Source organism: Enterobacteriaceae endosymbiont of Donacia marginata, assembly GCF_012567685.1.
GTDB lineage: Bacteria > Pseudomonadota > Gammaproteobacteria > Enterobacterales > Enterobacteriaceae.
The window spans coordinates 111,200-202,191 of the sequence record NZ_CP046184.1; the positions used below are offsets into that span (position 1 = coordinate 111,200).

Sequence of the window (90,992 nt, forward strand, 5' to 3'; positions counted from 1 at the left end):
GTCAGATATTTCTAGAGAAGGAGTACAAAGAGATTTATTACCATTAGTAGAGGGATGTACAGTATCAACAAAACATGGAATGGTTAAAACAGATCATATTTTATTTATTGCTTCAGGATCATTTCAGATATCTAAACCTTCTGATTTAATTCCAGAATTACAAGGTAGATTACCTATTAGAGTTGAGTTAAAAGCATTAACTAGTAATGATTTTAAAAGAATTCTTATTGAACCAGATACATCGATAACAATACAATATAAAGCATTATTAGCAACTGAAAAAGTTAATATTATTTTTACTGAAGATGGTATAAAAAAAATTGCAGAATCTGCTTGGAAGGTAAATGAAACAACAGAAAATATAGGAGCTAGAAGATTACATACTGTTCTAGAACATTTAATGTCTGATATTTCTTATAATGCTAATGAATATTACAATAAATCTATTATTATTGATAAAAATTATGTAAGTAAACATCTAGATACTTTAATAATTAATGAAGATATTAGCAGATATATTTTATAAAAAATTTTAAATTTTATTTAAAATAAATAATAAAAATAGAATTTTTTTTTTTTAAAATATTAAAATTAAGAATTTCTTTTTTTTAAAATTTTTATAATATCATATAAGTTAATATTTTTTATTTTTAATAGAACTATTAAATGATAAATTAAATCTGCTGTTTCTTGCATAGTTTCTTTTTTATTATTATCATTTGCAGCTATAATAGTTTCTATAGCTTCTTCTCCTACTTTTTGTGTAATTCTCTTTAATCCACTTTGATATAATTTATGAGTATATGAAGAAGAAGATTCTAGAGAACTTTTTTTTTTATTTAGAATATTTTCTAATAAATATAAAAAAGTAAAATCTGAGATAGTATTTTTAAAACAACTATATTCATTTAAATGACATGTTTTATTTATAGGTTTTACTAAAATAAGTAGTGTATCTTTATCACAATCTGTAGTAATTTTTTGTACATATAAAAAATTACCTGTTGTTTCACCTTTTGTCCATATTTTATTTCTGGTTCTAGAAAAAAAAGTGACTTTTTTATTTTTTAATGTGATTTGAAGAGCTTTTTGATTCATATATGCATGCATAAGTATTTGACCTGAAATTTTATGTTGTATAATTACAGGAATTAATCCATTTATTTTAGTCCAATTTAAATTATTTAAAATATCTTGTTTTAACATATTCTAACCTCAATATTTTTTTTATGTAAAAATTTTTTTAAAATCTTAATATTAATTATATTTTTATGAAATACTGATGCAGCTAAAGCCCCATCAACATTTACTTTTTTATGAAAAACATCATAAAAACTATTAAAAGAACCTGCTCCACCAGAAGCAATTAAAGGAATTTGACAAACTCTTCTTACTTTTTTTAATTGTACTATATCATATCCTGAACATAACCCATCTTGATTCATCATATTTAATACTATTTCGCCTGCTCCTAATTTTTGTACTTTTTTTACCCATTCGATTGTTTCCCAATTGGTTATTTTTATATTTTTTTTATTACCAGTGTATTTATATACATAATACTTTTTATCTTTTTTGTTATACCAAGAATCTATTCCAACAACAATACATTGTTTTCCAAAATATTTAGATAATTTTGTAATTAAAGAAGGATTATTTAATGCAGGCGTATTTATAGATATTTTTTCAGCTCCTGAATGTAATATTTTTGCAGCGTCATCTATAGATTTTATCCCTCCTGCTATACAAATAGGTATACTAATTATTTTTGCAATTTTTGATATCCATTTTTTATCTACTAATCGATGGTCAATAGATGCTGTAATATCATAAAATACTAATTCATCAGCTCCATCTTTATCATACTTATTAGCTAAAGATAAAATATCACCTATAATTTTATGATTTTTAAATTGTTTTCCTTTTACTACTACATTTTGATAGACATCTAAACATGGAATTATTCTTTTTGCCAACATAAATTAGCCTCTTGAATAGTAAATTTTTTTTCTAAAAAAGCTCTTCCTATAATTATATGTTTTACTCCACTTTTTTTTAAATTAATAATATCTTGTAATGATGAAATACCTCCTGATGCTTGAAAAAAAATTTGAGGATAATTTTTAACTATTTCAGTATATAAATTTATATTTGGACCTAAATAAGTTCCATCTCTAGAAATATCTGTACATAATACATGTTTTAATCCTAAATCTAAGAATTTTTCAATAATATCTTCAAAAATTATATTACTTTTATCTTGCCACCCATTAATAAAAATTATTTTTTGATTTTTTTTATTGATTTTAATATCTAATGCCAAAATAATAGAATTTGGATTATATAATCTAAACCATTTTTGTACATCTTTAAAATTTTTGATAATAGAAGATCCTAATATAATTTGTACTTTAGGTATTAAATTAAAAATTAAATCTATATCTTTTTTAGATCTGATCCCGCCCCCTAATTGTATAGGAGGTAAATTATATTTAAAAATTTTTTTTAATAAAACTATTTGTTTTTTACTAGGATTTTTTGCCCCATCTAAATCTATAATATGAATTTTTTGAGCTCCCTGTTTTATATATTTCTTTATATAAAACAAAGGTTCATATAAATATTTACGTTTTAAATTAAATTTCCCTTGATGTAATCTAACTACTTGTCCTTTTATTAAATCAATTGCTGGAATAATCATATTTTATCTTATATATTTAAAAAATTTTTAATTAATTGAATACCATTAATTCCTGATCTTTCTGGATGAAATTGAACTCCAAAAAAATTTTCTTTTTGAATAACAGAACTAAATTCTTTTTCATAATTAGTAGTAGCTATTGTATTATTATTAATATCAATATTATAACTATGTGAAAAATAAAAATAAGAATTTTGATTAATATTATTAAATAATGGTGATGATATTATATTATTTACTTTATTCCAACCCATATGTGGGATAGGTTTATATCTATTATCCATTAAATTTACAGAATAATTTAAAATTCCTAATGTAGCAATGCCTTCATTTTCTTCACTGTATTTCCCTAAAATTTGCATACCTAAGCATATTCCCAAAACATCTTTTTTACAATCTTGAATTAATTTTATTAAATTATCATTTTTTAATTTTTTTATTATAGAATCAGCAGAACCTACTCCTGGTAAAAAAATTTTGTCAGCATCTAAAATTAATTTTTTTTTATTTGTAATTTTTGAACTAAATCCTATTTTTTTTATAGTAGATTGTAAAGAATAAAAATTACCACAAGATGTATCTAAAATCACAATTTTCAAATTAAAACTCCTTTTGAACTTGGAATAATATGATTATTCCCTACTTTTATAGCTTGTTTTAAAGAACATCCAAATGCTTTAAATAAACTTTCAATTTTATGATGATCATTTTCGCCTGTAACTTTTAAGTATATATTACATGCCATAGAATATGATAAAGAATAAAAAAAATGTTTAATCATTTCTGTGTTTAAATCTCCAACTTTTTGGTATTTAAAGTTTACATGATATTGTAAATATGGTCTTCCTGATAAATCAATTGCACATTGAGCCAAAGATTCATCCATCGGTAATAAAAAACCAAATCTATTAATTCCTTTTTTATTTCCAATAGCTTTTAAAAAAGTTTTTCCTAATGTTATTGCAATATCTTCTATTGTATGATGATCATCAATATATAGATCTCCCTTACTATAAATATTTAAAATAAAACCTCCATGTATCGCTATTTGTTCTAACATATGATTTAAAAAATTAATTCCAGTATTAATATTATTTTTTCCTTTTTTATCTAAAAATAATTCAACATCTATTATTGTTTCTTTTGTTATTCGTTTTATTGTAGCATATCTTTTTATTGGTGTTAATTTAGTTAAAATATCTAACCAATTACATGTTTTTTGATTATATAAAATACCATTAATCCCAATATTTTTTGCTAATTTTATATCAGTTAAACGATCTCCTATAACATAACTATTTATATTATCTAAATTATTATTCAAATATTGTTTTAATAATGTTATATTTGGTTTTCTACATATACAATTATCATAAGAATAATGAGGACAGATAAAAACATTTTCAAATTCAATACCTTGAGATTTAAAAATATTAATCATAAAATTATGGGGAATATTAAAAGATTTATAAGAAAAATGTTTAGTACCTAACCCATCTTGGTTTGTAATTATTACAAATAAATAAGAAAATTTTTTTAATTCTGATAATGCAATAATAACATTTTTTTCAAAAAACAATTTATTAATATTATCAACTTGATAATTTCTTTTAGGTTCAGATATTAACGTACCATCTCTATCTATAAAAAGTATTTTTTTTAGCATATAATAAAGTCTTTTTCTATAAAATTATTAGAAAGATAATTTTTTTATTTCAAAAAATAATTTTTTACATTCAATAAATGTTCCTATAGTAATTCTTAAACAATTATTTAATTTTTTTTCATGATTTTGATTTCTTACAATAATTTTTTTTTTAATTAATTTTTTAAATATAATTTCAGAATTATGAAATTTTATTAAAATAAAATTAGTTGAACTATTAAATATATTTTTTATACAACTACAATTTTTTAAATGTTTTATTAACCATTGTTTATTATTAATTATTGTTTTTACATTATTTTTCATAATAATTAAATTTTTCAAATTTAAAGCTTGTATCGCAATGTCTATAACAGGCTCAGGTATTGGATAAGGAGCAATTACTTTAATTAATATATCAATAATATATTTATTTGCTAAAATAAATCCACAACGTAATCCTGCTAATGCAAATGCTTTTGATAAAGTTCTTAATATAATTAAATTATTATATTTATTTATAAAATTAGTTAGAGTTTGATCTATACAAAATTCAATATATGCTTCATCAATAACGATGATTATTTTATTTTTTATTAATTCTAATAATTTTATTATATTATTTTGATTTATATAATTTCCAGTTGGATTATTAGGATTACAAATAAAAATAATTTTAATATTATGAAGATTTTGTTTAATTTTATTTAGATCTAAATCCCAATTACTATTACTATTAATAGTAATATATTTTATATCTAATATTTCTGCAGTAACACGATACATATCGTATGTTGGGGGACAAAATAATATTTTATCATTTTTTTTATTACAAAATGTACGTATTATTAAATCAATACCTTCATCTGCTCCTCTTGTAATTAAAATATTTTTACTATTTAAATTTACATATTTACTATATAAATTAATTAATTCTTTAGATTGTGGTTCTGGATATTTATTAAATATTCTTTTATTTAAAGAAAAAATAGAAGTAATAGGAGATTCATTTGCATTTAATGATATTAAATTATTAGTATTATTTTTATATAAAGATCTTGCAGATTTATATGGAGTAAAATTAAGGATATTTTTTCTAACTATTTTATAAATACTATTATTTTTTTTTTGCTTAAAACAATTTTTATTAATATATTTTTTTCTTATTGTAATAGAATTACTATGACCTAATAAGTTTTCTTTTTTTGCCATAATTTCTACTGTATCTGAAATATTTAATAATCCTTGTTTTGTTAATTTTTGAACAGATATTCTTTTTTGAAAATCAGAAATTCCTAAACATGAATATGTTGTGGCATAACCATAAGTAGGTAAAACATGATTAGTACCTGAAGCGTAATCACCTACTGATTCAGGTGCCCAATGGCCTAAAAATATTGATCCTGCATTAATAATTTTAGACAAAATTTTATCATAATTATTACATTGAATAATAAGATGTTCAGGAGCATATTTATTTACTATTTTTATACATTCTTCAATATTATTAACTATTATAATAAAACTATTATTAAGAGATTTTTTTGCTATATTTTTTTTAGGTAATTTTTCTAATTGTATAGAAAGTTCTTTTTGAACTAATTTAGCTATTTTTTCTTCAATAGTAATTAAAAATACTTGTGAATCTATCCCATGTTCTGCTTGTGATAATAAATCAGCTACAATAAAATTATAATTTGCAGATCTATCAGCTAAAATCATTAATTCTGATGGTCCCGCTGGCATATCAATAGATATATTTTTATAAGATTTATTGTGATTACTTACCTGTCTTTTCGCTTCTGTAACAAAAAAATTTCCCGGACCAAAAATTTTATCTACTTTATTAATAGATTCTGTCCCATAAGCCATTGCTGCTATAGCTTGTGCTCCACCTATTTGAAAAATATTATCTATATTACATAAATATGAAGCAAATAAAATTTCATTAGATATTGGAGCTGGAGAACATAATATAATATTAGGACATAATGCTAATTTAGCTGGGATTCCTAACATTAATACAGTAGAAAATAAAGAAGAGGTCCCTCCTGGTACATATAATCCTATTTTTGATATAGGACGATAGATTTGGTAACAAAATACTCCAGATATAATTTCAATTTTTTTTTTTTTTAAAATTTGATATTTATGAAATTTATATATATTATTATATGCATTTTTTATTGCATTTTTAATATTTTTATCTATATAAAATTTTGAATTATATATTTTTTTTTTATCTATTTTTAAATTATTAATATTTATTTTATCAAATAAAAGATTATATTTTTTTAATGCATTATCCCCTTTATTTTTAACTTTTTCTAAAATATTTGTTACCTCATTTTTAATTTTTTGATCTATTAAAAATATTGGTCTAGATAATATTTTTTTTTTTTGTTCTTTATTATAATTATGCCAATAAACTAAATTATTTAAAATATTCATTTTATTACTCCATTATTTTTTCAATAGGTAAAACTAAGATAGAATTTACACCTAATAATTTTAATTTTTCCATTTTTTCCCAAAATAATGTTTCACTACATACCATATGTATAACTACGTTTTTTGTATTTCCTATTAATGGGAAAATAGTTGGATTTTTAACATATGATAATAATGACATTACCATTTTTAATTTTTTATTAGGAACATGTAAAATGATATATTTAGATTCTCTAGCTTGAATAACTCCCTTAATTCTTGCTAATAATTTATTTACTAATTTTTGTTTAAAATTTGTTATTTTATCATAACGTTGTATTAAGCATGCTTGTGAAATATATATAATTTCTACTTCCTTAATTCCATGTGCTTCTAAAGTAGCTCCTGTTGAAACTAAATCACAAATAGCATTAGATAATCCTAATCTAGGCGCTAATTCTACTGATCCATTTAACATACAAGATTTAAATGTAATATGATGTTGATCAAGATATTTTTTTAATAAATTAGGATAAGAAGTTGCAATACAGGTATTTTGTAAAGATTGCAATCCTGTATAATTTTTATTAATAGGTATTGCTATAGATAATCTGCATATACCAAAATTTAACTTACGTAATATTAAATATTTTGCATTATCTCCTCTTGATAACCTAGCTAACACTTCTTCTTCTAAAACATTTTGACCAATAATACCTAAATCAACAACACCTTCCATAATTAATCCAGGAATATCATCATCACGTACTCTTAAGATATCAATCGGCATATTTTCTGCAAAAGCTATTAACTTCTGTTGTTGTAAATTAATTTTAAGACCACAATTTTTTAGTAGTTTACTAGATTCATTACTTAAACGACCAGACTTTTGCATAGCTATACGTAAACGATTGTTATCCGGCATACTTTTATCCTTTTTTTAAAAAATTTAAAATTTTTAAAAATTAAATTTTATGTTAAAACTAATTATTTTAATTAAACTTAAATAAATTATAAAAAAATAACAACTATTTTCCTTAAAATTTTATGCAATAATTTAAATTATTTATTTTTTATATATCCTAAATCTTGATTTAAAGGGTTTTTAGCAGAAATACGAGCTAATTTATCACATTTATTATTTAGTTTATGATATGAATGACTTTTTATCCATTTCCAATAAATATTATGTTGAGATAAAGATAATTCTAATCTTTTCCATAAATCAATATTTTTTACTATTTTTTTATTATTACGTATCCAATTATATTTTTTCCAGTTATATAACCATATTGTAATCCCTTTTTTTAAATAATTACTATCAGTAAATAGATAAATATTACAATTTTCTTTTAAAGATTCTAATGCAATAATAGAAGCCATTAATTCCATTCTATTATTAGTTGTAAAAAAAAATCCTTTAGTTAAAATTTTTTCATATTTATGATATTTTAATATAGCAGCACAACCTCCAGGTCCAGGATTATGTATACAAGAACCATCAGTAAAAATATTTATATTTTTATACATATTATTTTTATTAAAATTTATATTATTTATATAACAAATATGAAAAAAATTAATATACGTCAAGTAGTTTTAGATACAGAAACAACAGGAATGAATTTATCTTATCCTTATTATATAGGACATCGTATTATAGAAATAGGTATTATTGAAATTATTAATCGTAATATTACAAAAAATTACTTTCATACATATATAAATCCAGAGAAAAAAATAAGTAAGGAAGCATTTAATATCCATGGTATTTCTAATAAATTTCTATCTACTAAACCTGTTTTTTCTGATATATTAGACAATTTTCTTAATTTTATTAAAGGAGCAGAACTTATTATTCATAATGCTCAATTTGATATTAATTTTTTAAATTATGAATTATCATTTATAAAAAAAAAAATACCTAAAATTGAAGATATTTGTATAATAACAGATACACTTAAAATAGCTCGAAATATTTTTCCAGGAAAGAGAAATTCATTAAATTCTTTATGTAATAGATTTAATATTGATATAAGCAAACGTAATTTACATGGAGCTTTATTAGACGCAAAATTGTTGGCTCATGTTTTTTTATTTATGACTACTAAACAAAATTCATTTCAATTAAAATTTTTAAAAGAAAAAGATAATATTTTTAATAATAAATTAAAATTTTTACATAAAAAATTAAAAGAAAAAAAATTATTAATTATAAATGCTTCTGAAGAAGAATTAAAATTACATCAATTAAAATTAAATTTAATTAAAAATAGATGTGGTTTTTCTTTATGGGAAAAAAAATAAATAAAAATATTGACGACTAAAGATATAAAATATAGTATAATAATACTATGGTGCGATAGTTCAGTTGGTTAGAATACCGGCTTGTCACGCCGGGGGTCACGGGTTCAAATCCCGTTCGCACCGTATATTTTATTTGAGAATAAGAAATAATAATATTAATCATTATTAATCCATAATACACATGATTTTTTATATAATTCTAAATTATTTTTTAAAATATTAATTAAATCTGAACAAATTTCTTTTTTATTTATAAAATCATTAATCCAAAAAAAAACAGTAAAATTAATTGAATTATTAGTAATTTCATCAACAATTACATTAACAATTGAATTTTTTATTATTTTATCATTTAATGAAACAGTATCTAATAAGATTTTTTTAATCATATTAATATCTTTTTGTATTAAATTTCGTGCAATACCTAAAGTAATTTTATTTCGATATTCATCAGATTTAGAAAAATTTATTATATTTTCTGTAAGAATCTTACCATTAGGGACAGATATAATACTTCCATCAAATGTTTTAAAAAGAGTACAAAAAATTTCAACATTAGTAATTTTACCAGTGACATTACCTATATTAATATAATCTCCAACTTTAAAAATACGGAATGTAATAATTAATAATCCTGATGCTAAATTTGATAAAGCACTTTGCCATGCTAAACCTATTACTAATCCTATAGTTCCAAAAGCAGCAAAAATTGATGATGTTTTTAATCCTATACTACTTAATGCACTAACTATAACAAATATAGTTAAACTATATTTAAAAATATTTGTTAAAAAGCCAGTTGTAATTGGATCTATATTCCTAATAGTAAAAACATTTCTTGTTGTTTTAGTAACAATTCTTACCCCCCACAATCCAAAAAATAAAATCATACCTGCTAAAACAAAATGTTCGCATTGATATAAAATAAAAATTCTATTTTTAAATATCCACAATTTTATAAAATCTAATACACTAGTAAATTTATTCATATTTGAATAATCCATTCTATGAAATAATTTGTATTTTTTTTTATAATTAAAATAATTTATTTTTTATAATATATTAATTGCATTTAATTCTTTAAATGTTTGTTCTAATCGTTTTTGCATAGAAATTTGTGATGCTCTAATCCATGATCTAGGATCATAATATTTTTTATTTGGTTTATTAAAACCTTTTGGATTACCAAGTTGGGTTTGTAAATATTTTTCATATTTTTTATAAAATTTTAATACACCTTCCCATGTAGCCCATTGGGTATCTGTATCAATATTCATTTTAACAACTCCATAATTAATAGATTCTTTAATTTCTAATAATGAAGAACCTGAACCTCCATGAAATACAAAATTTATAGAATTATTAGGAATATTATGTTTTTTACTAATAAATTTTTGTGCATTTCTTAAAATTTTGGGTAATAATTTTACATGGCCTTTTTGATATACTCCATGTACATTTCCAAAAGAAGCTGCAATAATAAATTGAGAACTAATTAATTTTAATTTTTCATAAGCATAATTTATATCATAAGAATCAGTATATAATGATTTTTTGGTTATTTTACTATTATCAATACCATCTTCTTCTCCTCCTGTACATCCTAATTCAATTTCTAATGTCATTTGCATTTTTGACATTCTTTTTAAATAATAACTACATATTTTAATATTATCTTTAATTGATTCTTGCGAAAGATCTATCATATGAGATGAGAATAAAGATTTTTTATGAATTAAATAATATTTTTCATTTTCATCTAATAAATTATCTATCCAAGATAATTTATTTTTTTGACAATGATCAGTATGTAAAATTACTGGAATACCATAGTATTTAGCAATTTTATGAACATGTTTAGCTCCAGAAATAGCACCAATAACAGGGGCTAAATGTGGATTAATCATTTCTAATCCTTTACCTGCAATAAAAGAAGCACCTGAATTAGAAAATTGGATAATAACTGAAGATCTTAGTTTAGCTGCAGTTTCTAAAACTATATTAATAGAATCGGTTCCTATACAATTAACAGCTGGTAAAGCAAATTTATTTTCTTTTGCTATTTTAAATATTGTTTGTAAATCATGACCAACAACAACACCAGGTTTTATATAATTTAAAATTTTAGACATAATATATCTTTAACCTATTAAAAATTTTAATTGTTAACAATTTTATTATTTTATTTAAAATAAAATGTTATGAAATATTTTCTAATATAGATATAACAGGTAATTTATTTCCTTCTATATATTTTAAAAAAGCTCCTCCACCTGTAGAAATATATGAAATTTTATCAAAAGCATTAAATAATTCTACTGCAGCTAAAGTATCTCCTCCTCCTACAATAGAAAAAGCATTACTATTTATAATACTTTTAATAATAATTTCAGTTCCTTTTCTAAATTTTTCAAATTCAAAAACTCCAATAGGTCCATTCCATAATATAGTTCCAGCTTTTTTTAATGAATTTTTAATTATATTTATAGTTTTACTACCTATATCGAGAATCTTTTCATTTTTTAATATATTATTAATATTTTTATTTTTTATTAAAGCATTATTATTAATAGATGTACTAACTATACAATCAATTGGCATAATAATATTTTTATATTTTTTATTTATTTCCTGAGCTAATAAAATTGCATTAGGTTCATATAATGAATTTCCAATATTATTATTTAATGATAATAATGTATTTGCTATTCCTCCTCCTACAATAACTTTCTCTGATAATTTACATAATTTTTTTAAAATATTAAATTTTGTGGATATTTTAGATCCTCCTATAATAGAAAATATAGGTTTTATAGGATTTTTTAAAAATCTATTTAAGTTCTTTATTTCATTTATTAATAATAATCCTGCACAAGATTTTTTAGCAAAATTAATAACTCCATAAGTAGATGAATGCATTCGATGAGAAGTAGCAAATGCATCCATAACAAATATATCGCATAAAGATGCATACTTTTTAGATAATTTTTTATTATTATTTTTTTCACCAATATTAAATCGTACATTTTCTAAAAGAATAATTTCATTATTTTTAAAACTACATCCATTTAAATAATTTTTTTTTAAAATAACTTTATGTTTTAAATTTTTTTCTAAATATATAGCAATTTTTTTTAAAGAAAATAGAGAATTATATTTTCCTTCCATAGGTCTTCCTAAATGAGATGCTATAATAATTTTAGATTTTTTTTCTAAAGCATATTTTATAGTAGGTAATGATAATCTAATTCTAATATCAGAAGTAATATTACCTTTTTTATCTAAAGGTACATTTAAATCTGATCTTATTAATAAAATTTTATTTTCAATATTTAAGTTTAAAATACTTAACATAAGTAATTAATCCTATAATTTAAAATTTAAAAAATAATTAATTATATAATTTTAAAAGTTTTTTTTATTTTTAAAATAATATTTTCAACTGTAAAACCAAATTTTTCAAATAATTTTTCTGCAGATCCAGAATATCCAAATTTATTAATACCAATTACAAGACCATTTAAACCTACATATTTATACCAAAAATCTGTAGATCCAGCTTCAATAGCTACTCTTTTTTTAATATGTTTAGGTAATATATAATCTTGATATTCTTTTGTTTGCTTATCAAAAGTATCAGTGGATGGCATAGATATTACTCTAATTTTATATTTCAAAAAAGATAATTTTTTATATATTTCAACAGCTAAAGATACTTCTGAACCAGTAGCTATTAATATAATTTGAGGGTTTTTATCTAAACAATCTTTTAAAATATATGCTCCATATGATATAAGTGATATTTGTTTTTTATTCCTTTTTTGTGTAGGTAAGTTTTGTCTTGATAAAATTAAAACAGTGGGTTTATATATATTTTCGATACTAATTTTCCATGATATAGCTGTTTCAATTTTATCACATGGACGCCAAATACTTATATTAGGAATTAGTCTTAAACTAGATAATTGTTCTATTGGTTGATGTGTGGGACCATCTTCACCTAACCCAATAGAATCATGAGTATAAATCATTATATTTCTAATTTTCATTAAAGCAGCCATTCTTATGGCATTACGACAATAATCTGAAAAAACTAAAAAAGTAGCTGTATAAGGAATAAATCCTTTATATAAAGAAATTCCATTTGCAATTGCCATCATACCAAATTCTCTTACTCCATAATGGATATAATTTCCATTTTTAAATTTATTAATTGGTTTAGAATTTTTTAAAATAGTTAAATTACTACTTGATAAATCTGCTGATCCACCTATCAATTCTGGTAATAACTTAGAATATTTTTGTAAAATATATTGTGATGATTCTCTTGTCGAGAAATTAGTATTAGTATTATTTAATTTATAAATAAATTTTGTTACTTCGTCATTCCAATTTTTGGGAAGAAGATTATTAATCCTTCTTTTAAATTCTTTAGCTAAAATAGGAAATTTATTACAATATTTTTTAAATATATTTTCCCATTTAGATTCTTTTATATTACCTATTTTTTTTGCATCCCATTTTTTATAAATATCTAAAGGAATTTCAAAAGGTTTATATTTCCAATTTAAATTTTTTCTTGTTAGAATAACTTCCTCCTTACCTAGAGGAGCCCCATGAGAAATATTTTTATCAGATTTATTTGGTGATCCAAAAGCAATAATTGTATTACAAATTAATAAGGAAGGTTTTTCTTCTTTTAAAGATTTAGCTTTATCAATAGCTTTTTCTATTTTTTGAAAATTATGGCCATCTATGTTTGATATTACATTCCATCCATATGATTCAAATCTTTTTTTAGTATCATCATTAAACCATCCTGTAATATTACCATCTATAGAAATACCATTATTATCATAAAAAACTATTAATTTTTTTAATTTTAATGTTCCTGCTAAAGAACATACTTCATGAGAAATACCTTCCATTAAACAACCATCACCTAAAAATACATAAGTATAATGATCGATTATATTATAATTTAATCTATTAAATTGTGAAGCTAATGTTTTTTCCGCTATGGCCATACCAACAGCATTAGCTAATCCCTGACCTAATGGTCCAGTACTAGTTTCAATATTAGGAGTACATCTAAATTCAGGATGACCTGGAGTTTTAGAATATAATCTTCTAAAATTTTTTAAATCAGAAACTGTTAAATTATATCCAGTTAAATGTAATAAACTATAAATTAACATAACACAATGACCATTAGATAATATAAATCTATCACGATTAATCCATGTTGGATTATTAGGATTATGATTTAAATAATTGCGCCAAAGTACTTCAGCTATATCAGCCATACCCATTGGGGCCCCAGGATGTCCTGATTTAGAATTTTCTATAGCATCTATACTTAAAAATCTAATAGCATTAGCAAGATCTCTTCTAGAAGGCATAATAAAAATTACTCCTAAAATTTAAATAAAATATTTTTTAAAAAGATTATTTATATAAAGAAATATATACGTAAAATGTTTTAAAATCTATTTTTATAATTTTAAAATTTTAAAAAATAAAATTTATAAAATTCTAATTTTATATTTATTTTATTTTATTTAAATATATAATAGAATAAGAATTTATTTATTTTAAATAAAAGGTAGTATTAATGACAGAATATTTATTTACTTCAGAATCTGTATCCGAAGGACATCCTGATAAAATAGCAGATCAAATTTCTGATGCTATTTTAGATAAGATAATTGAACAAGATATTAATTCACGTGTAGCATGTGAAACATATATTAAAAATAATATAGTATTAATTGGAGGAGAAATAACAACAAAAGCTAAAATAAATATAGAAAAAATAACTAGAAAAACTATAAAAGAAATAGGATATACAAATCCTGATAGGGGATTTGATGCTAGTACATGTACAATATTAAATATTATTAGTAAACAATCAAAAGATATTAATAAAGGTATAACATCAAATTTAGATAAAGCTAATCAAAAAGCAGGAGATCAGGGATTTGTATTTGGTTATGCAACAAATGAAACAAATGTTTTTATGCCAGCCCCTATTATATATGCACATAAATTAATGTATCAACAAGCATTAATTAGAAAAAAAAAAATTTTATCATGGTTAGAACCAGATGCAAAGAGTCAAATTACCTTTAAATATAAAAATGATAAAATTATTGATATAGATTCTGTAGTTTTATCAACACAAATTTCTAAAGAGATATCGTCCAAAAAATTAGAAGAAGCAATTATGGAAGAAATTATTAAACCTGTTTTACCTAAGATATGGATCAATAAAAAAACAAAATTTTTTATTAATCCTTCTGGTCGTTTTATTATTGGAGGACCTATTAGTGATTGTGGGTTAACTGGGAGAAAAATTATTGTAGATACTTATGGAGGTATGGCAAGGCATGGAGGAGGAGCATTTTCTGGGAAAGATCCATCAAAAATAGATAGATCAGCTGCTTATGCTGCTCGTTATATAGCTAAAAATATAGTAGCATCATCTCTAGCTTCAAGATGTGAAATCCAAATTGCATATATTATTGGTATTGCTAAACCAATTTCCATAATGGTAAATACATTTGGTACTGGAAAAGTATCTGATAAAAAAATAACTTTATTTATTAAAAAAAATTTTGATTTAAGACCTTTTAGTCTAATAACAATGTTAGATTTATTAAAACCTATATATAAAAAAACTGCATCTTATGGTCATTTTGGTAGAAATATTTTTTCATGGGAAAAAACAGATAAAATATTACAGTTTAGAAATTTTTTTGAAATTAATTAAAAAATTTAATTATTAAAAATTAAAATGGAAAAAATGATAAGTTTTTTTAAATTTTTTGTAATCCAATAACTTTTTCATTATATTTTGTTTTAATTATAATTACGCCTTTTGTGTTTCTTCCAACAACACAAATTTCAGATATATTTATACGTATTAATGTGCCCATGTTAGTAATAATAATTACTTGATCATTATCTGTTACTTTTAAAGATCCTGCTAATTTTCCATTTCTTTGATTAATTTTCATAGATATAATTCCTTTTGTAGCTCTAGATCTTGTAGGATAATTTTTATTATTAGTACATTTTCCATATCCATTTTCTGTTATAGTAAAAATATTTTTTTGAAATTTATGGTTTAATACTATTAATGAAACTACATAATCTTTTTTTTTATTTAAAAAACTAATACCTTTTACACCTATTGTATTTCTTCCCATTGACTTAATTTGAGATTCATTAAATTTCACTACTTTCCCTAGTGAAGAAAATAACATAATTTTATCATTTTGCTTAATAATTGATACTCCTATTAAAATATCATTTTTTTTTAATTTTATTGCAATAATCCCATTAGATCTAGGTTTATTAAATTTGTTTAAATTTGTTTTTTTAATTTTACCTTGTAAGGTTACCATAATTAAATTAGAATTATCTGAATAATTATTTATTACAATAAAAGTATTAATAAATTCATTATTTTTTAAAGGAAGAAAATTTATAATAGGTTTTCCTTTTGAATATCTATTAGCTTCAGGTATATCGTATACTTTTAACCAATATAAATATCCTTTATTAGAAAAACATAAAATCTGATCATGAGTATATGCTATTAATATTTTATATATAAAATCGTTTTCTTTTAATCTTACAGCTATTTTCCCTTTACCACCTCTATGTTGTAAATTATATTCGGTAATTTTTTGATATTTAATATATCCCTGATAAGATAAAGTAATAATAACTTTTTCATGCTTAATTAAGTCTTTTTTTTGAATTATAGAATTATTTTTATCATTTAAAATAATTTCTGTTTTTCTTTTATCTCCAAATTCTTTTCTTACTAAAACTAATTCATTATATATTACTTTCATTAAGTATTCATAATTTTCAATGATTTTCATTAAATTTGATATTTTATATATTAAATTTTCATATTCTATACATAATTTTTTATGTTCTAAATTTGTTAATTTATTTAATTTTAACTCTAGAATAGCTGTAATTTGTGTATAACTAAAATGATAATTATCATTAAATTTTATTAAATTAGAATTAGTTAAATAAATATTTAATGTTTTTTTTTCTTGTAAATTAAATATTTGAAATATATTTGGAATTTTCCAAGATTGTAAATAAATTTTATCTTTTATAGTTTCTGATATTTTAGAAGAACGTATAATTTTAATAATTTTTTTTATATTTAATAAAGCAACTATCAATCCTTCTAATATATGTGCTTTATTACGAGCTTTATTTATTTCATAATTTGTTCTTCTTATTACTATTTCACGTCTATGTGAGATAAATGCTTTAATAATATTTTTTAAAGACATTAATGTCGGTTTACCTTTATATAAGGAAACCATTTTTATACTAAAACTAGTTTGTAAAGGTGTTAATTTATATAAATTATTTAAAATTACATTAATAGATGTATCTTTTTTTATTTTAATTAAAATTCGGATTCCATCTTTATCCGATTCATCTCTTAAAGTTTTAATTCCCTGAATTTTTTTTTCTTTTATTAAATAAGCTATTTTTTCTATTAATTTAGATTTATTTATTTGATAAGGAAGTTCATAAATTATTATTTTTTTATATTTTTTTTGTTTATCTTTATTAATTTTAATACGTCCTCTAAGAAAAATTTTGCCTTTTCCTGTATTATATGCATTTTCAATTTCATCAATACCATAAATAATACCTGCAGTAGGAAAATCAGGACCTGGTATATAATTCATTAATTCTTTAATAGTAATAGTATTATTTTTAATATAAGCTAAACAAGCATTAATTACTTCAGTAATATTATGTGGGGGAATATTAGTTGTCATACCCACTGCTATTCCAGATGATCCATTTATTAATAAATTAGGTATTTTTGTAGGCATTATTTCAGGTATTTTTTCTGTATCATCATAATTAGATAAAAAATTTACTGTATTTTTTTCTAAATCATTAATAATTTCTTGAGAAATTTTAGACATTTTTATTTCAGTATAACGCATAGCTGCTGCAGAATCTCCATCAATAGAACCAAAATTACCTTGTCCTTTTATTAACGGATATCTTAATGAAAAACTTTGTGCTAATCTTACAATTGTATCATAAACTGCATTATCTCCATGAGGATGATATTTACCTATTACATCTCCTACTATTCTTGCTGATTTTTTATAAGATTTATTCCATGTATTTCCTAATATATACATAGCGTATAATATACGTCTATGTACTGGTTTTAATCCATCTCGTACATCTGGTAATGCTCTTCCTATTATAACTGACATTGCATAATCTAAATAAGAATTTTTTAATTCTTCTTCAATATTAATTAATTTTATTTCTTTGGCAAAAAAATTCATGTAAATAAATATCCTTTTAACTTATACTTTATAAGTTATAAATTTGTTATTATATTTATAAATATATATTTTAAATAATTAAATATATAAAATTATAAAAATAAGCGCTAATTTATAATACTAACTTTTATAATTTTATAATTATGTAATAAGATTAATTTTATTAAAATAATAAATTTATATATTTTATATTTTATATAATATTTCTTAATATATATAATTTAAATATTATAATTTTCTAATTGTTTAATTTTTTTTTTTGCTTGATTAATAACTTCTTTAGGAATACCTGCTAAAGATGCTACAAATAAGCCATAATTTTTATTAATTGATCCATTTTTAATTTTGTATAAAAAAACAATAGAATTGTTAACTTCTATTGCGTCAAAATACATATTCTTTATACATTTATTTTTAATTTTTAAGTTAGTTAATTCAATATAATTAGTTGCAAATAAAGTAAGTGATTTAATTTTTTTAGCAATATTTTCCGCACAAGCCCAAGCTATAGCTAAACCATCATGAGTAGATGTGCCTCTTCCGATTTCATCCATTAATACTAAACTTTTTTTCGTTGCATTTCTTAAAATATTAGCGGTTTCTATCATTTCTACCATAAAGGTGGATAAACCGAAAGAAATATTATCTGTTGATCCTATTCTAGTAAATATTCTATCTATCGGGCCTATAATAGCTTTATCTGCAGGAACATAACTACCTATATAAGTCATTAAAATAATTAATGCTATTTGTCTCATATATGTGCTTTTACCACCCATATTAGGACCTGTTATTAATAACATATTTTGTTTATCAGTTAATATGACATTATTAGGTATAAAAGATGATTTTAGAATATTTTCAACAATAGGATGTCTAGAGTTAATTAATGATATTCCTATTTTTTTACTAATTATAGGACATGTGTAATTTAAAGTTAGAGATCGTTCAGCTAGATTACATAATACATCTAATTCAGATAAATATAATGATATTTTTTGTAAATTTACTAAAAAGGGGGTAATATAATAAAATAATTTATTATATAAATATTTTTCTAAATTTAAAAGTTTTTCTTTAGATAATAAAATATTTTTTTGATATTTTTGTAATTCAGGAATAGTATATCTTTTACAATTTTTTAAAGTTTGAATTTGAATATACTTATTAGGTAGATTATCTTTATAACTTTTATTAATTTGAATATAATATCCATGAATTGTATTATATCCTATCTTTAATTTTTCTATTTTTAGTAAATTACGTTCTTGATTTTCTATAAAAGATAAATATTGATTTGAATCATTTGATAGTTCTCTTAATTTATCTAATTCTTTATTATATCCAGTAGCTATAACATTTCCTTCTTTTAAAGATAAAGAAGGTTTTTTTTTTATAGATTCTTCTAATAATTTTTTTAATGAAGAAAAAAGTCCTAGATCTAAAATTTTTAATTTTATTTCACAATTATTAATTTTTTTAAGAATTTTATAAATTTTTGGTAAATAATTTAATGTTTGTCTTAAAGATACTAAATCATATGGTTTTGCAGTTTTTAAAGCTAATCTAGCAATAATTCTTTCAATATCACTAATTTTTAATAATATTTTTTGAAAATCTAAAAAATATTTTTGTAAAACAAAAATATTTTTTTGTCTATTTAAAATAATTTTAACATTACGTATTGGGTTATTTAACCATCTTTGCAATAAACGACTACCCATATTAGTCATGGTATAATCTAATACTTTAATTAAAGTATTATCTTTATCACCTGAGATACTATTAATAATTTCTAAATTTTTACGTGTATTTTCATCCATAATAATTTCATTATTATGATTTTCTAAAAAAATATTATTAATATGTGGTAAATATACTCTTTGTGTATCTTTAACATATTGTATTAAACATCCAGCAGCTCTAATAGCTAAAAATGATTTTTCAATACCAAAACTTTTTAAGTTCTGAGTTTTAAATTGCATATTTAATTGTTGAACTGCTGTATCTATATCAAATTCCCATAATGGTCTACGTCTAATACAATTTCTTTTTTCTAACAAACTTATATCTTGAAAATTTTCAGAATATAATAATTCTTTTGGATTTGTTCTTTGTAATTCTCCTGCAATTATATTAATATCTTTATTTTCCATAATTCTAAAATCACCAGAACTAATATTTAATGTAGCATAACCAAATCCTGATTTTATATCTTGATATATTGATCCTATCAAATTATCAATATTATTATTTAATAAAATATCATCACTAACTGTTCCAGGAGTAATAATACGAACTATTTCCCTATTTAAAATTTTATTTTTAAATAACGTGTCCTTTTTTTTTTCTATTTGCTCACAAATAGCTATAGATTCTCCTAATTTAATTAATTTGGATAAATAATTTTCTATACTATTAACTGGTATTCCTGCCATCGGGATAGGTTTCCCGTTTAATTTACCTCTTTTAGTTAATACAATATTTAATAATTTCGATGCTTTTTTTGCATCTTCAAAAAACATTTCATAAAAATCTCCTAATCTATAAAAAAGTAAAATATTAGGATATTGTTTTTTAAATTTGAAATATTGTTCCATCATTGGTGTAGACATATTTAATTACTTTTTAATATTAATTATTCTAGAATTTAAATATTTTATTAAAATAAATTTTTTTTTTAAAATTAATAAAATGATTAAAACGATTAATAGTATTAATTATTTATTATATTAATAAGTATTTATTTATCATCATTATTATCATTATTACTAATTAAATTTAATATTATAAAAAATAGATTAATAAAATCTAAATATAACATAAGTGCTCCTAAAATAGCGTATCTTCTTAAATTATCCTTATCATTGATATTTAAACTAATTTGTTTTGCAATATTTTTTAATTTTTGTGTATCATATGCAATCAATAATGTAAAAAAAATTACACTAACATAATTTATTATAGATGATAATAAATTATTTTGTAACCAAAAATTTGTTAATGAAGATATAATTATACCAAAGATCCCCATTAAAATTATATTTCCTAAATAACTTAAATCTTTTTTAGTAACATATCCCCAAAAACACATAGATAGAAACATTAATGATGTAGTTATAAAAGCTGTAAAAATTGTATTTTGATTATATACAGAAAATATTCCTGCTGTTGTTAAGCCTGTTAAAGAAGAATAAAACATAAATAATGTAGTTAATGTTTTCCCTGATAATCTATTTAATAAATTAGACATAATAAAAACTAATGCAAATTGTAAAAAACATAATCCTAACAAACAAAACTTATTATTTAATAAATAATTACTTACTTCTATTGTGTTAGAAACATACCAAGAAACAAATGCTGTTAATAGCAAACCACAAGACATCCATCCGTATACCCTTCTAAAGTATGTCTGTATATGATATTTTTCTTTTTTTAAAGTAGTACTTTTTAAGTCTTGATATTCTATCATAATTATACCTTTTAAAATGTAATCAAATTTTTTTAAAAAATATTTTAAAAAATATATATAAATTATATTTATATTATATAATATATTACATAAATTACATAGAAATTAATTTAATTATATATTATATAATGAATCATATACCAGTTTTACTAAAAGAATCTATTCAAAGTTTAAATATTAAAAATAACGGAATGTATATAGATGCTACTTATGGTTGTGGAGGACATACAAAATTAATTTTATCTAAATTAGGAAATTATGGACGAATTTATGCAATAGATTGTGATATAAAAACAATTTTAAAACATAAAATTATAGATAATAGAATTGTTTATATTAATAATAATTTTTCAAATTTAAAATCTATTTTAGATAATAAAATAGGTAAAATAGATGGCATATTGTTTGATTTAGGAATCTCTTCATTTCAATTAAATAATCCACAAAGAGGTTTTTCTTATATGTTTAATGGACCATTAGATATGCGTATAAATCAAAAAAAAGAGGAAACAGCTTATACTTTATTAAAAAATATAAATGAAAAAAAATTATCTGAAATACTAAAAAAATATGGTGAAGAAAAATACCATAAAAAAATAGCATATAATATAAAAAAATATATTTTACATAAAAAATTAAATAATACACAAGATTTATCTACTTTAATATGTTCTATCAATAAAAAAAGTAAATTTAAACATCCAGCTAAGAGATCTTTTCAAGCAATAAGAATTTTTTTAAATAAAGAAATAGAAGAATTAAAAAAAGCTTTAAATAATTCATTAAAATTATTAAAAAAAGGTGGTATTTTATCAATTATTAGTTTTCATTCAATAGAAGATAGAATCATCAAATATTTTATGAAAAAAAATAGTATTTTATATAAAAAAAATATTCATCATAAATTACCTTTAACTGAAAAAGAAATAAATAATTTTTATTATAAAAATAATAAGATAAAATTAAAAATTATTAGTAGAATTTTCCCTAGTAAAAAAGAAATTTTTAAAAATCCCAGATCAAGAAGTGCAATACTACGTATTGCAGAAAAAATTTAAAAATAATAATTTTAATTTATTATTTCATTTCCAGAAAATATTTTAAATTAAGGATTTAAATCATTGATTTCTTCTTTATTCAGTTTACAAAAATTATTAAATAAATATATAAAAAATAATTTAATTAAGAATATTTTAATAGATAGAATGGTTTTAGATAGTCGAAAAATTAAAGGTAAAAATTGTCTTTTTGTAGCAATAAAGGGATATAAAAATAATGGTAAAAACTTTATTAAAGATGCCATATTAAAAGGAGCAATTGCTATATTAACATATTCAGATGAAAAGATATCATCTTTTAGTATTATTTTTAAAAAAAATATACCTATTATCTATTTACCTAATTTAAATAAACATATCTCATATTTTGCAGGATTATTATATGATAATCCTAGTAAAAAAATACCTATTATAGGAATTACAGGGACTAATGGTAAAACAAGTATAACCCATTTTTTAATGCAATGGATAAAATTATTAGGAGGTAATCCTGCTATTTTAAGTACTATTGGTAATGGTTTTAGTAATAAATTAGTTCAAACCAATAATACAACAGATTCAGCAATAAAAATACAATCTACAATAAGAAAATTTATAAAAAAAAAAGCAAATATTATAATAATGGAAGTCTCTTCTCATGGATTAACCCAATTTAGAGTATATAATATATTTTTTACTGTTGGAATTTTTACAAATTTAACTAGAGATCATTTAGACTATCATCATAATATGAATAATTATGAATTATCTAAATGGAATTTTTTTTCTAATCACAAAGTAAAAAAAAAAATTATAAATATTGATGATAATATTGGATTTAAATGGTCTAAAAGATTATCTGATGTAATTTCGGTTACTACTAAAAAAAAAAAATTATATAAGTCTAAAATATTTATTTATATAAAAAATGTAATTTATTTACCTAATAAAACAATTATTTTGTTTAATTCAAGTTGGGGTAATGGCAAAATGAGAATAAATTTAATTGGTAAATTTAACGTTATAAATATTATTTTAGGTATGGCTGCATTATTAAGTTTAAATTATCCGTTAAAAAAATTATTACAAACAGTATCTAAAATAAAACCTGTCCAAGGACGTATGCAAAAAATATATTTTAAAAAAAAATATTCTAATATAGTAATTGACTACGCTCATAGTCCTGATTCATTAAAAAATATATTATTAACTATAAGATCAATTACTTGTGGAAAAGTATGGTGTATTTTTGGATGTGGAGGAGAAAGAGATTTAGGAAAAAGAAAAATAATGGGATATATAGCAACTAAATATGCTGAAAATGTAATTTTAACTACTGATAATCCTAGAACAGAGAATATAAATAAAATAATTGAAGATATAAAACAAGGATGTAGTCTATCAAGTAATATATATATTATATTAGATAGGACTAAAGCAATTTCTTATGCAATATATAATTCTTCTCAAAGAGATACAATTTTAATTGCTGGTAAAGGACATGAAAATTATCAAATTATTGGTAATAAAATTTTAAATTATTCAGATTTTAGTACTATTAAAAATATATTAAAAAATAAATATGAATAAATTAATCAGTTTAAAAAAACTATCAAAAATAGTCAATGGAATATTAATTGGTGGAAATAATATTAAAATATTGCATTATTCTATAAATAGTAAAAAAATTAAAAAAAATTGTATGTTTATTGCTATTCATGGAAAAAAATTAGATGGACATTTTTTTATTAATGAAGCAATTAAAAATGGAGCATTAGCTATATTAGTAGAGAAATTTGTTAATGTTAATATTGCTCAAATAATAGTATTTGATACTATCTTAGCACTAGGAAAAATAGGCTTATGGAAAAGAACAAAATTTAATAATAATCCTGTAATAGGAATAACAGGTTCATCAGGTAAAACTTCAGTAAAAGAAATGACAATATCTATATTAAAAAAAAAGTATAAAGTTATATTTACTAAAAAAAACATGAATAACCATATAGGTATTCCCCTAACTTTATTAGATTTTACAAATAAGTATCAATGTGCAGTAATTGAAATAGGCGGAAATCAAATTAATGATATTACTTATACTTCTAGTCTTGTAAAACCTAATATTGCACTAATTAATAATATATCAGAATCACATTTACAAGGATTTAAATCGTTAAAAAATATTATTAAATGTAAAAGTAATATTTTTAATTATTTAACAAATCAAGGAACTGCTATTGTTAATTATGATGATAATAATCAAAAAAAAATTTTAAAAAAGTTAATTAATAATTGTAATATTTTAACTTTTTCTTTATACAATAAAAAAACTGATTTTTTTACAAAAAATATAAAAATTTTACCTAATAAAATTAGGTTTATTTTAATATCTCCTATTGGAGAAATCTTAATCCGATTATTTTTAATCGGGGGAGGAATCCATAATATTAGTAATGCATTAGCATCTGCTGCCTTATCTTTTTCTATAGGATGTTCATTAGATGAAATTGCCAATGGTCTAAAATATTTTAGATCTATACAGGGAAGAATGTATCCAATTATTATTGATAATAACAAATTACTTATAAATGATACATATAATGCAAATCCTAATTCTGTAAATATAGCAATTAATATTCTTAAAAACTTTAAAGGTACTAAAATTTTAGTTATTGGTGATATGTTAGAATTAGGAAAATATACATTATTTTATCATAAAAAAATTAAAAATTTAATTTTACAAACTAATATAGATTATATTTTTAGTTTTGGGAAATATAGTAAATATATTACTGAAAATAATATAAATGCACAACATTTTTTAAATAAAAAAACATTAATAAATAAACTATTTTTAATAATAAAAAAATTAAAAAATTATACAATTTTATTTAAAGGATCACGTAATAATAAAATGGAAATATTAATTGATATTTTATTGGAGAAATTAAAATGTTATTAATATTATTTAAATATTTACAATATTTTTTAAAAAATTTAGATTTTTTTTTAATAAGTTTTAAAATTCGTTTTATAATGGCATTTTTAATATCTTTTTTAATTACTTTTTTTTTAAGTCCATTTTTTATTAATTATTTTAAGAAAAAAAAAATTTCTCAAATTATTAGAAAAAATGGGCCTATTACCCATTATTCTAAAAATAATACTCCTACTATGGGAGGAATAATCTTATTATTATCTATTTTTATATCTGTTATTTTTTGTTCAGATTTATCAAATAAATATATTTTTTATTCATTAATAATGATGTTATTATATTCAATAATTGGATTTATAGATGATTTGTATAAAATTATTCTAAATAATTCTAAAGGATTATCATCTTCTAAAAAATTTTTTTTTCAATCAATCTGCACAATTCCAATAATGTCATTTATTTATATAAATAATACAGAAAAATTATATATACAATTTATTTTACCCTTTTTTACAAATAAAATTATTAAATATAATTTAAATTATACTTTATATTTAATTATTTCTTATTTAATAGTTATTGGGATAAGTAATTCTGTAAATTTAACTGATGGATTAGATGGTTTAGTAATAATGCCCATAATTTTTATTTCTTTAGGACTATCTATATTATGTTATTCTTCAGGAGATATATATTTTTCTGAATATCTTAATATTATTTATGTAAAAAACGCAAAAGAATTAATAATTATATGTTTAGCTATTATTGGATCAGGATTAGGATTTTTATGGTATAATACCTATCCTGCTAAAATTTTTATGGGAGATGTCGGTTCTTTATCATTAGGTTGTATCATATCAATGATAGCAATATTAATAAGACAAGAATTTTTATTTCTTATCATGTGTGGTATATTCATACTAGAATCAATTTCTGTAATAATTCAAGTAATTAAATTTAAATATAATCGAAAACGTTTTTTTTTAATGGCTCCTTTACATCATCATTATGAATTAAAGGGAATTATGGAACCTTGTATTATTATTAGATTTTGGATTATTTCATTAATATTAGTGTTATTTTCTTTAATTATAATAATATAAAAAATTTAAAATGAATAAAAAAATACTTATTATAGGATTAGGATTAACAGGTATATCATGTTTAAATTTTCTTTTAAAAAAAAATATTATACCATCTGTAATGGATACATGTAATCATCCCAAATTTATAAAAAAAATACCATCTTATATTCCATGCCATTTAGGCTTTTTAAAAAAAGAATGGATATTAAATTCACAATTAATAATTTTAAGTCCTGGTATATCAATTTTCAATAATATTTTATTAGAAGCGAAAAAAAAAGGTATTGAAATAATAGGAGATATAGAATTATTTGCACGTTATAATACAACACCTGTAATAGCGATTACAGGTACAAATGGTAAGAGTACTGTTACCAACATGATTGGTAAAATTATGAAAAAAAATAATTTTAACATTAGTGTTGGAGGTAATATAGGTTACCCTGTTTTAGATTTATTATCTTTTACAAGAGATTTTTATATTTTAGAAATATCTAGTTTTCAATTAGAAACAATAAAAAAATTAAATATTTATATTGCTGTTATTTTAAATATTTCACAAGATCATATGGACCGATATCCATTGGGAATGGAACAATATCGTGATTTTAAATTACGTATTTATAAATATGCTTCTATTTGTATATATAATGCCGATAACATATTATGTTATCCTAAATATTTTGATCAAAAAAAAAAATATATAACTTTTGGAGAATTTTCTGGTAAATATACATTATCTTATGCTAAAAAAAATATTTATTTACAAATTAATAATAAAAAAATTTTAAATTTTAATAAAACAAAATTAATTGGTATTCATAATTATTTAAATGCTTTAGCAGTATTAGCAGTAACAGATTTATTAAAAATTTCTAAAAAAATTTCCTTACAAGAAATAAGTAATTATTTAAATATGGATCATATATTACAAATAATTCATATAGAAAATGGGGTTACCTGGATTAATGATTCAAAATCTACAAATGTTAGTAGTACTAAAGCAGCATTAAAATATTTATATAAAAAAAAAAGAATTTGGTTATTATTAGGAGGATATGATAAAAATTGTGAGTTATATTTATTAAAAAAATATTTACAAAAAAGAAATAATATTAATGTTTATTGTTTTGGAATATCAAGTAAAAAAATATTATCATTTTATCCTAAAGCAAAAGTAGTAAAAACAATATATCAAGGAATAGAAAAAATAATTAAATTAGTAAATTTTGGAGATGTTGTATTATTATCACCCGCTTGTTCTAGTATTGACCAATTTAAAAATTTTAAACATCGTGGTAAAGAATTTATAAGATTAGTTAAAAAATTTCATAATTCTAAATAATATATTTTTATAAAAAAATAATATATAATTTTAAATATTTTAATATATATTAAAATATTTAAAATATGAAAAAAAAAAAAATTATTATAGTAGCTGGGGGTACAGGAGGTCATATTAATCCAGCTTTAAATATAGCATATAAATTAATACAAAAAGGTTGGGAAGTACGTTGGTTAGGTACATCATCTAGAATGGAAGCTAATATTATTCCTAAAAAAGATATATATATATATTTAATAGAATTTTGTAAATTTAAAAAAAAAAATATTTTTTCTATAATTATTACTATATTTAAATTAATTGTATTAACTTATAAATCAATTTTAATTTATAAAAATTATAAACCGCATTTAGTTTTGACAATGGGGAGTTATATTTCTGGTCCTAGTGGTTTAGCTGCATGGTTATGTAATATACCATTAATAATACATGAACAAAATAGTATTTCTGGTATAACAAATAAAATTCTATCTAAAATAGCAACCATAAAAATGGAAGCATATCCAAATACATTAAATAATGCAATCTTAGTAGGAAATCCTATAAGTAATAAAATAATTAAATTATCTTTATACAAGAGATCTTTTATAAAAATTCATAAACCTATTCATTTATTAATTACAGGAGGAAGTCAAGGAGCAGATTTAATAAATAAAATAGGTATAAAATTAGCAAAAATTTTAGGTAATAAAATATCTATTTTACATCAAGTTGGTAAAGGTAATTTTAAAAAAATATATTATGAATATAAAAAAAATAAAATTAATAATCTAACTATACAAGAATATATAGAAAATATAGATAAAGCATATAAATGGGCTGATATTATACTATGTCGATCAGGAGCTATGACTGTAACAGAAATTACAACAATAGGATTACCTGCTATTTTTATACCTTTTCAACATAAAGATAAACAACAATATTTTAATGCGATAAATTTAAAAAAAATAGGAGTTGCTAAAATATATGAACAACATAATTTAAATATTAATAAAATTGCTCATACTATATTAACTTTAAATAAAAAAAAAATAGCATATATGGCAAAAAGATCATATAATTTAGTAAAAATAAATTCTATAGAATTAATTTATAAAGAACTAAAAAAAATAAAAATTAATTAGTTTAATTTTAAATAAAAAAAATTTATCAATATGTTTAATAAAACAAATTTAAATCAAATACCAAAAATGAAAAATATTAATCATATCTATTTAATTGGTATTGGTGGATCTGGTATGAGTGGAATTGCAGTAATTTTAGCGAAACAAGGTTATAAAGTTAGTGGATCAGATATATTTCCTTCTAATTTTATTAGAAAAAAATTAAATTCATTAAATATAAAAATATACTTAAAACATGATGCTAAAAATATTACAAATAATATAGATCTTATTATTTTATCTACTGCTATTAAAAATAATAATTCAGAATTAATTCAAGCTAAAAAATTAAACCTTCTTATTATTAGTAGGGGACAAATGTTAGCAGAATTAATGAGATTTTTTTATGGTATAACTATTACAGGAACTCATGGAAAGACTACAACTACTGCGATAGTATACAAAATATTTAAATTATTTATGTTAGATCCTACATTTATTAATGGTGGTTTTTTAAAAATTTCTAAAGAAAATGCTTATTTAGGTTCAAGTAGATATTTTATTGCAGAAGCAGATGAAAGTGATAGATCATTTTTATATTTAAATCCAATAATAAATATTATTACAAATATTGAAAATGAACATTTAGATTATTATCAAAATAATATTGAAATTTTAAAAGAAACATTTTTAAAATTTTTAAAAAATATCCCATTTTATGGATGTATTATTATTTGTATAGATAATATTCATAATTATGATTTAATAAAACAAAATAAAAATATTTTAAAACAAAACATTATTACATATGGGTTTCACAAAGAAGCTGATTTGCAATTATATAATTTTCAAGAAAATGGATATAAAAGTAAATTTTTTTTATTAGAAAAAAAAAAAAATATATCTTTAGAAATAAATTTAAGTATTCCTGGATATCATAATGCTTTAAATGCAACTGCTGCATTTGCTGCATCAGCTTATATTGGTCTTGACCCTAAAATCATTATAAAATTTTTAAAAAAATTTGAAGGGATTAAAAGAAGATTTGATATTTTAGGATCTATTCCACCTTATCAAAAAATAAAATATAAAAAAAATATAATTATTATTGATGATTATGGTCATCATCCTAGTGAAATAAATATAACTATAAATACAACACGTCAAATATGGCCAAATAGAAAATTAGTAATGATTTTTCAACCTCATCGTTATTCCAGAACTAAAAATTTATTAAATAAATTTGTAAAAATATTATCTAAAGTTGATAAATTATTTATTTTAAATACTTATTCTGCAGGAGAAAATATGCTTAAAGAAGCTAATAGTGAATTTTTAACTAAGAAAATAAAAGAATTAGGGATTATTAATCCTAAATTTATTAAATTAAAAAATTATTTTGATATTGCAAATAATATATATTTAAAATTAACAGGAAATGAAATATTAATTTTTCAAGGAGCAGGTGATATAAATAATATATCATCATTATTAATTAAGAATAGTTTACAAAAAAATGATGAAAGTTAAATTAATAATAAATAATTATAATAAGTTTTAATTAAAATTATGTCAAAAAAAATAGCCGTTTTATTTGGAGGTAATTCTCCAGAAAGAGAAATTTCTTTAAAATCTGGTAAAACAATTTTAAATGCTTTAATAAAATTAGGAATTAATGCTATTGGGATAGACACGATAAATTTCCCATTATTATATTTAAAAAAATATGGGTTTAAAAAAATTTTTATATCTTTACATGGTAAAGGAGGAGAAGATGGAACTATTCAGGGGATATTAGATTATCTTAATATTCCTTATACTGGAAGTAATTTATTAGCTTCTGCAATTACTATGAATAAATATCTTACAAAAACTATTTGGAATGAATGTGGATTACCAGTTATTTATCCTCATTATTTATTAAATAAAAAAGATTTTATAAAATCAAATTATTTAAGAATAGAAAAAAAAATTTTAAAATTAAATTTACCTGTTTTTATTAAACCTAATTGTAATGGTTCTAGTTTAGGAAGTGCTAAAATAAATCATATAGATGATTTATTTAATACACTAGAAAAATCATTTATATATAATGATGATATTTTAATTGAAAAATATATAAAAGGAGAAGAATATACAGTAGGAATTTTAAATAAACAAATTTTACCTCCTATTAAAATAGAATATCCTAACTCTTTTTATAATTATCAAGCTAAATATTATTTAAATACTACTAAATACTATTGTCCTAGTGGATTAAATAAAAGTAAAACAAAAGAATTAGAAAATATTGTTTTACATGCATGGAAAGCAGTAAAATGTCAAACATGGGGAAGAATTGATGTAATTTTAGATGTAAATAAAAAATTTCAATTATTAGAAATAAATACTATTCCTGGAATGACTATAAATAGTTTATATCCACTAGCAGCAAAAAAAATAGGATTATCTTTTTATGATTTAGTTATAAAAATTTTAAATTTAACAAAATAAAATTTTTTTTAAAAAATTTTATTTACATAACTAATAATTAAACTATATATTTTTTACAAATCTTTTAATTGTATATTTTAAATTTTTAGAACTTTTTTTTGCGATATTTAATAATAATTTAATACTATATTTACTTAATATATTTTTTTTTAAAATATATTTATTATTAATATTATCTTTAACAAAAGTTTTTTTAAAAAAAAGAGGATTAATTTTAATATCTATTTTTTTTAAAGATGGAATAATATTTTTTTTTAAAAAATATGAAATATTAGATTTTTCTGATAAAAATCTAATCATAGAACTAGCATTATATGTTTCTATTATTAGAATATTATTTTGAAAATTTTTTACATTATATAAATTATGTAACTCTATAGGTAAATATTTTTTTATAAAATTATTAATTTTTATTAAAATATCTGTACGTATATATATTTTATATAAAATATTTGTATATGATGAATATTTTTTTTTTTGGAAAATTTTATTAATTAGTAATAATTTATTATTACGCATAATTTTATCCTTTAATTTTTTTATAAAAAATTATATATATTTTTTTTTATTTTGTTAAAATAAACGTCAAATAATATTTCTAATTATACAAATATATTTTATTAAGAGTATTAATATGTTAAAAAAAATTTTTACCAAAATTTTTGGTAGTAATAATGATAATATTTTACGAAATATTCAAAAAACCGTAAATATTATTAATAAAATGGAAATAGAATTTGAAAAATTAACTAATATTGAATTACAAAATAAAACTTTATACTTTAAAGAAAAATTACAAAATAATTTTTCTTTAGAAGATATTTTACCAGAAGCTTTTGCTACAGTAAGAGAAGCTAGTAAAAGAATATTTGGTATGCGTCATTTTGACGTTCAATTAATAGGAGGTATCGTTCTAAATAATAATTGTATAGCTGAAATGAAAACAGGAGAAGGTAAAACATTAACTTCTACATTACCAGCCTATCTTAATGCTCTTAATGGTAAAGGAGTCCATATTGTTACTGTTAATGATTATTTAGCTCAACGTGATGCTATAAATAATAAAACATTGTTTGAATTTTTAGGATTAACTGTTGGTGTTAATATATCTTCTATGTCATTAAAAGAAAAAAGAAATGCTTATAAAGCAGATATTACTTATGGTACTAATAATGAATATGGTTTTGATTTTTTAAAAGATAATATGGTATTTAATTATAGTGATAAAGTACAACGTAATTTACAATACGCTATTATAGATGAAGTTGATTCAATATTAATTGATGAATCACGAACTCCTTTAATTATTTCAGGGGCGGCTGAAGATAGTTCAAAACTATATATAAAAATAAATAATATTATACCTAAATTAATTTATCAATCACAAGAAGATTCTACTTCTTTTCAGGGTAAAGGACATTTTTTCATAGATGAAAAATCTCGTCAAGCATATTTAACTGAAAAAGGTTTAATTTTTCTAGAAAAATTACTTATAAAAGAAAAGATAATAAATTATGGAGAATCACTATATACTAGTGATAATATAATTATATTAAATCATATTATTTCTGCTTTAAGAGCACATAAACTTTTTAAAAAAAATGTAGATTATATATTAAAAAATAATAAAATCATAATAGTTGATGAACATACTGGGAGGTTGATGGAAGGAAGAAGATGGTCAGAAGGATTACATCAAGCAATAGAAGCAAAAGAAAATGTAAAAATTAATAATGAAAATCAAACTTTAGCATCTATTACTTTTCAAAATTATTTTAGATTATATAAAAAATTATCTGGAATGACAGGAACTGCGATTACTGAATCTTTTGAATTTAAAGAAATTTATAAATTAGATACAATAGTTATTCCTACTAATAAACCAATGATTAGAAAAGATCTACCAGATTTAATTTATCTAACTAAAAAAGAAAAAATAAAAGCAATTATTCAAGATATTAAAGAAAAAAATTTAAAAGGACAACCCATTTTAGTTGGTACTGTTTCTATAAAAAAATCAGAATTAATTTCTGAGAAATTAAAAAAAATAGGGATAAAACATAATATTTTAAATGCAAAATTTCATGCTAGAGAAGCAGAAATAATATCAAAAGCAGGTGAAAAACATGCAGTAACCATTGCAACTAATATGGCAGGAAGAGGTACTGATATTGTTTTAGGTGGAGCTTTTATATTAGAAAAAAAATATAGTTTTGATAACTTAAAAAAATTAAAAATACAATGGCAGATAAAACATGAAGAAATTATAAAATTAGGTGGTTTATATGTTATTGGTACTGAACGTCATGAATCTAGAAGAATTGATAATCAATTAAGAGGTCGTTCCGGTAGACAAGGTGATCCAGGTGTTTCAAGGTTTTATCTATCAATGGAAGATTCTTTAATGCGTATTTTTGCTCCTAAAAATATGTTATTTTTAATGAAAAAACTTGGTATGAAATATAATGATTATATTGAACATCCCTGGATAACTAAAGCTATTTCTAAAGCACAAAAAAAGGTAGAAAATTATAATTTTGATATACGTAAACAATTACTTGAATATGATGATGTGATAAATGATCAACGTTTATCAATATATTCTCAAAGAGATCAGTTATTAAAATCATCAAAAACTGAACAAATAATTAAAAATTTTAGAATTGAGATATTTACAAAATTAATAAATAGTTATATTAAATCTGATTATTATACTCAAGAAAAATGGGATTTAAAAAAAATAAAAATTTATTTTATTAATGTTTTTAATTTAGAATTACCAATAAAAAATTGGATAGATGTATATATAAAAAAAAATGCAAAAAAAATTAGTAAAGATTTTTTTTTAAAAAAAATTATTAATTTTTCAGAACAAGAATATTTAAAAAAAATAAATAACTTAAAAATAAAAAATATAAAAATTTCTGAAAAAAATATTATTTTAAAAATTTTAGATAATTTATGGAAAGAACATCTTGCTGCAATAGAATATTTAAAACAAGGTATTCATTTAAGAGGTTATGCTCAACAAGATCCTAAACAGGAATATAAAAGAGAGTCTTTTCATATGTTTAATATGATGTTAAATACTTTAAAAAAAGAAGTTATTATTATTTTAAGTAAATTAGAAAAAGAAATAATCATGGATTATTGTGAACTTTCTAATATTTTAATAGAAAATACTAAAATTATAAATAATAATATAAAAAATAATAACTTAATCATGATAAAAAAAAAATCTGATTCTTCTTATATAGATAAGAAAGATAAATATTTGAATAATATAAATTTCTTAAAAAAAAAAATAGGTAGAAATAAAAAATGTCCTTGTTATTCAGGTAAAAAATATAAATTCTGTCATGGATTAATAATTAAATAAAGATAATAATAGAGAGTATAAAAAATAAACTTATTTTTTATACCCTCTATTATTATTAGTTTTTTATGTTATGAAAAAAATCTTTAATACTATTTAAAAATTTCCCTATTTTAGGATTATTTTTATAATTAGAGATATTTTGAAAACTTTTATCTAATTTAGATAAAATATTTTTTTGTTCATTATTTAGATTAATTGGAGTTTCAACTATTATTTTACATAATAAATCACCAAAATTACTATTTCTTCTAATTGATTTTATCCCTTTATTACGTATTCTAAAAATTTTACCTGTTTGAGTTCCTTCTGGAATTTTTAATCTTACATAACCATTAAACGTAGGTATATTTATAACCCCACCTAAAATAGCTGTAATAAAATTAATCGGTAATTCACAATATAAATTATTACCATCTCTAATAAAAAGAAAATGTTTTTTAATTTTAATCTCTATATATAAATCTCCAGATTGTGCCCCATTGTCACCTGATTCTCCTTCACCATTTAATCTGATACGATCTCCATTATCAATCCCACTAGGAATTTTTACTGATAAATTTTTATAAATTTCTAATTTACCTTTACCTTTACAATAAAAACAAGAATTTTTAATAAAATTTCCTTGACCATGACATCTAGGACATGTTTGTTGAACAGTAAAAAAACCTTGACTCATTTGTATTTGGCCATGACCATTACATGTATGACATTTTTGCAATGCTCCTTGAGCACCTGTCCCATTACAATAATTACAATTTTTTAAAACAGGAATTTTTATATTTTTAGTTATACCTTTTATTGCTTCTTCTAAAGAAATTTCAATTATATATTTTAAATCAGAACCTTTTCTAGATCTTTTTTTAGACCTGGAATTCCCCCCAAATATATCTCCAAAAACATCTCCAAAAATATCACTAAAATCAGTTGTACTACTTATATTTTCTTGTTCAAAAGCAGAATGTCCATATTGATCATAAGAAGCTCTTTTTTTTGTATCACTTAAAATTTCATAAGCTTCTTTTATTTCCTTAAACTTATTTTCAGCATTTTTATTTCCGGGATTACGATCTGGGTGAAATTTCATAGCTAAACGTTTATATGCTCTTTTAATTTCACGATCTTCAGCATTCCTAGTAATACCTAAAATATCATAATAATCTTTTTTTGCCATAATAAATTATTGTCCTAATCTAATCCCATAATTTTATTAATACCGATTATTTTCTTTATAAAAGATAAACGGTACTAATAATATAATTAAATAATTTATTTATAAAATTATTAAATAATTATTTTTTTTTATCTTTAACTTCTTCAAATTCAGCATCAACTACTTCATTTTCTTTATCATTATTTTTAACATTATTATCTTTTTCTTTTTTAATATTTTCATTATTAGTTAAATTGATTATTTTACTAGATATTTCAATTAATTTTTGAATTTTTGTTCTTATATCATTTTTATCTTCTTTTTTAAGAGATTTGTTTAATTCATTAATAGAATTTTGTATTAAAATTTTATCATCTTTATTAATTTGATTATCTATTTCTTTAAGTTTTTTTTCAGTATTATGGATAAGTTGATCACCTTCATTACGTATTTTTACTAATTCTTCAAAAAGACGATCAGATTCAGTATTAGCTTCTGCGTCTCTGATCATTTTTTCTACTTCATCTTTATTTAAACCTGATGATGCTTGTATTGTAATTTTTTGTTCTTGTCCACTTTTTTTATCTTTTGCAGAAACATGTAAAATTCCATCTGCGTCTATATCAAATGTTACCTCTATTTGAGGCATACCTCGTGGAGCTGGACTAATTCCATCTAAATTAAATTGTCCTAAAGATTTATTATCACTTGCTCTTTTACGTTCTCCCTGTAAAACATGAATTGTAACAGAAGATTGATTATTTTCAGCTGTTGAAAAAATTTGACTATGTTTAGTTGGAATTGTTGTATTTTTATTTATTAATGTTGTCATTACTCCTCCAATAGTCTCTATACCTAGAGATAAAGGAGTTACATCTAATAATAATACATCTTTAACATCTCCTGCTAATACCCCACCTTGGACTGCAGCTCCTATTGCTATTGCTTCATCAGGATTAACATCTTTTCTTGGTTTTTTACCAAAAAATGATGATACTTTATTCTGAACCATAGGCATACGAGTTTGTCCACCTACTAAGATAATATCGTTAATATCTGAAGTAGATAAATTAGCATCTTTTAATGCCATTTTTAATGGTTTTATTGATTGATCAATTAAATCTTCTACTAAAGACTCTAATTTAGCTCTTGTTAATTTAATATTTAAATGTTTTGGACCTGAAGAATTAGCTGTAATATAAGGTAAATTTACATCGGTTTGTTGTGCTGAAGATAATTCAATTTTTGCTTTTTCTGCAGATTCTTTCAATCTTTGCATTGCTAATGGATCATTTTTTAAATCTATTCCTTGTTCTTTTTTAAATTCTGTTACTAAATAATTTATAATACGACTATCAAAATCTTCTCCTCCTAAATGTGTATCACCATTAGTAGATAATACTTCAAAAGTTTTTTCACCATCTACATCATCAATTTCAATTATAGAAATATCAAAAGTTCCTCCCCCCAAATCATATACAGCAACTGTTCTATTTCCTTTACCTTTATCTAATCCATATGCTAATGCAGCTGCTGTAGGTTCATTTATGATCCTTTTTACCTCTAATCCTGCTATTCTACCAGCATCTTTAGTAGCTTGACGTTGAGCATCATTAAAATAAGCTGGTACTGTAATAACAGCTTCATTTATTTTAATGCCTAAAAAATCTTCAGCTGTTTTTTTCATTTTTTTTAAAACTTCAGCTGAAATTTGCGGTGGAGCCATTTTTTTCCCTTTAATATCTATCCATGCATCTCCATTATCAGATTTTATAATTTTATATGGCATTATTTTTATATCACGTTGTACTTCTTTATCATCAAATCTTCTACCAATTAATCTTTTTATAGCAAAAAGAGTATTTTTAGGATTTGTAATAGCTTGACGTTTTGCCGGTTGTCCTACTAAAATCTCTCCATCTTGAGTATATGCAATAACTGAAGGAGTAGTTCTTTCTCCTTCTGAATTTTCTAAAACACGAGGTTTATTGCTATCAATAATTGCTACACAAGAATTAGTTGTACCTAAATCAATACCAATTATTTTACCCATATTAATCACTTACTCCTATTTTATATATAAATTAAATTAATTTTTTAAAATACAGAAATTATTAAAATAAATTTTAATAATATATTTTATACAAATAAAATCTCCCAATGAAGGGGAAATGGGGCCACATATTGATGCATCAAGGGGGGGATCTAAATTTTTTTTAAAATATAAAAATTTTTGTTTATTTTAAACATAAATTATCATTTTTTTTAAAAAATGTTATATATTAATTATAATTAACTTATTCTTTTATTAAAAATAGAAATTATTATTTTTAATATATAAAAATAATTTATATTAATTTTAATTATTTTATTTCCAATTATGGAGATTATAAAATGCAATATTTTGCAGAAAAAATAATTTTATCAAATAAAAATTTACTAGATTGTATAGTAATACCTATGTTTGAAAAATATAAATTTTCTAAAATTTTAAAAAAAATAAATGATATATCAAATAATTATATTTTAAATATTTTAAAAAAAAATAATATACAAGGTAAAATTAATCAACACATAATTTTATATAAAATACCTAATTTTTCGTGTAATAAAATTATTATTATAGGTTGTGGTAATAAAGATACTCTTAATAGAGAGAAAAATAAATTAATTATAAATAATGTTATTAATATTTTAAAGAAATATTCTATTAAAGAAATTTATTGGTATCTTACAGATATAAAAATAGATAATTATGAATTATATTGGAATATTAGAGATACAATAAATATTATTGAACATAACATCTATTCATTTAATAAATTTAAAAAATCAAAAAATTTTTTTTCGTCAATAATAAAATTTATTATTACTAATAATAATGAAAATATTTATTTTTCTGCAATAAAACATGGTAATGCTATTAATTTAGGTATAAAAAAAGCAAAAAATATAGCTAATTTACCACCTAATATATGTACTCCTAAATATTTATCAATTAAAACCAAAAAATTAATAAAACAATATAATAATATTTCTGTAGAAATTATTAATGAAAAAATTATGCAAAAAATAGGTATGAATGCTTATTTAGCTGTTAGTAAAGGATCCCAAAACAAACCTTATATATCTATAATAAAATATCAAAATGATAATAAATCACAACCTATAGTTTTAGTAGGTAAAGGAGTGACTTTTGATTCTGGGGGAATATCTTTAAAACCTAGTAAAAATATGGAAGATATGAAATATGATATGTGTGGGGCTGCAGCTATATATGGGACTATACATGCAATAGCACAATTAAAATTACCTTTAAATATTATTGCCATTTTAGCTTGTGGTGAAAATATGCCTAGTTCTAATGCATATAGACCTAGTGATGTTATAGAAACAATGTCTGGTATTACTGTTGAAATTATAAATACAGATGCTGAAGGACGTTTAATATTATGTGATATATTAACATATATTGAAAAATATAATCCTAAATATGTAATTGATATTGCTACCCTTACAGGGGCATGTGTTATAGCATTAGGTAATAATATTAGTGGTTTAATGGCTAATAATAAAAAATTATCTAAAAAAATCATAAGAGCTTCATTAGAAGCAGATGATCGTGTCTGGGAACTACCCATTAATGATCAAAAATATTTTCATCAATTAAAATCTAATATTGCTGATTTAGTTAATAGTAGTAATGGTGTCGCAGGAGCAATAACTGCTGCTTGTTTTTTATCTAAATTTACAAAAAAATATAAATGGGCTCATATAGATATTGCTGGTACAGCTTGGTATTATCCAAATAACAAGGCAATGGCTTCTGGTAGACCTATTAATATGTTATGTCAATTTTTGATTAACCAAACTAACCATAAATAATTTTTTATATTTTAATATAAATTTTATTATATATAGGATATTTTTTTATTATGGATAAAATATATAATCCAAAAAATTTTGAAAAAAAAATTTATAATTATTGGGAAAATAATAATTTTTTAAAAAATAAATTAAATAATTCAAAAAAATGTTTTTCTATTATGGTTCCCCCACCTAATATTACAGGTTGTTTACATATAGGACATGCATTACAATATACACTGATTGATATTTTAATACGTTATCATCGTATGTTAGGAAAAAATATATTATGTCAAGTTGGAATAGATCATGCAGGTATTGCTACACAAAATTTAATAGAACAAAAAATTTTTAATGAAACAGGAAAAACAAAGAATAATTATAGTAAAAAATTTTTTTTAAATCATATTTGGAAATGGAAAGATAAGTATTGTAATATTATTTATAATCAAATGAAAAGTTTAGGTTTATCTACAGAATGGGAAAAAGTAAGATTTACAATGGATAATAAATTTACAAAATCTGTAAGAGATATTTTTATTATTCTTTATAATCAAGGATTAATTTATAAAAAAAAAAGATTAATACATTGGGATTTTAAACTTAAAACTGTTATTTCTGATTTAGAAGTTGAATATAAAAAAAAAAAAACAAATATATGGTATTTAAGATATCTTTTTCAAGATGGGATAACAACTTTAGATAATAAAAATTATTTAACTGTAGCTACCACTAGACCAGAAACATTATTAGCAGATAGTGCAATTGCTATTAATCCATTAGATAAAAGATATACTACCTTAGTAGGTAAAATGGTAATAATACCTATTATTAATCGTCAAATTCCTATTATAGCTGATAATTACGCTAAAATCACTAAGGGGACAGGATGTGTTAAAATTAGCCCAGCTCATGATTTTAATGATTATCAAGTTGCAATAAAACATAATTTACCTTTAATTAAGATTTTTGATTTAAATGGTAATATTTTAGAAAAATGTGAAATTTTAAATAATGAACAACAAAAAATAAAATTAAATGATAATATTCCAAAAGATTTACAAAAAATAAATTTTTTAAAAGCAAGAAAAATAATCATAAAAAAAATAAAACAAAACAATTTATTAGATAAATATAAAACAAAAATTAGATTAATACCATTTAGTATGCGTAGTAATACTACTATTATCCCTATGTTAACAAATCAATGGTATTTAAATACCAGAATTTTATCTAAAAATGCAATAAATGCTGTAAAAAATAATAAAATTATATTTTTTCCTAAAAAATATAAAAATATGTTTTATTCTTGGATGAATAATATTCAGGATTGGTGTATATCAAGACAATTATGGTGGGGTCATAGAATTCCAGTTTGGTATGATATAAAAAATAATATTTATGTAGGAAAAAACGAAAAAGAAATAAAAAAAAAATATAATTTAAATAAAAATATTATTTTAAAACAAGATTCTGATGTTTTAGATACATGGTTTTCTTCTAGTTTATGGACTTTTATTACTTTGGATTGGCCGAATAATAAAAATTTTTATTTATTCCATCCTACTAATGTTATTATAAGTGGTTTTGACATTATTTTTTTTTGGATATCTAAAATGATCATGATGACAATGCATTTTGTTAAAAATAAAGATAATACTCCTCAAGTACCTTTTAAAAATATTTTAATGACAGGATTAATTAGAGACAATAAAGGAAATAAAATGTCTAAATCAAGAGGTAATGTTATTAATCCTATAGATTTTATTGAAGGTATTAATTCTATAAATTTTGAAAAAAATAATAATTTTAAAAAAAATAATAAAATTTATGGAGCAGATGCATTAAGATTTACATTAGCCGCTTTATCATCTACAGGTCGTGATATATATTGGGATATGACTAGATTAGAAGGTTATCGTAATTTTTGTAATAAAATTTGGAATGCAAGTATTTTTATTTTAAAAAATATAAAATATGAATTTATTAATAAAAAAAGAGATCTATCTCTAATAGATCAATGGATCTGGTCTGAATATTATTTAATTGTAAAATATTATACCAAAGCATTAGATGAATATCGTTTTGATTATGCTGCTAATATTTTATATAATTTTATATGGAATAAATTTTGTGATTGGTATTTAGAATATAGTAAAATAATTTTCAGAGAAAAAAATCAATTAAAATATATTGGTACACATTATACATTATATAATCTTTTTGAATCTTTATTAAGACTAGCTCATCCTATAATACCATTTATTACAGAAGTAATATGGCAAAAGATAATTAAAAATAAAAAAAATTTATTGAAAACTAGTATCATGATACAATCTTTTCCTCAAGTTAATAACTTAGAAATAAATAAAAAAACTATAAGTATTTTTAATACATTTATACATTTAATTACGATTATTCGTAATCATAAAATAGAAATGAATATAAATAATAATATAAAAATTAATTTATATATAAAAAATATAAATAATGAGTTTAATCATTTTTTAAAAATTAATATAAATATTTTAAAAAAATTTGTAAATCTTAATGAAATTTTTTTTCTTAAGAAAAAAAATCATTTCCCAAAAGAAACATTAATAAATAAAATTAATAATATTGAATTTGGAATTCCATTAAATAATAAAATTATTGATCAGAAAAATTTATTAAATCAAATTAATAAAAAATTAAATAATAATGAAAAAATAATAAATTTTTTAATAAAAAATACAAAAAATAAAAATTTTTTATCTAAAGCACCTAAAAATATTATTTTAAAAAATTTCGAAAAATTAAAAAATTGTAAAATTTTAAAAAAAGAATTATTACAAAAAATTTTTTTAATAAAAAATTTATAATATTTATTATTTTTACAATTTTTTTAAATTAGTTATGAATAAGGATTATTATTATGAATCAATTTTATAATAAACATTTTTTAAAATTATCAGATTTTTCAAAAGAAAATATTTATGAATTAATTAAAATTTCAGAAAAATTAAAAAATAATAAAAAAAATTTTAAAGAAAAAAAAAAATTAATTAATAAAAATATTATTCTTATTTTTGAAAAAAATTCAACAAGAACTAGATGTTCTTTTGAAATAGCTTGTTTCGATCAGGGAGCACATATTACTTATTTAAATATAAAAGACAGTCATATTGGTAATAAAGAATCATTAAAAGATTCAGCTCGAATTTTAAGTAATATGTATCAGGGAATAGGGTATAGAGGAAAATATCAAAAAAATATTGAAAATTTAGCTAAATATTCAACAATTCCTATATGGAATGGATTAACTAATGAATTTCATCCTACTCAAATATTAGCAGATTTATTAACTATTAAAGAAAATATAAAAAATAAAAAAATAGATCAAATTAAATTATCTTATATAGGAGATATAAATAATAATATATCCTTTAGCTTAATAGAGGCATCTATTATTATAGGCTTTGAATTATGTTTAATTTCTCCCCAAAAAATTAAATCAAATAATAATTTTTATATAAATAATATAATAGAAAAAATGAAAAATAGTAATAATATTCATATTACTAATAATATAGATATAGGTATAAAAGGTACAGATTTTATTTATACAGATATTTGGGTATCTATGGGAGAAAAAATATCTTTACAATTATGGGAAAAAAAAATAAAAAAATTATATACTTATCAAGTTAATAAATTATTATTAAAAAAAAGTCAAAATAAAAATATTAAAGTTATGCATTGTTTACCTTCATTACATTTATATAATCATTATAAAAATCTATTTACTAACGAAATTATTTCAAAATATAATTTATATAACGGATTAGAAATAACTGATGAAATTTTTGAATCTAATAATAGTATTATATTTCAACAAGCAGAAAATAAAATTCATGCTATTAAAGCAATAATGATGGCTTCTTTATTAAAAGAATAATATTAAAATATTTCTAATAATTTTTATAAAAAATAAAAAAATATTAATAATAAATTTTGAATAAAATTTTTTCATTAAAAAATTAGTTATACAGAGTATAATTAATAAATTAATATTAGAGATTAAAAAAATATTTTAAATATTAGAATATATAAAATATATAATTAAGAATTAGAAATATTATTTTTTAATTAATATATATATAATATAATCATTTTTAAAATTTAAATAAAATTAATATTTATTTTATAAAATATATTTTAAAAAAATAAAGAACTTAATAATTTAAAATCATATAAAATTTTCTTATCTTATAAAAATAAGAAAATTAAAATTAAAGTTTGGATAATTAAAAAATAAATAATTTAAATATATTTATAAGGTTTGATAAAAATGTTTTCATTTTTTAGATTAGTATTTATTATTTTTATATTATTATTACCAATTACAAAAAAATATTTAAATAATAAAAAATATTATCAAAATACTATTTTTTTTTATAACTGGACAGAGTATGTCCCTCAAGAAATTTTAAATCAATTTACAAAAGAAACAGGTATTAAAATTATTTATTCTACATATGAATCTAATGAAAGTATGTATGCTAAATTAAAAACTTATAAAAAACAACCATATGATTTAGTTGTTCCTTCTACTTATTTTGTAGTAAAAATGAAAAATGAAGGGATGATCCAAAAAATAGAAAAAAAAAAAATACCAAATTTTTCTAATTTAGATCGTAAATTTTTAAATAAATCTTTTGACTTAAATAATGAATATTCTATTCCATATATGTGGGGTGCAACAGCGATAGGAATTAATATAAATGTCATAAATCCTAAATCTATTAATAGTTGGAAAGATTTATGGGATCCTAAATATTATAAATCTATTTCTTTAATAGATGATGCTAAAGAAATATTTCAAATGTCATTAATAAAATTAGGTTATCCCGCTAATACAAATAATATTAATTATATAAAAAAATCTTTTATAGAATTAAAAAAATTAATGCCTAACATTATTTCATTTAACTCTGATAATCCAGGATATCCTTTTATCGAAGGTTCAGTAAATATAGGTATGATTTGGAATGGATCTGCTTATCTTATTCAAAAATTAGGCATTCCTATAAAATTTATTTGGCCTAAAGAAGGAGGTATTTTTTGGATGGATAGCTTTGTTATTCCTAAAAATGCAAAAAATATCAAAGGTGCATTAAAATTAATTAATTTTTTATTAAGACCTGATATTGCAGCAAAAATAGCTAAAAAAACAGGTTTTTCTACCCCAAATTTAAAAGCAAAAAAATTATTACCTTTAGATATGATAAATAATGATATCTTGTATCCTAATGATGATATTATTAATAAAGGTATATGGCAAAATTATGTTGATGATAATATAAGTAAAAAATATGAAACAGATTTTCAAAAATTAAAAAATTTATAATTTTAAATATAAAATTTTAAAATAATTGATATTATTTATTAATAAAATTAATTTAAATATATGAAATATAATTTCCTTGACATGTATATATTATTTTAATTATAATAATAATTATAAATAAATCCTCTGTAGTTCAGTTGGTAGAACGGCGGACTGTTAATCCGTATGTCACTGGTTCGAACCCAGTCAGGGGAGAAAATTATAAAAATTTTTTATCATAAAATATATTTTTATATTTTTTATATTTAAATTATTTAATAAATATTTTATTATAGGATATATAATATGGTAATAAAATTAAAATATTTACTTAATAAAAAAATTATAAGTGAATTATTATCTATTCAGGATATAATACGTTGGATTGTCAGTTGTTTTAGTATTTCTAATTTATGGTATGGTCATGGTAGTGATAATGTATGGGATGAAGCTATAAACTTAGTTTTACCATTATTAGGATTACCTCCTTATCTATGGAAAGAAATTTATAAATCTAGATTATTAGTTAAAGAACGTGAACTAATTTATAAATTAGTTTATAAACGTATAAAAAAAAAAATCCCGGTAGTCTATTTAACAAAAAAAGCTTGGTTTTGTGGACATGAATTATATATAGATAATAGAGTATTAATACCTAGATCTCCAATTGCTGAATTAATTAATAATAGATTTAAATCAGTTATCTTTTCTAATAAACAACCTAAATTTATATTAGATTTATGTACTGGAAGTGGTTGTATAGCTATTGCATGTTCATATTTATTCCCTAATGCACATATAGATGCAGTAGATATTTCTTTAGAAGCTATTAATGTCGCAGAATATAATATTCAATTACATGGATTAGAAAACCGTATTACCCCAATATGTAGTAATTTATTTAATAAATTAACAAAATCTACTTATGACTTAATTATAACTAATCCTCCATATGTAGATAAAAAAGAAAAAAAATACTTACCAAAAGAATATTTATATGAACCTAAAATAGGTTTATTTGCTAAAAATAATGGTATGGAAATTATTGATAAAATAATATCTCAAGCACCTCTTTATCTTAAAAGAGATGGTATTTTAATTTGTGAAGTAGGAAATAAAATGTTAAATGTTATAGAAAAATATCCTAACATATGTTTTCAATGGCTTGATATAAAAAATGGAGGTATAGGGATATTTAAAATAGAAAATATATAATATTATATTTAATAAATAATTTTTATAAATTTAGGAGAAATAATTATGTCAGGTAATAGTATTGGTAAACTATTTAAAGTTACTACTTTCGGAGAATCACATGGAAAATCTTTAGGATGTATCATAGATGGTGTTCCTCCAAAAATTCCTTTAAAAACACAAGATATACAAAAAGATCTAGATAGAAGAAAACCAGGACAATCAAAATATACTTCTCCTCGTAAAGAATTAGATCAAATACAAATTTTATCAGGTATATTTAATAATTTTACTACAGGAACAAGTATTGGATTATTAATTAATAATATGGATGTACGATCTAAAGATTATAATAATATTAAAAATATTTTTCGTCCTGGACATGCTGATTATACTTATGCAAAAAAATATGGGATTAGAGATTACAAAGGTGGAGGACGTTCATCAGCTAGAGAAACAACTATGCGTGTTGCTGCAGGAGCTATTGCTAAAAAATATTTATTAATAAAATATAATTTAAAAATTAGAGGATATTTATCTCAAATAGGAGATATAATTTGTAATTTTGATAATTGGGCTGAAGTTAATAAAAATCCTTTTTTTTGTCCAAATAAATATCAAATAAAGGACTTACAAAATATGATAAATATTTTAAAAAAAACTGGTAATTCTATAGGAGCTAAAATTACTATTATTGCAGAAAATGTACCTATAGGATTAGGAGAACCTGTATTTGATAAATTAGATGCTGAATTAGCTCATGCTATTATGAGTATAAATGCAGTAAAAGGTATTGAAATAGGCGATGGTTTTAATTCGATAAATAAACTAGGAAGTAATTATAGAGATGAAATGGACAAAAATGGATTTAAAAGTAATAATTCTGGTGGAATTTTAGGTGGAATTAGTACAGGACAAAATATAATTTTAAATTTTGTAGTTAAACCAACTTCTAGTATTGCTATACCAGGAAAAACAATTAACTCTGTAGGTGAAGAAATAACTTGTATTACACAAGGACGCCATGATCCTTGTGTAGGAATTAGAGCTGTTCCAATAGGAGAAGCAATGGTTGCTATTATTTTAATGGACCATTTATTACGTTATCGTGCACAATGTATTGATATTATTAAATAAAAAATATAATATATTATAATTTTTTTAATATAATTCATTTATATTATTTGATAAATAATTAATAATACCTTGAGAATTAGGAGTTATACTTTTTTTACCTTTTTCCCATTGTGCAGGACATACATCACCATATTTTTCATTATGTTTTAAAGCATCAATTATACGAATTATTTCATTTATATTTCTTCCAAATTGAAGATCATTAATTAATTGATGTCTTATAATCCCTTTTTTATCTATTAAAAATAATGCTCTTAATGCTATACCTAATTGAGGATGTTCAATTCCGTAAGATTTCTGTATATTTTTTGTAATATCAGATATCATTATAAATTTAATATGTCCTATACCCCCTTTATTAATAGGAGTATTACGCCAAGCTTGATGCACAAATTGGGAATCACATGATATACCTAATATTCTAACATTTCTTTTATAAAAACTATTATAATGTTGATTTAAAGATATAATTTCTGTTGGACAAACAAATGTAAAATCTAAAGGCCAAAAAAATAATATAGTTATTTTATTTTTTGAATATTCATATAAATTAAAATTATCTATAATTGATCCATCAGGAAGAACTGCTGAAGTAGTAAAATCTGGAGCTTTTTTAGTTACTAATATCATATTTAGTCTCTTATTTATATTTAAAATAAAATTATTATATATATTTTTTTATATAAAATTATTTATTATATATATTAATATATATAATAAATATAAAAAAATATATATAATAATTTTATTATTTATATTTTTCTAAAATTATTATTTTTTATAAAATTTTTTATTAAAATTTATATATTTTTAATTCTATATACAGAAAAATTTTTATTTTTAGATAAAATATAAATTTTTAATGAAAAATTATTAAAAATTTTTTTATATGATATAAAATTATTTGTAACAAATAATAATTCTCCTTTATAATTTATATTTTTTTTAAAATTATTTATCATTTGATAAATAAAATCTAATGAAAAAGATAAATTTTTATGAATAGGAGGATTAGATATAATAAAATCAAATTTTTCTTGAATATTAGAATAAATATTACTAGGAAATACATTAATATTTTTTATTATATTTTTATTAAATGTTTTTATAGTTGAATAAATTGCTTTTGCATCTACATCAATAGCATATATTAAATGTTTTTTTTTTAAACTTTTTTGTATAGCAGTAGAAATAATTCCAGATCCACAACCTAGATCTAATATTTTACCTTTTATAAAAATACAATCATTAATTGTAGAAATCAATAATTGACTCCCATTATCAATTTTTTTACCTCCAAATACTCCAGGTAAACTATATATTCGATAATTATCATAATAATAATAATTCCAATAATTATTTATATTAAAATAAACATTTTTTGTTAAAATTCCATGAAAAACAACATGTTTTCTTACATTAAAAATTTTTTGTAAATTTAAAATTTCTAATTCTTTTATATTATTAATTTTTTTAATACCACAATTATTAGAACCAATAATAAATATCTCTACTCTTAGAGAGAGTAAAGATAAAATATTATTTAATATAAATAATGATTCTTTTTTATCTTTTAACCAAAAAAATATTAAAACATCAAAATTATAATTTTTATATTTATTATCCATTAAACCATAATATAAATAATTATTATTTATTTTTTTTTTTAACCAAATATAATAATTATAATTATGAGTATTTATAAAACTTTTAAAAGTATTCAAATAAATAGGTATTTTATCATTAATATTTCCAGCAAAAATAACTTTTTTATTTAAAAATTTATTTTTAAATAAACTTAAAAAATATTTATTTATTGGTGATAAATTATACATTATTATTAAATATTACAATTTACATTGTAAAATTGTTTTTTTTCCCATGAATAAATTGTTAATTTTTTACCCCAACAACATCCAGTATCTAATCCTATTATATTCTTTTGAGTATATTGTCCTCCTTGTAAATCAGACCAATGTCCAAAAAATATTGTATATTGTTTATATAAAATATTTGGAATCCAAAACCATGGTTTTAATATTTTAGACTGGATATCATTAGGTGCTTTTTTAGTTAACATTTCTAATGTACCATCTAAATAGCAATATCTCATTTTTGTTAATCCATTAATAATATAATTAAAACGTTTAAAACCTATTAATGTATTGTTTTTCCAATCATTTATTTGATATTTTTCATTATTTATGTAATCTAAAAAAAAACTATTATTTTTACTTGAAATAATATTTTTTGCTTCATTAGCAGCAGATAATATAATCTCTATATTATTCCATTGAGGAGGAATACCTGCATGTGACATTAAAATTTTTTTTTTTTTATCATATTGTATTAAAGGTTGATATTTTAACCAAGTATTTATAATAAATATTATTTTTTTATTTTTTAATAAATTTAAAGTTTTTGTATCATTAATATTATTATTTTTCTGATTTAATATAAGAAATATTAAATATAAATCGTGATTTCCTAAAACTAATTTTATAGATTTTTGAATAGAATATAAAAAATATAAAACTTTTATAGAATCTGGACCTCTTGCTATAAGATCTCCTGTAATCCATAATTTATCATTTTTATAATCAAAATTAATTTTTCTTAATAAGGAAATAAATTCATTATAATGTCCATGAATATCTCCAATAAAATAAGTAGTCATATTTTTTTATAAATTAATTATATTAGTGAATATAGGTTTTAATTGCTAAACGGAAAATAGGTATTTCTACATGATAAACATGATTATTTTCATCTATCATTATATAATGTCCTTCTATAATCCCAACAGGGGTTTCTAAAATAGTAATATTAGTATAATGAAAATTATTTCCTGGTTTAATATATGGTTTTTTACTTATTATTCCCTCACCATATATTTGATTTTTTTTACCATTACCATTAGTTATACTCCAATAACGACTAATTAATTGTAAAATTTTTTTTCCTAGATTATGAATAGTAATTGTATAAGTAAAAACATAACGATTAACTGTAGGTATTGATTGTGATTTTATATAAATACTATTTGTTTTTATATAAACTTGAGATAATAATGATTTCATAAAATTATAACCTTTTATTAAATTCCAACCAATTAGCTAATTGACAATATTCTGATATTGAAACATCTTCAGCACGAATTTTATAATCAATACCTAAATAATTTAATTCTTCTATAGAAAATAAATTTATTAAACTATTTCGTAAAATTTTTCTTCTCATACTAAAAGCTTGTTTAATAATTTTTTTTAAAAAAAAAATATTATTTAAATTATAAGGATTATTAATATAAGGTCTTAAAAAAACCATATTAGAAATAATTTTAGGTTTAGGAAAAAAAGCATTTGCTTTAATTTCTATTAAAGATTTTATTTTACAAAATAATTGAGCTATTATACTTAAACATCCATAATTTTTACCTCCAGGATAAGCAATTAAACGATTTACAACTTCTTTTTGCATAATAAAATTCATATCTTTAATATTATTTAAATATTTAAATAAATAAAAAATTATTGTAATAGAAATATTATACGGTAAACTACCAAATATACGTATTCTTTTTTTATATTTTTGAGTTAAAATTAAAAAATTAAAATTTAAAATATTATTTAATAATATATTAATATTTGAATTTATTAAAATTTTATTTTTTTTTAAAATATTAAAAAAATTTTTATCTATTTCAATAATAGAGAGATTTTTATTATATTTTATCATTGGTATAGTTAATGCTCCTAAACCAGGACCTATTTCTAACATTATTTGATAATATTTTGGATTAATAAAAGAAATAATTTGTTGAATAATTTTTTCATTAACTAATATATGTTGGCCATATTTTTTTTTAAAAATAATTTTCATATTATTATATATATAATATTTTTTATAAAAAATTGATATATTATATATATTATAATTAAATTAATATACAAATAATATTTTTGTTATTAATTAAAAATTTTTACATATATTTTTTTAGCATATGTAAAAATAAAAAGATTAGCTTCTCTTTCTATATTTTCTTGTAAAATAATTTCATATGCTTTTTTCCTTAAAAATAATTTATTATTTTTATCTAATAACTGGATTATAAAAGCTCCATCTGATTCTTGAATAGGTAAACTAAATTCATTAATTTTTAATTTTGTTATAATTTTTTTAAATTTTGAAGAAAAATTATTTAATAATATCCAGTTTTTATTATTTTTAAATCTAATTGATAATACATCATCGGAAAATAATTCAATTGCTTTTTGAAAAGTTATTCTCTTTTTTAAAAGATTAAAATATATATCTTTAATTTTTTTATTAAAATCTTTATTACTTAAATTTTTTTTTTTTATATAAATAAATCTTAATAATACTTTTTCATTATCTATATTATTTTTTATAAAAATATTATTTATTTTTAAAATAAATAATTTTGAATTTAAATATATTGGACCAATTATATCATTTTTTTTAGCATTATCTAAATAATTAATAACATTTTTTAATAATTGATTTTCTTTTTTATTTTTTAAATTTTTTTTTTTTATCTGAAAATAAGAAATAAATGTTTTTTCATTATAATTTTTTAAATTGTTCTTTAATTTTTTATTTTTTAATAACAATATTAATTGTTTTAATAAATAAATTTTATGATTAAATTTATTTTTTAAAGAATCTTTATTAATTAAAAAATAAAATAGTGTAATATTATATGTTTTATGTGTTTTTTCTTTTAAATATAATCTATTACTTAATGAATCAAGTTCTTCATCATAAATATTAAAATTTTCTAATAAAAATTTATTTTTTAATACATTAATTAATATAATATTTTTAAAAATTTTATAAAATTTTTTATAATTAATATTTTTCAATAAAAAATTTTTTTTTAATAAGTTTTCATCAATATTATTTGATTGATATATATTTAAAATAATATTATCAAAATCATCTTCTGATAAAAAAAAATTATTATTTTTTATAATGTTTAAAAAAATAAAATATTCTATTACATCTTTAGTATTTTTAATATCTAAAAATGAATATAATATTGGATATTTACTATTATAAATTTTTTTTGTAATAGATAAAATTTCATCTATTTTATTTTTTAAAATTACATCATCATTTATAATTATTTTTATATTATTAATATTTTTCATTGACATACATTGAGAAATATTGAATAAACAAAAATATAATATTATGATATAAATTATTTTTTTAATTATCATTTTAATCCTATTAATAATTAAATTTATTATTATTTATTATAATAAATAATTATTATAATAATATTTAATTATTGTAAATTAGTATAATTATTAATTATTATAGATAATTAAATTATAATTTAATATATTTATTGGAGAATATATGTTTTCTTATTTACAATTATTATTCTTTTTAATAAATTTAATTATTAATTATTATATAAGTTTTAATTTATTAAATATTATAATATTAATATTAATAAGTTATTTAATTAATAAAATAACTAAATTTTATAATAAAAAATATAACTATTATTACAAAAATAATATACAGAAATTATTTCTTCAAATTAATTTTGAAGTTATGGGTTATATAAGTAAATCAAAAGGGTTTATTAGTAAAAATGATATAAATTTTACTATTAAATTAATTAAAAAAATGAATTTAAATAATGTAGAAATAAATTTTGTAAAGAAAGCATTTAATAATGGTAAAAAAAAAAATTATCCTTTAATTTATAAATTAAATAATTTAAATTATTTAATTTATAATAATAGAAATTTAATAAATAAGTTTTTAGAAACACAAATTGAATTATCTTTTATAAATAATTTTTTAAATAATAAAAATAAAAAAATATTAAATATTATTTTTCAAGAATTAAATATATCATTTATTGATTTATTTTTTATAATAAAAAAATTAAAATATAATAATAAATTTATTAATGAAAAAGATTTATTTGATAATTATTATGATCAAAATCAAAAAAAAACAAAATATTATTATAATAATTATGAATTTTACTATGAAAAAAATAATTTTAACAATAAAAATAATAATTTTAACAATAAAAATAATTATGAGTCAGAATTAGATAAAGCTTATAAATTATTAGGAATTAATTATAATGATAATTTATTAACTATAAAAAGAGCATATCATAAACTAATTAGTAAATATCATCCAGATAAATTAATATCTAAAGGATATTCATCTAAACAATTAGAAATAGCAAAAATTAAAACACAAAATATACATAAAGCATATGATATAATAAAAAAACATATTACATAAATAAAATTTTATTTTTTTTCAATTATAACTATTGCACAAGTATATTTTTTCTCATCAGATAATGAAATATGAATTTTATATTTATAAACTGTATTTTTTAAAAATTTTAACGCTTGATTATAAAGTTTTAATTTTGGTTTCCCAGTTAAATAATGAGATAATTCTATTTGATTAAAAAAGATACCATTACTAAAACCAGTATTTAACGCTTTTACAGTTGCTTCTTTTACTGAAAAATATTTTGCTAAAATTTTAATTTTATTATTATTTTTTTTATATACATCTAATTCATATTTAGTGAGTATTTTATGCGCAAAACGTTTCCCAAAACGTATAAAAATTTTTTTAATTCTATTTATTTCTACTATATCGATACCTATTCCAAAAATTTTCATTTTATGTTTTAAATTTAAATAAATTTTTTATAAATTAATTATTGTATTTTTATCCATAAATTTAAATTTATTTTTTTTTTAAAAAATTTTTCTATTTTTTTTTCAGATCTATATTTAATTAATTTTATTATTATAGAATTTTTACCTATTATTATTTTTCTCTGATGTATATTTTTTATTAAAAATAAAACATTTATTTTATCTGGTAATATTTTTAATTTTTTAAGATAATTTATTTTAATATTTATTAAATAGGGTAATTCTTTATGAATATATTTTATTATACTTTCTCTTATAATTTCTTTAAAAATAAATTTTTCTGTTTGATTAGTAATATAATTTTGAGGATAATTATGTTTTTTTTTAGGTAATTTTTTACAAATAATATTATTAATGTCATTAGTATATAATTTATATTTAGCTGAAATCATAAATAAATAAATAAATTTAATTTTTTTTTTAAGAAAATTAATATAAGGTAATAAAATACTTTTATTATTAATTTTGTCAATTTTATTAATAATTAAAATTACTGGTATATTTATTTTATTAAAAATTTTTACAAATTTTTTTTCTATATAATTCCATCTATTTCGATCCAAAATAAAAAAAATATAATTATATTTATTATGTTTTAATGAATTTAAAATTTTGTTATTATAAAATATATTTCCTGGAGTATCAATATATTCTATTTGATAAGAATTTTTATTATATACTCCTATAATACTATAATTAGTAGTATTAATTTTATGAGAAATTATCGATATTTTTTTACCTACTAAAGTATTTAATAAAGTAGATTTTCCTGAATTAGATCTTCCTAAAATTAAAATACTACCATAATATGAAGATATTGTTTTCACATAAATTACCTTTGTTATAAAAAAATAAATCATTCAAGACCAAGCTTTTTTAAAGCTTTTTCTGCTGCTGATTGTTCAGCTTTACGACGACTTGAGCCTATTCCTATTATTATTGCTGATATTCCACTAATTTTACATTGTATTGTAAATTTTTGATTATGTACTTCCCCATTTATTTGTATTATGAAATAATAAGGTAAAGGAAGATGTGATCTTTGTAGATATTCCTGTAATCGTGTTTTTGGATCTTTTTGATTATTTCCAGGTAATATTTTTTTTAATCTAAATTGATACCAAAGTAAAATAATCTTCTCTACAACTTTTATATTACTATCTAAACAAATACTACCAATTAAAGCTTCCATTGTATCAGCAAGAATAGATTCTCTATTATATCCCCCATTTTTAAATTCTCCTGGACCTAAAAATAAATATTCACCTAGATTAAACTCTCTTGCAATACTTGCTAATGTATTACCTCTAACTAGAGAAGCACGCATACGGCTCATATTTCCTTCATTTACACTAGGAAATTTATTATATAATGCTTTAGCTATTATATAGCTTAATATAGAATCTCCTAAAAATTCTAATCTTTCATTATGTTTACTACTTGCACTTCTATGTGTTAAAGCTTGATATAATAAATCTTGATGAATAAAAATATAACCTAATCTTTTTTGTAATTGATTAATCATAATAAAATTCACATAATTATATTCTAATTTATTATATAAAATAAGTATTTATTTTGAATAAATTAATTAACTTTATGTATTCGATTAAATCTAATTTTAAAAAACCATGAATTTGATTTCTTTTGAACATTTAACCAAATTAATATAGCTTTTCCTAATAAATATTTTTTATGAACAAGTCCCCAATATCTACTATCAAAACTATCATCACGGTTATCACCCATAACAAAATAATAATTTTTTGGAATTATCCAAGTATATAATGGAACATTTTTTTGTTTATATATATTTAATGTTTCATTTTCTAGTTCAGGCATAAATAAAATTTTATGTGATAATTTATCTATATATTCTGTGTATTGGAATAATCTTAATCCACCTAAAATATAATATTCTTTCGAATTTTTAAAAATTTTAATGAATTTACTTTTTTTTAATTTTTTATATTTAAAAATATTTTTTTGAAAATTTTTACTTTTTAAAAGTATTATTTGTTTATTTTTAAAATCATAAACAATAGTATCTCCTGGTAATCCAATAATTCTTTTAATATAATTTATTTTTATATTTTTAGGATATTTAAAAACTACTATATCTCCTCTTTTAGGTATTGTATTTTTAAAAATAATTTTATTATTTAAAGGATTTTTAATTCCATAAATAAATTTATTTACTAAAATGAAATCACCTTCTAATAAGGTAGGCATCATTGAATTTGATGGAATATAAAAAGGTTCATATATAAATGAACGAATTATAAAAACTAATAATATTATAGGTAATAAAAACCCTATTTGTTTTATCCAATATTTTTTTTTTAACATATATTTTATATAGTGAAAGTTAAATATATTATTTTTTATATAAATAAAATAATTTAAGTTTTTATTTAATAAGTAATTATATACTTTATATTAAAAATTATTAAAAATAATTATATATATTACTATTTATAGTATATTTTATAAATAAATTATTTATTTATCTTCAACATAGCCAAAAAAACTGAAGTTGGTAATTTTATATTACCAATCTTTTTCATTCTTTTTTTTCCTTCTTTTTGTTTTTGAATCAATTTTTTTTTTCTACTAACATCTCCTCCATAACATTTTGCAATAACATTTTTTCGTAATTGTTTAATATTTGTACTAGAAATAATTTTTTTTCCAATTATAGCTTGAATTGTAATATCAAATTGTTGTCTAGGAATCAATGTTTTAATTTTTTCTACTAAAATACGACTATAAGAATAAATTTTCTTTTTATAAGTAATTGTTGTTAATGCATCAACATTTTTTTTATTAATAAGAATGTTAATACAAATTAAATCAGATTTTTTAAATTTTATAAAATTATAATCTAAAGATCCATATCCTTTTGTAATAGATTTTAATTTATCAAAAAAATTTATAATTACTTCAAGCATAGGTATTTCATAAATTAATATTACTTGATTACCATGATATATTATATCTTTTTGTATTCCATTTTTAGTTATACATAATTGAATAATTTTTCCTATATATTTAATTGGAGAGATAATTTTACATTTTAAAATAGGTTCTCTTATTTCTTTTATTAAAAAAGATGGGGGGAATTTAGATGGATTATCTATATATAAAATATCTTTATTAATTGTGATTACCTCATATTTAACAGAAGGCATAGTAGTTATAATATTGATATTATATTCGTTTAATAAACGTTGCTGTATAATTTCCATATGTAATAAACCTAAAAAACCACATCTATATCCATAACCTAATATTTCTGAATTTTCTGGTTCAAAAAATAAAGCCGAATCATTTAAACTTAATTTTTTTAGTGCATTACTAAAAATTTTATATTCATCTGATATTATTGGAAATAGACCAGCAAAAACTTTAGGAACACTTTTTTTAAATCCAGGTAAAAGTATAGTTGATGGTTTGATATATGATGTTATAGTAGCCCCTACTGGCACTTCACTTATATTTTTTATACCTAAAACTATCCAACCAACATCACCACATTTTAATATATTTAAATTTATTTTTTTAGGAGTAAAAATACCTATTTTTTCAACAACATATTTTTTTTTTGTATTCAAAACAATTATTTTCATTCCTTTAGAGATTTGACCATTTTTAATACAAATTAAAACTATAACTCCTAAATAATTATCAAACCACGAATCTATAATAAGAGCTTGTAATGAATGATTAATATTTCCTTTTGGATAAGGAATATTTTTAACTAAATCTTCTATTATTTCTTGGATGCCTAATCCAGTTTTAGCTGAACATTTAAGAATTTCTTTAGATTTAATACCTATTATATCTTGAATATCTTTTTGAATTTTTTTAATATTTACAGTTAATAAATCAATTTTATTAATAACTGGTAATACTTTTAATCCCATTTTAAGAGCAGTATTATAATTAGATAAAGTTTGAGCTTCAATTCCTTGTGATGCATCTATTAATAATAATGCTCCTTCACATGCAGATAGAGATCTAGAAACTTCGTAAGAAAAATCTACATGACCTGGAGTATCAATAAAATTTAATTTATAAAAATTATTATTTTTTGCTTTATAATTTAAAGAAACACTTTGTGCTTTTATTGTAATGCCTCTTTCTCTTTCTAAGTCCATAGTATCTAACACTTGTGATGTCATTTCTCTATGAGATAATCCACCACAAAGTTCAATTAATCTATCTGCAAATGTTGATTTACCATGATCAATATGAGCAATAATTGAAAAATTTCTTATATTTTTCATAAAATAATATTTTTAACCCTATAAATATAAAAAAAATTTTTAATAAAATATATTATTCATTATAATTAATACCTCTTTGTATAAGTATAGAATTAATATTTAATTCTTTACCTCTAAATTTTTTAAATAAAACAAGAGGATCTTGAGAACTACCTAAAGATAGAAGATTATTTAAAAATTTTCTACCAATAATTTGATTAAATAGTCCATATTTTTTAAAATACAAAAAAGAATCTGCAGCTAGTTGTTCTGCCCATAAATAACTATAATATCCTGCTGCATATTCTCCACCAAATATATGATTAAATACATTAGTATATTTATACCAAACAGGCATAGGAGAAATAGTTATTAAATTTTTTCTTATTTCTTGAATTAAATCTGATATCTGTTTTTTTTTATTTAAATTAAATTCATCATGTATTCTTATATCAAATAAACTTAATTCTATCTGACGCATAAGTAATAAAGCAGCATTATATTTTTTAGATTTGATTAGTTTATGAATTATATTTTCTGGAAGATTATTTTTTTTTTTATAATGTTGAGAAATTAGTTGTAAAGATCTAGCTTCCCAACACCAATATTCCATAAATTGACTAGGAAATTCTACAATATCTAAAGGTATTCCATTAATTCCTGAAATATTAGATATATTTATTTGAGAAGTAATATGATGTAAAGCATGTCCAAATTCATGAAATAAAGTTAAAACTTCATCATGATTAAGTAAAAAAAATTTGTTATAAGATGGAGTAAAATTACAATTAACATAAGCAATTGGATATTGAATTATTCCATTTTCTTTTAAAATTCTTGTTTGACATATATCCATCCAAGCGCCACTACGTTTTTCTGGCCGAATATATAAATCAAAATAAATACTTCCATAAAATTTATCTTTTGAATTAAAAACATCAAAAAACAGAACATCTTTATGCCAAACTGATACTTTTCTTTGTTTAAAGATTAAACCATATATTTTATTAATAATATTAAACATACCTTTCATTACAATATTAATTGGGAAATAATCACGAATAATATTATCATCAATTCCATATAAATAAAATTTATATTTTTCTGAAAAAAATGCTATATCCCATGGATTAATTTTTACTAAATTATATTTTTTTTTAATAAAATTTTTTAAATTTAAAACTTCTTTTTCTGCTTGTTTTTTAGATAATTTTATTAATTTATATAAAAAAGATAAAACTTTATCAACTTTCTTAGCAGATTTCATTACTAATGATTGTTCAGAATAAGAATTATATCCTAATAATTTAGATAATTTTACACGTAATGATAGTTCTTTTATTATAATAGGTTCATTATTAAATTTAGATTTATTCTGATCTAAATCAGATGCTCTTGTATTATACATATAATATATTTTTTTTCTTAATATATTATTTTTACAAAATGTTATTATGGATGAATAAATAGGAAAATCAAAAGTGATTAAATATCCTTTTTTATTTTTTAAAATAGCATTTTTATGCATAATATTCATTATATGATTAGGAATACCATTTAATTCTTTTTTATCTAAGATATGTTTTTCTAATCTTTTAGTACTATCAAAAATATTATTATTAAAAATATTTTGTAATTCTAATAAATATGTAACATATTTTACATATTTCTTTTTTTTTTCTTGAGATAATAAAATTCCTGAAAATTTAAAATCACATATTATCTTATTAAGTGACTCAATTTTAAATTTATTAAAATTTAAATTTTCTTGATTATTTTGTAATTTTATATAAGCATTATATAAATTTATATTTTGTGTAATCCATATATGATAATTAGTTATCATTTTAATAATAATTTCATAATTTTTCCTGATTTTATTATTATTACATACATAGTATAAATGATTTATAGGAGAAAAAATACGATATAAATTTTCATCTAATTCTAATATTTTTTGACAAAAATTTTCCCAGTTATAATTATGTTTATATTTATTTAAAATTTGATTAATTTTATTTTTAGAATTTTTAATTGTGATTTCTATTGCAGGAATCATACAATCATTAGTTATTTTATTAAAAGGCGGTATTAGGAAATCAGATAATAAAGGATTACTCATAGTAAATTTCCAATTTATATGTAAATATGATTAAAATATTTATAAAATAAATAAGTATATTTTATAAAATTAATTTTTAAGCTTAAAAATAAAATTTTGTCTCATTATTTCGAATAAACAAATTCCTGTTGCTACAGAAACATTTAAAGAATTTAAATTATTAAACATAGGTATAGAAATTAATAAATCACATTTTTTTTTAATAGTAGTTTTAATACCTTTATCTTCAGATCCAATAATTAAACATATAGGATATTTTAGTTTATTATTATAAATAATACTATTTTTTTTATTATTATCAGCTCCAATTATTTTAATTTTATAATATTTTAAAAGATCAATAGTATTTTTTAAATTTTTTACGAAAATAATAGGTATATCTTCTGATGTTCCACAAGATATTTTTTTTACTATAGCATTTATTTTAACAGAATTTTTTTTAGGTAAAATGATCATACTAACATTAAATGCAACAGCATTTCTTATGCATGCGCCTAAATTATGAGTATCTGTGATACTATCTAAAATAAGAATAAATATTCTTTTTGATATATTAATAATTTTTATTATATCTTTCTCAGTTAAAGATTTTGATATATTTATTACAGCCATAATTCCTTGATGAATACTATTATTAGTTTTTTTATTAAGCCATTTTTTATTTACTTTATGTATATTAATGTTATATTTATTTATATAATAAAATAATTCCTTAATTTTATTAGATTTTTTTTTACTATCTAAAATAAATATTTCTTTTAAAGAAAGAGGATTTTTTTTTAAAAGACTAATAACAGAATGTATACCAAAAATAATATCTTTCATTTTATTTAATAATTATTTTAATAAATTAAATTTATTATAAAATAAAAGCATAAATTTTAATTTATTTTTTTAAAATTATTTAAAATTTATTAATTTAATTTTTCTTTTATAAATTTTATAATAAAATCATAAGCTTTATAAATATTATTACTATCAAACCAATATATATTTTTCCAATAACGTAACCAAGTTAATTGTTTCTTTGCTAAATGACGTGTACTAATAGTAGTTTTTTGTATCATTTCTTGATAAGAAATTTTATCTAAAATATATAAAAACATCTGTTTATATCCAATACAACGTATTGCAGGAAAATCAAATTTTAGATATTTATTTTTAATAAGATATCTTACTTCTTTTTCAAAACCTGATTCTAACATTTTAAAAATTCTATTTTCTATATTTTTATATAAAATCTTTCTATTATAATAAGTTAATCCAAATTGATATATTTTATAAGGAATTTTAATACCTATATTTTTTTGTAATTCACTTAATGGTTTCCCAGTTAAAAAAAATATTTCTAAAGCTCGTAAATTTCTTTGTATATCATTACAATGAATTTTATTTGCAGATATAATATCAACTGTTTTTAACATATCATGATATGATTTATATAATTTATTTTTTATTTGATTAGTAATTATTTTACGTATTTTTAAATTAGATGCAGGTAATAAAGGAGAAATAGTATTAATTAATTTATTATAATAAAACATATTTCCTCCTACTAAAAATGGGATTTTACCTCTTTTAACTATTTCATTCATAATGTTTAAAACATCATTATAAAATTCCATAACAGAATATAATTGATAAGGTTCTTTAATATCAATTAACCAATGTTTTTCATAAAAAAAATCATTTTTTTTTGGTTTATCAGTTCCTATATCTAATTTTTTATAAATTAAAGATGAATCTACACTAATTAATTCAATAGGTAAAATTTTTGCTAATCTAGTTGCTAAATAAGTTTTTTGAGATGCTGTAGTTCCCATTAAAAAAATAACTATTGGTAATTTTTTATTTTTTTTATTCATGTTATAAATTATATTTTTATTAAACAAAATAACTTTTTTATAGAGAAATTATTTTCTTCTAATTTTAATAATTCTAATTCCATTAATAAATTTATAATTTTAGAAGAATCCCATAATATATGCATATTAATTATATAATTAATTATCCATTTTTTAATTTTATTTAAAGAAATTTTTTTTATATTTATAAAATAATTTAATAATTTGAAAAAAAAATCTTTTATATCATATAATGATAAAAATATAGGTACACATAATATGCAAATAAAATTTTTATTACTTAATTTTAAGTTAAAACCTAATTGTATTAAAAATATTTTTATTTTATATAAAATATAATATTCTTTTTCTTTTATATTTATTTTAATATTTGTTTTTATGCTATTAATTATATTTTTATTTTTTAAATGTAATTTAAATTTTATATTTAATAATAAAAAAATTATTTTTTTTATTAAAATAGAATATAAAAAATTTTTTTTTTCTATAATAATATAAGTATTTTTAAAAATTGTTAAAAATTTGCCAAAATTTTTAAAATAAAAATTTGGTAAATTATCTAAATATACTATATTTTTTTTTTTAATATTATTAAATAGTAATTGATTTGTAATTGATAATTTATTTTTAACAGAATAATATTCTAAATTTTTTTCATTTTTTTTAATTAAATTAATATTTTTTATATTACTTATTAAATTATTTTTTAATAATAATTTTTTAATATTTTTAAAGATAAAATTATATATTATTTTTATGTTATAAAAACATATATCATTTTTTTGAGGATGTATATTTATATCAATTTGATTAGGTTCTAGTTTTAAAAAAAATATAAAAGAAAAACTATAATTATTATTGAAATAACCATATATTATTTCTTTTATAATACGATAAATAAAATTAGTAGATACTATACGATTATTAACATAAAAATATTTGAATAATGTATTTGTTACATTATCTTTTTTAAATAATACTATCCATCCATATAATCCTAATTTTTTATCAAAAACATTTATTTTTAGTGAATTTTGTAAAAAAAAATTACCACAAATAATTTTTATTCTATTTGAGTAAGAAATATTATCTGTTACTTTTTTAAAATTATAAATAATTTTATTATTATATTTAAATTGTATTCCTATACCAAATTTCATTAAAATAATTTTTTTAATAATATTTTTAATATAAATAAATTCTATTTTTTCACTAGAAAGATATGATCTTCTTGCAGGGAAATTATAAAAAAGATCAGATAAAATGATAGTAGTTCCTATAGGATGTGAAATTGGTTTTAAATAAATAATTTTTTCATTAAATCCTTCTGTATATAATTGCCAAGCAATGTGCTGTTTTAATGTTTTGGATGTAATAGTCATTCTAGATATAGTTTTTATACTAGTTAAAGCTTCTCCTCTGAAACCAAAACTTTTAAAGCAATCTAGATCATCTAAATTATTTATTTTACTTGTAGCATGTTTTTTAATACATAAAATTAAATTTTTTTTATTCATTCCTATTCCATTATCATTTATATAAATATATTTCATCCCTCCTTTTTTTATACATAAATTTATTTGTGATGCTTTTGCATCAATACTATTTTCAATTAATTCTTTAATAACAGTAGCTGGCCTATCTATTACTTCTCCTGCAGCTATTCTTTTTATAACATTTTTAGGTAAAATTTTAATAGACATTATAAATAATATTAATAAATAAATTTGTAAGATATATTAAAGTTATTTATTAAATATATAGAGCGGGAAACGAGATTCGAACTCGCGACCCCAACCATGGCAAGGTTGTGCTCTACCATACTGAGCTATTCCCGCTATAATATAATTATAAATATTAATTTAATCATATTAAATTTAACTTTTATTTGTCAATCTATTTTAGATATAATTTTATTATTAAAAATAAAATTTTTATAAAATTTTAATTCATTTATAGATTCACATATATCATAATATGCACTATGTTGATATTTTTTTTGTTTTAATTTAGAATAAATTTTAGGTTTCCATCTTTTAATAAGTTCTTTTATTGAACTAATATCAATATTTCGATAATGAAAATATTTTTCTAAATTAGGCATATAATTATATAAAAACATACGATCTTTATAAATACTATTACCACATAAAGGGACGGTATTAGGTTTAATATAAGATTTTAACAAATTTAAAATATATATTTCAGCTTTTTTTTCATTAAATTTACTATTTTTAATTTTTTTAATTAAACCAGTTTTTTTATGTATATTTTTATTCCATGAATCCATATAATTTAAAATATTATCTGATTGATATATTGGGATAACTATTCCTTTATTGATAATTTCTAAATTATTATCAGTAATAACTATAGCAATTTCAATTATATGATCTTTATTAGGATTAAGACCAGTCATTTCTAAATCTAACCATATTAATAAATGATTATTAATTTGCACAAAATATCCTTATATTTATTTTATTTATAATTTAAATTTTTAAATACTATTATATATGGTTTTTTTATATTATATTAAAATATTTCATAAAATAGTTAATTATAAAATGAAGAAAAAATTATATATATATATACAAAATTTATTACCAAAATTATTAATTACAAAATTTTTTAGTTATATATCAAAAAAAAAACTTAGTATAATAACTACTTTTTTTATATTTCTGTTTATTAAAATATATAAAATAAATATGAAAGAAACAAAATATCCTAATATTTTTTATTATAAAACTTTTAATAAGTTTTTTATAAGAAAATTAAATATGAATAATAGACCAATTGATAATAATAAACATCATATAATTCAAAATACAGATGGTATTATTAATCAATTAGGTATTATAAAAAAAAATAAACTTTTTCAGTTTAAAGGTTGTGAATATTCATTATATGACCTTTTAGGTCAAAATAATAATATAAATAAAATTTTTACTAATGGATATTTTATTAATATATATTTATCTCCTAAAAATTATCATAGAATACATATGTCTTATAATGGTTTTTTATTAAAAATGATATATATACCTGGAAAATTATTTCCAGTAAATAATATTTTTTCTGAAAACTTATGTAATTTATTTATTTTAAATGAAAGAGTAATTTTTTTATTTAAAACATCTTTTGGTTTTATGGTTAAAATTTTAATTGGGGCGCAAATAGTAGGTAATATTTATAATTCTTGGTCTGGTTTAGTTATTTCTTCTAGAAGAAATAAAATAAAAACTTGGAATTGGCCATATATTAAAAATTTTTATAAAAAAGATTCTATTTTTTTAAAAAAAGGAGAAGAAATGGGTTATTTTAATTTAGGTTCAACTGTTATTACTTTATTTCCCCCTAAAACAATCAAATTTAATCCTGTTTTGAAAAAAGGATTAAATATTAAAATTGGAGAATTATTAGCTTATATTATTTAAAATAAAATATTTTAAATAAAATATTAAGCATTTTTTATAGAAAAACTAATAGATTTATGAATAGATTTTTTTTTTAATAAAAACATAATAAATCTATCTAAACCTATTGCCATCCCTGAATAGTTGGGGATTCCATGTTTTATTGCTTTTAGTAAATAAATATCAATTTTTTTAATTGGTAAACCTATTAATTTACGTTTATTATTATCTTCATTAAATCTTTTTTTTTGTTCTTTATAATTAGTTAATTCATGAAATCCGTTACCTAATTCAACACCTTTAAAAAATACTTCAAATCTATTTGCTATATTTTTATTTTTTATATTTATAGTTTCGGTAGTTTTTTGTGAGGAAGGAAAATTATATATTAATACTGGAGATTTTAATCCTAACTTAGGAACAATATATAAATCAAATAACATTTGCAAATAATTATCTGTAATAAAAGTACTATTTTTATTTTTTACAAAACCTATTTTTTTTATTAAAAATAATAATTTTTTTTTACTTATATTAAAAGGATTTATTTTAAAATATTTAAAAAAAATTTTTTTATATGAATATCTTTTTAATTGATTAAATCCAAATTCTACAAAAAAATTATCTATTTCTTCCATTAATTGTTTTAAATTATAATTTTTATGATACCATTCTAACATAGTAAATTCAGGATTATGATATTGTCCTAATTCACCGTTGCGAAAACTATGACATATTTGATAGATTGAAGAATTTATTTTAGATGCAAGTATTCTTTTCATATGAAATTCAGGACTAGTAATTAAAAATAATTTTTTTTTATTTTTAATATTAATAAAATTTGTACTAAATTGTTGTAAAAAAAGATTTGTATTTTCAAATTGAGTTAATATTGGGGTTTCTACTTCAATAAATTTTTTTTTATCAAAAAAATTTCTTATTTTTTTTATTATAATAGCACGTTTAATTAAATCATTTATTTTTGCACTAGTTAAGTAATTTAAATTTTTCATATTATTTTTTAAATTTTATATTTTAATTATTTAAAACGAGAAATATATTTTTTTTTTCTTGTATCAATTTTAATAATATCTCCAATTTTAATAAAAGATGGGACTTTTATTATTTCTCCATTACTAATTATTGCTTGTTTATTATTATTTACTGCATCTCCTTTTAGGATAATATTTGTATTTACTACTTTTAAATTTATAAAATTAGGTAATGTTAAAAATATTGGTAATTGATTCCAAAATGTTATGATATAATCATATTGTGTTATTAACCACTTTTTTTTATTTTTTATAATTTTACTATGAATTATAATTTGTTCAAAATTTTTTTTATCCATAAAATAATAAAAATAATTTTTTTCATTATATAAATATTTTAATTTTTTTTCTAAAATATCAGCTGTATCTAAATTATCAGTAGATTTAAATGTTTTATCAATTAATTTTTCTGTAATTAAATTTCTCATTTTTATTCTAACAAATGCTTGCCCCTTTCCAGGTTTAACAAATTCACTTGATTCTATAATATAAGGTTGATTTAAAAAAATAAATTTCATTCCAATTCTAAAATTATTACTATAATAGTTAACCATTTTATTCTTTTTTTAAAAAAAATATTAATTTATAATAATACATATTTATAAAAATGAAATTATTTTATGAAAGAACTATGGTTACAACAATTATCCAATAATATTGATAATAATCTTGATTTAATTAAACTTACAGAAATAAATAAAAAAGATAATAATCAATTTTTATATAAAAAGAAAAATATTTTTTTTAAAGTTAAAATACCTTTAGTTTTTATAAACAAAATAGAAAAAAAAAACTCTAAAGACCCTATTTTACTACAATTTATTTTTAATGAAAAAGAGCTAATTCAACATAAAAAATATAATAGTAATCCATTAAATGAAAAATTTATTATTCCAGGAATGATTCATAAATATAAAAATAGAGTATTAATATTAGTAACTGGGATATGTGCCGTACATTGTAGATATTGTTTTCGAAAAAATACTAAACAAGCCAATTCAATAACAATATGTAATTGGAATCAAATAATTAATTATATAAAAAAAAATTTTGAAATTAATGAAATTATTTTTTCTGGGGGGGATCCTTTAATTTTAAATGATAATAAAATAAAATATTTTATTAATGATATAAATAAAATATCTCATATTAAAATATTAAGAATACATACTAGAATAATATGTATTCTTCCACAAAGAATTTCTAAAAATTTATTAAAAATATTTAGTAAATGCAAATTTCATATTATAATAGTGACACATATTAATCATCCTAACGAAATTAGTGATGAATTATTTGAAAAAATTTATTTTTTAAAAAAAAGAGGAATAACTATTTTAAATCAAAGTGTTTTATTAAAAAACATAAATGATAATTATAAAATTTTAATTAAATTAAGTAATAGTTTATTTAATATTGGAATATTACCCTATTATTTACATTTATTAGATAAAGTAGAAGGAAGTAAACATTTTTATGTATCTGAAAACAAAGCTAAAAAAATTATGAAAAAAATATTATTATCTTTATCAGGATTTTTAGTACCTAGATTAACTAAAGATATTTATGGTGGGAAAAATAAAAAATTTATTATTTAAAAAAATATAAAATTTTAAAAATAAAAAAGCTGTGCTTAAAATTAATGCACAGCTTTTATTAATATATTAATATATAAATTAAATTTTAAATTTATTTAAATAAATTTAAAATTTTTAATAAAAATTACATCATTCCACCCATACCTCCACCCATACCACCTGGTGGTGTATTAGATATTTCTGATTTTTCATCTTTTGGTAAATCAGTAACCATGCATTCTGTTGTAATCATAAGACCAGCTACAGATGCAGAATATTGTAATGCTGATCTTGTTACTTTAGTTGGATCTAAAATACCAAATTTAATCATATCTCCATATTCTTCATTTGCAGCATTATATCCATAATTACCATGTCCATCTTTAACATTATTTGCAATTACTGATGGTTCTTCTCCAGCATTAGAAACGATTTGACGTAAAGGCGCTTCCATTGCTCTTAAAGCTACTTTTATGCCCATATTCTGATCTTCATTTTGACCAGTTAAATTCATTAATTTAGCAGCTACACGTACTAATGCAACTCCACCTCCTGCAACAACACCTTCTTCTACCGCAGCTCTAGTAGCATGTAAAGCATCTTCTACTCTAGCTTTTTTTTCTTTCATTTCTACTTCAGTTGCAGCACCAACTTTTAATACAGCTACTCCACCTGCTAATTTTGCTACTCTTTCTTGAAGTTTTTCACGATCATAATCAGAAGTTGCCTCATCTATTTCTTGTCTAATTTGATTAACACGACCTGAAATATCATTTTGTTTACCAACACCATCTATTATGGTTGTTGTATCTTTATTTATAACTATTCTTTTTGCTTGGCCTAAATCTTCTAATGTAGCTTTTTCTAATTCTAGACCTATTTCTTCTGAAATAACATTACCACCTGTAAGAATAGCAATATCTTGTAACATAGCTTTACGACGATCTCCAAACCCAGGAGCTTTAACTGCGGCAACTTTAACTACACCACGCATAGTATTAACTACTAATGTTGCTAAAGCTTCTCCATCAACATCTTCAGCTATAATTAATAATGATTTACTTGATTTTGCAACCATTTCTAAAATAGGTAAAATTTCTCTAATATTTGAAAGCTTTTTATCTACTAATAATATATATGGATTATCAAGTTCTACAGTGCCAGATTCTGTTTTATTAATAAAATATGGAGATAAGTATCCTCTATCAAATTGCATTCCTTCGACCACATCTAATTCATCCTGTAATCCAGTTCCTTCTTCAACTGTGATAACACCTTCTTTTCCCACTCTTTCCATAGCTTGGGCTATTAAATTACCTACAGTTTCATCTGCATTTGCAGAAATAGTTCCTACTTGTGCTATAGATTTTGAATCAGAACATGGTACAGAAATTACTTTTAATTCTTCTACAGCAGCTATAACAGCTTTATCTATTCCTCTTTTTAAATCCATAGGATTCATACCAGCAGCAACTGCTTTTAAACCCTCACTTACAATAGATTGAGCTAATACACTAGCTGTAGTTGTTCCATCTCCTGCTACATCATTAGCTTTGGAAGCAACTTCTTTGACCATTTGTGCTCCCATATTTTCAAATTTATCTTCTAATTCTATCTCTCTAGCTACTGTCACCCCATCTTTAGTTATAGCTGGGGCTCCAAATGATTTGTCTAATACTACATTTCTACCTTTTGGCCCAAGTGTAATTTTAACTGCATCTGCAAGTACGTTTACACCTCGTAACATTTTTACACGAGCATCATTACCAAATTTTACGTCTTTAGCTGCCATTTTAAATATTCCTTAAATTTATTTATATTAAATTAATTAAATTTTCTATAATTTTATTTATTTAATGACAAATTTTATTATTTAATAATAGCCAAAATATCACTTTCAGACATTATAAGAACTTCTTCATCATCAATTTTTTCTGTTTTTACACTATAACCGTCATTAAATATAATTGTATCACCTTTTTTTACATCTAATGGTTTTACTGTTCCATTATCTAATATACGTCCTTTACCTACTGCTAATACTTCCCCTCTTGTAGATTTACCTGCAGCAGAACCTGTTAAAACAATTCCACCTGAAGATTTAGATTCAACTTCTTTTCTTTTTACAATAACACGATCATGTAATGGGCGAATATTCATTAATAATTCTCCTTTTAAGAAAGTTTAACTATTGTAAATTAATGTTAACTTATTTTGAATAATGTGCACTGAAAGATAAGGACTTATAGTCTCTGTTTCAAGTCTTATCTAAAAAAAATTATTTTTTTATTAAAATTATATTTTAAAAATATAATTTATACATAAATAATGATTATTGATAATAATCATTATTTATAATAAAATTTTATTGATTTTTTAATAAAAAAATATTGACGTTTACTCATAAATATTGTCATAATATAAAATATATTTTAATTTATGCCCGAATAGCTCAGTCGGTAGAGCAGTGGACTGAAAATCCCCGTGTCGGTGGTTCAATTCCGCCTTCGGGCATTTTTTATTCTATGATTTAAAAATTTTTAGATTTTATTTTTATAAATAAAAAATGCAGAAAATAAAAATATTTTCTGCATTTTTTATTTAAAATTTATATAAAAAATTATTTATTAAATATAATTTTTTTTGTAATTCATATATTATAGATAATTTATTTTTAGAAAAAAAATGATATTTTTTATATATAAAAAACTTATGTTTATAACCATACATTCCATCATTTAAATAATCATCGCGCCCATAATTATGATTATGATCCATTAAAAAATGATTTTTATAAAAATGATGTTTTTTTATAATTTTTTTAAAAACTTTTAAAATCTTTATTTCTACATAACGATCTATTACTAGACATTGTTTTAATAATTCACAATTTTTTATTTTTTGACAATTTTTATTAATGAATAAATTACTTCCTAATCCTTTTACAAAAATTATTTTTTTTAATAAATTTTTATCTTTAGATTTTAAATATTCAACAATTTGTTGAGCTCTTTTCTGAGATAAAATACTATTACTATCTTTTTCTAAATAATCAGAATGACCTAAAATAACAATTTTATTATCGTTATCTTTAGATAAATTTTTATTTTTAATATTAATATCTAATATTTTATCCAATTTTTTTTTATTTTGTTTTCCTAACAGAATTTTATTAGAATCAAAATAAACTTTTGTTTTAGATAAAATATCATTATTACCATAATTATTATAATAATTATTTTTTGCTTTTTTAATTAAAGATTTTATTGAAGGAAGATGATATTTATCAGTAAATTTATATACTAAACTAAAAGTAAACATAGAATTATTAGTTTTTTGACCTAAATTATCATCATCTTGATTACCTATATTACCTGCAAATTGATATTCTACTCTAGATGAAAAATTATTATTTATAATATATTCTCCTCCTAAAACCATAAGTGGAGAGATATTATAATATTTATTATTTATATTTTTATTATAATCATTTTTATCATATTGTTGATTAATTGATTGGGTAAACAAACCACCTAAACGACTATATAAATATACATTTTTAAATATAGGATATCTAACATTAGATGTTAATTGAATCCCTTTAGATTCAAAAAAATTTGTAGTGTTTTTATCTTCTATATTTTTTTTAATAGATCCTAACCAATCAAAACCCATTTCAAATCCTAAAAAATTATTTGATTGATAACCAAAAAATAATCCATTTCCTATTTTATTAAATACAGTATATTCTTTATCATCAATATCTTTTCCTAATAATTTAATATTATCATATTGTGACAATCCAAATTTAGAACCAAAATACCAATAATCTTTAAAATTAGATTCAGCATTAGCAATATTATAAATATTCATTATCATCATTATAAAAATGATAGTTATCTTTTTCATTGTGATATAAACCCTTTATTATTAAAAAAATCATATTTAAATTTGTATTTTTAAAAAATATTTTTTAGTTATTTAAAAATCTTAATAATAGAAAAAATACTTTTTTTATCTTTCTTTAATCTAATTAAAGAATTTTTAAAAATATTATTTTGTAATATAACTTGTATCCAAATTAAATTTGATTTAATTATTAATGATTTTAAAATAATACTACCTCTTATTATTTGCCATTTTTGAGTTTTATTTTTTTTTATTTCTAATAAATCATCAAATAATGGAAAAACTTTTGTTTTGCCTTCTAATAAAAATAATTGTTTATTTTTCTTCTTTTTAAATTTTAAAATACTAATTATTTCCTGACCTAAATAACAACCTTTATTAAAATCAATTGCATCAAATTTTTCCATATTACTTTCTTGTGGAAAAAATAAATTACAATTTTGCTTATTATCAATAATAGGATAACCTATTTCCATATAGAATTTATTCCAAAAATTATTATTTTTAATAAAAATTACATTTTTTATAGAAAAATCTTGTATTAACAATTTAATATTTTTTTTTGATAAAACTAAAAAATAATAATTATTAGAATAACAAAATTTTAAAAAAATATCTTTTTTAAAAAAAAATAATGTCTTTTTTTGATAAAAAACATTATTTTTTTTAAAAATTTTAATAAATTTTTCTTGTAGATTTATATTAGATAATAAAAAAATTTTTTCTTGCGGATCTAAATAAATTTTTATATCATAAAACAAAATATATTTTTTAATACTTTCTAAATATTTTTTTAATATATTCTTTTGAATAATATATTTATAATGATTATTAGATTTTTTAAATATATGCATATTTGTTAATATCTTACCATTAGAATTGCAATGGATAGCATTCAAAAAATTTGAATTATTATCTAATTTATTAATATCAATTGTTAATTGATTTTGTAAAAAAGTCTTACTATCAGTACCTTTTATATTTATAATTTGTAAATTATTTAAATAAAAAATTTTTAATAAATTGTATTTTTTTTCTTTTATATTCATTTGTTTTCTATAATGATATATTTTGTATAAAAAATATTTTTATTTTAAAGATTAAGATTTTTTTTTAATAAAATTTTATGTAATTCTTGTAAAGAAAATACTCTTTTTTTAAAATTACTGCCTATAGAAATTAGGCTAGCTTTAGCACCATTAATAGTAGTATTGTAGTAAATATTATTTTTTAAAGCTAAAATTCTAATTAATTTAGAATTGTTAATTGATTCTTTTTTTTCTACAATATTAATTATATAAGAATATCTTTTATTTTGAATAAAATTAATTATATTAGGTTTTTTTTCTATAGGTTTTCTAACTGTTTTAACTAATAAATTTAATTTTTTTAAAAATTTAGAAGTACCATATGTTGCTTCAATTTTAAAACCATAATTTATTAATTTCTGAACTATTGGAAAAATTAATTTTTTATCTTTATTTTGTACAGATACTAATATAGTACTATTTTTTTTTATATCAAATTTTGTTCCTAATATTGCTTTATAAAAAGCTTCTGCAAAAGAAAATCCTATACCCATAACTTCTCCTGTAGATTTCATTTCTGGTCCTAAGATAGGATCTATATTATCAAATTTATCAAAAGGTAATATTACCTCCTTAACAGTAAAATAAGGTGGAATAATTTCTTTATCAAGTTTTAAATTTGTTAATGTTTGTCCTATCATAACTAATGTCCCCATTTTTGCTAATGGAATATTTATTGCTTTAGAAATAAAAGGTATTGTTCTAGATGCTCTAGGATTAACTTCTATTATATAAATCTCATTATTTTTTATAGCAAATTGAATATTTATTAATCCACAAACATTAATTTTGATAGCTAATTGTTTTGTTTGAATTTTAATTTTTTTTAAAATACTTTTACTTAAAGTACGTGTTGGAAAAGAACAAGCAGAATCTCCAGAATGAATTCCTACATATTCAATATGTTCCATAATACCACCTATAAAAATATTTTTTTGATCACAAATAGCATCAACATCAACTTCTATTGCATTTTTTAAAAATTTTTCTAATAAAACAGGAATATTACTTTTTATATTTAATAAATAATAATTTTTTAAATCATTTTTATTATATACTATTTCCATAGATCTACCTCCTAAAACATAAGAAGGTCTAACTATAAGAGGAAATCCAATTTCATTAGCTTTATCTAAAGCTTCATTTAAATTTTTTACTATATAATTAAGAGATTGTTTTAATTTTAAAGAATTAATAATTTGTTGAAATTTTTTTCTATTTTCAGCAAGATCTATAGATGCAGGGCTGGTACCTAAAATACTAATATTTTCTTTTTCTAATTCTTTAGCTAAATTTAGCGGTGTTTGTCCTCCATATTGGATAATTACACCTTGAGGTTTTTCTATTCTAATAATTTCTAATATACTTTCTAAAGTAATAGGTTCAAAATATAAACGATCTGAAATATCATAATCAGTAGATACAGTTTCTGGATTACAATTAATCATGATTGTTTCAAAATTATTTTTACGTAATATCATAGATGCATGTACACAACAATAATCAAATTCAATACCTTGACCTATTCTATTAGGACCACTACCTAAAATAATAATTTTTTTATTATTATTATTAGGATAAGCTTCACATTCTGTTTCATATGTTGAATATATATAAGCAGTATTAGTTTTAAATTCAGCAGAACATGTATCTACTCTTTTATATACTGGATGGATATCTAATTTATATCTTAATTTTCTTATTTTTTCTTCCGAAATATTTAATAGATTAGCTAATCTAGCATCAGAAAAACCTTTTTTTTTTAAATTAAAAAAAGATTGTTTATCATATAAATATTTTATACCTATTTTTTTTACTTTATTTTCAATAATAATTAAATTTTCTATTTGTAACAAAAACCATTTATCTATTTTAGAATAATCATATATATCTTCAATAGATATACCTATACGTATAGCATCTGCAATAAATCTTATTCTATCAGGACCTGGGTTTTTTAATTCTTTTATAATTAAATTATAATTTTCTTCATTTTTAATTAAATCTATTTTAGAATTAAAACCATTAATCCCAATTTCTAAACTACATAATGCTTTTTGAATTGATTCTTGAAAAGATCTCCCTATAGCCATAACTTCACCTACAGATTTCATCTGTGTTGTTAATCTATCATTAACATTATGAAATTTTTCAAAATTAAATCTAGGGATTTTAGTTACTATATAATCAATAGATGGTTCAAAAGCAGCAGTGATATTATTACTTGTTATATCATTTGTTAATTCATCTAATGTATAACCAATAGAGAGTTTAGCTGATATTTTTGCAATTGGAAAACCTGTAGCTTTAGATGCTAAAGCTGATGAGCGTGATACACGAGGATTCATTTCAATTATTATTAATTTTCCTGTTATTGGATTTACAGCAAATTGCACATTAGCACCTCCTGATTTAATACCCATCTCTTTCATAATTGATATAGAAGCATTTCTCATTATCTGATATTCTTTATCAGATAAAGTTTGTGCTGGAGCTACTGTAATTGAATCTCCTGTATGAATACCCATAGGATCTATATTTTCTATTGAACATATAATAATAGAGTTATCATTTTTATCTCGTATAATTTCCATTTCATATTCTTTCCATCCTATTAATGATTCATCAATAATTAATTCATGATTAGAAGATAAATTAAAACCATTTTTACAAATTTTTTTAAATTCTTCTATGTTATTTGCTATTCCTCCCCCACTACCCCCCATAGTAAATGATGGTCTAATAATACATGGAAACCCAATTTTTTTTATATTATTTATCGCTTCATCAATATTGTGAACTACTAAACAATGAGGAACATCAAATCCTAATTTTTTTATAATTTTTGCAAAATAATAACGATTTTCTGCTTTATTTATAGTTTCAATTGTAACTCCAATAGTTTCTACATTAAATTTATTTAAAATATTATTTTTATGTAAATCTAAAATACAATTTAACGCTGTTTGCCCCCCCATTGTTGGCAAAATAACATCAGGTCTTTCTTTTTCTATAATTTTAGCTATAATTTCCCAATTCATAGGTTCTATATAAGTAATATCAGCAATATCAGGATCAGTCATAATAGTAGCTGGATTAGAATTAACTAAGATTAAATTATAACCTTCTTCTTTTAAAGCTTTACATGCTTGTGTACCAGAATAATCAAATTCACAAGCTTGACCAATAACAATTGGTCCAGAACCTAAAATCATAATTTTTTTTATATCAGTACGTTTTGGCATTTTATAATCTCTTATATTTTTTTTTACAATATATTTGAATTAATTCTATAAAATAATCAAATAAAATAGATGCATCATGTGGACCTGGACTAGATTCAGGATGACCTTGAAATCCAAAAACAGGTTTATTAATATAATGAATTCCTTGTATAGTATTATCAAATAAAGATTTATGTGTAATTTCTAAGTTTTTAGGAAAATTATTTGGATCAATAGTAAAGCAATGATTTTGAGTAGTAATTAATACTTTATTATTTTTTAAATCTTTAACAGGATGATTACTTCCATGATGACCTATATCCATTTTTTTTATTTTTGCTCCACTTGCAATAGCTAATATTTGATGACCGAAACATACTCCAAATATTGGAATATTTGTTGTTAAAATTTTTTTTATAGTATTGATAATAGAAAAACATGGAGTAGGGTCTCCTGGACCATTAGATAAAAAAATACCATCTGGATTTAATAAAATTAAATTTTCATAACTAGTAAAAGCTGGAACAACAGTAATTTTACATTTTTTATCAATAAACATTTTTAAAATACTTTTTTTAACACCAAAATCTATTACGACAATATGTATTAAAAAAATATAATTTTTAATTACTTTAGTATTTTTATTTCCTTCAGTCCAAGAATATTTTTTTTTTGTTGTGATATTTTTTATTAAATTAATTCCTTTTAATCCATTATATTTATTAATTTTTTCAATAATATTTTTATAATTTAAATATTCTTTAGTAACTATTAAACTTATTTTATTAAGTTTTTTATTACGTATTAATCTTGTCAAATATCGAGTATCTATCCCTTCAATAGCAACAATATTATTTTTTTTAAGAAATACATCTAAATTTTCAGTACTACGATAGTTACTTGATATTTTAGATAAATTATTAATAATAAGTCCTTTTAAATAGATTTTTGATGATTCATTATCTTCTAAATTAGTACCTACATTCCCAATATGTGGATATGTTAAGGTAACAATTTGTTTATAATAAGAAGGATCAGTAATTATTTCTTGGTAACCAGTAATAGCAGTATTAAATACTATTTCTCCTATAACTATTCCTTCAACTCCTATAGATTTTCCAAAAAGTTTAGTTCCATCTTCCATTAATACTATTGCTTTATTATTCAATTTATTCTCCATAATCTATATAAAATATTATATATAATTTAGATATTTATACTATTTTAGTATATAAATATTTTATTTTAGAATTTTATAGAAGAAAAAACAATTTAAAATTAAATAAGAAATTTTTTTAAAAGATCAATTTTAAGAAAAATATTTAATAAATAATATTAAAATATAAAATATATTACTCTCTTTATAACATATAAAAAGAGAGCAAATTTTTAGTTTTATCTTCTAATATTAGTTAACGATTTCATATGAATCATATAATTTCTTAATATATAACCTACTTTTTCTATAGGATGATTTCTAATATCATAATTTAAATCACGTAAGTACTTATTATTTATTAATTTATTTTTTATTTCAATAATACCTAAATCTTCTGATGTAAGATTATTTATAAAATTTTTTAATAAGGGAATAGCATTATTAGAAAATAAATAATTACCATATTCTGCTGTATCTGATATAACTTTATTCATTTCATATAATTTTTTTCTTGCAATAGTATTAGCAATTAAAGGTAATTCATGTAATGATTCATAATATGCTGATGCTGTTGCTATACCTGATTCTATCATTAATTCAAATGACAACTCAATACTACTCTTAATTATAGCAATCATAAAAATCCCTTTATCAAAATAATCTTGTTCTTTGATATCATTATCTTCATTATTTTTAGTTTTTTCAAAATTATTATTTTTATATATTTCTCTCCATTTAATTAAATTATTATTATTATTATTCCAATCTTCAATAAGTTCTTTTGAAAATTTTCCTGAAATTATATTATCTATATGTATTTTAAATAAAGGTTTTAATTTTTTTTTTAAAATTAATGATAATTCATAAGCACGTATTTTACTAAAATTATTTAATCTATCCATCATTAAACTAATACCACCTTGTTTTAAAGATTCAGTAATAGATTCCCATCCTAATTGGATTAATTGTGAAGCATATGATGGATTAACATTTAATGTTAATAATTTATCAAATAATAAAATAGATGTTGTTTGTAATATTCCACATAATACTGTTTGTTCGCCCATTAAATCAGATTTTACTTCTGCAGAAAAAGATGATTCCAATACCCCAGCTTTATGACTTCCAATAGAATAAGCCCATGATTTAGCTATATTAAATCCATCATTATGGATACCATTTTGATGAACAGCAATTAAAGCTGGAACACCAAAACCTCTCTTAAATTCTTCTCTTACTTCAGTTCCAGGACATTTAGGAGCTACCATAATAACAGTAATATTTTTAGGAATTTTTTCTCCTTCTTCAATAATATTGAATCCATGGGAATATCCTAATGTTGCTCCTTTTTTTATTAAAGGTTTTATTTTTTTTAAAATATTATGATGATTATTATCTGGAGTTAAATTAATTATTAAATCTGCATTAGGTATTAGTTCTCTATAAGAACCAATATTAAAATTATTTTTATATGCTCTTTGCCAAGATAAATTTTTTTCTTTTATAGATTCTGTTTTTAATGCATATGAAATATTTAATCCTGAATCTCTCATATTTAATCCTTGATTTAATCCTTGAGATCCACAACCTATGATTACAATATTTTTATTTTTTAAATAATTTATACTATTTGTAAATTCTTCAAATTGCATTAATCTGCATTTCTGTAAATTTTTTAACTTTTTACGAAAATTTAAATTATTAAAATAATTATTCATTAAATAATCCTATATTTTATTAATAAAACTATAATTTAGTTAATTTTAATTCAATAGATACTATTATCTTATTTTATTTAAAAAAATTATTTTTAATCAAAAAATTTTTATTTTATTAATATACAATTAATTTTAATAAAAATATTTTTATTAAAAAATTTATATTTAAACTTTCTCTCTTTAAAAGAGAGATTTATATATATTTTATAAATTTTAAAAACTAAATTTATTTATAATTTAATTTATTTTTATCTCGTACTGCACCTTTATCTGCACTTGTTGCTAAAAAAGCATAAGCTTTAAGTGCTAAAGAAATCTTTCTTTTTCTCTTTAATAAAGGAGTATATGCTAACTTGCCTCTTTTTTCTTCTTCTTTTTTACGTTCATTTAATATAAAAGATGGAACTTCTAATTCGATAGATCTATTTGGGATATCAATTTTAATAATATCACCATCTTTTACTAATGCTATGATGCCTTTACTTGCAGCTTCAGGAGAAATATGACCTATAGATAGGCCTGAAGTTCCTCCAGAAAATCTTCCATCTGTAATTAAAGCACAATTTTTATCTAATTTCATTGATTTTAAATAAGATGTAGGATATAGCATTTCTTGCATTCCAGGACCACCTTTAGGTCCTTCATATCTTATTACAATAATATCTCCGGCAGAAATATTTTTATTTATAATTGCATATACTGCTGATTCTTGACTATCAAATACTTTTACTTTACCTACAAAAAATAATAATTTTTTATTTACACTAGCAGTTTTAACTACACATCCATCTTTAGCAAGATTACCATATAAAACAGCTAATCCACCATCTTTACTATAAGCATATTTATAGGAACGTATACACCCTTTTTGTCTATTTATATCTAAATCCCATATTTTATTTTGTATAAAAGGATATATTGTTTTTATATTACCAGGAGCTGATTGATAAAATTTTTTTATTTTATTACTATTTGTAATAGTTATATCATATTTATGGATAGTTTCTTCTAGTGTGAGTCCTAATATGTTTTTAACATCTTTATTTATTAATCCAATCTTATTTAATTCACTTAGAACACCAATTACTCCTCCTGATCTATGAAAATCTTCCATATAAAATTTATTTGTACTTGGAGAAACCATACATAACCATGGTGTATTTTTTGATAACTGATCAATTTTTTTTAAATTAAATTCTACTTTAGTTTCTTGTGATAAAGCTAACATATGTAAAATTGTATTTGTTGATCCACCCATAGCAATATCTAACATAGTTGCATTTTCAAATGCTTGTTGATTAATGATATTTTTAGGTAAAATATTAATTTCATTATTTAAATAATATTTTTTTGTAATTTCAACTATTTTATGTGCAGATTTTATACACAATTTTTTACGATTTATATGTGTAGATAATAAAGATCCATTTCCTGGTAATGCTAAACCTAAAGCTTCTACTAGACAATTCATTGAATTAGCTGTAAACATTCCAGAACAAGAACCACAAGTTGGACATGCATTTAATTCTATTTCTTTTATATATTTATCTGATTGTTCTAATTTACCTGATTCAACCATTGCATCTACTAAATCAATTTTTTTTATTTTTGTAGTTCCTTTGATATTAATTCTCCCAGCTTCCATTGGACCACCAGATATGAATACAGTAGGTATATTTAATCGTAAACTAGCCATTAACATTCCTGGCGTAATTTTATCACAATTAGATATACAAATCATAGAATCTGCACAATGTGCATTAATAACATATTCTATAGAATCTGCAATAAGTTCTCTAGAAGGTAAAGAATATAACATTCCGTTATGGCCCATAGCTATTCCATCATCTATAGCTATAGTATTAAATTCTTTTGGTACTCCTCCGTTATTTTTAATTTCATTAGCAATAATTTTGCTTAATGTTTGTAAATGTATATGTCCTGGAACAAATTGTGAGAAAGAATTAACTATAGCAATAATAGGTTTATTAAAATCTTCATCATTCATCCCTGTTGCTCTCCAAAGAGCTCTTGCACCAGCCATATTACGGCCTTTTGTTGTAATAAACGAACGAAAATTAGGCATATTTTTCTTTTTTTTAATTAGTAAAATAGTTATTTTTTAATATAATCTAACCAATTCCATTTATCTTTTATTTTCCCTGTTAATAAATATAGAAATTCTTTTTGTATATTTTTTGTTATTTGACCTCTTTTACCATTATTAATTAAGATATTATCTACACTACATACAGGAGTAATTTCAGCTGCTGTTCCTGTTAAAAAGATTTCGTCGGCTAAATATAAAGATTCTCTTAATATTAAACATTCTTTTATCTTAAGATTTAGATTTTTAGCTATTTTTAAAACTGAATCTCTGGTAATTCCTGGAAGGATTGATGAAGTAAGTGGAGGAGTAAATAAAATATTATTTTTAATTTTAAAAATATTTTCCCCAGATCCTTCTGAAACAAATCCTAAACTATCTAGCGCAATTCCTTCATCATATCCATTTCTTCTAGCTTCACTCCTAATTAATAAAGAAGATAAATAATTACCTCCTGCTTTTGCTAAACTAGGTATAGTATTAGGCTTAATCTTATTCCAAGAAGAAATCATAGTATTAATCCCATTTTTTTTTGCATTATTACCAAGATAATCTGTCCAAGGAAATGCACTAATCATCATATCTGTATAATATTTCTCAGGTGGATTAATGCCTAATCCTACATCTCCTATAAATACTAAAATCCTAATATATGCTTCATTAAGTTTATTAATATTAATTATATTATGAACAGCATTCATTATTTCTTGTATATTAAATTTTAATGGGAAACGATAAATTTTAGCAGAATTATATAAACGATTAATATGATCTTTATGACGGAAAATAGCTGGGCCCTTATATGATTTATAACATCTAATACCTTCAAAAACAGAAGTTCCATAATGTAATGCATGAGTCATAACACTAATTTTAGCATCTTCCCATTTTACAATATTACCATTTAACCAAATAAAATCTGCTTTTTTTATAGACATTATTACATTTCCTTATTTTGTATAATAATAATGTTATCATAAAATTTATGTGATTATTACTATATCTAATACATCTATTAATTTTTTGATTTGTTTAACTAAAAAATCTATAGATTTATAACTTTTTACTATTAATTTAAAATTAATTTTTTCTATTTTTTTTTTTACATTAATATTTATAGTTTTAATTAAAAATCTTCTATGACGAATAATTCTTATTATTCTTTCAATAATTTCAGGACTAATATTAGTTTTAATAAATAATTGATATTTATTCATTTAATTTGGCTCCATCATATGATCATTACTATATCCAGGAGGTACTAATGGCCATACATTATCACATTCATTAATTAAAACATGTAATATATAAGGTTTATTAATAGAAAAAATTTTTTTTAAACTTTTATTAATTTCATTTTCATAACTAATACTATGTCCTGAAATGCCAAAAGATTGAGCTAATTTTATAAAATCTGGATTATCATATAAAGTTGTTTCACTATATCTTTTTTTAAAAAAAAGTTCTTGCCATTGTCTTACCATCCCTAATCTTTTATTATCTAATAATATAATTTTTATAGGTAAATTTTTTCTTTTAATTGTACTTAATTCTTGAATATTCATTATAAATGATCCATCACCTGAAATACATATAACACTATTATTAGGTTTAGCAATTTGTGCCCCAATAGCAGCAGGTAATCCAAATCCCATAGTTCCTAATCCACTAGAAGTAATAAAATTTCTAGGATTTGAAAAAGTTATATGTTGTGCAGTCCACATCTGATGTTGTCCAACATCAGTAGTAATAATAGTTTTTTTATTTTTAATATCTGATAATTGTTTTAATAAGAAAGGAGCATAAATTTTATTATTTTTCACAAAAAAATTATACTTATAAGAATATTTTTTTTTTATTTTTTGTATATAATTCTGCCATTTTAAAATATTCTGAGGTTTTTTTAATAACGGTATTAAAAGATTTAAATCTCCTAATAATTCTACATTTACTTTACAAATTTTATTAATTTCAGCAGGATCTATATCCATATGGATAATTTTGGCATAAGGAGCAAATTTTTTTATATTACCTGTTACTCTATCATCAAATCTAGCTCCAATCGCTATTAATAAATCACATTTTTGAACTGTATAATTAGCTGCTTTATTTCCATGCATGCCTAACATCCCTAAATAATATGGATTTGTACTTTCTATGGTTCCTAATGCTTTTAATGTAACTACTGTAGGAATTTTAGAAATTTTCACAAATTTTCTTAATGTATAAACTGCATTACCTATATTTACCCCTCCTCCTATATATAATATAGGCATAGTGGATTTTTTTAATAAAAAATTAGCTTCTCTAATTTTTTTTTTTGAATATTTTTTTTTATTACCAAAAAATCTTTTTTTATTTTTTAATTTTATTATTTTTGGTAATTTAGATAATTGTATATCTTTTGGTATATCTATTAATACAGGCCCAGGTCTGTCAGATAATGCTATAAAAAAAGATTTTTTTATTATTTTAGATAATTCTAGTGATGAAGTTATTAAAAAACTATGTTTAGTACATGATAAAGACATGCCTATAATATCTATTTCTTGAAAAGCATCAGTCCCAATTAATGAGAGGGGGACTTGTCCTGTAATTGCAATAAGAGGTACAGAATCAACCATTGCATCTGCTAATCCTGTTATTAAATTAGTAGCTCCAGGTCCAGATGTTGCAATACAAACTCCTACTTTACCAGTAGCTCTAGCATATCCAATTGCTGCTATAGCGGCTCCTTGTTCATGTCTGCATAAAATATGTTCTATATCTCCATTATATAATGCATCATAAAGAGGCATAATAGCGCCACCAGGATATCCAAATACTGTTTTAACATTTTGTTTTTTTAATTCTTGAATTATACATTGTGCACCATTCATATTAAAACCTCTTTAAATGTTATAAAATAATATGCATAATTCAATTTAATTTATTTAAATTTTTTAAAATTTAAAAAATATGGTTTTTATTTTATTTTGATATGTTATTAAAATTTTTAAAAATTATATAAATATTACTTAATATATATTAAGTATATAAAAATATATATTTTTATTATTACTTTAATATAAATTTATTGAATTTTATTTTATATATTAAAAATATATTTGTTTAATTATTAACAGGGGTGGAGGGATTTGAACCCCCAACCATTGGTTTTGGAGACCAATATTCTACCAATTAAACTACACCCCTTAATATTTTATATTATATTACATTAAAATATATTTTGTAATATATATTAATTTATTAATTTAATTGATTCAATAAAAAAATATAATTAAATTATTAATTTAAATTTTATTTGTTAAATTTTTATAAAAAATATATTATAAATAAGTAATTTAAATTAATTTTTCTAAAATATTATATATTTTTATATAAATAGGAGAGGACAATATGACAGAATGGAGTATTGGTAAAATAAAAAAAATAAAATATTGGACAAAAAATTTATTTAGCATTATTTTAAATGCAAAAATTAATAATTTTTATGCAGGTCAATTTACAAAATTAGCATTAGAAATTAATAATAAAAAAATAAAAAGAGCTTATTCTTATATTAATTCTCCAAAAAATAAAAATTATGAATTTTATATTTCTAATATTTCAAAAGGTAAATTAAGTCCATATTTATTTAATTTAAAAATTAATGATAAAATTTTTATTTCTAAAAATTCATCAGGTATTTTTATTTTAAATAATATTAAATCTTGTGAAAATTTATGGATGTTATCCACAGGTACAGGAATTGGGCCTTATCTTTCAATATTACAAGATAATATGTGTTTTAAAAAATTTTCAAAAATAATTTTAGTCCATTCTATTAGATATATAGAAGATTTTAGTTATTTGCATTTATTAAAATTAATACAAAAAAAACATATGAATCAATTAATAATTCAAATTATTTTAACCAGAAATATTAATATAAATAACAATATTTTATATGGTTATATTCCTAATTTAATACAAAATGGAAAATTAGAAGAAAAAGTAGGGTTAAAAATTAATAATAATAGTCATGTAATGTTATGTGGTAATCCAGAAATGATTAAACAAACACAAAGTTTTTTAGAAAAAACTAGAAATTTATCTAAAAATTTAAAAAACCAAAATGGTAATATAACAACTGAAAGATATTGGTAAAATAAATTATAAAGAAAATAATATGAAAAAATTCTTAATTATTGCTAATTGGAAATTAAATGGTAATTATAAATTTATAAATAAAAATATAAATTTAATTAAAAAAAAAATAGATAATTTATTAAATTATTGTAATTTATCTATAGCCCCTCCTTTTGTATATTTAAGTTATATTAATAATTTTTTGAAAAATACATCTATATCTTTAACTGCACAGAATGTTGATATACATATAAAAGGATCTTTTACTGGTGAAATTTCAATTAAAATGTTAAAAGATATTGGAGTAAAATATGTAATAATTGGACATTCAGAAAGAAGATTATATCATAATGAAAATAATAATTCTATATCTAAAAAATTCATTTTAATTAAAAATAATGGGTTAATTCCAATTTTATGTATAGGAGAAACAGAAAAGCAAAAAAAACAAAATGAGACAGAAAAAATTTGTATTCAACAAATTGATAATATATTAGAAAATAGTAATATTAATATTTTAAATAAAACTATTATTGCTTATGAACCTATTTGGGCTATTGGTTCAGGAAAAAGTGCAAATATGAATGAAATACAAAAAGTTATTTTATATATTAAAAAATATATAGCATCTTTAAATCCTCAAATAGCAGAAAACATATATTTTGTATATGGTGGTTCTGTAAATTATTCTAACTTAGATATTTTTTTAAAAAAAAAAATCATTAATGGTTTTTTAGTAGGAAAAGCTTCTTTAACAACAGAAAATTTTATATCTTTAGTTAAAAAAGCTGAAAAAATAATAAGTTTATTAAATAATAGATCTTAACATTGGAAATAAAATAACATCTTTAATTGATTTTGTATCAGTAAATAACATAACTAATCTATCTATTCCTATGCCTAGCCCTGCTGTAGGAGGTAATCCATGTTCTAATGCTTCGATATAATCTTTATCATAAAAATTTTCATAAATATTTTTATTATTGTCTATATTTTTAAAATTTTGTTGTTCTTTAAATCTTTTTTCTTGTTCTTCAGGATCATTAAGTTCAGAAAACCCATTTGCTATTTCCATCCCACAAATAAAAAATTCAAATCTATCAGTAAATAAAGGATTTAAATCATTATTTCGTGATAGTGGAGAAATTTCAATAGGATATTCTGTAATAAATGTTGGTTCTATAATTTTATCTATAATTTTTTTTTCAAAAATTTCAAAAATAATTTTGCCTTGACTCCAATGTTTATTTATTTTAACATTTAATAAATTAGCAGTTTTTATTAATTCTTTATTATTTTTTAAATTTTCTAAAGAAAAATTAGGATAAAAATATATAATAGATTCTTTCATTGTTAATTTATTAAATTTTTTATTTAAATCAAAAATATAATTATTATATTTTAATAAATTATTTTTAAATGTTATTTTAAATATTTTTTTTAATAATTTTTCAAAAAAAATCATTAAATCTTTATAATTAGAATATGTTATATATAATTCCATCATAGTAAATTCAGGATTATGTTGAGTTGAAATTCCTTCATTTCTAAAATTTCTATTAATTTCGAAAATTTTATTAAAACCCCCTATTATAAGACGTTTTAAATAAAGTTCAGGAGCAATACGTAAATAAATATTTTTATTATAAGTGTTATGATGTGTTATAAATGGTCTGGCTAAAGCTCCTCCGGGGATATTATGCATCATAGGAGTTTCTACTTCAATAAAATCTTGTTTATTCATAAAATTACGAATGTTTAATATAATTTGTGACCTTTTTTTAAAAATATAACGTGTTTTTTTATTAACAATTAGATCTAAATATCTTTTTCTATATTTTATTTCTTTATCTTGTAATCCATGATATTTATCAGGTAATGGTCTAATTGCTTTTGTTAATAAATAAATTTTTTGACAAAAAATAGATAAAATATTAGTTTTAGTTTTAAAAATATAACCAATAATACCTATTATATCTCCAAGATCATATTTTTTTAAAAAAATTTTGTATATTTTTTGAGAAACTCCATTTTGAGATATATAAATTTGTATTTGCCCTGTATAATCTTGAATATTAATAAAAGAAGCTTTACCCATAATTCTTAAATTAACTATACGTCCTGCAATATTAAATAATTTTTTTTCTAAAAAAATATTTTTATCATTATATTTTTTATATATATCACATAATGAAATATTAATTTTAAAATTATTAGGAAAAACTATATTTTCATTTTTTCTTAATTCTGTTAATTTTTTATGTCGAAATGTTATTTCATTATTAGTAATATTATTTATATTTTTATTAAATTTTTTTTTATTTTTAGACATAATAAAATTATCCTATTATTATTTTTATTTATAAGCCTAATTTTAAACTAGCTTGAATAAATTTATCTAAATTACCATCAAGTACATACTGTACATCGTTAGTTTCTATACCTGTTCTTATATCTTTAATTTTTGAATTGTCTAAAATATAAGAACGTATTTGATAACCCCAACTAATATTAAATTTTTTTTTTTCTATTTTTTTCTTTATTTTTTTTTTTATATTATTTTGTAATTCATATAATTTAAATTTTATTTGCTTCATAGCTTGAATTTTATTTTTATGTTGTGATCTATTATTTTGACATTGTGTTACTATTCCTGTTGGAATATGTGTAATACGTACAGCAGATTCTGTCCGATTTACATGTTGACCACCTGCTCCAGAAGATCGATATACATCAATGCGTAAATCTTCTAAATTAATTAATATATTAATATCATCTTTAATTTCTGGATATATAAAAGTTGATGCAAAAGATGTATGTCTTCTTCCCGATGAACTAAAAGGACTTTTTCTAACTAAACGATGAATACCATTTTCTGTACGTAACCATCCAAAAGCATAATCACCTATAATGTGTAATGTAGATGATTTAATTCCTATAATTTCTCCTGGAGATTCATTTATTATTTTTACTTGAAATTTTTTTTTTTCTGCCCATTTTAGATACATTTTCATTATTATTTTTGCCCAATCTTGAGATTCTATACCACCTGATCCAGATTGGATATCAATAAAACAATTTTTTTTATCATTTTTTTGAATAAAAATTTTTTTAAATTCTAAATTATTTAGTTTTTTTTGGATATTAAATAATATTTTAATTGATTCTTCTAATATCTTTTTGTCATTAGTGTTAATTGCTAAATTAATTAATTCATTAATATCAATAATTTCTTGATTAATATAATCTAGAGACGATAATAAATTTTCAATATGTGTTTTTTTTTTATTCAAAGAAAATAAATAATTAAAATTATCCCAAATATCAGGATTTTTAAGTTGATTTTTTATTATTAATAATTTTTTTTTATATTTTGAATAATTAAAGAAACCCCCTAATAAAAATATTTTTTTTTTTTATTTTTTTTAATTTATTTTTTATTAAGTAAATTTCTAACATATTCCTCCTAATTATTTATTAAAAAAAAATTAATTAGATTTAATATAAAAAATTAATTTTAATAATTTTATTTATATTAAAGTTAATATATTTAAAATTGGTAGAAGTTAAAATAAATAATTATATTAATAAAAAAAATGGCCCTTGTTGGATTTGAACCAACGACCTAACGATTATGAGTCGTTTGCTCTAACCACTGAGCTAAAGGGCCATTAATATTAGATAGTATGATATAATTTTAAATTTATTTCAATTAAATTTATATTTTTTTTTAATTAAGTAAATAAAATTTATCTTTTCCTCTTAAAATATATAAAAGAATTAATGATGGATGTTTATCTAAAATTTCTTTAACTTTTTTTATATCAGCTGTACGTTTTCTATTAATCGATAATATTATATCATCTTTTTTTAAACCTATTATTGCAGCAGGAGAATTAGGTAATACTTTTATAACTTTAACCGCAGTATTTTTCCCTATTTTAAAAAATATATTTCGATTTTTTAAATCTGTATTAATTAAGTCACTTCCTTCAATGCCATAATACATCATATTTTTTGCAAAAGAATCATTATTACAATAATCATCCAATTTTATTTTTATATTTTTAAAAATACCTTTTCTTATAATTCCTAATTTAACAATAGTACCTCTCATAAAAGTACTTATTTTTGCTTTTAATAAAGAATAACTATTAACTTGTTTTCCATTTAACGATACAATAATATCACCAGGTTTTAATGGATTATTTTTAAATGGGACAATATCACGAATAAAAGTACCTTTACATAAATTCGAAATATTCATAACTTTAGCTAATTGAGGATCTAATTCAACTCCATAAATTCCTAAAGAACCTCTTATTATTTTTCCAAATTTAATAAATTGATTAACTAAACTAACAACAGTATTGCTAGGTATAGCAAAACCGATTCCAATATTACCTTCATTAGGTGTTAAAATAGCAGTATTAATTCCAATTAAATCTCCATTTAAATTAACTAATGCTCCACCAGAACTACCACGATTAATTGCAGCATCTGTTTGAATAAAATTTTCAAAGTTTTCAATATTAAGTCCTGTTCTTCCTAATCCAGATATAATTCCAGATGTTACAGTTTCACCTAAACCATATGGATT

General features: G+C 20.2%; 73 protein-coding genes, 6 tRNA genes and 1 pseudogene. 26 read left to right on the forward strand and 54 right to left on the reverse strand.

Annotated elements, in window-relative coordinates:
• A partial coding sequence (locus GJU04_RS00590; RefSeq protein ID WP_168892974.1) for an AAA family ATPase occupies positions 1-526 on the forward strand: 526 nt, incomplete at its 5' end.
• 65 nt (positions 527-591) lie between these two features.
• Here the strand turns inward: GJU04_RS00590 and hisIE are convergent.
• The 9 genes and pseudogenes from hisIE to rnhA all read right to left on the reverse strand — a co-directional run bounded on the left by hisIE (position 592) and on the right by rnhA (position 8,306).
• Positions 592-1,206 (reverse strand): bifunctional phosphoribosyl-AMP cyclohydrolase/phosphoribosyl-ATP diphosphatase HisIE, encoded by a 615-nt coding sequence (hisIE, locus tag GJU04_RS00595; RefSeq protein ID WP_168892975.1) that lies wholly within the window; start codon positions 1,204-1,206, stop codon positions 592-594.
• Positions 1,200-1,979 carry an imidazole glycerol phosphate synthase subunit HisF gene (hisF, locus tag GJU04_RS00600; protein ID WP_168892976.1) on the reverse strand — a complete coding sequence of 260 codons (780 nt, stop codon included), beginning with the start codon at positions 1,977-1,979 and terminating at the stop codon, positions 1,200-1,202. The genes hisIE and hisF overlap by 7 nt, the downstream gene beginning before the upstream one ends.
• Positions 1,961-2,701 carry a 1-(5-phosphoribosyl)-5-[(5-phosphoribosylamino)methylideneamino] imidazole-4-carboxamide isomerase gene (locus GJU04_RS00605; RefSeq protein WP_168892977.1) on the reverse strand — a complete coding sequence of 247 codons (741 nt, stop codon included), beginning with the start codon at positions 2,699-2,701 and terminating at the stop codon, positions 1,961-1,963. Before GJU04_RS00605 ends, hisF begins: the two co-directional genes overlap by 19 nt.
• 8 nt (positions 2,702-2,709) lie before the next feature.
• Positions 2,710-3,300: an imidazole glycerol phosphate synthase subunit HisH gene (gene hisH, locus GJU04_RS00610; RefSeq protein ID WP_168892978.1), complete on the reverse strand. Its 591-nt coding sequence runs from the start codon at positions 3,298-3,300 to the stop codon at positions 2,710-2,712.
• Positions 3,297-4,367: a bifunctional histidinol-phosphatase/imidazoleglycerol-phosphate dehydratase HisB gene (gene hisB, locus GJU04_RS00615; RefSeq protein ID WP_168892979.1), complete on the reverse strand. Its 1,071-nt coding sequence runs from the start codon at positions 4,365-4,367 to the stop codon at positions 3,297-3,299. The genes hisH and hisB overlap by 4 nt, the downstream gene beginning before the upstream one ends.
• Positions 4,368-4,394: 27 nt before the next feature.
• Positions 4,395-5,519: a histidinol-phosphate transaminase gene (gene hisC / locus GJU04_RS02280; RefSeq protein WP_246208784.1), complete on the reverse strand. Its 1,125-nt coding sequence runs from the start codon at positions 5,517-5,519 to the stop codon at positions 4,395-4,397.
• A pseudogene (hisD, locus tag GJU04_RS02285) lies at positions 5,496-6,797 on the reverse strand (histidinol dehydrogenase); the annotation flags it as partial. The pseudogene hisD and the gene hisC, both read right to left, overlap by 24 nt.
• Before the next feature lie 4 nt (positions 6,798-6,801).
• The gene (gene hisG / locus GJU04_RS00625) at positions 6,802-7,701 is read right to left on the reverse strand and encodes an ATP phosphoribosyltransferase (RefSeq protein WP_168892980.1); all 900 of its coding nucleotides are present in this window, start codon (positions 7,699-7,701) and stop codon (positions 6,802-6,804) included.
• 137 nt (positions 7,702-7,838) lie between these two features.
• Positions 7,839-8,306 (reverse strand): ribonuclease HI, encoded by a 468-nt coding sequence (rnhA, locus tag GJU04_RS00630; RefSeq protein WP_168892981.1) that lies wholly within the window; start codon positions 8,304-8,306, stop codon positions 7,839-7,841.
• Positions 8,307-8,345: 39 nt separating this feature from the next.
• Between rnhA and dnaQ the strand changes: the two genes are divergently transcribed.
• Together dnaQ and GJU04_RS00640 are read left to right on the forward strand one after the other, a co-directional pair.
• Positions 8,346-9,083: a DNA polymerase III subunit epsilon gene (dnaQ, locus tag GJU04_RS00635; RefSeq protein ID WP_168892982.1), complete on the forward strand. Its 738-nt coding sequence runs from the start codon at positions 8,346-8,348 to the stop codon at positions 9,081-9,083.
• Positions 9,084-9,132: 49 nt separating this feature from the next.
• Positions 9,133-9,206, forward strand: a tRNA-Asp gene (locus tag GJU04_RS00640).
• A 32-nt stretch (positions 9,207-9,238) separates the two neighbouring features.
• On the opposite strand, the gene GJU04_RS00645 is transcribed toward GJU04_RS00640, so the two are convergent.
• From GJU04_RS00645 to tkt, 4 genes are all read right to left on the reverse strand, one after another.
• Entirely contained in the window at positions 9,239-10,072 is an 834-nt protein-coding gene (locus GJU04_RS00645) for a mechanosensitive ion channel domain-containing protein (RefSeq protein ID WP_168892983.1), read from the reverse strand.
• Positions 10,073-10,135: 63 nt separating this feature from the next.
• Positions 10,136-11,215: a class II fructose-bisphosphate aldolase gene (fbaA, locus tag GJU04_RS00650; protein WP_168892984.1), complete on the reverse strand. Its 1,080-nt coding sequence runs from the start codon at positions 11,213-11,215 to the stop codon at positions 10,136-10,138.
• A gap of 67 nt (positions 11,216-11,282) precedes the next feature.
• Entirely contained in the window at positions 11,283-12,437 is a 1,155-nt protein-coding gene (locus GJU04_RS00655) for a phosphoglycerate kinase (RefSeq protein ID WP_168892985.1), read from the reverse strand.
• Between the two features lie 41 nt (positions 12,438-12,478).
• Complete coding sequence (gene tkt / locus GJU04_RS00660) at positions 12,479-14,485, reverse strand: transketolase (protein WP_168892986.1); 2,007 nt, start codon at positions 14,483-14,485, stop codon at positions 12,479-12,481.
• Positions 14,486-14,697: 212 nt separating this feature from the next.
• Between tkt and metK the strand changes: the two genes are divergently transcribed.
• Positions 14,698-15,855, forward strand: coding sequence for a methionine adenosyltransferase (gene metK / locus GJU04_RS00665; RefSeq protein WP_168892987.1), 1,158 nt, complete (start codon positions 14,698-14,700; stop codon positions 15,853-15,855).
• Between the two features lie 46 nt (positions 15,856-15,901).
• Here the strand turns inward: metK and gyrA are convergent, their stop codons facing one another.
• The 3 genes from gyrA to GJU04_RS00680 form a co-directional block, all read right to left on the reverse strand.
• A complete protein-coding gene (gene gyrA, locus GJU04_RS00670; protein WP_168892988.1) occupies positions 15,902-18,442 on the reverse strand; it encodes a DNA gyrase subunit A in 2,541 nt (846 codons plus the stop codon).
• A gap of 221 nt (positions 18,443-18,663) precedes the next feature.
• Positions 18,664-21,057 (reverse strand): DNA mismatch repair protein MutS, encoded by a 2,394-nt coding sequence (mutS, locus tag GJU04_RS00675; RefSeq protein WP_168892989.1) that lies wholly within the window; start codon positions 21,055-21,057, stop codon positions 18,664-18,666.
• Between the two features lie 128 nt (positions 21,058-21,185).
• Positions 21,186-21,917, reverse strand: a complete 732-nt coding sequence (locus GJU04_RS00680; RefSeq protein WP_168892990.1) for a Bax inhibitor-1/YccA family protein — start codon at positions 21,915-21,917, stop codon at positions 21,186-21,188.
• 128 nt (positions 21,918-22,045) lie between these two features.
• Here GJU04_RS00680 and rsmH point away from each other — a divergent pair, with 128 nt between their 5' ends.
• The 8 genes from rsmH to GJU04_RS00720 all read left to right on the forward strand — a co-directional run bounded on the left by rsmH (position 22,046) and on the right by GJU04_RS00720 (position 31,921).
• Positions 22,046-22,975 (forward strand): 16S rRNA (cytosine(1402)-N(4))-methyltransferase RsmH, encoded by a 930-nt coding sequence (gene rsmH / locus GJU04_RS00685; protein WP_211080568.1) that lies wholly within the window; start codon positions 22,046-22,048, stop codon positions 22,973-22,975.
• A 63-nt stretch (positions 22,976-23,038) separates the two neighbouring features.
• The gene (locus GJU04_RS00690) at positions 23,039-24,544 is read left to right on the forward strand and encodes a UDP-N-acetylmuramoyl-L-alanyl-D-glutamate--2,6-diaminopimelate ligase (RefSeq protein ID WP_168892991.1); all 1,506 of its coding nucleotides are present in this window, start codon (positions 23,039-23,041) and stop codon (positions 24,542-24,544) included.
• Complete coding sequence (locus GJU04_RS00695; RefSeq protein ID WP_168892992.1) at positions 24,537-25,916, forward strand: UDP-N-acetylmuramoyl-tripeptide--D-alanyl-D-alanine ligase; 1,380 nt, start codon at positions 24,537-24,539, stop codon at positions 25,914-25,916. Before GJU04_RS00690 ends, GJU04_RS00695 begins: the two co-directional genes overlap by 8 nt.
• Positions 25,907-26,995: a phospho-N-acetylmuramoyl-pentapeptide-transferase gene (gene mraY / locus GJU04_RS00700; protein ID WP_168892993.1), complete on the forward strand. Its 1,089-nt coding sequence runs from the start codon at positions 25,907-25,909 to the stop codon at positions 26,993-26,995. Before GJU04_RS00695 ends, mraY begins: the two co-directional genes overlap by 10 nt.
• 10 nt (positions 26,996-27,005) lie before the next feature.
• Positions 27,006-28,322, forward strand: coding sequence for a UDP-N-acetylmuramoyl-L-alanine--D-glutamate ligase (murD, locus tag GJU04_RS00705; protein WP_168892994.1), 1,317 nt, complete (start codon positions 27,006-27,008; stop codon positions 28,320-28,322).
• A gap of 65 nt (positions 28,323-28,387) precedes the next feature.
• Positions 28,388-29,449 (forward strand): undecaprenyldiphospho-muramoylpentapeptide beta-N-acetylglucosaminyltransferase, encoded by a 1,062-nt coding sequence (gene murG, locus GJU04_RS00710; protein ID WP_168892995.1) that lies wholly within the window; start codon positions 28,388-28,390, stop codon positions 29,447-29,449.
• Positions 29,450-29,479: 30 nt separating this feature from the next.
• The gene (gene murC, locus GJU04_RS00715) at positions 29,480-30,958 is read left to right on the forward strand and encodes a UDP-N-acetylmuramate--L-alanine ligase (RefSeq protein ID WP_168892996.1); all 1,479 of its coding nucleotides are present in this window, start codon (positions 29,480-29,482) and stop codon (positions 30,956-30,958) included.
• Between the two features lie 39 nt (positions 30,959-30,997).
• Positions 30,998-31,921, forward strand: coding sequence for a D-alanine--D-alanine ligase (locus tag GJU04_RS00720; protein ID WP_168892997.1), 924 nt, complete (start codon positions 30,998-31,000; stop codon positions 31,919-31,921).
• Between the two features lie 42 nt (positions 31,922-31,963).
• Here GJU04_RS00720 and GJU04_RS00725 read toward each other — a convergent pair whose 3' ends face one another.
• The gene (locus GJU04_RS00725) at positions 31,964-32,440 is read right to left on the reverse strand and encodes a hypothetical protein (RefSeq protein ID WP_168892998.1); all 477 of its coding nucleotides are present in this window, start codon (positions 32,438-32,440) and stop codon (positions 31,964-31,966) included.
• Positions 32,441-32,555: 115 nt separating this feature from the next.
• Here GJU04_RS00725 and secA point away from each other — a divergent pair, with 115 nt between their 5' ends.
• Entirely contained in the window at positions 32,556-35,300 is a 2,745-nt protein-coding gene (gene secA, locus GJU04_RS00730) for a preprotein translocase subunit SecA (protein WP_168892999.1), read from the forward strand.
• A gap of 55 nt (positions 35,301-35,355) precedes the next feature.
• On the opposite strand, the gene dnaJ is transcribed toward secA, so the two are convergent.
• Complete coding sequence (dnaJ, locus tag GJU04_RS00735; RefSeq protein WP_168893000.1) at positions 35,356-36,471, reverse strand: molecular chaperone DnaJ; 1,116 nt, start codon at positions 36,469-36,471, stop codon at positions 35,356-35,358.
• A 118-nt stretch (positions 36,472-36,589) separates the two neighbouring features.
• Positions 36,590-38,503, reverse strand: coding sequence for a molecular chaperone DnaK (dnaK, locus tag GJU04_RS00740; protein WP_168893001.1), 1,914 nt, complete (start codon positions 38,501-38,503; stop codon positions 36,590-36,592).
• Between the two features lie 341 nt (positions 38,504-38,844).
• On the opposite strand from dnaK, the gene GJU04_RS00745 reads away from it, so the two are divergent.
• The 7 genes from GJU04_RS00745 to aroC all read left to right on the forward strand — a co-directional run bounded on the left by GJU04_RS00745 (position 38,845) and on the right by aroC (position 48,016).
• Positions 38,845-40,335 carry a leucyl aminopeptidase gene (locus tag GJU04_RS00745; RefSeq protein WP_168893002.1) on the forward strand — a complete coding sequence of 497 codons (1,491 nt, stop codon included), beginning with the start codon at positions 38,845-38,847 and terminating at the stop codon, positions 40,333-40,335.
• A 50-nt stretch (positions 40,336-40,385) separates the two neighbouring features.
• Positions 40,386-43,178 carry a valine--tRNA ligase gene (locus tag GJU04_RS00750; protein ID WP_168893003.1) on the forward strand — a complete coding sequence of 931 codons (2,793 nt, stop codon included), beginning with the start codon at positions 40,386-40,388 and terminating at the stop codon, positions 43,176-43,178.
• Positions 43,179-43,231: 53 nt separating this feature from the next.
• Positions 43,232-44,254, forward strand: coding sequence for an ornithine carbamoyltransferase (gene argF / locus GJU04_RS00755; RefSeq protein WP_168893004.1), 1,023 nt, complete (start codon positions 43,232-43,234; stop codon positions 44,252-44,254).
• Between the two features lie 393 nt (positions 44,255-44,647).
• Positions 44,648-45,706, forward strand: a complete 1,059-nt coding sequence (locus GJU04_RS00760) for an extracellular solute-binding protein (RefSeq protein WP_168893005.1) — start codon at positions 44,648-44,650, stop codon at positions 45,704-45,706.
• A 122-nt stretch (positions 45,707-45,828) separates the two neighbouring features.
• Positions 45,829-45,901, forward strand: a tRNA-Asn gene (locus GJU04_RS00765).
• A 90-nt stretch (positions 45,902-45,991) separates the two neighbouring features.
• Positions 45,992-46,900, forward strand: coding sequence for a 50S ribosomal protein L3 N(5)-glutamine methyltransferase (prmB, locus tag GJU04_RS00770; protein WP_168893006.1), 909 nt, complete (start codon positions 45,992-45,994; stop codon positions 46,898-46,900).
• 45 nt (positions 46,901-46,945) lie between these two features.
• A complete protein-coding gene (gene aroC / locus GJU04_RS00775; protein WP_168893007.1) occupies positions 46,946-48,016 on the forward strand; it encodes a chorismate synthase in 1,071 nt (356 codons plus the stop codon).
• Between the two features lie 24 nt (positions 48,017-48,040).
• Here aroC and GJU04_RS00780 read toward each other — a convergent pair whose 3' ends face one another.
• From GJU04_RS00780 to GJU04_RS00805, 6 genes are all read right to left on the reverse strand, one after another.
• Positions 48,041-48,646, reverse strand: a complete 606-nt coding sequence (locus tag GJU04_RS00780; RefSeq protein ID WP_168893008.1) for a redoxin domain-containing protein — start codon at positions 48,644-48,646, stop codon at positions 48,041-48,043.
• A 170-nt stretch (positions 48,647-48,816) separates the two neighbouring features.
• Positions 48,817-49,851, reverse strand: coding sequence for a methyltransferase (locus GJU04_RS00785; protein ID WP_168893009.1), 1,035 nt, complete (start codon positions 49,849-49,851; stop codon positions 48,817-48,819).
• 5 nt (positions 49,852-49,856) lie between these two features.
• The gene (locus tag GJU04_RS00790; protein ID WP_168893010.1) at positions 49,857-50,693 is read right to left on the reverse strand and encodes a symmetrical bis(5'-nucleosyl)-tetraphosphatase; all 837 of its coding nucleotides are present in this window, start codon (positions 50,691-50,693) and stop codon (positions 49,857-49,859) included.
• A gap of 22 nt (positions 50,694-50,715) precedes the next feature.
• Positions 50,716-51,096, reverse strand: coding sequence for a Co2+/Mg2+ efflux protein ApaG (apaG, locus tag GJU04_RS00795; RefSeq protein ID WP_168893011.1), 381 nt, complete (start codon positions 51,094-51,096; stop codon positions 50,716-50,718).
• 4 nt (positions 51,097-51,100) lie between these two features.
• Positions 51,101-51,898: a 16S rRNA (adenine(1518)-N(6)/adenine(1519)-N(6))-dimethyltransferase RsmA gene (rsmA, locus tag GJU04_RS00800; protein WP_168893012.1), complete on the reverse strand. Its 798-nt coding sequence runs from the start codon at positions 51,896-51,898 to the stop codon at positions 51,101-51,103.
• Between the two features lie 86 nt (positions 51,899-51,984).
• Positions 51,985-53,262: a peptidylprolyl isomerase gene (locus GJU04_RS00805; protein ID WP_168893013.1), complete on the reverse strand. Its 1,278-nt coding sequence runs from the start codon at positions 53,260-53,262 to the stop codon at positions 51,985-51,987.
• A gap of 142 nt (positions 53,263-53,404) precedes the next feature.
• Here GJU04_RS00805 and djlA point away from each other — a divergent pair, with 142 nt between their 5' ends.
• Positions 53,405-54,319, forward strand: a complete 915-nt coding sequence (djlA, locus tag GJU04_RS00810; RefSeq protein ID WP_168893014.1) for a co-chaperone DjlA — start codon at positions 53,405-53,407, stop codon at positions 54,317-54,319.
• A gap of 8 nt (positions 54,320-54,327) precedes the next feature.
• Here the strand turns inward: djlA and acpS are convergent, their stop codons facing one another.
• The 11 genes from acpS to orn form a co-directional block, all read right to left on the reverse strand.
• Positions 54,328-54,714, reverse strand: a complete 387-nt coding sequence (acpS, locus tag GJU04_RS00815) for a holo-ACP synthase (protein ID WP_168893015.1) — start codon at positions 54,712-54,714, stop codon at positions 54,328-54,330.
• Positions 54,715-54,752: 38 nt separating this feature from the next.
• Positions 54,753-55,580 (reverse strand): GTPase Era, encoded by an 828-nt coding sequence (gene era / locus GJU04_RS00820; protein ID WP_168893016.1) that lies wholly within the window; start codon positions 55,578-55,580, stop codon positions 54,753-54,755.
• A gap of 29 nt (positions 55,581-55,609) precedes the next feature.
• Entirely contained in the window at positions 55,610-56,290 is a 681-nt protein-coding gene (gene rnc / locus GJU04_RS00825; RefSeq protein WP_168893017.1) for a ribonuclease III, read from the reverse strand.
• Between the two features lie 50 nt (positions 56,291-56,340).
• Positions 56,341-57,102 carry a signal peptidase I gene (gene lepB / locus GJU04_RS00830; protein WP_168893018.1) on the reverse strand — a complete coding sequence of 254 codons (762 nt, stop codon included), beginning with the start codon at positions 57,100-57,102 and terminating at the stop codon, positions 56,341-56,343.
• Between the two features lie 149 nt (positions 57,103-57,251).
• Entirely contained in the window at positions 57,252-59,042 is a 1,791-nt protein-coding gene (gene lepA, locus GJU04_RS00835; protein ID WP_168893019.1) for a translation elongation factor 4, read from the reverse strand.
• Positions 59,043-59,094: 52 nt separating this feature from the next.
• Positions 59,095-61,143: a M3 family metallopeptidase gene (locus GJU04_RS00840; RefSeq protein WP_168893020.1), complete on the reverse strand. Its 2,049-nt coding sequence runs from the start codon at positions 61,141-61,143 to the stop codon at positions 59,095-59,097.
• A 69-nt stretch (positions 61,144-61,212) separates the two neighbouring features.
• Positions 61,213-61,968: a 23S rRNA (guanosine(2251)-2'-O)-methyltransferase RlmB gene (gene rlmB, locus GJU04_RS00845; RefSeq protein WP_168893021.1), complete on the reverse strand. Its 756-nt coding sequence runs from the start codon at positions 61,966-61,968 to the stop codon at positions 61,213-61,215.
• An 89-nt stretch (positions 61,969-62,057) separates the two neighbouring features.
• Positions 62,058-63,008, reverse strand: a complete 951-nt coding sequence (miaA, locus tag GJU04_RS00850; protein ID WP_168893022.1) for a tRNA (adenosine(37)-N6)-dimethylallyltransferase MiaA — start codon at positions 63,006-63,008, stop codon at positions 62,058-62,060.
• A gap of 8 nt (positions 63,009-63,016) precedes the next feature.
• Positions 63,017-64,711 (reverse strand): DNA mismatch repair endonuclease MutL, encoded by a 1,695-nt coding sequence (gene mutL / locus GJU04_RS00855; RefSeq protein WP_168893023.1) that lies wholly within the window; start codon positions 64,709-64,711, stop codon positions 63,017-63,019.
• A 61-nt stretch (positions 64,712-64,772) separates the two neighbouring features.
• Positions 64,773-64,846 (reverse strand) — tRNA-Gly (locus tag GJU04_RS00860).
• Between the two features lie 53 nt (positions 64,847-64,899).
• Positions 64,900-65,469 (reverse strand): oligoribonuclease, encoded by a 570-nt coding sequence (gene orn / locus GJU04_RS00865; protein ID WP_168893024.1) that lies wholly within the window; start codon positions 65,467-65,469, stop codon positions 64,900-64,902.
• Between the two features lie 106 nt (positions 65,470-65,575).
• On the opposite strand from orn, the gene asd reads away from it, so the two are divergent.
• Complete coding sequence (gene asd / locus GJU04_RS00870) at positions 65,576-66,448, forward strand: archaetidylserine decarboxylase (protein ID WP_168893025.1); 873 nt, start codon at positions 65,576-65,578, stop codon at positions 66,446-66,448.
• Between the two features lie 23 nt (positions 66,449-66,471).
• On the opposite strand, the gene epmA is transcribed toward asd, so the two are convergent.
• Positions 66,472-67,440 (reverse strand): elongation factor P--(R)-beta-lysine ligase, encoded by a 969-nt coding sequence (gene epmA / locus GJU04_RS00875; protein ID WP_168893026.1) that lies wholly within the window; start codon positions 67,438-67,440, stop codon positions 66,472-66,474.
• A 26-nt stretch (positions 67,441-67,466) separates the two neighbouring features.
• Entirely contained in the window at positions 67,467-68,033 is a 567-nt protein-coding gene (gene efp / locus GJU04_RS00880; RefSeq protein WP_168893027.1) for an elongation factor P, read from the reverse strand.
• 66 nt (positions 68,034-68,099) lie between these two features.
• Between efp and GJU04_RS00885 the strand changes: the two genes are divergently transcribed.
• On the forward strand, positions 68,100-69,077 hold the full coding sequence (locus GJU04_RS00885; RefSeq protein WP_168893028.1) for a KamA family radical SAM protein: 978 nt from the start codon (positions 68,100-68,102) through the stop codon (positions 69,075-69,077).
• A 124-nt stretch (positions 69,078-69,201) separates the two neighbouring features.
• On the opposite strand, the gene groL is transcribed toward GJU04_RS00885, so the two are convergent.
• Together groL and GJU04_RS00895 are read right to left on the reverse strand one after the other, a co-directional pair.
• Positions 69,202-70,848, reverse strand: a complete 1,647-nt coding sequence (gene groL, locus GJU04_RS00890; RefSeq protein ID WP_168893029.1) for a chaperonin GroEL — start codon at positions 70,846-70,848, stop codon at positions 69,202-69,204.
• Positions 70,849-70,925: 77 nt separating this feature from the next.
• Positions 70,926-71,216: a co-chaperone GroES gene (locus GJU04_RS00895; protein ID WP_168893030.1), complete on the reverse strand. Its 291-nt coding sequence runs from the start codon at positions 71,214-71,216 to the stop codon at positions 70,926-70,928.
• A 281-nt stretch (positions 71,217-71,497) separates the two neighbouring features.
• On the opposite strand from GJU04_RS00895, the gene GJU04_RS00900 reads away from it, so the two are divergent.
• Positions 71,498-71,570 (forward strand) — tRNA-Phe (locus GJU04_RS00900).
• Positions 71,571-71,657: 87 nt separating this feature from the next.
• Here GJU04_RS00900 and GJU04_RS00905 read toward each other — a convergent pair.
• The 10 genes from GJU04_RS00905 to GJU04_RS00950 all read right to left on the reverse strand — a co-directional run bounded on the left by GJU04_RS00905 (position 71,658) and on the right by GJU04_RS00950 (position 85,456).
• The gene (locus tag GJU04_RS00905; protein WP_168893031.1) at positions 71,658-72,965 is read right to left on the reverse strand and encodes an OmpA family protein; all 1,308 of its coding nucleotides are present in this window, start codon (positions 72,963-72,965) and stop codon (positions 71,658-71,660) included.
• 68 nt (positions 72,966-73,033) lie between these two features.
• Positions 73,034-74,014: a CAF17-like 4Fe-4S cluster assembly/insertion protein YgfZ gene (gene ygfZ, locus GJU04_RS00910; RefSeq protein WP_168893032.1), complete on the reverse strand. Its 981-nt coding sequence runs from the start codon at positions 74,012-74,014 to the stop codon at positions 73,034-73,036.
• A gap of 44 nt (positions 74,015-74,058) precedes the next feature.
• Entirely contained in the window at positions 74,059-77,298 is a 3,240-nt protein-coding gene (gene carB / locus GJU04_RS00915) for a carbamoyl-phosphate synthase large subunit (protein ID WP_168893033.1), read from the reverse strand.
• 1 nt (position 77,299) lies between these two features.
• Positions 77,300-78,445: a glutamine-hydrolyzing carbamoyl-phosphate synthase small subunit gene (carA, locus tag GJU04_RS00920; protein WP_246208783.1), complete on the reverse strand. Its 1,146-nt coding sequence runs from the start codon at positions 78,443-78,445 to the stop codon at positions 77,300-77,302.
• 227 nt (positions 78,446-78,672) lie between these two features.
• A complete protein-coding gene (ilvC, locus tag GJU04_RS00925; RefSeq protein ID WP_168893035.1) occupies positions 78,673-80,154 on the reverse strand; it encodes a ketol-acid reductoisomerase in 1,482 nt (493 codons plus the stop codon).
• 226 nt (positions 80,155-80,380) lie between these two features.
• A complete protein-coding gene (gene ilvD / locus GJU04_RS00930; RefSeq protein ID WP_168893036.1) occupies positions 80,381-82,240 on the reverse strand; it encodes a dihydroxy-acid dehydratase in 1,860 nt (619 codons plus the stop codon).
• A gap of 29 nt (positions 82,241-82,269) precedes the next feature.
• A complete protein-coding gene (locus GJU04_RS00935) occupies positions 82,270-83,199 on the reverse strand; it encodes a branched-chain amino acid transaminase (RefSeq protein ID WP_168893037.1) in 930 nt (309 codons plus the stop codon).
• Between the two features lie 45 nt (positions 83,200-83,244).
• Positions 83,245-83,478, reverse strand: coding sequence for an acetolactate synthase 2 small subunit (gene ilvM / locus GJU04_RS00940; protein ID WP_168893038.1), 234 nt, complete (start codon positions 83,476-83,478; stop codon positions 83,245-83,247).
• Complete coding sequence (gene ilvG / locus GJU04_RS00945; protein ID WP_168893039.1) at positions 83,479-85,140, reverse strand: acetolactate synthase 2 catalytic subunit; 1,662 nt, start codon at positions 85,138-85,140, stop codon at positions 83,479-83,481.
• Between the two features lie 243 nt (positions 85,141-85,383).
• Positions 85,384-85,456 (reverse strand) — tRNA-Trp (locus GJU04_RS00950).
• 204 nt (positions 85,457-85,660) lie between these two features.
• On the opposite strand from GJU04_RS00950, the gene GJU04_RS00955 reads away from it, so the two are divergent.
• Entirely contained in the window at positions 85,661-86,410 is a 750-nt protein-coding gene (locus GJU04_RS00955; RefSeq protein WP_168893040.1) for an FAD-binding oxidoreductase, read from the forward strand.
• A gap of 22 nt (positions 86,411-86,432) precedes the next feature.
• Positions 86,433-87,218, forward strand: coding sequence for a triose-phosphate isomerase (gene tpiA, locus GJU04_RS00960; RefSeq protein ID WP_168893041.1), 786 nt, complete (start codon positions 86,433-86,435; stop codon positions 87,216-87,218).
• On the opposite strand, the gene lysS is transcribed toward tpiA, so the two are convergent.
• The 4 genes from lysS to GJU04_RS00980 all read right to left on the reverse strand — a co-directional run.
• Complete coding sequence (gene lysS, locus GJU04_RS00965; RefSeq protein ID WP_168893042.1) at positions 87,201-88,724, reverse strand: lysine--tRNA ligase; 1,524 nt, start codon at positions 88,722-88,724, stop codon at positions 87,201-87,203. The two genes, tpiA and lysS, sit on opposite strands and share 18 nt — an antisense overlap.
• Before the next feature lie 28 nt (positions 88,725-88,752).
• A protein-coding gene (prfB, locus tag GJU04_RS00970) for a peptide chain release factor 2 (RefSeq protein WP_211080569.1) occupies positions 88,753-89,851 on the reverse strand; the annotation gives its coding sequence in 2 pieces (ribosomal slippage) (positions 88,753-89,808 and positions 89,810-89,851; 1,098 coding nt in all).
• A 138-nt stretch (positions 89,852-89,989) separates the two neighbouring features.
• Positions 89,990-90,062, reverse strand: a tRNA-Ile gene (locus GJU04_RS00975).
• 60 nt (positions 90,063-90,122) lie between these two features.
• A partial coding sequence (locus GJU04_RS00980) for a PDZ domain-containing protein (RefSeq protein WP_168893044.1) occupies positions 90,123-90,992 on the reverse strand: 870 nt, incomplete at its 5' end.

What these genes read in the sequence shown, in the direction of transcription:
- miaA (WP_168893022.1), bottom strand. Translation starts at nt 63,008, where the DNA reads ATGAATAAAAAAAATAAAAAATTACCAATAGTTATTTTTTTAATGGGA.
- tkt (WP_168892986.1), bottom strand. Translation starts at nt 14,485, where the DNA reads ATGCCTTCTAGAAGAGATCTTGCTAATGCTATTAGATTTTTAAGTATA.
- rnhA (WP_168892981.1), bottom strand. Translation starts at nt 8,306, where the DNA reads ATGTATAAAAATATAAATATTTTTACTGATGGTTCTTGTATACATAAT.
- murD (WP_168892994.1), top strand. Translation starts at nt 27,006, where the DNA reads ATGAATAAAAAAATACTTATTATAGGATTAGGATTAACAGGTATATCA.
- GJU04_RS00785 (WP_168893009.1), bottom strand. Translation starts at nt 49,851, where the DNA reads ATGTATAATTTATCACCAATAAATAAATATTTTTTAAGTTTATTTAAA.
- rsmH (WP_211080568.1), top strand. Translation starts at nt 22,046, where the DNA reads ATGAATCATATACCAGTTTTACTAAAAGAATCTATTCAAAGTTTAAAT.
- groL (WP_168893029.1), bottom strand. Translation starts at nt 70,848, where the DNA reads ATGGCAGCTAAAGACGTAAAATTTGGTAATGATGCTCGTGTAAAAATG.
- asd (WP_168893025.1), top strand. Translation starts at nt 65,576, where the DNA reads ATGAAGAAAAAATTATATATATATATACAAAATTTATTACCAAAATTA.
- lepB (WP_168893018.1), bottom strand. Translation starts at nt 57,102, where the DNA reads ATGTTAAAAAAAAAATATTGGATAAAACAAATAGGGTTTTTATTACCT.
- ilvG (WP_168893039.1), bottom strand. Translation starts at nt 85,140, where the DNA reads ATGAATGGTGCACAATGTATAATTCAAGAATTAAAAAAACAAAATGTT.
- ilvD (WP_168893036.1), bottom strand. Translation starts at nt 82,240, where the DNA reads ATGCCTAATTTTCGTTCGTTTATTACAACAAAAGGCCGTAATATGGCT.
- acpS (WP_168893015.1), bottom strand. Translation starts at nt 54,714, where the DNA reads ATGAAAATTTTTGGAATAGGTATCGATATAGTAGAAATAAATAGAATT.
- GJU04_RS00885 (WP_168893028.1), top strand. Translation starts at nt 68,100, where the DNA reads ATGAAAGAACTATGGTTACAACAATTATCCAATAATATTGATAATAAT.
- GJU04_RS00725 (WP_168892998.1), bottom strand. Translation starts at nt 32,440, where the DNA reads ATGCGTAATAATAAATTATTACTAATTAATAAAATTTTCCAAAAAAAA.
- argF (WP_168893004.1), top strand. Translation starts at nt 43,232, where the DNA reads ATGAATCAATTTTATAATAAACATTTTTTAAAATTATCAGATTTTTCA.
- djlA (WP_168893014.1), top strand. Translation starts at nt 53,405, where the DNA reads ATGTTTTCTTATTTACAATTATTATTCTTTTTAATAAATTTAATTATT.
- carB (WP_168893033.1), bottom strand. Translation starts at nt 77,298, where the DNA reads ATGCCAAAACGTACTGATATAAAAAAAATTATGATTTTAGGTTCTGGA.
- fbaA (WP_168892984.1), bottom strand. Translation starts at nt 11,215, where the DNA reads ATGTCTAAAATTTTAAATTATATAAAACCTGGTGTTGTTGTTGGTCAT.
- hisG (WP_168892980.1), bottom strand. Translation starts at nt 7,701, where the DNA reads ATGCCGGATAACAATCGTTTACGTATAGCTATGCAAAAGTCTGGTCGT.
- GJU04_RS00805 (WP_168893013.1), bottom strand. Translation starts at nt 53,262, where the DNA reads ATGATAATTAAAAAAATAATTTATATCATAATATTATATTTTTGTTTA.
- ygfZ (WP_168893032.1), bottom strand. Translation starts at nt 74,014, where the DNA reads ATGAATATAAAAGAAAAAAAATACAATTTATTAAAAATTTTTTATTTA.
- dnaK (WP_168893001.1), bottom strand. Translation starts at nt 38,503, where the DNA reads ATGGGTAAAATAATTGGTATTGATTTAGGTACAACTAATTCTTGTGTA.
- GJU04_RS00935 (WP_168893037.1), bottom strand. Translation starts at nt 83,199, where the DNA reads ATGTCTATAAAAAAAGCAGATTTTATTTGGTTAAATGGTAATATTGTA.
- dnaJ (WP_168893000.1), bottom strand. Translation starts at nt 36,471, where the DNA reads ATGGCAAAAAAAGATTATTATGATATTTTAGGTATTACTAGGAATGCT.
- GJU04_RS00895 (WP_168893030.1), bottom strand. Translation starts at nt 71,216, where the DNA reads ATGAATATTCGCCCATTACATGATCGTGTTATTGTAAAAAGAAAAGAA.
- GJU04_RS00645 (WP_168892983.1), bottom strand. Translation starts at nt 10,072, where the DNA reads ATGAATAAATTTACTAGTGTATTAGATTTTATAAAATTGTGGATATTT.
- hisIE (WP_168892975.1), bottom strand. Translation starts at nt 1,206, where the DNA reads ATGTTAAAACAAGATATTTTAAATAATTTAAATTGGACTAAAATAAAT.
- tpiA (WP_168893041.1), top strand. Translation starts at nt 86,433, where the DNA reads ATGAAAAAATTCTTAATTATTGCTAATTGGAAATTAAATGGTAATTAT.
- lysS (WP_168893042.1), bottom strand. Translation starts at nt 88,724, where the DNA reads ATGTCTAAAAATAAAAAAAAATTTAATAAAAATATAAATAATATTACT.
- rlmB (WP_168893021.1), bottom strand. Translation starts at nt 61,968, where the DNA reads ATGAAAGATATTATTTTTGGTATACATTCTGTTATTAGTCTTTTAAAA.
- GJU04_RS00905 (WP_168893031.1), bottom strand. Translation starts at nt 72,965, where the DNA reads ATGAAAAAGATAACTATCATTTTTATAATGATGATAATGAATATTTAT.
- efp (WP_168893027.1), bottom strand. Translation starts at nt 68,033, where the DNA reads ATGGTTAACTATTATAGTAATAATTTTAGAATTGGAATGAAATTTATT.
- epmA (WP_168893026.1), bottom strand. Translation starts at nt 67,440, where the DNA reads ATGAAAAATTTAAATTACTTAACTAGTGCAAAAATAAATGATTTAATT.
- GJU04_RS00760 (WP_168893005.1), top strand. Translation starts at nt 44,648, where the DNA reads ATGTTTTCATTTTTTAGATTAGTATTTATTATTTTTATATTATTATTA.
- GJU04_RS00840 (WP_168893020.1), bottom strand. Translation starts at nt 61,143, where the DNA reads ATGAGTAATCCTTTATTATCTGATTTCCTAATACCGCCTTTTAATAAA.
- metK (WP_168892987.1), top strand. Translation starts at nt 14,698, where the DNA reads ATGACAGAATATTTATTTACTTCAGAATCTGTATCCGAAGGACATCCT.
- dnaQ (WP_168892982.1), top strand. Translation starts at nt 8,346, where the DNA reads ATGAAAAAAATTAATATACGTCAAGTAGTTTTAGATACAGAAACAACA.
- prmB (WP_168893006.1), top strand. Translation starts at nt 45,992, where the DNA reads ATGGTAATAAAATTAAAATATTTACTTAATAAAAAAATTATAAGTGAA.
- GJU04_RS00720 (WP_168892997.1), top strand. Translation starts at nt 30,998, where the DNA reads ATGTCAAAAAAAATAGCCGTTTTATTTGGAGGTAATTCTCCAGAAAGA.
- mraY (WP_168892993.1), top strand. Translation starts at nt 25,907, where the DNA reads ATGTTATTAATATTATTTAAATATTTACAATATTTTTTAAAAAATTTA.
- hisF (WP_168892976.1), bottom strand. Translation starts at nt 1,979, where the DNA reads ATGTTGGCAAAAAGAATAATTCCATGTTTAGATGTCTATCAAAATGTA.
- GJU04_RS00790 (WP_168893010.1), bottom strand. Translation starts at nt 50,693, where the DNA reads ATGACTACTTATTTTATTGGAGATATTCATGGACATTATAATGAATTT.
- murG (WP_168892995.1), top strand. Translation starts at nt 28,388, where the DNA reads ATGAAAAAAAAAAAAATTATTATAGTAGCTGGGGGTACAGGAGGTCAT.
- GJU04_RS00780 (WP_168893008.1), bottom strand. Translation starts at nt 48,646, where the DNA reads ATGATATTAGTAACTAAAAAAGCTCCAGATTTTACTACTTCAGCAGTT.
- apaG (WP_168893011.1), bottom strand. Translation starts at nt 51,096, where the DNA reads ATGAAATCATTATTATCTCAAGTTTATATAAAAACAAATAGTATTTAT.
- mutL (WP_168893023.1), bottom strand. Translation starts at nt 64,711, where the DNA reads ATGTCTATTAAAATTTTACCTAAAAATGTTATAAAAAGAATAGCTGCA.
- GJU04_RS00605 (WP_168892977.1), bottom strand. Translation starts at nt 2,701, where the DNA reads ATGATTATTCCAGCAATTGATTTAATAAAAGGACAAGTAGTTAGATTA.
- GJU04_RS00680 (WP_168892990.1), bottom strand. Translation starts at nt 21,917, where the DNA reads ATGATAGAATATCAAGACTTAAAAAGTACTACTTTAAAAAAAGAAAAA.
- GJU04_RS00655 (WP_168892985.1), bottom strand. Translation starts at nt 12,437, where the DNA reads ATGTTAAGTATTTTAAACTTAAATATTGAAAATAAAATTTTATTAATA.
- gyrA (WP_168892988.1), bottom strand. Translation starts at nt 18,442, where the DNA reads ATGAATTTTTTTGCCAAAGAAATAAAATTAATTAATATTGAAGAAGAA.
- mutS (WP_168892989.1), bottom strand. Translation starts at nt 21,057, where the DNA reads ATGTCTACACCAATGATGGAACAATATTTCAAATTTAAAAAACAATAT.
- GJU04_RS00745 (WP_168893002.1), top strand. Translation starts at nt 38,845, where the DNA reads ATGCAATATTTTGCAGAAAAAATAATTTTATCAAATAAAAATTTACTA.
- ilvC (WP_168893035.1), bottom strand. Translation starts at nt 80,154, where the DNA reads ATGAATAATTATTTTAATAATTTAAATTTTCGTAAAAAGTTAAAAAAT.
- ilvM (WP_168893038.1), bottom strand. Translation starts at nt 83,478, where the DNA reads ATGAATAAATATCAATTATTTATTAAAACTAATATTAGTCCTGAAATT.
- GJU04_RS00695 (WP_168892992.1), top strand. Translation starts at nt 24,537, where the DNA reads ATGAATAAATTAATCAGTTTAAAAAAACTATCAAAAATAGTCAATGGA.
- aroC (WP_168893007.1), top strand. Translation starts at nt 46,946, where the DNA reads ATGTCAGGTAATAGTATTGGTAAACTATTTAAAGTTACTACTTTCGGA.
- GJU04_RS00955 (WP_168893040.1), top strand. Translation starts at nt 85,661, where the DNA reads ATGACAGAATGGAGTATTGGTAAAATAAAAAAAATAAAATATTGGACA.
- lepA (WP_168893019.1), bottom strand. Translation starts at nt 59,042, where the DNA reads ATGAAAAATATAAGAAATTTTTCAATTATTGCTCATATTGATCATGGT.
- GJU04_RS00750 (WP_168893003.1), top strand. Translation starts at nt 40,386, where the DNA reads ATGGATAAAATATATAATCCAAAAAATTTTGAAAAAAAAATTTATAAT.
- murC (WP_168892996.1), top strand. Translation starts at nt 29,480, where the DNA reads ATGTTTAATAAAACAAATTTAAATCAAATACCAAAAATGAAAAATATT.
- secA (WP_168892999.1), top strand. Translation starts at nt 32,556, where the DNA reads ATGTTAAAAAAAATTTTTACCAAAATTTTTGGTAGTAATAATGATAAT.
- hisB (WP_168892979.1), bottom strand. Translation starts at nt 4,367, where the DNA reads ATGCTAAAAAAAATACTTTTTATAGATAGAGATGGTACGTTAATATCT.
- rsmA (WP_168893012.1), bottom strand. Translation starts at nt 51,898, where the DNA reads ATGAAAATTATTTTTAAAAAAAAATATGGCCAACATATATTAGTTAAT.